The sequence below is a fragment of the Novacetimonas pomaceti genome (genome assembly GCF_003207955.1).
Taxonomy (GTDB): Bacteria; Pseudomonadota; Alphaproteobacteria; order Acetobacterales; family Acetobacteraceae; genus Novacetimonas; species Novacetimonas pomaceti.
Genome location: NZ_NOXG01000004.1, coordinates 57,672 through 171,917 on the forward strand (window position 1 = coordinate 57,672; position 114,246 = coordinate 171,917).

Below are 114,246 nucleotides of genomic sequence, written 5' to 3' on the forward strand. Positions count from 1 at the left end.
ATCGGTCAGGCCCGGCATGACCTGCGCGGACAGATAGGCGTTCTGCAACGCGTTCTGCGCCGCGACCTCCATCTGGTGCTGCACGTCCGGCTGCTTGGACAGGCCGCTCTTTTCCGCGACGATCTGGATCGCCTTCTGGTCAACCAGCTGGTTGAGGAGAATCGGCAGGATGACGTTTTCCGGCAGCTTGCGCAGCTGGTCGGGCATCGTGGCGATGGCCTGGCGGATATCGTTGAGGCGGATATCCTGCCCGTTGACCGACGCAAGACGCGGGTTCGCGTCGGCCGGGGCGGCTGCCGCCGGGGTGGCGGCAGCGGGCGCGGTGCCCGCTGCGAGGGCTGGAGGGACGAGGATTGTGGAAGCAAGCAGGGCCATCGTTGCGATGGCCTTTGCCGGACCGAAAGTCCGCATGTGCGAATAACCCTAATTTATGGACGCGTTGGCCGGGCATCATGGCGAAGGCTGTCCGCTCCCGCAAGGGGCGGGGGCGCGGGAACCTTCGCGGGGATCTTTCGCGACGCGGTGGGGCGGCATCTGTTGACCCATGGCGACGTGGGTCCTATCTGATGGTTCCGCGCAAGAATGTTATCCGTGTGCATGCCCCCCCCCGCGTCATCGCCCCCTCCGGCGCGGGAATCGCCATCTCGGGAAGGTCCATATGTTCGCCAGTATTGCCCGTGCCCTGTTCGGAACCGCCAATGACCGGGCGTTGAAAGCGTACCAGCGGCGCATCCCCGCCATCAACGCGCTTGAACCCCAGATGCAGGCGCTTGACGACCAGGCACTCGCGGCCAAGACGCAGGAATTCCGTGAACGCATCGCAAAGGGCGAAACCCTCGACGCGCTTCTGCCCGAAGCCTTCGCCGTGTGCCGCGAGGCCTCGCGGCGCGTGCTGGGCATGCGCCATTTCGATGTGCAGCTGATCGGTGGCATGGTGCTTCAGGATGGCAAGATCGCGGAAATGCGCACGGGCGAGGGCAAGACCCTTGTCGCGACGCTTGCCGTCTATCTCAGCGCGCTGTCGGGCAAGGGCGTGCATGTCGTGACCGTCAACGACTACCTCGCCAGCCGCGACGCGGAGGAGATGGGCAGGCTCTATTCCTTCCTTGGCCTGACGACCGGGGTGGTCGTGCCCAACATCCCCGAACATGAACGCCGCGCCGCCTATGCCGCTGACATCACCTATGGCACGAACAACGAATTCGGCTTCGACTACCTGCGCGACAACATGAAATACCGCGCCGAGGACATGGTCCAGCGCCCCTTCCACCATGCCATCGTTGACGAGGTCGATTCGATCCTGATCGACGAGGCGCGCACCCCGCTGATCATTTCCGGCCCCGCCGACGACAGTTCCGACCTCTACCGCTCGGTGGACGAGGTGATGGCGGTCCTGGTCAAGGATCCCGACGCCTTTGAAAAGGATGAGAAATACCGCTCCGTCATCCTGACCGACAAGGGCGCGGAAGAGGTCGAGCAGATGCTGCGCGACGCGGGCGTCCTGAAGGAAGGCGGCCTGTACGACATCCAGAACGTCGCCGTCATCCACCATGTGCAGCAGTCGCTGCGCGCGCATACGCTGTTCACGCGCGATGTCGATTACATCGTGCGCGACGACAAGGTGATCATCATTGACGAGTTCACCGGCCGCATGATGGATGGCCGTCGTTATTCCGACGGCCTGCATCAGGCGCTGGAGGCGAAGGAGCATGTGGAGATCCAGCAGGAAAACCAGACGCTGGCCTCCATCACGTTCCAGAACTATTTCCGGCTGTATCCGCGCCTGTCGGGCATGACCGGCACCGCGATGACCGAGGCGGACGAATTCGCGGACATCTACAAGCTCGACGTCATCGAGATCCCGACCAATCGCCCCATCGCCCGCAAGGACGACGATGACGAGGTGTACCTGACCGCGCGCGAGAAATACGAGGCCGTCAGCGCGCTGGTGGAGGAAGTGTCCAAGGGCGGGCAGCCCGTTCTGGTCGGCACCACCTCCATCGAGAAGAGCGAGCTGCTTTCCTCCCTGCTGCGCAAGCGCGGGGTGCGCCACAACGTGCTCAATGCCCGCTTCCATGAAATGGAGGCGACCATCGTGGCGCAGGCTGGCGCGCCGGGGGCGATCACGATCGCGACCAACATGGCCGGGCGCGGCACCGACATCAAGCTGGGCGGCAATGTGGAAATGCGCATCGCCCAGGAACTTGGCGACATCAAGGATCCGGAGGAACGCGCCCGGCGCGAGGCGGAACTGCGCGCGCAGGTGGCGGAATACCACGACATCGTCCAGAAGGCGGGCGGCCTGTACGTGATCGGCACCGAACGCCATGAAAGCCGCCGCATCGACAACCAGCTGCGCGGCCGCGCGGGGCGTCAGGGCGATCCGGGCAATTCGCGCTTCTTCATCTCGCTCGAAGATGACCTGATGCGCATCTTCGGCACCGACCGCATGGGCGGGATGCTCCAGAAACTGGGCCTGAAGGAAGGGGAGGCCATCGTCCATCCCTGGATCAACAAGGCGCTGGAGCGCGCGCAGAAAAAGGTCGAGGCCCGCAACTTCGACATGCGCAAGAACACGCTGAAATATGACGACGTCATGAATGACCAGCGCAAGGAGGTCTATGCCCAGCGCCGGGAATACATGGCGATGGAGGATGTCTCCCCCATCATCGCGGACATGCGCGCCGACGTCATTCACGACATGGTGGAACGCCACATCCCCGAACGTTCCTTTGCCGAGCAGTGGCAGAAGGAGGAACTGGCGGCCGAGATCACCAGCGTGCTGGGGCTGAGCCTGCCGATCGATGAATGGGCGGCCGAGGACGGCATGGATGGCGCGGCCGTGGCCGAACGGATCGAGCAGGCCGCGAACCAGGCGCAGGCGACCAAGGCGGCCAATTTCGGCCCGTCCATCATGCGGTATGTCGAAAAGCAGGTGCTGCTGACCACGTTCGACGCGGTGTGGAAGGAACACCTGCTGGCGCTGGACCAGCTGCGCCAGGGCATCGGCCTGCGTGCCTACGGGCAGAAAGATCCCCTCAACGAGTTCAAGCACGAGGCGTTCGAACTGTTCAACGCGATGCTCGACCACCTGCGGCTGCGCGTGACATCGACCATGGCGCGGGTCGAGGTCGCGCCCCCGCCCATCGACGACCCGTTCCCCGGCGGCATGGCGGAGGTCCATTCCGACCCGCGCGTGCCGGGTCTGGAAAACGAGCCCGGCCCCGGGCTGCTGCCGCGCACGGACGGTAAGCTGCCGGACCTTGCGATGGCCGAGCCCATCGGCGGGGCCGCGGTCATGCCGGACGATCCGTCAAGCTGGGGCGAGGTCCCGCGCAACGCATCGTGCCCGTGCGGGTCTGGCAAGAAGTACAAGCACTGCCACGGGCGCCTCGGCTAGGAAGGGATGGCGCCCCGCGCGGGGCACATCGCGGGCGGCTGGATAATAAACAAGAGACTTACAGGATCAGGGACGAACGATGGCGGGTCATTCCCAATTCAAGAACATCATGCATCGCAAGGGCGCGCAGGACGCCAAGCGCGCGAAGCAGTTTGCAAAGGTCATCCGCGAAATCACCGTCGCCACGCGCGAAGGCATGCCCGACCCGGCGATGAACCCGCGCCTGCGGGCGGCCATTTCCGCCGCGCGCGAAGTAAACATGCCCAAGGACACGGTCGAACGCGCGATCAAGAAGGCCTCCGGCGCGGGGGGCGGCGACGATTACGTGGAGGTCCGGTACGAAGGTTACGGCCCGGCGGGCGTTGCCGTGATCGTGGAGGGCCTGACCGACAACCGCAACCGCACGGCGTCCGACGTGCGCGCGGCCTTTTCCAAGCATGGCGGTTCGCTGGGGGAGACGAACTCCGTCTCCTTCATGTTCCAGCGCCTTGGCGTCATTACCTATCCGCTGGATGTCGCGACCGAGGATGAAATGCTCGAGGCCGGGATCGAGGCCGGGGCCGACAACGTCGAAACCACGGCGGACGGGCATGAAATCACCTGCGCGGTGGAATCCTTTTTCGCCGTGCGCGACGCGCTTGAAACCCGTTTCGGCGAACCCGCGTCGGCCCGGCTCGACTGGCGTCCCGATACGGTCGTGACCCTGGACGAGGAAAAGGCGAGCAGCGTGCTCAAGCTGATCGACGTGCTGGAGGAGAATGACGACGTGCAGTCGGTGTACGCCAATTTCGACCTTCCCGACGACGTGGCTGAAAAGCTGTCGGCCTGATCGCGCCCGCCGTGGTCCGGATACTGGGAATCGATCCCGGCCTGCGGTTTACCGGCTGGGGCGTGATCGAGGCACGGGGCAACCGCCTGTCCCATATCGCCGATGGCGTCATTGCCACCGACTCCGCGATGTCGGTTCCCCTGCGCCTGCGGCACCTGCATGATGCGCTGCTGGAGCTTGGCCGTGGCTTTGCCCCGGACGAGGCCGCGATCGAGGAAACCTATGTCAACCGCAACGGGGCCGCGACGCTGAAGCTGGGATACGCCCGTGGCGTGGGGCTGCTGGTGCCGGTGCTGCTGGATATCGCGGTGGCCGAATACGGCGCGAAGGCGGTCAAGCGCGCGGTGGTGGGCACCGGGGCCGCGACGAAGGAACAGGTGGAAATGATGGTGCGACGCCTGCTGCCCACCGCGATTGCCAGGCGTGCCGACGCGGCGGACGCGCTGGCGGTCGCCATCTGCCACGCCCACCACCGGGCCAGCGCCGCGCATGTCGCCCGCGCCACGAGGATGGCATGATCGCGCAGTTGACAGGGCTGGCGGGACAGGTGGAGGCCGACCGCTGTGTCATCGATGTCGGCGGCGTCGGCTATCTGGTCCATGCCTCCACCCGCACGCTTTCGGCCCTGCCGCAGCCACCCGAAGTGGCGCGCGTGCTGGTGGAAACCGTGGTGCGGGAGGACGCGATCCTGCTGTACGGTTTCATCGACGCGGCCGAACGGTCGTGGTTCCGCCTGCTGACGACGGTGCAGGGCGTGGGCGCGAAGGTCGCGCTGGCGATCCTGTCCACGCTGTCCGCCACCGACCTGATCGCGGCCATCGCGGCGGGGGACAAGGCGGGGCTGACGCGCGCGGCGGGCGTGGGCGCGCGTCTGGCGCAACGGATCGTCACCGAACTGCGTGACAAGTGCGATGGCATGCCCACGGGTGGCGTCGCGGGCGTTACGGTCGCGGCGGCGGCCGGCGCGGGCGGCGGGGTCCTGTCGGACGCGCTGCTGGCGCTGTCGGGCCTGGGCTTCCGCCGGGCGGAGGCGCAGCCGGTGGTCGCGCGCGTGATGGAACGGCTGGAGGGCGGAGGCGACCTTGACGTCATCATCCGCGAAAGCCTGAAGGAACTGGCCCGATGAGCGAACATCCCGAACGCGAGATCGATGCCACCCGGGGGGAGGACGATGCGGCCGAGGCCAGCCTGCGGCCCCAGACGCTGGATGATTTCACCGGGCAGAAGGCCAGCCGCGAAAACCTTGCCGTCTTCATCGCCGCCGCCCGGCAGCGGGGGGAGGCGATGGACCACGTCCTGCTGCACGGGCCGCCGGGGCTGGGCAAGACGACGCTGGCGCAGATCGTGGCGCGTGAGCTTGGCGTCGGCTTCCGCGCCACGTCCGGGCCGGTCATACAGCGCGCCGGCGACCTTGCCGCGATCCTGACCAACCTGCAGCCGCGCGACGTGCTGTTCATTGACGAGATCCACCGCCTCCAGCCCTCCATCGAGGAGGTGCTGTATCCGGCGATGGAGGATTTCCAGCTCGACCTGATCATCGGCGAGGGACCGGCGGCGCGATCGGTGCGCATCGACCTTTCGCCCTTTACGCTGGTGGCGGCCACGACGCGTGCGGGCCTGCTGGCGACGCCGCTGCGCGACCGGTTCGGGATCCCGCTGCGGCTGGTGTTCTACACGCCCGAGGAACTGCGCCAGATCGTCTCACGCGGGGCGCAGAAGCTCAATTTCGAACTGACCCATGACGGGGCGGAAGAAATCGCCCGCCGTTCACGCGGCACGCCGCGCATCGCCGGGCGGCTTTTGCGGCGGGTGCGCGATTTCGCCGCCGTGGCGCGGTCGGGACACGGGCCGGTGGACCGGGCGCTGGCCGATGCGGCGCTGGCGCGGCTGGAGGTGGATTCGATGGGCCTTGACGGCATGGACCGCCGTTACCTGCGCCGGATCGCGGAATACCACCATGGCGGCCCGGTGGGGGTGGAGACGCTGGCCGCGGCGCTGGCCGAGGCGCGCGACACGATCGAGGACGTGATCGAACCCTACCTGATCCAGGAGGGGCTGGTCCTGCGCACCAGTCGCGGGCGCATGCTGGGCGAACGTGGCTGGCGGCATCTGGGGCTGCAGCCCCCGGCGCGCACGGCGGGGCAGGGCGACCTTCTGGGGGAACTGGGCGAGGGGACGGCACCTTGACGCAGCATCAGATAGACTTTCGCGTCTATTACGAGGATACGGATGCCGGCGGCGTGGTCTATCACGCCCGCTACCTCGCCTTTGCCGAACGTGCCCGGACCGAGGCGATCCGCGCGCAGGGCAGCGCGGTGTCCGAACTGCTGGAAGAATACGGCCTGGTGTTCGTCGTGCGGACCGCGTCCCTCGATTACCGGCGCCCGTTCCGCCTTGACGATATCGCGCGCATCACGACTCGGCTGACGGAACTGGGACCGGCAAGCTGCCGCCTGCTCCAGACATTCACCCGCGTGGACGGGGCGGGCGTGGAGTCCGCGGATGGCGTGCACGCGTCGCTGGACGTGCGGCTGGCGTGCATTCGCGTCCAGGACGGGCGTCCTGCCCGATTTCCGCCGCGATGGCGTGATTTGCTGACCACTCTGCTGCCCTGAAGGGGTATCGCCGTGCGCGTTTTTCCAGCCCGGAAACGCGCAGATGGCGATCTTTTCGCGTCTGGGGTTGCGTAGAGCGCATTGCTGCGTGGAAAGCGGCTTGGCGCTGGCTTGTCAAACAGGCAATGTTCGTGTTTGAGCGGATGCTAAGAAGGTGTGCAGGAGGCGTTTTTGGACCAAGCGGTTAACGCGGCGAATCTGGGAGCGGCTGCGGCCGGCGGATTGTCGCTGTGGAGTCTGTTTCTTCAGGCGGCGATCGTCGTCAAGCTGGTGATGATCGGGCTGGTTGTCAGCAGCGTCATCGTATGGGCGATCATTTTCGACAAGATCGTGACCATCCGCCGGGTCAACCGGCAGGCATCCGATTTCGAGGAAAGGTTCTGGGCCGGCGGCAGCCTGGAGGACCTGTATGAATCCGACGGGGCAAAGCCGATTCACCCGATGGCCGCCGTATTTGGCGCGGCGATGGGCGAATGGCGGCGTTCGTCGCGCATTGCCGGGATCGATCTGGTCCATGGCGGGGTGCAGGACCGCGTCAACCGCGCCATGTCCATCACCATCACGCGTGAAATGGACCGGCTGAACCGCTGGCTGATCTTTGTCGCGACCATCGGGCCGGTCGCGCCGTTCATCGGCCTGTTCGGCACGGTGTGGGGCATCATGCACGCGTTCGGGTCGATCGCGGCGATGCACAACACCAACCTCAGCGTCGTGGCGCCGGGCATTTCCGAAGCCCTGTTCGCGACGGCCATCGGCCTTGTGACCGCCATCCCCGCCGTGATCGCCTATAACGTCATCGGCAACAGCCTTGGCGTGTTCGAGGACCGGCTGGATGCGTTCGGGACCGAATTCGCGGCCATCCTGTCACGCCAGTCCGAAGAAAGGGGCTGATCATGGCCGGTGGCCTGCGTGACCTGCGCCGGCGTCGTCGCCGTCGCCCCATGTCCGACATCAACGTCACGCCACTGGTGGACGTCATGCTGGTGCTTCTGATCATCTTCATGGTCACGGCCCCGATGATGACCAGCGGCGTGAACGTCGACCTGCCGAAAACCGATGCCGCGCCCGTCAACACGGACACGAAACCCATCACCGTGTCCATCCGTTCCGACGGGACGCTGTATCTGGGGGACAATCCCGTATCGCAGGACGCGCTGGTGGACCAGCTGCGCGCGGCGGCCCAGAATGACCGTGAACACAGGATTTTCGTGCGTGGCGATTCCCATATCGATTATGGCCGCGTCATGCAGGTGATGGGACAGATCACGGCGGGCGGCTTCACGCATGTCGCGCTGCTGGCGCAACAGCCGCCAGGTGGCGGACACTGAACGGACTTGGGCAATACACTGGACAATTTCGGGAGTCCCCTGATCGTGCCGCGTCCGCGTCGTTCCGAACGTGTTCTGCTGCGTCGTTCGATACTGATATCGGGCGGCCTGCATGTCGCGCTGCTGCTGGCGGTCGTGCTGCGGCTGCCGGTGCCCGTCCCGCCCGAACCGCCCCCGCCGCCCACGGTGGAGATGGAATTCACCTCCGATGCGGGCGAAGGCACCCCGCACAAGGGCGACAAGCCCGCGCCGAAGCCGGCACCCGCGCCCGCGCCGGTGCCGAACCCGGCCCCGCCCGCCCCGACGCCGCCGGAAAAGGCCCCGAATGAGGAGGCGGCCCCCCCGCCGCCACCCCCGCCGCCGATGCCGCCGCCACAGGAAAGTCCCGCGCCCACCCCCGACACGCCCACGCCGCCCAAGGCGGAGGAGCCGTCGCCCGATGCGCTGAAGACCCCGCCGCAGCCGCAGTCCGTGCCCAGCCCCGCAAGCGCGCCGGTGCCCCCTTCGCCACAGCCGGAGGAGAACGCGCCGCCGAAGGTGCAGGAGTTCTCGCACATCACGCAGCCCAACCCGGTCAAGAAGCCGGTGCCCGACACGCATTCGCTGCTGGCGACGCTGGATTCCTTCCGCGCGGACCAGAAACAGACCCACCCGCCCAAGGCACGCGCCAACCCGGCGCAGGGTGGCGCGCCTGACGGCGGCGGGTCGCCTGACGGAGATATTACCCAGTCGATGAGCGCTGCCGAGCAGAAGGGCATCGGCAACGCCGTGCGTCGCTGTTATTCCGAGGATACGGCCGCCCGCAACTATGCGCAGTTTGTCGCCCATCTTGTGGTGACGGTCGACGCCACGGGCACCGCGCGACTGGTGGACTTCGCGCCGCAGACGCAGGCCCGCATGGACAGTGATCCGTCCTATCGCGCCCTGGCGGAACGCGCGCGCGACGCGGTGCTGAGCCCGACCTGCGCCAAGCTGCCGATTCCCAAGAACCTGCTGGGACAGACCCGACAGCTGAAATTCGTATTTCGTCCATGAAACAGGACGAGACCGAGGAGACGATTGAGATGAGTCCAAGTGTAAAGCCACTTATTCCCGATGCGGATGCCGATCGCATGGCCGCGGCCTTCGGGCGACGCGGCGTCATGGGGGCCGGGATTGCCGGGGGGCTGCTTGCGACACCGCTATTCGCGCCTTTCGGCACGGCGCATGCGCAGTCGGCGGCGCCCGACGCGGAAATTACCGTGGATCAGGCCCGCACCGCGCCGATTCCCATTGTCATCCCGTCGCTGGGCAACGGGATCGGGCAGCAGATTACCGACGTGATTTCCGCCGATCTGGGCAATTGCGGCCTGTTCCGCCCCATCGCCGCCAGCCTGCCGGCGGGGCGTCCCGACTTTGCCACCTACAAGGCGATGGGCGCGCGCGCCCTGGTGTCGGGGCGGGCGGAAAACCAGGGATCGTCCATCCGCGTGGAATTCCGCCTGTGGGACGTGACCACCGGCAGCCAGATCCAGGGCACAGCCTATACGGCGTCCAGCCAGGACTGGCGGCGGATCGCGCATGTGATCGCCGACGTGATCTATACCCGCCTGCTGGGGGAAAAGGGATATTTCAATTCCCGCATCGCCTATATCGCCCTGTCGGGACCGCGTTCGCACCAGACGCGGCGGCTGGCGATCATGGATCAGGACGGCGCGGACAGCCGTTACCTGACCAGCGGGCAGTGGGATACCCTGACCCCGCGTTTCAACCCGGCGAACAGCGAACTCGCCTTCATGTCCTACATCAACAACCGCCCGCGCGTGTACCTGTTCAACCTGAACACGGGGCAGCAGCGGATCCTGGGCGAATTTTCGGGCATGTCGTTCGCGCCGCGCTTCAGCCCGAATGGCGCGGCGGTGGTGCTGTCGGTCACGCGCGGCAGCGGGTCGGACCTGTACACCGTGGAACTGTCGAACATGTCGCGGCGTCAGCTGACGTCCTCCGGCGCGATCGACACCAGCCCGTGCTACAGCCCCGACGGGTCGCAGATCGTTTTCAATTCCGACCGTGGCGGTTCCCCGCAGCTTTACGTGATGCCTGCAACCGGTGGCGATGCGAAACGTATTTCATATGGCCACGGGCATTACGGTTCGCCCGTCTGGTCCCCGCGTGGCGACCTGATCGCGTTTTCGCGCATTGCCAACGGGTCGTTCTCGCTGGGTGTGATGGCGCCTGATGGCACGGGGGAGCGTATCCTGACGGAAGGTTTCACAGTGGAAAGTCCCACATTCTGTCCGAATGGCCGCGTCCTGGCCTTCTGCCGGCAGAGTGCCGCGCACGCGGGTGGCGCGGGCTTCACGTCCGGCATCAGCAGCATCGACATCACCGGCTTTCACGAACGCGCCCTGCCGGTCGGCAGCTCGTCCGATCCCACGTGGTCGCCTTTGAACCAGTAACCAGTAAAAGGAGACATTTTTACAACAGCCAAAGGGTGTAATACCGCGCAGCGTCTCGTTTGATGAAGGTCCGCTATGTGTCCGCTTCAACTTGACGTTCGCGGGGTCAATGAAGTATTTATACCGCAGGTCTCCAGCGTTCGCGGGTCTCTGTTTGCGTTTGTTTGCAGAGCAAAACGAGACTCGGGACCATCACAATTTGCACCCGGAAATTTAACAAGTGGTTTCAATATCAAAGAAACCAATCCAGGATCAAACGTAATGAGACTGAAGCTTCTTGGCGCGGCGGGCATGGCCCTTTTCCTTGCCGCCTGCTCCGACCACACGAACAAGGCCGCCAACACCGGTGCCGCTACCCAGCAGACCGGTCCCGCGCCGGGCAGCGAAGCCGACCTGGTCGCCAACGCTGGTGACCGCGTGTTCTTCGAACTGAACCAGAACACGCTGTCCGCCGATGCGAAGGCAACGCTGGACCGTCAGGCTGCATGGCTGGCGAAGTACCCGCAGGTCAACGTCCAGATCGCCGGCAACTGCGATGACCGCGGGACCGAGGAATACAACCTTGCCCTGGGTCAGCGCCGCGCCAACGCCGCGCATGACTATCTGGTGGCCAAGGGTGTCGCCGCGTCGCGCATCACGACCATCTCCTATGGCAAGGACCGTCCGACCGCGCCTGGCGATGATGAAGCTTCGTGGTCGCAGAACCGCAACGCGATTACCGCGGTGCAGTAAGGTTTCCTTTCCCGTCATGGGGAATGGAGGTTTTGACGGAACCGGTCGGGTGTTTAACACCCGGCCGGTTTTGTTTTAGGTATATGCCTGATTCCATGCGGCGCGTCCGGCGCGCCGGCATGAACAGTTTCGAGGGGGATGTCATCCATGCGCTCTGTTGTGTCCAGCTTTGTATGCGCGGGGCGTCGGTCGCTGCGAATGGGCCTGCTGGGTGCGGGCATGGCGGTCGGGGTCGCCGCGTTTCAGGTGCCGGGGGCACTGGCGGCCGATGACAACGGCAACCTCGTGCTGCAACTCCTGGACCGGGTGAACACGCTTGAGGAACAGACGCGCGACATGCGTGGCCAGATTGACCAGCTGACCAATCAGGTCCAGCAGCAGAACGCGACGCTGAGCAAGCAGATCGAGGACATGAATTTCGCGATGCAGAACGGGCATGGCGCGACATCCGCGGCCAAGGGCGCCGCGTCGCCTGCCGCGGCGTCCCCGCTGGCCACGGCGGATGACGCGCCGGCGAAACGCACGGCGGCGGATATCCTCAAGGATGGCAATGCCGCGCTGCTGCAGCGTGATTACGCCACGGCGCAGGCCGATGCGCAGCAGGTCCTGTCCGGTCCCAAAAGCCCGCGCCAGATCGACGCGCAGTACCTGCTGGCGCAGTCGCTGGCGGGACAGAAGCAGTATCGCCAGTCGGCGCTGGCCTATTACGATACCTATAACCGCTCCCCCCACGGCGCGCGCGCGCCCAGCGCCCTGCTGGGGGTGGCCGCGACGCTGGTCGCGCTGGGGGACAAGGCGTCCGCCTGTCAGGCGCTGGACAAGCTGGCAAGCGAATTCCCCGAACCCGAAGCCCGCATCCGCAGCGCGGAAGGCATCTATCGCAAGAAGGCGAAATGCGGCTGATACAGCCATGACGGGTGCGGAACGGCCGACGTCGCGCGCATGACGGTCCGGGCAGGATGACCGGGGATGCCGCCGGGCGGGCGGTGGGGGATGACATGTTCGCCCGTATCATGCGCGGACTGGGGCCGTGGCTGCCTGATGGGCCGGATGCGGTGCCCGTCGCCATCGCCGTGTCGGGCGGCGCGGACAGCCTTGCGCTGGCGCTGCTGGCCCGACGGTGGCGTCAGGCGGTGGTCGGGCTGGTTGTCGATCACGGATTGCGGGCGGAATCGGCGGCCGAGGCGGCGCAGACGATGCGACGCCTTGCCCGCATGGACATTCCCGCCCGGCTTTTGCGGCTGGAGGGACTGTCGCGCGGTTCCCGCATGGCCGAACGCGCCCGCCACATGCGCTACCAGGCGCTGGTGACAGCCTGCCGGGAACTGGGCGCGATCGACCTGCTGGTGGGACATCACGCGGGCGATCAGGCGGAAACCGTCATGATGCGCCGTCGCGCCGCCAGCGGTCCCGACGGGCTGGCGGGCATGGCGCGGGTTGTCACGGGCGATGACGTGCGCCTCGTGCGGCCGCTGCTGGATATCGCAAAATCCGACCTTTACGCCACACTGCGCCATGCGGGCATGGACTGGGTGGAGGACCCCTCCAACGCCGACCTGCGCACTGAACGCGCCCGTGCCCGCGCGGCGCTGGCGCGGGACGTGGGATTGCGCGACCGGATGCTGCGGGTCGCGCGGGCGGCGGGAAGGCGGCGCATGCGCCATGAGGAGGAGGATGCGCTGTGGCTGGTGCGCCACGCCCGTTTCCATGCGGAGGGATGGGTCGAGCTTCCGGCCCGGCTGCCCTGCGCGCATATTATGTCCGCGCTGATACGCACGGTGGGGGGGCGCGAATATGTCCCGTCGCGTCCCGGCGTCGCGGCCTTGTGTGAACATCCCCGCGCGGCAACGCTGGGAGGGACGCGCCTGATGGCGTATAAGGGGGGATGGCTGCTGCTGCGTGAGGAGGCGGCGATGGAAGGTCAGGTTCCGGCCCATGTCGGCGTGCGGTGGGACAACCGTTTCGTGCTGCGCCCGTCCGATGGGGGCTGCCCGCTTCCGGCGTCCCTGCGGGTCGGGGCGGCGGGTGCCGTGGCCGCGTGGTGGCCGCGCGATCGTGCCCGCCCCGTGATGCCGGCGCGGGCGCTGCGCACTCTGCCCGCGCTTCATCATGACGGGCATGTCGTGGCCGTGCCGCATATGGGGGTGTTCGCCCCCGGCCTGCCGCATGGCTGGCGTTTCGCCTTCGTGCCGCCGGTTCCGGTCACCCCGGGCGGGTGTTTTGGCGTCCCGGCACAGATTCCTCGCCCCGTTTGACAGAAAGGTCTGTCATGGGGGGTGTGAATGTGCCCCGATCGTCCTATGTAAGAAAGACGTAAGAGGAACTTGGTGTCTGTAAGTCGACCTGCCCTGGCGGGTCCACGAAGGCGTCAGCACATGGAACAGTGGGCAAGATGAACAATTTCGGCCGGAACCTGGCCCTGTGGGTAATCATCATCGTGCTGCTGCTGCTGCTGTTCAACGTTTTCCAGCCGGGAAGCGCGCAGCACGCATCGCAGCAGCTGGCGTATTCGGATTTCGTCAGTGACGTGAATTCCGGACATGTGCGCTCCGTCGTGGTGCAGGATCATACGATTACCGGCACCCTGACGGACGGGACATCGTTCGATACCTATGCGCCACAGGACGCGACCCTGATCCCGCGCCTGACGGAAAAGGGCGTCGAAGTCGTGGCAAAGCCGATCGACAGCGACACCAATCCCTTCCTGCGCTATCTGATCAATTACGCGCCGCTTCTGCTGATGGTGGGGGCATGGATCTTCATCATGCGCCAGATGCAGTCCGGCAGCGGGCGCGCGATGGGCTTTGGCAAGTCGCGGGCGCGGATGCTGACGGAAAAGCAGGGGCGCGTGACGTTCGATGACGTCGCGGGCATTGATGAAGCCAAGGGCGAACTGCAGGAAATCGTGGACTTCCTGCGTGATCCGCAGAAGTTCACCCGTCTGGGCGGCAAGATCCCCAAGGGCGTGCTGCTGGTCGGCCCGCCCGGCACCGGCAAGACGCTGCTTGCCCGCGCCATCGCGGGGGAGGCGAACGTCCCGTTCTTCACCATCTCCGGCTCCGACTTTGTCGAAATGTTCGTCGGCGTGGGCGCGTCGCGTGTCCGTGACATGTTCGAACAGGGCAAGAAGGCCGCGCCGTGCATCATCTTCATCGACGAAATCGACGCCGTGGGCCGCCATCGTGGCGCGGGCCTCGGCGGCGGCAATGACGAGCGCGAGCAGACGCTGAACCAGATGCTGGTGGAAATGGACGGCTTCGACAGCAATGAGGGCGTGATCCTGATTGCCGCGACCAACCGTCCCGACGTCCTTGACCCCGCGCTGCTGCGTCCGGGCCGCTTCGACCGGCAGGTCGTGGTGCCGAACCCCGATGTCGCGGGGCGCGAGAAGATCCTGCGTGTGCATATGCGCAAGGTTCCGCTGGCGTCCGATGTCGATCCCAAGGTGATCGCGCGCGGCACGCCGGGCTTTTCCGGCGCGGATCTGGCCAACCTCGTGAACGAGGCCGCGCTGATGGCCGCGCGCCTGGGTAAGCGCACGGTGGCGATGCTGGAGTTCGAGAACGCCAAGGACAAGGTCATGATGGGGGCGGAACGCCGCTCGCTGGTCATGACCGACGACGAAAAGAAGATGACGGCCTATCACGAGGGCGGTCATGCGCTGGTGGGCATCCTGACGCCGGGGTCCGACCCGGTGCACAAGGCGACGATCATTCCGCGCGGCCGCGCGCTGGGCATGGTCATGAGCCTGCCGGAAAAGGACCGTTATTCCGAAAGCCGTTCATGGTGCATCGGCAAGCTGACGCTGGCGATGGGTGGCCGCGCGGCGGAGGAAATCATCTTTGGCCCCGACAACGTCTCCACCGGGGCGTCGGGCGATATCAAGATGGCGACCGACGTGGCGCGGCGCATGGTCACCGAATGGGGCATGAGCGACAAGCTTGGCATGGTGGCCTATGGCGGCAACGGGCAGGAAGTTTTCCTTGGCCACAGCGTGACGCAGAACAAGAACGTGTCCGAGGAAACCGCGCGTGAAATCGACAACGAGGTGCGCAAGCTGATTGACGCGGCGTATCTGCGGGCGCGCACGCTGCTGCTGGAACATATCGACCAGCTGCATCGTCTGGGCGAGGCGCTGCTGGAATATGAGACCCTGACGGGCGAGGAAATCCGTCAGGTCCTGCGGGGCGAGAAGATCACCCGTGTGGTGGTGGACGATCCAATGCCGGAAAACCGCCGCCCGTCGGTTCCGCCTTCCGCGCCGACAGGCACGCTTCCCGCGCCGTCGAACGGCCCGGATGTCGGGCCCGCGCCGCAGCCGGGCTAGGGCCGGGTCTGCGAAGTGGAGTGAGGGTTTTCATGATGGCGGAAGGATCGCGGGGTCCTTCCGCCATTGTTCTGTAAAGGACTGTCTGCAAAGAACCTTTTGGACAAAAAACGACAAAGGTTTTTGGGTGTCGCCTTTTTTCAAAAAAGCTTCGCCCAAAAGTTTTATGATTTCAGGGTATTAATCGGCCCGATCTTTTAAAGCAGTCTTTAAGGCATGTTCATTGATGACGATGGTACGGCGCATATGACTGACGACAGGCTTCTGGAGCCCCTGGCCCTTCTGGGGGGGCAGGCGGCCCGTGATGCCGTGCGGCAGGGGCTGGCGCGCTGGCTGTATGGCGGCCCGGCGGCATTTACCCTCGCACGGCTGTGGCGGGGATATCGGGATGCGGGGCTGGTGCGGGCGGCCGACATCCCGGCGGCGTGGGATGACGTGGTAACGCGCGTAAGCCAGCCATGCCCGGCGGCAGGATTGCCGGATCGGGCGCTGGTCATGGGCATCGTCAATGTCACCCCCGACAGTTTCAGCGATGGCGGGCGGCACATGGCCGTCGATCGCGCCCTTGCTACCGCGGCACAGATGGTCGCGCAGGGGGCGGCGGTGATCGATGTCGGCGGCGAAAGCACCCGTCCCGGCGCGGCCCGCGTCACCGTGGAGGAGGAATGGGCCCGCATCGCCCCCGTCATCGCGGCCATCCGGGGGGATGCGCGCACCCGTGACACCATCATTTCCGTTGATACCCGCCACGCGCTGGTGATGGAGCGCGCGCTGGCGGCGGGCGCGAACGTCATCAATGACGTCTCGGCGCTGATGCATGATGCGGCGGCGGCGGAGGTCGTGGCGCGGGCGGGGTGTCCGGTCATGCTGATGCATATGCGCGGCACGCCGGAAACGATGAACGACCATGCGGTTTACACGGACGTTGCGCTTGACGTCGTGCGTGAACTGCGACAGCGGGTCGAACGCGCCGTGGCGGCCGGGATCGCACGTGACCGCATCATGGTCGACCCGGGCATCGGGTTCGCCAAGACCGCGTCACAGAACATGCAGCTTCTGGCGCGGCTGCCCCTGCTGGCCAATCTGGGATGCCGGGTGGTGCTGGGCGTGTCGCGCAAGCGGTTCGTGGGACAGGTGAGTGGCGTTGCGGACGCGGCAGGGCGCGATCCGGCCAGCATGGCGGCCAGCCTGCCGGGATTGGTATTTCCCAATACGATCGTGCGGGTTCACGATGTCGGCGTCATGATGCAGGGCCTGAAGATATGGCAGGGACTGGATCATGCGACCGAGGTAAGGTAGGTCCATGCACACGCAGTTCAAGCAGCCGGGGATGGCGCAGGCATGACAAAGACAAGAAGACTGTTCGGGACCGACGGGATACGCGGCACCGCCAACCAGGACCCCATGACGGTTGAAATCGCACAGAAACTGGGTCAGGCTGCCGGTCTGCGCTTCATTAACGGCACCCATCGCCACAGCGTCCTCCTGGGCAAGGACACGCGCCTGTCGGGCTACATGATCGAATGCGCGCTGGTGTCGGGCTTCCTGTCGGCGGGCATGGATGTCACGCTGGTCGGGCCGATGCCCACGCCCGCGATCGCCATGCTGACGCGTTCCCTTCGCGCGGATCTCGGGGTCATGATTTCGGCGTCACACAACCCCTATGGCGATAATGGTATCAAGCTGTTCGGCCCCGACGGGTTCAAGCTGTCGGATGAGGTCGAGGCGGAAATCGAGGAGACGATGCGCTCCGACCTCAGCGGGCGGCTGGCCGCGCCGGACCAGATCGGGCGGGCCTCGCGCCTTAATGACGCGGCGGGACGCTATATCGAAAGCGCCAAGGCTTCCTTCCCGCGCGGGCTGCGGCTGGACGGGCTGCGCATCGTCATCGACTGCGCGAACGGCGCGGCCTATCGTGTCGCGCCGACGGCATTGTGGGAACTGGGGGCGGAGGTGATCCGCATCGGGTGTGATCCCGATGGCATCAACATCAACGAGGGCTGTGGCTCCACCCGGCCGGATGCCCTGTGCAACGCGGTGACGCGCCATCGCGCCGATATCGGCATCGCGCTGGATGGCGATGCGGACCGCGTGCTGATTTCCGATGAAAAGGGACGCCTGATCGACGGGGACCAGATCCTGGCCCTGATCGCGCGGTCATGGATGAAGCAGGGGCGTCTGGCGGGACGGCATATCGTCGCGACCGTGATGTCGAACATGGGGCTGGAGCGGTTCCTGTCGAAACAGGGGCTGGAACTGATCCGCACTGCCGTGGGCGACCGTTACGTGGTGGAGAAGATGCGCGAACTTGGCGCGAACCTTGGCGGGGAACAGTCGGGACACATGCTGCTGTCCGATTTCGCCACCACGGGCGACGGGCTTGTCGCCGCGCTGCAGGTCCTGGCCGTGCTGGTGGAGGAAAAACGCCCCGCCAGCGAGGTCTGCCGCATGTTCACCCCGTATCCGCAGCTGTTGCGCAACGTGCGCTTTGCCGGACGCAGCCCGCTGCATGATCCCGCGATCGACAAGGCGCGGCGCGCGGCGGAGGGACTGCTGGGGGATCGTGGGCGGCTTGTCCTGCGTGAAAGCGGGACCGAGCCGCTGATCCGCGTCATGGTGGAGGCGGAGGACGAACAGCTTGTCCGTCAGGTGGTCGATGACATGTGCAATGCCATCACCGCCGTGCAGATGATGGCCTGATCCGGTGCGGGGGCGCATTCTCGTCATCGCGGGCAGCGACAGCGGCGGTGGCGCGGGCATACAGGCGGACATCAAGACGATCACCGCGCTGGGCGGTTTCGCCATGACCGCCATTACGGCGCTGACGGCGCAGGATACGCGCGGCGTGCATGACGTGCTTGCCGTTCCCCCCGCCTTTGTCACGGCGCAGATGCGCTGCGTGATGGAGGATATCGGCGTCGATTCCTTCAAGAGCGGCATGCTGGACCGGAGCGAGGTCATCGACGCGGTGGCCGACATGATCGCGACGCGGCCCGGGGTCCCCTATGTCCTGGATCCGGTCATGGTGGCCAAGGGCGGGGCGTCGCTTCTGCAGCAGGAGGCGGTCCGCTCGCTGAAGGCGCGGCTGCTGCCGCTGGCGGACCTGCTGACCCCGAACCTGCCGGAGGCGGAGGTCCTGCTGGACCGTCCGGTGCGCGAATCCGGCGATATGCGTCAGGCCGCGCTGGACCTGCGCGACATGGGCGCGCGGGCCGTGCTGCTGAAGGGGGGGCATCTGCCGGGCGACGAACTGGTGGATGTATTCGTCGATCGGCAGGGGCGGGTGGAAACCTTTGCCTCCACCCGGCTGCATACGGTGCATACGCATGGCACCGGCTGCACCCTGGCCAGCGCGATCGCCACGGGGCTGGGCCAGGGCATGGATCTGCACGCGGCCATCGTGCGGGCCCGCGATTATCTCCGTCGTGCCATTGCGGCGGCGCCCGGATACGGGCACGGGGCCGGGCCGATCAACCATGGGGTGGATATCACGGCATCGTGATATCGCGCATGCGATTTTCGCCGCGTCGCGCGATCCGGGTGGATGCGCCCGGGCCGGGGATGACCGGATAATCACGCCAGGAAAACAGACAACGGCGATGTCATCGCGGGTCGCGATGCCACATATGGTATTGTCCTAACATCCTATTTTTCCTGCTGGCAGGATCATGCGGGCAGGGCGCCCCGCGCAGGCAAAACCATTTCCCATGGGAAAATAGGTTGCAGGATCCGTCCATCCTGCACGCAGAACGTGTCATTTTCGGGGCATCTCTGGCCGGTTCTGGAATGAAATGGCACAGGATTTCGCGCTTAAATTCTTAAAATTCTGGATGTTAAGGAATTATTTTCCATAGGCATTAGGATTATATTCCCCTTATGAATGAGTGTAACGAGGTTTATTCACAACCTTAAGATTGTTTCATGAAAAAAATACACTTATAGGTAGCAACATATATTAACAAAAATTTGGTGGTCGATATGCGTGTGTTGCTTGTTGAACCGAACACGGCCCTGGCCAGCATGGAGACCAGTCAGTTGCACGCTGTCGGTTTCATGGTGGACCATGCGGCATCGGGTCATGACGCGGTCGCGATGCTGAAACTGTATGATTACGACATTGCCGTCATGGAACTGGGCCTGCCGGACATGGAGGGATACGATGTCGTGCGGCGCTGCCGCGCGGCGCGGATCACGACCCCGGTCCTGATCCTGTCATCGCGGGCCAGTCCGCAGGCCAAGGTCAAGGCATTTTCAACCGGCGCGGATGATTACGTCACCCGCCCCTATGACACGATGGAACTGACGGCGCGCATGCAGGCCGTCATCCGCCGGTCCAAGGGATATAGCGAGCCGACGCTGCAGGCGGGCATGCTGCGGCTTTCGCTCGACAGTCGCGATGTCTCCGTCAACGGACGGTCCGTCCACCTGACGGGCAAGGAATACATGATCCTTGAACTTCTGCTGCTGCGTAAGGGCATGGTGCTGACCAAGGATGCGTTCCTCAACCACCTGTATGGTGGCATGGACGAACCGGAAATGAAGATCATCGACGTGTTCGTGTGCAAGCTGCGCAAGAAGCTCCAGAAAGCGGGGGGTGAAAACCTGATCACCACCGTATGGGGGCAGGGCTACATGCTTCGTGATGATGCGGTCGGCACGGACACGACCGCGCCTGCGATGGATCTGCCCGTGCCGGCGGAGGGTGAACTGCCGCCCCATGTCGCCGCCCGGGCAACGTCACGTGACGCACGTGGTTCCCTGACCTGACATCATCCTTATTCCGTATCACCCGGCGGCAATGCCCCCCACGGCGCCTGACGATACGCAATACGATGACCCGCCATGAGTTGCCTCATGGCGGGTTTTTCAATGGCCATCCCATCCGGGCACAGGCGGCCTGAAATGTCGCAAAAGTGAAAAAAAGGCGGAGCCAACAATGTGGCCCCGCCAAAGTTTAAAGTGATGATTCGATATGCGATGCCCCCATCGCCCTTCTGGTATCGCATGGGAATTCGCCCACCGGACATGAGATAAATCAAAGTCCATGAAAAATAATGTATCACTGCGGGCAGGGCATCAGGGGGAATATCGTAACGTGTGGGGAACGTGATATTTTCATCGGATGAATCGTGCGTCATGTCCCGCACGGCATTCCGTTCGCCTTTGCCAGCGTCGGGGATCGGGAATATGAACGGAATGGAACAAGGGGTATCTGGATGAAAACCAAGATCAGGACGAATCGGGCTCTATGGGCGTTTCCGGCATGCGTGACCATGGCCTGCCTCTCGCTTGCCGGGTGTGAAAGCGTGCGTGACCAGATTGCCGACCGCGAGAACAGCCTCGCGGCGGCAGGGTTTGTCGCGCGTCCCGCGAATACGCCGGAGCGTCAGGAGATGTTGCAGAAACTGCCGCCCAACCGTTTCCTTCAGAAGCCGTTCGGCGATCATGTTCTCTATATCTACTCCGATCCCAAGGTCTGTAACTGCATCTATGTTGGCAACCAGGCCGCCTATGGCCGGTACCAGTCCTATGTGCAGGCGCAGAACCTCGCGGATCAGCAGCAGATGACCGCGGACATGTATGAAGATGCCTCGTGGAACTGGGGCATGTGGGGCTGGGGCGGCGGTCCGGGCTGGGGTCCGGGCTGGGGCGGTGGCTGGTGGTAAGCCACGCCTGACCGCCTGACGATGCCCTCCTGCCGCGCGTTCCTCCCCCGGGAACGGTCGCGGCCGGGACCCTATTTCAGGCGATGGTCGGCATAGACGATCATCTGCCACACTTCCTGCGTGCCAAGGCGGTGGGGATGGGCATGGATGGGCGGCAGGAGCTGCCCTTCGCTTGCGGCGATTTCAAACCCGCAGCCGACGCAGCGGTAGATACCCGAATGTGGCGCAGGCGTACGGGGATGGTGGTGCCGGTCGAATTCCGGGTCGTTCCATGCCGTTATGAACTGCGAAGACTGGTACAGCGCCATTCGGATCTCCATGCGTTACGTCCTGGCGAAAACGGGGACACCCTGCCGACAGGGGCGTGACTGGGTGTGAATGTGCCAGAAGAATAACGGTTTGTCGCCATGGCGATTATACGCCCCTGCGGCCATCCGCGTGACCGGCGCGCTTGCGCGGGCAGGGGATTGGATGCGGGGATCGGATATGGGGACCGGACGCGGGGACGACAGCGCAGGCTGGCCGGAAAATCAGTCGTCCGAATGAAGGGTGACGGACTGTTCGATGTCGGATGTCACGATACCGTTCAGTCCCCCATGCGCCGCGATCCACTGGAACAGGTCCGGGTCCGTGGCGAAGGTCGGGTCGAAGCGCGTGCCCTGCACGCTGCCATAGGCCTGGAAATAGACATGGGGATTGGCCGGTATGTGATCGGCGGTCCATGTCCAGTCGGCCGAAAGGACGGCCTGCGCGGTGACGGTGGCGCAGGGATGGGCGGCGGTCAGCACGGCGGGGGCGCTTGTCATGACGGCGGCCTCTGGCCGGTGATACCCCTTGTCGCCCCCGATATCTTCCATCTGCAGCGCGCGTCTGCGCTGTTCTTCCCCCGGTGGCAGGCCACGCCAGCCATTGCCGTAGGGGGCGGCATGCGCCTCGTCCAGCGGATCGTCGGCGGGGCCGAAGGCATGGCCGGCGTAATTGAAGACCGTGCCACTGGGCACCGTGATCGAATCGAAATGCGGGGCATTGGGTGCGGGATCCATCGCCATGACGCGACGGTCGACGCAGATATGGATGTCGCCCCCCCATGCGGATGGCGCGGAAAGGGCAGCCATGCCGGTCATGATCCCGGCCATCCCCGCCATGACGACGAATCGCATAATTCAGGTTCCTGCGGACATGCATGCGACCGGGTCGCCGGATGGTCCGTGATGGCCTGCACGCCCGGGTCCGCATTCCACGCGACCGTGGCCGGAAACCCGGGTGTAAAAGGGCGGTCCCATGCCTTTCGACAGGCGCGGGACCGCCGGTAACGGGGCAGGCTTACTTGCTTTTGGCGGCCTTGCCACCCTTGGCGCCAGCGGGGGCGTCAGGGGTTTCCACCATGTCCTCGGACACGAAACGGACCGCGTTCTGGGCATCGGCCAGCGCCGCGTCCGCGCCCTTGGTGTCCTTGCCGGCCAGCAGGTTGGATGCGCGGTACACGTCATCGGAGCTGGCCTGCAGCGGCGCCACCGCCAGGACGAAATCAACGTCCACCGCCGCGACCTGCAGGTTCTGGCTGGCCTGCGCGGTCTGGCCCTTGTTCAGGCTGGTGTTCGCGGCCGCGACCGCCGTTCCCTTGCTGGAGGTCGGCTCCAGATCCTCGGTCACGATGTATTCGCCATCAACCGGCAGCCACGCGACAGGCTGCGTGCTGGGGGTGGCGGACGGGGCGGGCGCGCCGGCGGGGGCCTTCTTGGGCTGCGACAGCTGCGATTCAGCCTTCATGAACACGCGGTTGTCGGTCTTGGCGCGGGCAAAGGCATGGTTGGCATCGGTCAGCAGCTTTGCCGCGCCGGCGCTGTCATTGTTGGCCAGGGCGGTGCGGGCCATCGCGATGTCGTCGAATGCGCGGCTGCCGTCGATCGACAGCTTGGTGAAATCGCGGTTGACCGCGCGCGTGTTCGACGGCATGGCCGACGCAACGCCGGTCGCGGCACCCAGCATCAGCAGCGAGGCAGACAGAAGTCCAATTTTTTTCATTTCCATGACCCTCTGAAAATATTTGGATGACATGATTACCCGCAAACCTTCGCAACAATAAGGTAGGCACGTGCATCCCCGCTCCTCTCCCATCGCATGTCAATAGGGTGACGGGCGGGTGATTTCATATGTCCACGCATTTATTTCGGGCATGAACGGGAGGCTGGCATCGTGAAATCCGGTATGCCCGACCGGGCGGCCTGCGCTAGAATGGCTGCGTTTCGTTCCACCTGGGAACGAAGATGACAGAACTGAGGAACCCTACCCATGTCCGAATGTACGACGAAGTGCCCGTCCAAGTCCCCCTGCCTTAAGGGCATCCTGGCGCTTGGGGCGATTGCCGGGCTTGTCTTCTTCTTCGTCAAGAAAAAGAAGTGCAACGGCTGATTGAACGGGCCGTGACGTGGCCGTGGTCCCCCGGGGCCGCGGCGCGTCGCGACCGCACGGCCCATGACGGGCCGGCCTGTTGCGGGCATCCATGACGCAGGCGCCGGACACGCGCCGGATCATCCATGTGGACATGGATGCCTTCTATGCCTCGGTGGAACAGCGCGACAATCCCGCCCTGCGGGGACGTCCCGTCGCCGTGGGCGGCGACAGGCAGCGTGGCGTGGTCGCCGCCGCCAGTTACGAGGCCCGGCGTTTCGGGGTCCGTTCGGCCATGCCGTCCGTAACCGCCCGCCGCAAATGTCCCGAACTGATTTTCGTGCCGCCGCGCTTTGACGTGTATCGCGCGGTCTCCGCGCGGATTCACCAGATTTTCGCCCGCTATACCCCGCTGATACAGCCGCTTTCGCTGGATGAGGCCTATCTGGATGTGACACGGCCGCTACTGGTGCGCGGTTCGGCCACCCGGATCGCGCAGGAAATCCGCGCCGCCATCAGGGATGAGACCGGGCTGACCGCCTCTGCCGGGGTGTCATACAACAAATTCCTGGCCAAGCTGGCCTCCGACTATCGCAAGCCCGATGGCCTGCATGTCATCACGCCGGGGCAGGGGGCGGATTTCGTCGCCGATCTGGGGGTGGAGCAGTTCCATGGCATCGGTCCCGCCACGGCGGCGCGCATGCATGCGCTGGGCATCCATACCGGCCGCGACCTGCGGGCGCGGGACCTGACGTACCTGACCCGGCATTTCGGAAAGGTCGCTTCCTTCTATTACGGCGTCGCGCGGGGGATCGACCATCGCCCGGTGGAGCCCGATCGCCCGCGCAAGTCGCTGGGCACGGAAAGGACGTTCGAGCGCGACCTGTATGAATGGGCCGACATGGCCGGGCCGGTGTCCGACATGTGCCAGCGCGTCTGGCATGGCTGCGAACGGCGCGACATCACCGGCCGGACGGTGACGCTCAAGGTCAAGTATAACGATTTCCGGCAGATCGTGCGCGCCTGCACGCTGATGCAGGCCGTGGCCTCGGCAGAGGAACTCCATGCCCATGCGCGCGGGCTGCTGCGCGGATGCATCCCGCCCGAACGCGGCATCCGCCTGCTGGGCGTCACGCTGTCCACCCTTGTCCCGCGCGCGCAGGCCGGGGCGCGGCAGCTTGCCCTTGCGCTGGAATGACGCAAGGGGCCAGCGCGATGCCGCGGAACTCAGTCCGGGGCAAGCGTATCGACGGGAGGCAGTAGCGTCGGCCGCAGGTCGGCAGGCAGGTACAGGGGATGTTCGGGCCGCCGCGCGCGACTGCTCAGCCGCAGGACATATACCGCGATCCCGGCATCCTGCAGCATGCGCACCACCTGCGTCCCGCGTTCGCGCAGGGCGGGATAGCGCGGCGATCCATAGGCGGCGACCACCATGTCGGCCCGGCGCGCCATGTCGAGGAGGTAGTGGTCATTTTCCGGCCCCACCGGGTCCGGCACCTCCATCAGGCGGGTCTGGTCGGTGCAGCGGTAGGCAAAGGTGTTGCCCACGAAAATCGACCCGTATCCCCATGCCCGCGCGTACCGCTGGCACTTGGCGACCGTGCGGTCGTCGCCTTCTTCCGTCGCGACGGAAGGGTTCATCATCAGCCACATCACGGCGGGCCGCGCCGGGTCCCATGTGCGCGTCAGGGTATAGCGGTAGCACTTGCCCGGCCCGCCATAGATGGCGTGGCTGACCACGTCATCGGACAGGCGCAGCGGACGGGAACTGCCGACATGATGGGGGGTGGTGGGGGGGGCGGATGTTTTCTTCATGACCGCCGCTTCATACGCCGCTTTTACGTCCGATGCATCCCGGTCGCGGCATATGATGCGTCGTGCCCGTCAATGGCGGGGACGCCGGCCCCCGCATGGCCTGTCGTGCCATGCAGGGGGCGGGTTGCGAAAGGTTCAGCTCTTGGAGGTGAGGGGACGCGGTTCGACCATCAGTTCGCGGCCCTTGAGCATCCCGTCCCAGTACAGCAGCGGCATGACATATTCCTTCAACAGCCATGCCAGGTGCGTCGGGCGACGGCCGTCGAGCAGCCATGTCGGCAGGGTCGGCTCCAGCTTGCCGCCATAGCCGAATTCCGCCAGCACGATCTTGCCGCGTTCCACCGTCAGCGGGCATGCGCCATAGCCGTCGTAATCCGCCACCATCGGGCGTCCCTCCAGCGCGGCCAGCGCGTTGACGGCCACGATCGGGGCCTGCTTGCGCACGGCGGCGGCCGTCTTGGCGTTCGACGTGCCCGCGATATCGCCCAGCGCGAAGATGTCGTCATACTTGACATGGCGCAGGGTGGCCGGGTCCACCGCGACAAACCCGTCCTTGCCCGCCAGCGGGCTGTTGCGGATGACATCGGGCGCGCGCTGCGGCGGGACGGCATGCAGCATCGCGAATTCCACCTCGCTGCGGGAGGTGGCGCCGTCCGCCCCGACGTTGGAGAAGGTGGCGACCTGACGCGCGCCATCGACGGCGACAAGGTTGGATTTCAGCTGCAGGTCGATGCGGTAACGCTCGATATATTCCATCAGCGCGGGGACATAGTCCTTGACCCCGAACAGGCCGGGTGTCGCGGTATGGAACGATACGGCGATGTTGTCCGAAATCCCGCGACGCCGCCATGCGTCGCATGCCAGGTACATGGCCTTCTGCGGCGCGCCCGCGCACTTGATGGGCATGGGCGGCTGGGTAAAGACCGCGTTGCCGCGCCCCAGCGTCTGGACCAGCTGCCATGTATAGGGCGCAAGGTCATAGCGGTAGTTGGAGGTCACGCCATTGCGCCCCAGCGTTTCCGAAAGGCCCTCGACCGCGTCCCAGTCCAGCATGATGCCGGTGGCGACGATCAGGATGCCGTAACGCACCGACGACCCGTTCGACAGGTGGACCAGGTGGCTGTCGGGCTCGAACCCCGTGGCGGCGGCCTGGATCCAGTCCGCGCCCGGCGGGATCAGCTTCTTTTCCGGACGCCGCGTCTGCGACTGCTTGAAGACGCCGCCCCCCACCAGCGTCCAGCCCGGCTGATAGAAATGCGACCCTGACGGTTCGACAATGGCGACGGTAATCCCCGGCTTGCGCTTGAGGATGCTGGCCGCGGTGGAGATGCCGGCAGCCCCGCCGCCGATGATGGCGATGTCATAGGTCAGGCCCCGCGCGCTGGAGGTCAGGGCCGGGGCGGAGGGAGCGGGGGTGTCGTTCATGTCTGGCTATCTCCTTGATAACGAAAGGGTGGGGTATCTTTGTCTGGCGTTATGGCAGGAATGGGCCGCGTGTCACACACGGTCAATCGGGATCTTGATATAACGTGTGCCGTTTTCCTCGGCCTCCGGCAGGTGGCCGCCACGCATGTTCACCTGGACCGAGGGCATCAGCAGGCCGGGCATCGACAGCGTCGCGTCGCGCCCCGTCCGCATGGCGACGAATTCGTCCTCGCCCACGCCGTCATGGACATGCACGTTATGTTCGCGTTCCGCCCCGACGGTGGTTTCCCACGCGAACGTATCGCGTCCCGGCGCCTTGTAATCGTGGCATAGGAACAGCCGGGTCCGCGCCGGCAGCGACAGCAGCCGGCGTATGGAACGGTACAGCGCACGGGCATCGCCGCCGGGGAAATCGGCCCGCGCCGTGCCGTAATCGGGCATGAACAGCGTATCGCCGATGAACGCGGCATCCCCGATGACATAGGCCATGTCGGCGGGCGTATGGCCCGGCACATGCAGCGCGATGGCGGGGATGGAGCCGAGCATGAACGTCTCCCCGTCATGGAACAGGTGATCGAACTGCGAGCCGTCGCGCGCGAAGCGGGTGCCGGCGTTGAACAGCTTGCCGAAAATGTCCTGCACCCGAACGATGTCCGCCCCGATCGCCAGCTTTCCGCCCAGCTGTTCCTGAATCCACGGGGCCGCCGATAGGTGGTCGGCATGGACATGCGTTTCCAGCAGCCATTCCAGTTTCAGGTCGTGGGCGCGCACGTAATCCACGATTTCCTGTGCAAGGTGATGACCGGTCCGACCCGCCGCCGGGTCGTATTCCATCACGCTGTCGATGATGGCCGCCGCGCGTGTGGCGGGGTCATGGACGACATGGGTCGCCGTGAAGGTCACCCTGTCAAAAAAAGTCTTTACGACCGGCACCTTGTCGGACGTCAGGGCCGTTAGGACCTGATGTGCGGCGGCGGTGATGACTGGATCTGACATGGTCTTGTCTTCACGATAGTTTAAAAATTACATAATAAATGTATGTTGACGGACATCTTGCGTCAAGATGCAGTAGATGCAAAAGGGGCAGACAATGAGCGATGGCACTCCTTCTTCCGTTTCCAACGTCACGGCACGGCATCCGTTGCGTATTGGCGACCCGGCCCCGGATTTTCAGGCCCGTACCAGCCAGGGGGAAATGCGTCTGGCCGATTTCCGCGGGAAATGGCTGCTGTTTTTCTCCCACCCTGCGGATTTCACGCCCGTCTGTACCAGCGAGTTCATGGCGCTGGCGCGTGAATATCCCCGGTTCGAGGCCATGGGATGCGCCCTGATGGGCCTGTCGGTGGACAGCCTGTATTCCCACCTTGCATGGCTGGAGGCGATTCGCACCCGCTTCGGCGTGGAGGTCCCCTTTCCCGTGGTGGAGGACCCGTCCATGGCGGTGGGGCATGCGTACGGCATGCTGTCGGCCGATGCCCATGACAGCGCCACGGTGCGCGCCACCTATTTCATCGACCCGACCGGGATCGTGCGCGCGATCATCTGGTATCCCATGTCGGTGGGGCGTTCGGTGGACGAACTGCTGCGCCTGCTCGCCGCGCTCCAGCGTTCGGCGGATGGCGATGTCATGACGCCGGAGGGATGGCGCCCCGGCGACGACGTGCTGGGTCCCGTCCCCATGACGCAGGCGCAGATGCGCGACAGCGATGCATCCGGCTGCTGGTTCTATCCGACCCGCCCCGACCACCCGCCCCCGCGTGGATAAGGGACGGCATGCGGGCGGCATCCGTTCGTATCCTGACGTCGGGCCGCGTGGACCATCGTCCCGGCATTATGGCAACCAGCCATTTTGCATGGGTGGCGTGGATGTCAGGCCATCGCGTCCGTCATCCCGATGCAGCCGGGACGCGACGGATGATGCCGGCGCGCGCCATGCCGCGCCATTTCGCCGGATGCCGGGTCATTGCCGATGGGCGTGGGGCCAACGAGCACGGGGCCGGTGGGCGCGGGACAGCCGTCTGCGCTCCGTGGTGACATCGGGGGGCCGTCGCGCGCTGGCGGGCAGGGAATTGAGGGGCGGAAAAACTGCTGTATAAGTCATATCGATGATGTCCACGTCCGGCCGCCCGTATCCTCCCCGTTCCGATATCCAGGAGACGCATAGCATGAGGCGCAGAAAACCTGGCTGCATGCCTGATCCCCGGACCCAGTCGGCGGGATTCGAGCAGGCGCGCCAGTCACGCAAGACCGCCCTGGTGGAGGATTACGTCGAACTGATCGCCGACCTGCTGCATGAGGGGCAGGAGGCGCGTCAGGTCGATATCGCGCAGCGCCTGGGCGTATCGCAGCCCACGGTGGCCAAGATGCTGTGCCGGCTGGAGGCGGACGGCCTTGTCACGCGCCGTCCCTATCGCGGCATCTTCCTGACCGAAGCGGGGGAGAAGATGGCCGCCGACAGCCAGGCGCGCCACCATATCGTGGAAACCTTCCTGCGCGCGCTGGGCATCAGCGAAAAGAACGCCAGCATCGATGCCGAAGGGATGGAACATTACGTGGGCGAGGAAACGCTCGCCGCCTTTGAACGCGCGATCCGCGCGGGCGTTGCGGATTTCATGCTGGCGCATGACCCGTGTGACAACCGCGAATGATCCGGCCGCCCGGTTCCGTTCAGAAAACCGCCTGCTGGTGAAGGGTGACAGAAGTTTCCGGTTGCCGCCTTTTCGGAAGGGCGATGTCCTTTCGAAGCTTTTTGCAAAAAGCTTCACCAAAAACTTTCATGATTTCAGGGTGGTATCGGCCCCTGCCTTTTCAGGCAGCCTCTGAAATCAACATTCAGGGCAGGGGCATGTATTCGTCGTCGATATAGTTGGGCGGCCCGCCATCCAGCCCCTGCGCCGCAAAGCCGTCATTATCCGGTCCGTAATACGCCCCCATCCCCATCTGGGTCTGGTTCCAGTCATTGTCCGCGATGGGCGGCCCGTCAGGCCCGGTCAGACCCATGTTGTAAGGACCATCCCCGCCCGTGGCGCAGGCCGACAGAAGCCCGGTCGCAACGGCCAGCGTCGCCAGCCTGATCGGAAACGTCATTTCGCATCACTCCCTTGCCGCCCGATCATAACGCTTCCGCACGGTTCGGGGGAGGGGCGCGCGCACAGACCGCCCCTGCGTGACGGGCGCGGGGGGGGGAGTGGCAGGTAGGGACGTCAGTGACAGGGCTGCGCGGCCGGCGGGCCGAGCATGCGCAGCTTGCGATGCAGGGTGGATCGGCTGATCCCCAGGATCCGCGCCGCGACCGCGACCTTTCCCCGCGCGGTGGCCAGCGCGGAACGGATCGCCATCTTCTGCGCGTGGCGCAGGCCGCCTTCGGCGTCTTCCCCGGCCGTGTCGTCAAGCAGGCAGAAATTGAGGTCCTGCGCCGGGGCAATGCCCATATGCACGCGCGCGGCATGCGTCGCGCCCACCACGACGCGTTCGTCATCGACCGCGATCATGGGCACCGACCCGTCCGTCCCTTCGCCCAGCAGCATGATCGCATGCCCCCGGTACAGGTCCATGAAGGCCATACGTTCGATGCCCCGCGCCGCCTGCGCCACGGTCGCGGCAATCAGCGCGATTTCCCGCCCGTCATCACTGGGGTGAAAGGAACTGGCGTTGATCACCCCCGCCACGCGGCCCAGCGCGTCATGCACCGGGGTCGCAACGCACGCCAGCCCACGCAGGGCCGTGCGCCAGTGCTGCGCGCCATGGACCGCAATACTCCGCCCTTCGGCAAGGCTGGTGCCCACGGCGTTCGTGCCCTCGCGCGCTTCGTTCCAGATCGCGCCGGGCCACAGGCACCATCGGCGACAGCCCCGACGCTGTTCCGCCTCGATCCGGTGGGTCAGGACAACGCCATCGGCATCGGCCAGCAGCGTCGCATACCCCAGCGGCGACAGCATGGCGCGCATCCGGTCCATGGCCGTCTCCGCATGGCGCAGCACATTGCCCGCCCGCTGGCAGCACTGGCGCAGTTCGGCGCCGCACAGCACGGGCGGCATGTGGGGCGCAAAGGGGTCGAGGCCATGGTCATGGCCGCACCGACGCCATGACGCGTCCAGTCCCGACGCATCCAGTCCCGGCGCGTCAGGTCCCGCCATGGCGGGGCGGCGGGGGGAGTGGTGGGACACCGGATGTGGAAACGGGGGCATGCAGCGCCTTTTTTCGGAACGGTTGGTACGCGCGATGCCGCCTTAACCCCCGTCGGAGTGTCGCGTTTCGCGACACTCCGGACACGGCGCGTCACATGGGCGTGAAAGCGCGACGGCCATCCTTGTCCCGGTGGGGCCGGTGGCGCTGTGGTGGCGGCGTGCCCGGTCGCGCCGCTGCGTGCCGCCGGGCCGGATACGAAATCACGGATATGAACATCCGTGGCTGGAACAGGGAAAACATCCATGCAAATAGCGCGGGAAACGCTGCTGCGTTCCTATCGTGCGATGCGCACCATCCGCATGTTCGAGGAACGCCTGCATGTCGAATTCGCAACCGGCGGCATCCCCGGTTTCGTCCACCTGTATTGTGGCGAGGAAGCGTCCGGCGTGGGCGTATGCGCCAACCTGACCGACAGTGACACGATCGCCAGCACCCATCGCGGCCACGGCCACTGCATCGCCAAGGGCGTGGGCGTCGCGGGCATGATGGCCGAAATCTATGGCCGCAGCACCGGCGTATGCCGTGGCAAGGGCGGGTCGATGCATATTGCCGACCTGACGCGCGGGATGCTTGGCGCCAATGGCATCGTCGGTGGCGGGCCGCCGCTGATCTGCGGCGCGGCGCTGTCGCACAAAACCCTGCGCAATGGCGCGGTGGCCGTGGCGTTCTATGGCGACGGGGCCTCGAACGAGGGATCGACGCTCGAAAGCCTCAACCTCGCGTCCGTATGGAAACTGCCCGCCGTCTTCGTGGTGGAGGACAATGGCTATGGCGAGGCGACGGGTGCGTCCTATGCATGCGCCGGCACGCAGAAGGCGCGCGCGGCGGCGTTCGGCATGCCGTATGCCGAATGCGACGGTTCCGACTATTTCGCCGTGCATCAGGCGGCGGCGGAGGTCATCGCCCACGCGCGCGGCGGAAACGGGCCGGCGATGCTGCATGTCCACCTTGAACGCTGGTACGGGCATTTCGAGGGCGACGCCATGACCTACCGCGCCGCGGGCGAGGTGGCGGAGGCCCGGCGCGATCGCGACTGCCTGACGCTGTTTCGCGACCGCGTGACGCAGGCCGCCGTGCTGGAGGCCTCGGCCCTGGATGAAATCGACGCCGCCGTTGCCGATGAAATCGAAAGCGCGGTCCTTCAGGCCCGGGCGGATCCGCTGCCGCAGCCGTCGGACCTGCTGGCCGATGTGTATGTGCGCTACTGATCGCGATCACGCGTGATCAGCACGGAACCATTGTCCGAAAGAACGAAGAATGAGCAAAAAAAGCTTTCGACAGGCCATTAACGAGGCCATGCGTCTGGAAATGCGGCGCGATCCGAACGTCATCATCATGGGCGAGGACGTGGCCGGCGGCCGTGGCGGTTCCGCCGGGATCAAAGATGCCTGGGGCGGCGTGCTGGGCGTGACCAGGGGACTGCTGGAGGAATTCGGGGAGGAGCGGGTCCTCGACACCCCGATTACCGAGGCCTCGTACATCGGTGCGGCGGCGGGGGCGGCGATGACGGGGCTGCGTCCCGTGGCCGAACTGATGTTCGTTGATTTCGTCGGCTGCTGCCTGGACCAGATCATGAACCAGACGGCCAAGTTCCGGTACATGTTCGGCGGAAAGGCGCGCACGCCGCTGGTGATCCGCGCGATGTATGGCGCGGGCTTCAATGCCGCGGCGCAGCACAGCCAGGCGCTGTATCCGCTGTTTACCCACATCCCCGGCCTGAAGGTGGTCATCCCGTCCTCCCCCTATGAGGCGAAGGGCCTGCTGATCGAGGCGATCCGCGATGATGATCCCGTCATCTTCCTTGAAAACAAGGTCATGTATGACGAGGAAGAAGACGTCCCGGACGAGGCCTATACCATTCCGTTCGGGGAGGCGAACCTGACGCGCGAGGGCGCGGATGTCACCATCGTCGCCTTTGGCCGCATGGTCGGCCTTGCCAACCAGGCGGCGGACCGTCTGGAACGCCAGGGTATCGGCTGCACGGTCATCGACCCGCGCACGACCTCGCCGCTGGATCGCGACACGATCCTTGAATGCGTGGCGGATACCGGGCGTCTGGTGATCGTCGATGAATCCAGCCCGCGCTGCAACATGGCGACCGATATCGCGGCCCTGGTGGCGGAGGAGGCGTTCGACGCCCTGCGCGCGCCGATCCGTCGCGTCGTGCCGCCCCATACCCCCGTGCCCTTCGCGACGGCGCTTGAAAGCCTCTATCTTCCCAGCGTGGAGAAAATCGAGGCCGCCGTCACATCGGTCATGAACACGCGCGTTACGGAGAAAGCCTGACATGGCAAGCGAAATCACAGCCATCACCATGCCGAAATTCGGCCTTGCGATGACCGAGGGCAAGATCGCCGGATGGATGGTCGCCCCCGGCGCGAAGGTGCAGGCGGGCGAGGAACTGGTCGATATCGAAACGTCGAAGATCACGAATGCGTTTGAAAGCCCGGTGTCGGGCACCCTGCGCCGGCAGGTCGCGCCCAATGGCGAAACGCTGCCGGTTGGCGCGCTGATCGCGGTGGTGGCGGACGCGTCGGTGCCCGATGCGGAAATCGACGCGTTCATCACCCGGTTCCAGTCCGAGTTTTCCGAGGCCAGCGGCCCGGCCGAGGCCGCTGGCGCTTCGGCGGATCCTGTCCTTGTAACGGTGGGTACACACACGCTGCGGGTGCATGAACTGGGCGGTGGCGACGCAACGCCGCTGGTGCTGGTGCATGGCTTTGGCGGGGATCTGAAGAACTGGATGTTCAACCATGCCGCGCTGTCGCACGCGCGGCGGGTCATCGCCTTTGACCTGCCGGGGCATGGCGGGTCGTCAAAGGACGTGGGGCCAGGCACGCTGCGATTCTTTGCCGACGTGACGGCGCAGCTTCTGGATCACCTGAACCTGTCGCGGGTGCATGTGATGGGCCATTCGCTGGGGGGCGGGGTCGCGCTGACGCTGGCGCGTGATGCGCCACAACGTGTGGCCTCGCTGTCGCTGATCGCGCCCGCCGGGCTGGGGACGCAGATCAACATGGTGTTCATCAACGGCTTTATCGAGGCGGATCGCGCGCGCGCCATGCAGGATGTGCTGAAATGCCTTGTGCATGACAAGTCGCTGATCGGGCGGCGCATGGTTGATGACGTCCTGCGCTACAAGCGCCTTGATGGCGTGCAGGCCGCGTTGCGGACGGTGGCGGCCGCGTGTTTCCCCGACGGCAGGCAGGGGGACGACCTGCGCGACGTGCTGGAGGCGACGCAGATTCCCGCGACCCTGATGTGGGGGGCGGCGGACGAGATCCTGCCCGCGACGCAGGGCGATGGGCTGCTGCCGGACAGCGCACACCACGGCTTTGTCGATATCGGGCACATGCCGCAGCTGGAATGCGCCTCCGACGTCAATGGCATTGTGGGCACGTTCCTGGAACGCCACGACGGCTGAAAGACCGTTCGGACAGGCAGGTCCCATAATGTCTTGAAGTCATGAAACTTTTTGGTGAAGCTTTTTTCAAAAATCTTTGGAAGATGTCGTCTTTTTAAAAAAGGCGACGCCCGAAAACTTTTATTTTTGGTTTTAAACCGTTCCCGGGCAACTGGCCCGGAAGGAACGAGTGAATGAGGGGATGCGGGGATTTCGCCCTGCGTCCCCTTTCTTTCGCGTCGCGCCATCGCGACTGCGGCGCAACGATCTGTCATTCCCCCGATAACCGGCCCCGATAACCGGAAGGTGTGCGGCGCGTGCTTGCCAAGCCGCATTGCGTGTGTTTTCAGTTGTAACAACACACGGAACGACAAGGCAGGACATGCCGCACGGGACGTCGCCATGGGCGTGGTTCCGGCCGGTACGGGATAATAATAACAATGTTTGTCGGAATCGATCTGGGCACGTCGGCCATAAAGGCCGTGCTGGTGGATGACAGCCAGGCGGTGGTTGGCAGCCAGTCCCATCCCCTGACCATCAGTTCCCCGCATGACGGATGGAATGAACAGGACCCCCATGACTGGTGGGTGGCGACGCTGGCGGTGCTGGACGCGCTGGCGGCGGCCCATCCACAACAGATGTCGCAGGTGCGCGGCATCGGCCTGTCGGGACAGCAGCATGGCGCGGTCCTGCTGGATGCGGCGGGGGAGGTGCTGCGTCCGTGCATCCTGTGGAACGACGTGCGCGCCACGGCGGAATGCGCCGAATTCGAACGCCGCTTTCCCCGCAGCCGGCAGGTATGCGGCAATGTCGCCATGCCCGGCTTTACCGCGCCCAAGCTGATCTGGGTCGCGCGCCACGAACCCGAAATCTTTGCCGCCACCCGTCATGTCCTGCTGCCCAAGGCATGGCTGCGTTACCGCCTGACGGGCGAGATGATCGAGGACATGTCCGATGCCTCCGGCACGTTGTGGCTGGATGTGGGGCATCGCCGCTGGTCCGATGACGCGATTGCGGCGTGCGGTCTGACGCGCCACGCCATGCCCGCGCTGGTGGAAGGCACGGCCCCCGCCGGTCGCCTGCATGACATGCTTGCCCGGCGGTGGGACATGAAGACGCTCCCCGTCCTTGCCGGCAGCGCCGGGGACAATGCCGCCGGGGCCGTGGGGCTGGGGGCCGTGCGGGCCGGCTCCGCCTTCCTCTCGCTGGGGACGTCGGGGGTCCTGTGGGTGACGACGGATCGCTTCCGTCCCCATCCGCAGGGCGGGATCCACGCATTCTGCCATGCCGTGCCGCGCATGTGGCACCAGATGGGGGTCACGCTGTCGGCGGCCTCGTCCCTTGCATGGTGGTCGCGCACCACCGGGGTTACGGAAACGGCGCTGCTGGCGGAACTGCCGCCGCAGGTGACGCGTCCGTCGCCCGTCATCTTCCTGCCTTACCTGTCGGGGGAGCGCACGCCCCATAATGACGGGACCATCCGGGGTGTTTTCGCGGGCCTGTCATCGGGCACGACGCGGGCCGAAATGACGCAGGCCGTGCTGGAGGGGGTCGCGTTTTCGTTCCGCGACGTGGTCGACGTGCTGGCGGAGGCGGGATCGCACCTGACGCAGGCCGACGTCATTGGCGGCGGGTCGCGCAGCCGCCTGTGGATTTCCATCCTGGCCTCGGTCACCGGCCTGTCGCTGCACCGTCTGGCGCATGGGGAACAGGGCGGGTCGTTCGGCGCGGCGCGGCTGGCGCGGCTGGCCGCCACGGGGGAGGCGGTGGACAGCGTCTGCCTGCCGCCGCAGCGGGTGGAGACGGTATCCCCAGACGCGGCGCTGGCGGCGGCCTATGCCACCCCGCTGGCGCGTTACCGTGCCCTGTATCCCGCCGTGCGCGACGCCATGCGCGTCTCCGCCCCCTCAATGGTGTCCCCCTGACCGGCATGTCGGCCGTTGCGGCGTGGCAGGGCCGGTCCCCGATGAACGCAAGGAACGACATGGCGTGTCCTGTCTTCATGATCGCGTTTGACGAAAAAGCCGGTTTTCCCGCCGGTCCGATCGGTACAGCGGGGCCGTCCGGGAAAAGCGGTCATGGGGGCATGCGCCGCGCGTCATGGCATGTAAATATCGGCCTCCCGCTCCGGCCGTTGGTCCCGGATGGCAGAAAAAGGAAACAGCCTGCATGAACATTTCCCCGTTTTCCCCCCGTTCGTATCGCGTCATGCGGGTGATGGGGCTGATGCTCCTGCTTGGCGCGCCGCTGCAGGCGCATGCGGGCGACAGCGTGGATCATGGCGCGATCCCCACGCGCAACATCTCCATCGTCGCGCGGTTTTCCGACATGCAGCCCTCCGGCATCGCGGCGCTGCCTGACGGACGCCTCGTGCTGGCCTTTCCACGCAGCGCCGCCGATCACAAGGGGCCGCGCCTTGCCGTGCTGAAGGATGGCAGGCCCGTGCCGTTCCCCGACGCGGCGACGCAGGACCGGCTGGTGTCCCCGCTGGGCATGACGGTGGATGCGACCGGACGCCTGTGGGTGGTGGACGAGGGGACGGTCGCGGGGGACAAGACGCCGCCCCGTCCGGCCCTGATCGGGATGGATGCCCGCACGGGGAAAATCCTTGCCACCATCGCGCTGGACCCTTCCACGGGGGCGACGCGCGATGACGGCCACGTCAATGACGTGCGGGTGGATATGACGCATGGCGCGGGCGGCACGGCGTATATCAGCGACACGTCAACGGCGGACCACCCGGCGATCATCGTGGTGGATATCGCGACGGGCAGGGCGCGGCGCGTTCTGGAAAATGCGCCCTCCACCCGGGCGCAGCCGGATTTCGCGATGGAACTGGACGGCCAGATGCTCCAGTACAGCCCGACCCACCCCGTCATGGGACAGGGCGGCATCGACGGCGTGACGCTGAGCGCCGATTCATCGCGCCTGTACTGGCAGCCCCTGTCGAGCCGCAGGCTGTACAGCGCGCCGACGGCCGTGCTGTCGGATCCCGCCGCGACCCCGGCGCAGGTGGAACGCGCCGTCCGGGACGAGGGCGAGACCGTGGTGGTCGACGGGATGGCCACCGCGCCGGACAATTCACTGTACCTGACCGATATCGAACATCATGCCGTCGTGCGGCGCGCGCCTGACGGACACCTGTCGATGGTCGCGCATGACCCGCGCCTGATCGCGCCCGACAGCCTGGCGCTGGTGGGCAGGACGCGGTGGCTGACGGTGGGGCAGTGGTCGCGCCTGCCCGTCTTCCATGACGGGCACGACATGGAGGAACGTCCGTGGCTTCTGGTCAGGATCTCGCTTCCCTGACCCCGGCCGACATCGCCGGACATCGAACTACGCTGAAGAAAGAAAAGAATAATGGCGCAGGACAAGAACGTGGCTTCCACCCCTCCCATCGTCGGGCTGATCGCGGGCGTCGCGGCGACGGGGGGGCTGCTGTTCGGGTATGACACGGGCATCATTTCCGCGGCACTGCTGCAGATCACGGGCGATTTCGCGCTGGGCACGCTGGGGCAGCAGGTGGTGACGTCGGCGATCGTCGCGGGCGCGCTTGGGGGATGCCTGATGGCCGCCCCGCTGTCGGACCGGCTGGGGCGGCGTTACATGATCATGTTTGCGGCGCTGGTGTTCATTTTCGGCACGCTGATGGCCTCGTTTTCCCCCGGCGTGTCGCTTCTGGTCTTCGCGCGCTTCATCCTTGGCCTTGCGGTGGGGATGTGTTCGCAGATCGTGCCGGTCTATATCGCGGAAATCGCCCCGCCTGAAAAACGCGGGCAGATGGTGGTCCTGTTCCAGATGGCGGTGGTGGCAGGCATCCTGATTTCCTTCATCGCGGGCTATGTGCTGCGTGACCAGTCATGGCGGCTGATGTTCGGGCTGGGCGTGGTGCCGGCGGTGGTGCTGTTCGTGGGCATGTCGCTGCTGCCGCGCAGCCCGCGCTGGCTTGCGATGAAAGGCAACCTCGAAGGCGCGTTCGAGGTGCTGCAGCGCCTGCGGCGCGACCCCGCCCTTGCCCGCACGGAGCTGGAGGCCATCGTCGCCATGCATGACGAGCAGGCGCCCTGGTCCGCCCTGTTGCAGCCGTGGGTGCGGCCCGCGCTTGTCGCCTCGGTCGGGGTGGCGCTGTTCTGCCAGATCACGGGCGTCAATGCGGTGCTGTATTACGCGCCGACCATTTTCGCGGGGGTGGGGTTTGGCAAAAGCTCCGCCCTGCTGACTTCCATCGCCATCGGGGTCGCGATGCTGGCCTCCACCACGTTCGGCAGCTGGGCCGTCGATGCGTGGGGCCGGCGCACGCTGCTGCTGCGGCTTATTCCCGGGGCGGTGGTGTCGCTGCTGGTGCTGGGGACGATGTTCGCCATTGGCGCGACGCAGGGGATCAATACCTGGATCACGGCGGCGGCGGTCGTGTGCTATGCCATCTTCAACGTCGGCAGCCTGTCGGTCGCGGTCTGGCTGGTGGGGGCGGAGGTCTATCCCCTGTCATGCCGCAGCAAGGGGATGAGCCTTGTCGCCGCGACGCACTGGGTGGCGGACCTTGTGGTGTCGCTGACGACGCTTTCGCTGGTGCAGACGCTGGGGGCCGCGGGCACGTTCTGGATGTTCGCGGCGCTGAATTTCGCGGCGTTCGTGTTCGTGCTGCGCTATGTCCCCGAAACGCGCGGCCGCTCCCTGGAGGAAATCGAGGCGTCGCTCAGGAACGGGACCTTCGGCGCGATGGGCTGAAGGCTGGCGCGGGGATGGCTGTGGCATGTCCCGCGCCGGGCCGTCATGGCGTCTTGCGGGCAGTCTTCCTCAGCTCGCGGCCGGGGTGGGGGGCAGGGTCTGCGCCCCGCCATCGCGCAGGTCGTCAAACGCCTCGTCCAGCGTGCCTTCGGAGACGAAGCAGACCAGCACGTCCTCGCTTTCCTCCTTGGCGCGGCGCGCGGGCGTGATCACGCTGTCCCAGTCGCGGCGCAGGGAGTGGACACGACCGATTTCGGGGCTGAGGAATTCCCATGATCCCCCCTTGGTGGTCGATCCCATGACGGTGGTCAGCAGGAAAATCGCCGGCTGGTCCGGCAGGTCCTCCGGCGGGCGCTTGAACTGGTAGATCGTGCCCGATTTTCCGAATTCGGTGAACGAATGCCATGGTTCCATCGTGGGTGTCTCCTTTTCATCTTCCCTGTGCCATAGGCCTGTCCATTCTCCTGCATACAAAAGCGCATGCAACCAATGCGTACGGGCGTGGGGGCGCTTACTTCGCGCCCGTCAGCGGCCCGTCGGTCATCACCCCGCGCTGCCATACCTGCGCGATGTGGTGCATGTCCCCGATGTCACGCTCGGGGTGCCCGTCCACCACCAGCAGGTCGGCCCGCCTGCCCGGCGCGATGGTCCCGCGATCCGGCAGCTGCAGCAGTGCCGCGGCATTGCCGGTCGCCAGCGATATCGCCTGCAACGGTGTAAGTCCCGCCGCGACCGAAAGGTAGAGTTCCCGATGTTCCGCAAATCCGGGGATGCGCGTGGGCATCGCGCCTGAATCGGTGCCGAAGCCGACATGGATGCCCGCGCGGTACAGCGCCAGAAGATTGTGCATGTTCATCGCCAGCGCCTTGCGCGATGCCGCCGTCAGGGGCGCGGACAGGGTTTTTGCCCGCCATGCGGGATCGGCGAACTGCGCGCGCAGGGCGGGATCAAGGCCGGCGGAAAGGAACGGGTCATCCAGCCATTCGGGGTGTTCGGCAAAGATGTAGTTGGCCTCGTCAAGGCCAAGCGTCGCGATGTACCACGTGCCATGCTGTTCCATGTCTTCGATCAGCGCGACATCCACCGCCTGGTCGCGCACGCCATGGGCCAGGATGTCCACCCCCGCCGCGACAAGGGCGCGGGCATCGGACAGGTCATGGATATGCGCGGCCACCCGCTTGCCACGCAGGTGGGCCTGCGCGATGGCGGCGCGATAGACTTCGGGCGACATCTTGGGCAGCGGCTTTGCCCCCGGCACGCCATTGCGGAAATCATCGACCCACAGCTTGATGAGGTCCGTGCCCTCGTCCGCCATGCGGTCCACGGCGGTGCGGGCCTCATCCGCCGTGGTGGGGCGGAAGACCTCGTCCGGGGAAAGGTTGAAGCGGTTCTGTGGCGGGACGCCGTCCGGCGCGCCTATGCCCTGGTCCACGCCGAACAGGTCCGCCCCGGGGTTGCGTCCCGCGTGCTGTTCACGGCGCAGTTCGTCGAACAGGGGGGATTTGTTCAGCCCCAGCGCCGTGACCGTCAGCACCCCATACCGTTCGTACTGGCGCAGGGCGGCCAGGATATTGGCGCGCGTGTAATTCTGTGACCCGTTGGTGGCGCCCGAGACCTGTCCGACATGGCTGTGATCGGAAATCAGGCCCGGCAGGACCGTGCGGCCCGTCAGGTCGACCCGTCGCGCATCGCGGGGCGCGGACAGGTGGGGGCCCACGCCCACGATCTTCCCCCCATCCATCAGGATGGAGGTATCGGCCTGCGCCTGCGCGCCCGTCCCGTCGATGACGGTGGCATGTTCCAGCAGTACCGGACGTGCGAGGGCGCTGCCGCCACAGGTCAACGCGAGTGTGGTCGCCAGGATGAATTTTCCCGCAATCTGCATCTTTACGTCCTTCGTGCCGGTCAGGAGGGCAAGCATGATAGCAGTAAAACTGCATACAGGCGCCGTGTGGCGAAAGCGCCCGAAAACCCGCGAGGTCACGCAATGCTGTACACCCAGGCAACGGACAGGCGGCGGAAGACGCGGATTGTCTTTACGAATGGCGGCTGCGACCTTATTCACCCCATCAGGTAAGGAAACCTTGTCCCCGCCCGCCGATGGGCGTGGCATGGCGCGGCAGGCAGGCCCGGCGCGGCCCATGAGTGGAAAAGGCGCGCACGGCTCATACGGGGCGCGCCGACGGGAACACGAAAGAGGGTGTCGAATTGTCTCAAGACGCATGGCGTCTCTGGCTGTCGCGGGGCGCGCTGCCCCTGTGGTCGGGAATCGGCTTTGATACCGCGCGGCGCCTGTTCCACGAACGCCTGACGTTCGACCGGCGGCCCATTCACCTGCCTGAACTGCGCCTGATGGTGCAGGCGCGCCAGATTTCCACCTATTGCCGCGCGCAGCTTGACGGGTTCTGTCCCACGGCGGGGCAGGCGCTGGACTGCCTGCATGAGGTGGAACGCCGTTACTGGCGCAGCGACGACGCGCCGGGGTGGATCTTCTCCCTCGGGCCGGACGGGCGGCCCGCCGACCGGCGGCGCGACCTGTATGCACATGCCTTCATCCTGTTCGCCTATGGCTGGGCCTACCGGGCGTCGCGCGATGACGCCTACCTTGCGGTCGCGCGCGAGACGGCGCTGGAAATCGACCGGATATTCCTGACAGGCGGGGGCGGCTATCTCGACACCGTGCCGCCTGCCGACACCATCCACCGGCAGAACCCGCACATGCACCTGCTGGAAGCCTATCTGGTGCTGTTCGAGGTCTCGGGCGAGCTTTTTTATCTGGAGCATGCCCGCGATCTGGTCCTGCTGGCGCTGGAACATTTCATCCTGCCGGGGACAGGGATGCTGCTCGAAACCTTCAACAGCGCATGGGCCCCGCTGCAGGCGGCGGGACATAACCGGGTGGAACCGGGGCACCTGCTGGAATGGTCGTGGCTGTTTTCGGAATTCGCGCGGCTTGCACCACGGGCGGCGGAGGTGCCGGCGGTGCTGGCGGCCCGGGACCGGCTGGCGGATACGGCCATCACCTGTGGCGTGGATCCCGACAGGCAGGTGGTGTGTGACGCGATTACCGAAGATGGCGCGCGGCTGGAGGAATCAACGCGGATCTGGCCGCAGACGGAACTGATGCGCATACTGGCCCGCCGGGCGCGCGATGGCGATGCGCGTGCGGCCACGGCGCTGACGCGGCTGAGCGGGAATTTCTTCGAACAGTACGCGCCCGCCCGCCTGCGCGGTGGATGGATCGACCGGCTGGACGTGCATGGCGTCTCCCTGACCGATCATATGCCCGCCAGTTCGCTGTATCACATCTATGGCGGGGCGGTGGATTTCATCCTTGGTCGCTGAAGGGGACAGGCCCGTTCACGGATAAGGGAGGGTCCTGCCCAGATCATGGCCGGGACGTGCCCTGTCGCCTCCATCGGTGGCATCATTGCTGATAGTGGTGGGGGCATGTCCACAATCATGCGGGAAGCCCTTATGCCGATACCTGTTCTTTATTCGCCCGATGATGTCCGCAGGCTCGCCGCAGAGGGAAAGGCCCTTCTGATCGACGTGCGGGACAAAAAGGACTTTGACGCCGGGCATATCGCCGGGGCCGTCAACATGCCCGACATCTTCACCTATCTGGCGGAAACCACGCAGGACGGGCTGGCGACGCTGCAGCGGACCTTTGCCAGCCTTTTCGCGGAATACGGGCTGGATGGCAAAAAGACCGCCATTGTCTATGAAGATGCGCTGCATACCCGCTATGGGGCGTCCTGCCGCGGATACTGGATCCTGCGTTACCTGGGGTATCCCAGTGTCGGCATCCTTGATGGCGGGCTGAGCGCGTGGCGCAGGGCGGGGGGCACGTTCACCACCGAAACCACGACGCCCGTGCGCACCGAATTCCCGCTCGGCATAAATGGCGGCCTCATGGCCACGTATGAGGACGTGATGGCCGCCCTGCGATCGGGGGGTGTCAAGCTGCTGGATAATCGCGACAGGGTCGAATGGCTGGGTGACAGTTCATCGCCCTATGGCGTCGATTTCGCGCCGCGCAAGGGACGGATTCCCGGCGCGGTGTGGATCGAGTGGTATGATTTCATGAAGGTCACGGACAACCACGCCTCTTTCCGCGATGCGGCGGAAATCCGCGCGCTTGCGGCATCACGCAACCTGCATCCGGATGATGACATCATCATCTACTGCTTCAAGGGCGCGCGGGCGGCCAATACCTATGTCGCCCTGACGGCGGCGGGCTTTACCCGCCTGCGCATATATATGGGGTCATGGAATGAATGGTCCCGTAATTCCGCCCTGCCGATCGAGGACGGTCTGCCCAAGGCGGCGGCGCCCTATTCCGGGCGTTAGGAAAACGTCAGAATATAACAGAAGTTTTTGGGTGCCGCCTTTTTTCAAAAAGGCGGCGTTCTTCGAAGCTTTTTGCAAAAAAGCTTCACCAAAAACTTTTCTGATGATTGTGCCGGATGTTCGCAGGGGATTTTTGAGCCATTTCCCTGAGCGCAGCGTCCGGGCATTTTCCATCAGGCGTATGACTGGATAGGGAATGGACGCAAATAGGACGCGCCAGACAAATTCCTGATCTTCAGGTAGTTGCGTGCCCGATGGTTCATGAAGAATGGAATTGCGTCCTGACAGGCATGATATGAAAATCTGTCCTGCGGCAGAAAGGCAGGCATTTCCATAATGATGGAAAGTGCGTGCATGCCGTGGCGTCCCGTACGGGATTCGAACCCGTGTTGCCGCCGTGAAAGGGCGGTGTCCTAGGCCTCTAGACGAACGGGACTAAAGGCGTGAGCGGGTAGATATCCCGCCTCGGGGGGGCGGTCAAGCCCCTGAAATGAAAATATGAAAATTAATTGGCAAACGCTGCGTCACGGATGAAGAAACTCGCGGTCGTGCGGCCGTTCCAGCTTTCGGCGCGCAGCCATCCGGCCAGATGCAGCGGCGCGGCGTTGCGATCCTCCAGCACGGGGGTCATCGGGTTGTCGCCCGCGCGGAACAGCAGCGCCTTCAGGCGTGGGCCACCGCCTTCGCCTTCGATCAGCAGGCGCAGCGTATTGCCCTCCCGCCCGATGCGATCGGCGCGCACCACGCGCACGCGCGGCAGCGCCAGCAGGGGTTCGTCATTGCCCGCGCCGAACGGGGCCAGGCGCCCGATATCGCTCGCCAGTTCGACGGAGGCCGCCGCGACGCCCACGATGCCCTCGATGCTGAGGTCCACGGCATCGGGCAGGGCCGCCGCCGTGGACAGGCGTTCGTTGAGGAATTCATGCAGGGCGGGGATGTCGTCTGCCCTAAGGCCAAAGCCCGCCGCCATCGCATGGCCGCCGCCCGATGTCAGGTGGCCGGCCTGCCGCGCGGCGATGATGGCCGTGCCAAGGTCGATCCCCGGGACGGAGCGGGCCGATCCCTTGACCGTCCCGTCCTCCAGCATCGCGCCGACCAGGACGGGGCGGTTGAATTTTTCCTTGACCCGGCCGGCCACGATCCCCACCACGCCGGGATGCCAGTCGCGACCGCACAGCAGCAGCACCGCATGCCCTTCCTCGCGCTGGCGGGCGGCCATGTCCATGGCGATGTCAAGGATGTCGGTTTCCACCGTCTGGCGGCGGCGGTTGACCGCATCCAGCCGTTCCGCCAGACGCCGTGCCTCCAGCGCGTCCTCGCATAACAGCAGTTCCAGCCCCAGCCCGGATTCCGCGATCCGGCCGCCCGCGTTGATGCGCGGCCCCAGCGCGAACCCGCAGGTAAAGGCCGAAAGCGGGTCTGTCACGCCCGCGACCTCCATCAGCGCGTTCAGCCCGGTACGCTGGCGGCGGGCCATGATTTTCATGCCCTGCGTGACAAAGGCCCGGTTCAGCCCCGTCAGCGGCATGACGTCGCATACGCTCGCCAGCGCCACGAGGTCCAGGTAATCCATCAGCTGCGGCGCGGGGCGGCTTTCGAACCATCCCTGCCGCCGCAATATCCCGGCCGTGGCGACAACGCTCATGAAGGTCACCGCCGCCGCGCATGACCCGTTCAGGCGGGAGGTGCAGTCCGGGCGGTTGGGATTGACCGTCGCGACGATGCGCGGCAGGTCGCCCTGCACCTTGTGATGGTCCAGCACGATGATGTCCGCCCGCGCGGACAGGGGGGACAGGACATCGGACGCCGCCGTGCCGCAGTCGACGCAGACGATCAGGCCCGCCCCATCGGCGATCATCGCCTCCAGCGCCGGGGTGTTCGGCCCGTATCCCTCGCTCATGCGGTCGGGAACGTGGGTGATGACGCGACAGCCCATCTGGCGCAGGAAATGCGTCAGCAGTGCCGCCGAACACGCCCCGTCGACGTCGTAATCGCCAAAGACGCCGACGGTTTCGCCCGCCGTGATGGCCTGCGCCAGCCGCTGTGCCGCCCGGTCCATGTCGGTCAGGCAGGCGGGGTTGGGCATCAGCGCGCGCAGGGTGGGGGTCAGGAAATCCGTTACCCCATCGGGCGCGATGCCGCGCATCGCCAGCATGCGGCCAACGATTTCGGGCACCCCGGCCTGCTGCATGATGGCCATGCCCATGCGCGCCGTCACCCCGGCGTCGCGGGTGATTTCGGGATCGCGCCACAGCCACCGCCGCCCGGTCAGGCTTGAACGCACGCCCAGCACCAGCGGCGTGTCGTCCTGCGGGGGCAGTGGACTTTCCGCCAGCACGTCATCCGCCATGCCTGTCGCCATGTCCGTCATGCCCGCGCCCCCTTTTTCGTTCCTGTCATGCGCGATGGGGGCGTGGGGATGCGGGGCATGGGTGGTCCTTGGCGGCGTGATGGGATGTCGGGCGGCGATCAGGGGGGCTCAGTCCCCTTCGATGCGGATCATGGCCGGTTCGTCGAGCACCGACTTGAGCAGCGCGATGTGCCTGAGCGCATGCAGCATCGCGGCCTCGCTGGTGTGGTGCGTGATCAGCACCAGCGGCACGCTGTAGGTATCGTCAGGCAGCAGGGTGCGGGCCTGCGCGTGCTGCAGCATGGTATGCAGCGACACGCCATCATCGCGCAGCACCGCCGTGATGTCGGCCAGCACGCCAGGACGGTCCACCACGTTCAGGCGCAGGTAATACCGCCCCGTGAACTGCGTGCGCGACAGGGCGACGGCCTGCGTCAGGCCGTCGGTGCTGCGGCCCCATACGGGAATGGCGTTGCCGCGCGCGATGTCGATCAGGTCGGCGGTGACGGCGGTGGCGGTCGGCCCTTCGCCCGCGCCGCGTCCCTCCAGCATCAGGCGGCCGACAAACGCGCCTTCGACCACGACGGCGTTGAACACGCCATCGACCTGCGCGATGGGGGTGGACAGGGGGACAAGGCAGGGATGGACCCGCGCCTCGATCCCGTTGTCATGCTGCCGCGCGATGCCCAGCAGCTTGATGCGATAGCCCAGTTCGCGCGCGAAATGCAGGTCCAGCGCGCCGATGCGCCGGATCCCCTCGATATAGACCGAGGCGAAGACGACCGGCCGCCCGAACGCCAGCCCCGCCAGGATCGCCAGCTTGTGCGCCGCGTCCACGCCGTCCACATCGGTCGAGGGATCGGCCTCGGCATAGCCGAGCTTCTGCGCCTCGGCCAGGATATCCGCGAAATCGCGCCCCGTCTCGCGCATGGCGGTCAGGATATAGTTGCAGGTGCCGTTGAGGATGCCGCCGACCTTGAGGATACGGTCCCCCGCCAGCGCCTCGCGCACGGTCTTGATGGCGGGAATGCCGCCCGCCACCGCCGCCTCGAACATCAGGGGGACATCGGCCTTCTGCGCCAGTGTCGCCAGTTCCGCGCCATGGATGGCCATCAGGGCCTTGTTCGCGGTGACCACCGGCCGGCCATTTTCCAGCGCGCCCGTCACGATCCTGCGGGCGATGCCTTCCGCGCCGCCCACCAGTTCGACCACGACATCCACGTCGGGATGCGCGCACAGCCCGGCGGCGTCATCGCACCACGCGACATCCGACAGGTCCACGCCGCGATCGCGCGTGCGATCGCGCGCGCTGACGGCGGTCACGACCAGGCGGCGCCCGGCCCGCGCGGCGATCAGCGCGGCATTTTCACGCAGCATCCTGACGACGCCGACGCCAACCGTCCCCAGTCCCGCGATGCCGACACGCAGGGGAGGGGGCTCAACAGGGGAAGCAGCAGCAGTCATCTCTTTTCCGTAGGGGTGGGGGGCATTCATGAAACGGAATCCGTTATGGCGGGATCGCGCCGGGCGGGGGTGGCGGCATGGCCCGCGTTGTGGGCGGTCATGAAATGACGGATCGCGCGGGTTGCCTGACGCAGGCGCTGGGTGTTTTCCACCAGCCCGATCCGCACGAAGCCTTCGCCATGTTCGCCAAAGCCGAGGCCCGGGGCGACAGCCACGCCCGCCTCCCGCAGCAGCATCTTGGAAAAGTCCACGCTGCCCATCTCGCGGAACTGCGGGGGGATGGGGGCCCATGCGAACATCGACCCTTCGGGGGAGGGAACGTCCCACCCGGCCGCGTGCAGCCCGCGGATCAGCACGTCGCGGCGTTCGCGATAGATGTCGCGGATTTCGGCAACGCAGTCCTGCGGCCCGCTGAGGGCTGCGACGGCGGCGACCTGGATGGGGGTGAACGCCCCGTAATCGAGGTACGACTTGATGCGCGTCAGTGCCGCGATCAGGCGCGGATTGCCCGCCGCGAATCCCATGCGCCATCCCGCCATGGAATAGGTCTTCGAAAGGGAGGTGAACTCCACCGCGATGTCCTTCGCCCCCGGCACCTCAAGGATCGAGGGGGGGACGCGGTCGCCGAAATAGATCTCGGCATAGGCGAGGTCGGACATGATCCAGATGTCATGCTTGCGCGCGAAGGCCACCAGTTCGCGATAGAAGTCGAGGTCCGCGACATAGGCGGTCGGGTTTGACGGAAAATTGACAATCAGCGCCGTGGGTTTTGGCACCGAATGATGCACCGCGCGGTCCAGCGCGCGCAGCATTTCCTCGTCCGGGGTGGCGGGAATGGACCGCACGGAGGCGCCGGCGATGATGAATCCGAACTGGTGGATCGGATAGGACGGGTTGGGCACAAGGATGGTGTCGCCGGGACTGGTGATGGCGGCGGCAAGGTTCGCCAGCCCTTCCTTGGACCCCAGCGTTGCGATCACCTCGGTTTCGGGGTCGAGGCCGACATTGAAGCGGCGTTCGTAATACCCCGCCAGCGCCCGGCGCAGGCCGGGGATGCCACGGCTGACGGAATAGCGGTGCGCGCGGGGATCCGCCACGGTTTCCACCAGTTTCTGCACGATGTGCGGCGGGGTGGGGGTGTCGGGATTGCCCATCCCCAGATCGATGATGTCCTCGCCCCGGGCGCGTGCCGTGGCCTTGGCCTTGTTCACCTCGGCGAAAACATAGGGCGGCAGACGGCGGATGCGATGGAATTCTTCGGTCATGGGACTGCTCTGCGGCTGGCGGGACGGGATCGCGCCGGGTTGGAAATCTGAAGTCCCGTCCGACAGGATGACGGACGGGCGCGCATATTAGCGCACGATGCCGATTCTTGCACCAGTCCCGAAGGCGCTGGCGTGCAGGTGGATCGCCGATACCGGCACACCCTGCGCCACAAGGGCGCGCGCGATCGTCCGGCCGCGCAGGATCGCAAGCGACATCGCCTGCGCCTGTCCCCCCGCGCTGGCGGAGGTGGCGTCGCCGTACCCGTTGACCGCGATGTCGCTGTCGCCGCGCGTGCTCACCAGATTGGAAATCGTGCGGTCCTGCCCCGGCTGCATCTGGTCGGATCCCGCCTCGAAACGCACGGCCTTGCCCTGATCTTCGGCAAGCCGGTAGTCGGGCAGGGGACGGCTGATGACATCGTTGCCGCCCATGGCCCCGACCCCGTCAAGGACCACCGGCGCGGGCGGGGCCGCGGCAAGGGCGGGCAGGTTCTTGGGCAGGACCTGTTCATCGGTGGGCAGGGCGGACGTGACCTCCGGCATCGCGATCGGGGCGTCCGTCGCGCCGGTGCCCGTTGCGCCGGCGGCGGGCGCCGTGGCCTTCTGCGGCGCGGGCGTGGCCGCAGCGAACGAGGCGGACTGCGCGCCGCCGGCACGGGTGTCGGTCACGGGCGGGGGCGGCACGTCCGCGACGGAGGGAATCGGCCCCATCGTCGCGTCCTGCCGGTGGATCAGGTTGCGCTGCGCCTCCAGGTTCGTGGTGATGTCGTCGCGCAGGTCCTGCGATGGCAGGACGGGCGGGTCCTTGGGGCCGAGGCCGATATGGGGATAGGGATCGTGCGCGCCCGGCGGCGGGGGGCGCTGCTGCCCGATGACGCCGCCCTGGTGGGTGTGGTACCAGTCCGTCAGGGTATCGACCGCGTCGCGGTGGCCCGAACATCCGCCCAGTACGGCCATGCCCGCCACGACCCATGCCATGCGCGCCCCGCCGCCCGATGCGTGGCCGATAATCCGCCGGATAACGCGCCGGTGCGTAAAAAAGGAGGCACCGGAACTTGGCGCGGGCGCAGGATTGCCCATATCCACTCCGTCAAAAGAAAACTGTCACACGATAGCTTCCTACTACCCTGTCGCGCCCGTCTTAGCGAGGGGCGGTTCCACCCGATGATGCGGACGGGGCTTGGCACCGCGTCCAAGGCAGCGCAGGATAGGAGGATGACTATGCCAGCCCCGGAGAAGAGGGAGAGCCCCATGAACGGCATGCAGCCGAAAGATCGCGTCCGCATGGATGACGAGGATCCCCGCGATCCCGACATCCCCGAACCCCAAGGCCCGGAGACCGAGGAACCCGATCGCAACCGCACGCTCTCCTCGCCCATCAGCGAACTGGAAAGCCGCCTGTTCGATCAGCGCAAGGTGCTGGTGTTCGGCCCCATCAATGACAAGATCGCCCGTGACGTCACGGGGCGCCTGCTGGCGCTGGCCGGGGCGTCGGACCGGCCGATCGACGTGTATGTCAATTCGCCCGGTGGCCATGTCGAAAGCGGTGACACCATCCACGACATGATCCGCTTTGTCGATTCGGTGGCGCCGGTCAACATGATCGGCACCGGCTGGGTCGCGTCGGCCGGGGCGCTGATTTTCGCCGCGGGCAACAGGGAGCGGCGCTTCTGCCTGCCCAACACGCGTTTCCTGCTGCACCAGCCGATGGGCGGCGTGCGCGGTCCGGCGACGGACATCGACATCGAGGCGCGCGAGATCGTCAAGATGCGCGAACGGCTGAACCGCCTGTTCGCGCGTGAAACCGGGCAGTCCTATGAAAAGGTCTGCAAGGATACGGATCGCAATTACTGGATGTCCGCGCAGGAGGCCATCGACTATGGCCTGGTCACCCGCGTGATCGACAAGATCTCCGACATTCATTGATCCATGACAAGGGCGGCGGTCCCAGCAGGTTCCATACTGCCGGGGCCGTCACGGCGCACACAACAGGGTCCGTCAGGAATCCAGCGTCCCTGCGCAATGAAGAGCAGTTCCTTGCCCCGTCCGCGCGGACGTGATCATGCGCGGACCGGGCGACGGGCTGTTTTTTTGATGCCAGCCGAGCGGTGAGTTCCAGCGATACCGTTTCGATCAGCGAGCTGACACATGAATTCACTTTCAGACATCTATACCAATCTGCCAGAAGCGCGCGATCCCGGCATGGCCACGCCCGAAGCCGTGGCAAAGGCCGATTACACCGCCCGCCACTGGTCCAGTCCGGTGGCCGGCCCGCTGCGGCCCGGTTCGGCCGAACACAAGCGCGCCGTGGCCGAGATGTTCCGCGATACGTTCAATCCGTACAGGCCCTCGGTCATCGACTGGCCCAAGCTGGACCCCGAGACGCTGCACCGCGTGACCTCCCTGCCGATCTGGGACATCGCCGTCCAGACCGAGGGCAAGGCCCGCCTGCGCATGGCCGCGTACGCCCGCCTGATTGACGACCCGGACATGAAGGACGCCCTGTCGCGCAACGCGTGGGAGGAAAACCGCCACAAGGAAGTCCTGTCCAAGATGGTGGAGGCATACGGCATCCCGCTGGCGTCGGAGCCCACCTATCACGAGCCGCGCGATGTTGAATGGGCCTATCTTGTCACCGGCTTTTCCGAATGCGTGGACAGCTTCTTCGCCTTCGGCCTGTTCGAGGTGGCGAAGCGTTCCGGCTTTTTCCCGCAGCCGCTGATCGATACGTTCGAGCCGGTGATGCAGGAGGAATGCCGCCATATCCTGCTGTTCGCCAACTGGCTGGCATGGCACCGCGCGACGATGCCGCTGTGGCAGCGCCCGTGGTTCGAGATCCGCGTCCTCGCGGTGTGGGTGTTCCTGGTGTACGAACGGCTGGGCATGGCCAAGACCATGGACGCCGAGGGCAATGTCCATGAACAGGACAACAACTTCACCGTCAACGGCACCAAGGAGGTGGCGGCCATGGACATGCCGCTGCGTGATTTCCTTGACCTGTGCCTCAATGAGAACGAGCGGCGCTTTGCCGGCTATGACCCGCGGCTGCTGCGGCCGAAGCTGGCGCCGAACCTTGCTCGGTTCCTGCGCTTTTTCCTGCCGCGCACCCCGCGCTCGCGCGCGCTGGAAAGCGGGCAGGCCGCGGCCTGAGCACGTTTCCCGCCCATGCCGCGCGGCAGTGGGCGGGACGGCTGGTTCCCGCTGCGTTGCATGATCGTGGCGCAACGGGCGTGCCTTCCTACAGCGTCGCCTTTGCCGGGGCGGGGGCGAAGTCAAGCTGCCCGAGATAGGCATGGCGCTTGGCGGGCACGATGTCGCCGATCTGGCTGCCGCTGATGCGGGCATAGCCGAATACCTTGCTTTCCTCTTCGTCCGACCCGATGGCGAGACCTGCGAAATTCTGGCCTTTCTCATCGCTCAGGTGCCAGACGTCGCCGCGCACCACCGCATCGAACTTGTAACGGAAACCCGGCAGGACCTTTGTCAGGACCGGGCTCAGCACATCCGTCACATCCAGCGCGCTGCGCACGAATTCGGTGCAGAATTCGTCCGGGGCGAAATATCCCTTCATCTCCGGCGTCATCAGGATCAGGCCCGGCCGGATGCCTTCGTTCGACACCAGGCGGCTGCGGATCACGAGCTTGGGTTCGTCACGTGAGATTTCGGAGGTCAGCATGACCGTTCCCACCGGAACGGCAAGCAGGTCGGGCACGACCTTCATCTGTGTCAGGGGAAGGGTGGACAGGGTGGTCATCGGTTGTCTCCGCTTGCGTGCGATATCCTGCCAAGAAGACGGCCGGGCGACTGTGCGCTTACTGTCCGGCCGACGCAACCGGCCGGTGGCCCAGCCGTCCGGCTGGGGTATGGCTCGGTCGCGTCTGTCGCGGGGCGCGCGGCAGGGGGCGTGGGGCCTCCATTCTGATGAGGTGATGGAGAAGCGGCGGAATATGATGAAAAACCACGGATTAGACCACGCGGTCACCTGACGGCCGGCCCGGCGGCGGCGGCTGTCGCCGCCATGACGGGTGGCCTGCCCGCGACGCAGGGCCTTCAGCTATGGGTGAGGATATTGGATCTTCCCCAAAGACGGCGTTATCCTGCCCTTCCGACCCGGGGGCCTGTCGCGCATGGACAGCCTGAGGCACAGGCGAAGGGGCTGGGTAACAGGGCAAGTGCGATGAGCGGAGGACGGATGATGGTCGGATATGGAAGAAATACCCCAAGGCGGCTTCTGGTGGCGGGATTGCTGATGGTGGGCATGGTTGGCGCGACGGGCGTGGCGCAGGCACGTCCCAACCCCGCCAGTGGCGGCGGCAACGCCAATGGCGGAACTTATGGCGGGGCCTACGGCGCGGGCTATAACGGCGACAGTCGCCTGGACAATTATGGACCCAGCGGTACGATGCCGCAGTACAGCGCCCCCGAAATGGGCACCGGCAGCGGGGATGGAATTCCCGGCAATGGCAACGGTTACGGTGGCGGCTATGGCGACGGGGGCGGCATCCAGCCACAGAGCACCATCCCCGGTGGCTCCAGCGAGGCCGTGCCCGGCATGGGATCGCCCGATGGCGGGACGTTCAGCAACATGAACATGGGTGGCGTGGACAGTTCCGCCCCTCCGGGCATGAACTGAGTGGGGATCGCGTGGCGCGCCCTTCCATGTCCCTGACGCCGGGGCCGTCGCCTGTACGGTACAGTGTGGAGACACGCTGGCTGCACTGGCTGACGGCGGTGATGGTGCTGGTGCAGTTCGGCCTTGGCGAAGGCTGGGGCTTCCTGCCGCGCGGCACGCCCCCGCGACTGTGGATGATCGCGGCCCATACCTCGATCGGGGTGCTGCTGGCGGCGACGTTCCTGACCCGGATCGTATGGGCCGTGACCGGCGGGCGGGCCATACGGTTCCCGGTGATCACCCCGCTCGACCATCTTGCCCGTCTGGTCCACTGGCTGCTGTATGTCATGCTGGGGACGGAAATCGGGCTGGGCTACATGCTGCGCTGGTCGCGCGGGCGGCCCGTCATGGCGTTTGGCGTGCCGATCAATTCCCCGTTCGCCGATATGGGCGTGGCGGTACAGCGGGTCGTGGGACAGTGCCATCACTGGCTGGCCTGGGGCCTGATCGTGGTCGCGGGCCTTCATGCGCTGGCGGCCATCTATCATGCCGTCATCTGCCGCGATGGCGTGCTGCAGCGGATGCTGCCACAGCGCGGGTAATCCCCGCGCCAAAGCATTACATAATTGTAATCATGCTGAATGGCCATGCGCCTGCCGTGGCAGGCATCGTGAATGATTCCGCGATACGATAGGACTATATTCCTGAGAAAATAGCAAATCAGTGGGACTGTATTGGCCCAAGTATAGGATAGTATTCTTATTATTATCTGGAGAATCCGCAAATATTCCCTGGCAAAGCCGAACATATACGGAATATGTTGAAATCTTGCCGGAAATGTCGCAATTCAGGCGAAAAATAAAAATATTTCTGGGAAAACAGGCCGGGAAAATGGCGGCCAAAGTTGGGAAAATTCGAATTAATACATTGATAAATAACAATAATACAGGATGGTCGCCCATATCCCCTTAGCCGGGCGCCGCGTGCATTCAATTTCATTGCATCAGATATGTATCTTTGCCCTTGCCATCCGGTGCCAGTTTCTTTAATAAATCTCTATCCTTGAAACAGGTATCATTCAGAATTTTATTTGTACATCTGCTCATGCCTCAGGGGCATGCGAGATCTGCCATCACGAGACCCGAAGTATAGATGTGCATGCTATAATATAAAAAACAGAAAAAGTGATATTCGTTTGATGGTTTCGAAGTGATATTCGATACCAGGCAGGATGTTTACATTTCTTGCCATGATGCCTCCGGGCATGTGGCGGCGGCAGGCCGCGATATCCGTCCGGTACCGTATTCCTGACCAGCTTTCGACCGTGGACCCATGACCCGATGAACAAGATCGATACAAAAAACGAGCCTACTCCGCCGCCAATGGATGCCATGGTCGGTCTTGACCTGCTGGAACAGGCATCGGACGGCGTCGTCATCATTGATGACAAGAACAGGATCGTCTTTTTCAACAGCGCGGCCGAAGCGCTGTGGGGTTATGCCAAGCACGAGGTGCTGGGCCGGAACGTAAGCTGCCTTGTCCCCAGCATCTATCGCCAGCAGCATGACGGCTATATCGATGCCAACCGCAAGACGGGCATTAACAAGATCGTCGGCACCTCGCGCGAGGTCACGTTCGAAAGCAAGAGCGGCGATTATATTTCCGGCGAGATGTCGATATCGACCGCGCTGATCGGGCCGGAGAAAAAGCGCTACTACATGGCGTTCATGAAGGGCGTGACGGAAGAGGGACACCGCAAGCGGCTGCTGGACCTCCAGAAGAGCGTCTTCGACGCCCTGTCGGGCGAAACCGTGATCCAGGACGTGGCGGACATGATCTGCCAGGAGGTCGAGGGCTTTGTGCCCAATACGGTCGCCGTCCTGATGCTTCTGGGCGAGGACGGGCACCTGCAGATCCTCTCCGGTCCCGGTCTGCCGCGCCGTTTCGCGCTGGCGCTGGAACGGATGGACCTGACGCCCGCCGACCTGCAGGCGCTGGATCAGGACCCGACCGAGGCCATGTCCATCGTGTGGGAAAGCTATCACGCGCTGGGCGTGTCGCTGGGCCTGTATTCGTGCTGGGCGCTGGGAATCAGGAACCGCAAGGGGCGCACGCTTGGCATCTTCGCCCTGTATTCGCGCAACCAGCACAAGCTGAGCAACTGGCCGCAGAAGATCGTCGAAGGGTGCGTGCCGTTCTGCGGCCTTGTCATCGAACAGCACGAGGCGCGGCAGCACATTTCCCAGCTGTCGAATTATGACCCGCTGACAGGATTCCTGAACCGTTCGGTCGCCCACCGGATGATCAAGACGATGATCTCGCTGCCCAACGATGCGCAGTTCGCGATCTACATGATTGATATCGACCGTTTCCGCGACATCAATGACGCGCTGGGCCACGTCAATGGCGACGCGTTCCTGAAGACGGTGGCGGAACGGCTCAAGAGCCTGTCGCGCAGCAATTACATCCTCAGCCGTTCCGGCGCGAACGAGTTCATTGTCATCGTGCCCAATATCAGCGGCCCGGCGGTGATGGAACTTGCGCGCAAAATCATGAACACCATGCGCGAGCCGATCAATATCTCGGGCAACCAGATCGTGGGGACGGTCTGCATCGGGATCAGCCAGTTTCCGGAACATGGGCCGGATGGTGAATCGCTGCTCAGCTACGCCGAACAGGCGATGCGCAATGCCAAGAAGCAGGGACCGGGCACGTTCCGGGTTGCCTCCAACGAGGATAACAAGGCGGCGCAGGATCGTCTGGTACTCGGGCTTGCGCTGCGGGAATCCATCGCTGATGGCCTGCTGACGCTTTATTACCAGCCGCAGGTGAAAACCAGCACGGGGGAACTGTACGGGGTGGAGGCCCTGTCGCGGTGGAACCATCCGACGCTGGGCAACATCTATCCCTCGCGCTTTATCGCGGTGGCGGAGGAAACCGGCCAGATCGAGGCCATCGGCAAATGGTCGCTGGAACAGGCGATGCGTCAGATCACGCAGTGGGACCGGGCGGGCGTCCATGTGCCAACCGTTTCGGTCAACCTGTCGGCGGGTCACTTCAGGGATCGTTCGCTACCGGGATACCTGTCCAACCTGCTGAGTGAATATTCCGTGCCGGCCCATCGCCTGACGGTGGAAATCACCGAAAGCATCATGATGGAAAAAAATGGCGATACGCTTGGCGTGCTGGACAAGATCCGCAATCTGGGCATCGGCCTGTCGATGGATGATTTCGGGACGGGGTATTCCTCCCTGTCGCGTCTGATGCGCCTGCCGCTGACTGAAATCAAGATCGACCGCAGCTTCATCATGAACCTCGATCACGACGCCAACGCGCAGGCGGTGACCACGGCGGTTGTCGGCATCGGTTCGCGCCTTGGCATGGCCGTGGTGACCGAGGGCGTGGAAACCGAACAGCAGTACGAGATGCTCAAGGCCCTGAACTGCGACGTGATGCAGGGATACCTGTTCGCGCGTCCGATGCCCCCGGAAGAAGTGGAAAAATGGGTCCACGCGCGAGAGGCCAAATAAAAGGCCATTTGAAACCAGCTGGCTGATAAAAATCACAAAAGTTTCTGGGCGCCGCCTTTTTCCCAAAAGGCGGCGTCTTGCTGACTGAAGCGTTTTCCAGAATTTTCTTGGGGCGTGTTGTCAGCTGATAAAATAATAAAAGTTTTTGGGTGTCGCCTTTTTTCAAAAAGGTGACGTCTTTCGAAGCTTTTTGAAAAAATATTCACCAAAAACCTTTCATAATTTCAGTTTATTACTGAGCTTATTCTTTAAATATTCTCTTTTGGTTGCAGTCTTTTGTTCCACACGGAAACGGCAGCGTCCTGCATGGACGGGGCAATGCATGATCGCCGGCTCTGCCGTTCGTCCTGCCGTGGCACATATTGTCATCTGCGGGATGCCTGTTTGCGGTTGTAGGGAACGCTGCTGTTCTCCCATGATGACTGCCGGTCGTACGGTGGCGAAGGGAAACGGGATGACGTGTTCTTACAGGCAGATGGCGTTGGCGGCTGTTCTTGTGGCGTCGCTGGCGGCGCCTGCGGCCCATGCGCAGGGTCATGTCGTCACCATGCAGAAGCTGGACTGGTCCACGGCGGAACGGCTGGCGTCCGAAGCCGTGCGGTACTGCCAGGCACAGGGCTATTCCGTGACGGCGGCGGTTGTCGATACGACAGGCCACCAGCAGGTTGTCATCAAGGGGGACAGCGTGCCGTTGCAGTCGCTGTCGGTTTCCTATCGCAAGGCCTATACCGCCTATTCCTATGGCCTGGCCTTCAACATGAACACGACCAGCGAACTGATCGCGGCAAAGGTGACGGGGCCGGCCAACGGGGCGCTCAACACCATCCCCGAGGTCCTGTTCGTCCCCGGTGGCGTTACCCTGCGCAAGGTGACGGATAACAGCGTGCTGGGCGGTATCGGCGTGTCCGGCGCGCCGGGCGGTGACAAGGACGAAGCCTGCGCCCAGGCCGCCGTGGCGAAATACCGCGCTGATTTTCATTAGGAACTGTTTGAAAACAGCCTGTTGATAAAAAATACCAAAAGTTTTCGGGTGCTGCCTTTTTTCAAAAAGGCGGCGTCTTTTCGAAGCTTTTATGATTTCAGGCTATTACTGGACCTGTCTTTTCAACCAGTCATTCCAGGATCCGGACAGGACGCCTGATATCCGGAAATTGGATGTTGACGCATCAGGCCAGATTTTCGGGAAAGAATGGTGCCCAAGGGCGGGATCGAACCACCGACACTGCGATTTTCAGTCGCATGCTCTACCAACTGAGCTACTTGGGCACCGGAGCCGTTGTCCGGCGGGCCGGGGCGGGGTGAACCGCCCTGACGATGTGCAGGCTTTACCCTACCTCTTCATCGGGATCAACCCGTCTTGTATGATTTTCGTCCATATCGTTGAAATCACTTCCTGCCGGGACCCGGTACTGCCCCGTGAACCAGCGGCCAAGGTCGATATCCGCGCACCGGCGCGAACAGAACGGGCGATAATCGCGGACCATCGGCCTGCCGCATACGGGGCAGGGGGCTGGCGCGTTTTTGGGGGTGTCAGTCATGGTCGTACCTCCATCCTGTCGGGGGCAGGTCGGGCGCGATGACGATGCGCAGGGGACGCGCGGCAAGGCGCGTGAAATCCTCGCCCCATCCGGGGAATGTCCGCATCAGGCGCACGATATCGCATCCGCCATGCAACGTGACCGGTCGCGGTGCCTGCATCCCGCGACAGGCCCGCACCTCCTGCCGCAGGGAACGCAGCAGGCGTCCCGTGACGCTGTCAAGAAGTTCGTGCAGGGGGGGGTGAATGCGCGGGCGCACGATTTCCGCCAGCCCCAGCGCGCTGATGCCCAGAAAGCGCGGGCGCAGCGGGTCGGCGGCCAGGGCCTGTTCGATCGGTTCGGCCAGCGCGCGGCGCTTACGGACCGCAAGCCCGGCGGCATCGAGGACAATCGCCCCCGACAGGTTGCGCAGCCGCAGCTGATGCAGAAGGTCGGGCAATGCCGCGCGGTTCGCCGCGAACTGGGCCGTCTGCTTGGGGCGGCGGTCCATGCTGGCATGCCCGCCATCCATGTCGATCGCGACCAGCGCGGGCGTGGGGGTGATCGTGGCCGACATGCCCCCCGGCAGCGCGACATTGGGATCGGAAAGGGATTCGGCCGCGACCTCGGTTTCCGCGTCGAATGCCAGGGGGTGGCGTTCAAGCCGGGCATGCAGCCCCTCTGGCAGGCGGGCGCCCACGGCGGGGTCGTCAATGACGATGGGGGCCTCGGGCCAGCGCGCGGCCAGGCGTTCCACCGGGCCCGCGCCGCGCGACAGCAGGGCGGGCGGTCCGTCGGCGGCGCGGGGGTCGGGAATGCCACGCAGGCTCAGCCGCACGCCCTTGCCGCCCTGCGCGCTGCGGCTGACGCGCACCAGCAGGGCGGTGCCCTGCGTCACGGGGCCGGCCCCTTCCGAATCCGGCAGGAAGCCTGTCTGCCCGTCCGTCAGGTCAATGAACGTGCCGCCCAGCGCGGGGACATGCGCGTTGACGCGGCCACGATACAGGTCGCCCACCCCATCGGGCAGGTCGGGCCGCCACAACGCGTAATCAAGCAGGCGGTCGCCATCGGTCAGGGCAACCCGCATTTCGCCCGGGCCACTTGCCACGCGGATCAGCATGCTCACGCAATCCAGTCCCCATCCTGCCCGCGCAGCATCTGCGCGACCTCGAACAGCGGCAGGCCGACCACGCCGGAATAGCTGCCCGACAGGAACCGCACGAAGGCCGCGGCATGCCCCTGGATGGCATAGCCGCCGGCCTTTCCCTGCCAGTCGCCGGCGGCGATCAGGGCCTCGGTCTGGCGGGGGGTCAGACGGGAAAACGCGACGGTGCTGCTGACGATGCGGGTGCTGGCGCGCCCCTGCGTCCACGCGGCGGTGGGGCGCAGCGTTACGGCCGTCAGGACGCTGTGGCGGCGCCCCGACAGCAGCGAAAGGCAGCGCCGCGCGGTCGGCGCGTCCTCGGCCTTGGGCAGGATGCGCCGTCCGGCGGCGACCACCGTGTCGGCCCCGATCACAAGGGCGGGGACATCAAGGGAGGAGGCGACGGCATCGGCCTTTTCTTCAGCCATGCGCAGCGCATAGGCACGGGGAAGTTCCCCCTGCATCGGGCTTTCATCGATGTCGGCGGCAATGACCCGGTCGGGGGTCAGGCCGATCTGCCGCAGGAGATCAAGACGCCGGGGCGAGGCAGAGGCAAGAACAAGCTGCGCGCCCGTTCCCGTGGCGAAGGAACCGGGGGTCCGGGTCATGATCGGACGGTCCGTCTTATTTGAAACGGAACGTGATGCGACCCTTGCTCAGGTCATAGGGGGTCATTTCGACGTTCACGCGATCCCCGGCCAGGACGCGGATGCGGTTCTTGCGCATCTTGCCGCTGGTATGGGCCAGGATCATGTGTTCATTATCCAGCTTGACGCGGAACATGGCGTTGGGGAGCAGCTCGGTAACCGTGCCGCTGAATTCGATCATGTCTTCCTTGGACATCGTATCCTTCAATCGTGTTGGTTGGGTATGGTGAAAAAAGGCCGCGCGCGACGCGGAAAAAACTTCCGCGCCGCGCCGACAGGAATACAAGGGTGGATATGTGGGGATTGTTCCCCCATGGTCAAGCTTTACCCGACCCGCGCGCCAGATCCTCCAGCCGGACCGACACGCTCAGCGCATGCGCGTCCAGCCCTTCGGCCTGCGCCAGCGCCACGGCGGCAGGCCCGATTTCACGCAGCGAGTCCGCCTTGGCGTCGATAAAGGTCGTGCGCTTGAGGAAATCGAACACCGACAGGCCGGAGGCAAAGCGCGCGGTGCTGCTGGTGGGCAGCACATGGTTCGGGCCGCCGACATAATCGCCGATCGCCTCGGGGCAGTAACGGCCAAGGAAGATGGCGCCCGCGTGCCGCACCCTGTCGAAGACCGGCCTGGGATCATCCATCACCAGTTCCAGATGCTCCGGCGCGATTTCATTGACCAGCGTGACCGCCTCGTCCAGGTCGCGCACCGTGATGATCGCGCCGTGGGCGTCCCAGCTTGCCCTGGCGATTTCCGCCCGCGGCAGCGTGCGCAGCTCGGCCTCCACCGCGTCCTGCACCGCCTGCGCCAGCGCGGCGTCGGGCGTGATCAGGACGGCCTGCGCCATGGGGTCATGTTCCGCCTGCGCCAGCAGGTCGAGCGCAAGGGCGCGCGGGTCGTTGGCGTCCGCCGCCACGATCACGATTTCAGACGGCCCGGCGATGCTGTCGATTCCCACCCGGCCAAAGACCTGGCGCTTGGCCTCCGCCACATAGGCGTTGCCCGGTCCCACCACGCGATCGACCGCCGGGATGGTCGCGGTGCCATAGGCCAGTGCGCCCACCGCCTGCGCCCCGCCGACGCGGTAAATCTCGCGCACCCCGGCGCGGCGGGCGGCGGCCAGCACCAGCGGGTTGAGCACGCCGTCAGGCGTCGGCACGCACATGGCCAGCCGCGCGACCCCCGCGACGCGCGCGGGCAGCGCATTCATCAGCACGGACGAGGGATAGGCCGCCGTGCCGCCCGGGACATACAGCCCCACCGCGTCCAGCGGCGTCCAGCGCATGCCCAGCGTTACCCCCTGCGCATCGACATAGCGCAGGTCGGCGGGAAGCTGCGCGCGGTGGAAGGATTCGATCCGGGTCGCCGCCACGTCGAGCGCCGCATGCAGCTTCAGCGGCACCTCCGCGCAGGCGGCGTCGATTTCCGCGTCGGAAATGCGCAGGCGCGCGGGCGTGACGTCCATGCGGTCGAACCGCCGGGTAAACTCGCACAGGGCAGCGTCGCCATCGCGACGCACCGCCGCAAGGATTTCGGTCACGGGGCCATCGACCCGCGCGGTGTCGCTGTCGCGGTCCGCCAGCAGTCGTGCGAAATCGGCGCGGAAATCAGGGCTGCTGGTATCAAGGCGGTTCATGGCCGGGCGTTATCCCTCGGACTGTGTCGTGCCGGACGCAAGGGCCTGGCGGAAACGGTTGATGATGCCCCCGATGCGTTCGGGCTGCGTCTTGAAGGCCGTGCGGTTGACGATCAGGCGGCTGGTGACATGCGCGATGGTGCGCACCTCCTCCAGCCCGTTGGCCCGCAGGGTGGATCCCGTGTCCACCAGATCGACGATCAGGTGCGACAGGCCCAGCACGGGGGCCAGTTCCATCGCGCCATGCAGGTGCACGATGTCGGCATTGATCCCCTGCGCCGCGAAATGCCGCCGCGTGACGGAGGGATACTTGGTCGCGACGCGCACCTGCGACCACTGCTGCTGGTCATCGAACTGGTGGCTGCCACGCGGCTGCGCGATGGAAATGCGGCATCCGCCGATGCGCAGGTCCAGCGGCGCATAGATTTCGGGATAATCGAATTCCATCAGCACGTCGGCCCCGCACAGCCCCACCTGCGCGCCGCCAAAGGCCACGAACGTCGCCACGTCAAAGGAACGCACCCGCACCACGTCAAGCAGCGGATCATTGGTGGAAAAGCGCAGCAGCCGGCTGCTTTCATCCGTGAAATCCGGGGCCGGTACGATGCCTGTCGCCTTCAGCAGGGGGGCGGCAGCCCTGAGGATACGCCCCTTCGGCAGGGCGATGATGATCGGGCTGTCCGTTTCCGGAACAAAGCTGGAGGCCGGGGTCAGGACGGTCACTGCATTCTCCGCACAAGTGCAAACGCGCCCGGACCGCATCACAAATGGCGTGACAGGCGCAATAATGTCGCATGGGCGCATACCACACTCCGCCCCCATGCAGAAAGGGCGCTTTTCACCGGAATTGCCCATTCCGGCGACCTGCCGTGCGGATTACGCGGGGGCGCGGGCCACCGGATGGGTGCCCGCGCGCGCCGGATCAGCCCGCGACGCGTTCGATCTGCGCCCCGCACTGCGCCAGCTTGCGTTCGACCGCCTCGTACCCGCGGTCGAGGTGATAGACGCGGCTGAGGATCGTCTCCCCATGGGCGGCAAGCCCCGCGAGGATCAGCGAGAACGAGGCCCGCAGGTCGGTCGCCATGACCGGCGCGCCCGACAGGGAATGCACGCCACGGATGATGGCGGACGACCCGTGCACGTTGATGCGCGCGCCCATGCGGTTGAGTTCGGGGACATGCATGAAACGGTTTTCGAAAATCGTCTCCGTGACCATGGACGCCCCTTCCGCGACCGACAGCAGCGCCATGAACTGCGCCTGCATGTCGGTGGGAAAGCCGGGATAGGGTTCGGTCATGATGTCCACGCCCCGCAACGCGCCGGTGCGCCGCACGCGCAGCGCGCCTTCCTCCTGAAAGACTTCCGCGCCCGCTTCCTCCAGCGCGCGCACGACGGCGCCAAGATGCTCGCCCCGCCCGTCGATCAGGCGCAGGTCACCCCCGGTAATCGCGGCGGCACAGGCATAGGTGCCGCATTCGATGCGGTCGGGCATCACCCGGTATTCGGTGCCATGCAGCGCATCGACGCCCTCGATCACCAGCGTTCCGCTGCCCGCGCCGGTGATGCGCGCGCCCATGGCGTTGAGGCAGCCGACAAGGTCGCCGATTTCGGGTTCGCGCGCGGCATTGACGATTTCGGTGCGTCCCTTTGCCAGGCATGACGCCATCAGCAGGTTTTCCGTCGCCCCCACCGATGCGAACGGCAGGATGATGCGCGCGCCCGTCAGGCCACCGGGCGCATGGGCGTTGATATAGCCATTTTCCAGCGTGATCTTCGCGCCCAGCGCCTCCAGCCCCTTGAGGTGCATGTCCACCGGGCGCGTGCCGATCGCGCATCCGCCGGGCAGGGAGACCCGTGCCTCCCCACACCGTGCGAGCAGCGGGCCAAGGACAAGGATCGACGCCCGCATCTTGGAGACGATGTTGTAGGGGGCTTCCGTATTGGTGATCGGCCCGCCGACGGACAGCACTGATCCCGTCCCGTCGAGGTCCTCCACCACAAGGCCATGCTGCTGCAAAAGGGTGCGCATCGTGCGGATGTCCGCGATGCGCGGGACATTCGACAGGATCAGCGGTTCTGAGGTCAGAAGCCCCGCGACCAGCAGCTTGAGCGCCGAATTCTTGGCCCCGCCGATGACGATGTCGCCATGAAGGCGGTGTCCGCCACGGATGATGAAACGGTCCATTGCCCTGCTCTCCTACATCCGTGGCGGGGCGACGCCGCGCTGTCCCATGTATTTTCCCGCCCGGTCCGCATAGCTGACCTCGCACGGCGACGCGCCCTGAAAGAACAGGAACTGGCAGATGCCTTCATTGGCGTAGATGCGCGCGGGCAGGGGGGTGGTGTTGCTGATTTCGATCGTGACCTGGCCTTCCCATTCCGGTTCCAGCGGCGTCACGTTCACGATGATGCCGCACCGGGCATAGGTCGACTTGCCCAGGCACACGACAAGCGTGTCGCGCGGGATGCGGAAATATTCCACCGTGTGCGCCAGGACGAAGCTGTGGGGCGGGATGGTGCAGCAGTCGCCATGGCGGGTGACGAAGCTGTTTTCCGCGAAATTCTTGGGGTCCACCACCGCGTTGTCGACATCGGTGAAAATCTTGAATTCCGACGCCACGCGCGCGTCGTAGCCGTAGGAGGACAGGCCGTAGGAAATCACGCCCTCGCGGTTCTGTTTTTCGACAAAGGGTTCGATCATGCCGGATTCGACGGCCATGCGGCGAATCCAGGAGTCGGGCATTATTGGCATGAGGTCCCTTTCTTCATGCATCGGGGAGGGCATGTCCCACGCGGGCAGGCTGCGACCACTAGCGAAGGTGGTCGAGTCGCGCAATCGTGTTATGCGCCGGGGGCGTGCTTTATGTCCGGGGCGTGCCGTATGTCCGGGGCGTGCCGTCAGATGGCGGCGCCGTGTCTGGCGTGGCGCGGGCGCGCATCTGCTGCTTGCGGCGGCGCAGGTTGTCGCGCAGGGCCTGCGCCTCGCGCTGCTGGCGGGCGATGCGGCTGGCCTCGGCGCGCGCGCTCTGTGCCTTGGTGGGGCCGTGGGCGCTGTCGGGCGGGGGGGGCGCGTCTGTCATGCGGGCGGGAACCGTCTGGCCCCGCCGCGCGATGGCGGCGGGGCGGGGGATGTCAGGGGCTGTGGTGGGATCAGGCCGCGCCGGCGGGGGCGGGGTTCGCCGTTTCGGGCATGCCCTTGCCGGCCGGAACGCCGCAGCGCACCAGCAGTTCACGCAGCGCCTTGACCACGGGGAAGATTTCCACGTTGCGGTCGCCGCCCTGTTCGTTCCATGCCTGCTGTTCCAGTTCCACGATATCCTTGTCCTCAAGGAAGATGCGGTTGGTGAACCAGCCCAGCGCGGGCCAGATCAGGTCGATCAGCAGCGGCGTCTGCGGGCGCAGCACCGACAGCAGGCCAAAGGACTGCGTGACGCGCTGGTCCTTGTCCACGGGGACATAGGCGACCCACAGGTCCATGATCAGGTCGCCATCCTTGTCGTGGATCTGCAGCGTCTGGTACGGATAGGTCGTACGGATGGTGACGACCTCCTCCACCGGCTGTTCCGCGCCCTTGAGGTCCTTGTGCTTGCCAAAGATCAGGCGTTCGGCCAGCGGCTGCTGGCCCGCGCTGCGCATGAAGCTGTAGCGGGCCTCGATGAAGTTCTCGCCCTTGTCCTGCCCCAGGAAGCGCGCCTTGATCTGGCCCATCTGGCGGCGGTGCAGGAACTGGTGGTTCATGTCCATCAGGTTTTCGTGCATGAACGTGTAATGGCAGTCCACGCGCGGGCTGAAATGCTTGGTCTTGTAGGCGGGGTTGTCCACGCTTCCCAGCTTGGGGAAGGGAACGGTGTCCGCCTTTTCCGGGTCGCCGGGGAAGATGAAGACAAGGCCGCCCGCTTCGCGGCAGGGATAGGTGCGCACGCCGTTGGGCAGCTTGCCCTTGCCAAGATACGGGACGTCGATGCAGCGTCCCGACCGCCCGAACGCCCACCCGTGATAGCAGCAGCGCACGGTCTGTCCGTTGACGGTACCCTTGCTCAGCGGCACCTGACGGTGGGGGCAGCGGTCATACAGCGCGAAGACGCTGCCTTCCTCCGGGCGGACCAGCGCGATGGGCACGCCGGCATAGCGCACGCCAAACGCCTTTCCCTTGCGCACCTGTGACGACCATGCGACCGGGAACCAGAAATTGGGGTCCGTATCGACGGTGCGCAGGTCGGGATGTGACGTGGCGGGCGTGGCTGGCGCCGTTGTGGCCTGGTCCCGCTGCGGGGCCTCCGTCTGGACAGAAAGTGTATCGCTCATGTTGAGGCCCCGAAATTCCTGTTTGTTATGATCTGCGGATCGTACGTCATCCGGTTGCATGGCGTATCCATGAAATTCTTGCACGAGAATTTCAATCGCCTTGCGGCTTGTAAATCCCCTGTGTGCATATGGCATATGCCGTGACGGGGTGGCTGCGGTGCTTTCGCCATGACCCGTGCGGCAGATCAATGCCGCATGGCACGCGACATGCCATGCTGGCGATACGGCGTCGCATGCCCCGCCCGGCCCCCTGCTTACGAGGCCTGCTGGGCCAGGTCGTAATCGTGCATCAGGGTGCTGGTGTTATGGAGGAATGCCTCCGCCAGCCCGGCATGAAGAAGCTCGTCATAGACCGCCAGCGTCGCATACTGCATGCCGTGGCTGGTGTAATGCGCCATCACGTTTTCCCGCGCCGTGGCGGCCATGGCCGTGCGCTGTTCGGGCGTCATGCCCAGGGCCGTGCGGATCGCCTCCGCCAGGGCGATGGCGTCGCCGGGCGGAAAGGTAAAGCCCGTCACCCCGTCTTCCACCGTTTCCAGCGCCGCGCCGTGGGCGGCGACCACGACGGGCCGGCCCATGGCCTGTGCCTCCACCACGACGCGGCCAAAGGGTTCGGGCCGCAGGGACGGGACGACCACAAGGTCCGCCAGCATCATGGCGGCGGGCATGTCCGCGCAGTGGCCGGCAAAGCGCACCCGTTCACGCAGTCCCGTCTCCTTCGTGCGTTCCACCAGCGCCTGCGTGTGCCTGTCGCGTTCCTTCGCATCGCCGACGAAGACGCAGACCCATTCCCGCCCGCACCCGCCCGTCCGTTCCATCCGCGCCAGCGCGTCAAGCAGCAGCATCTGCCCCTTCCACGCCGTGATCCGTCCGGGCAGCAGGATGATGGCGGCCTGATCGGGCAGGTCCCATTTGTCCAGCAGGCCCTGCACCCTGTTGCCGCGCACGCCCTGCGGGTCGAAGCGCGTCACGTCCGCCCCGCGCGGGATCAGGCGCAGCCGGTCGTCGCCCACCCTGTATTCCGTGCGCAGCCTGTGTGCGATGTATTCGCTGACGGCGATGACCCGCTGCCCCGATGCCATGACGGCATTGTACCGCCGCTTTCCGGGGATGTTGTTGCCATAGACGCCATGCCACGTCGTCACCAGCGGCACGCCCGTGCGGCGGCAGGCGGACGCCGCCGCCCATGCCGGCGCGCGTGAGCGCGCGTGAACCAGCCTTACGGAATACTGGCGTATGATCTGCGCCAGGCGCAGCGAATTGCGCAGGATGGAGAACGGGTTCTTGGCCCGCAGGTCCAGATGGACCGGCGTTGCGCCGACATAGCGCAGTTTCGGGATCAGCCGCCCGCCCGCGCTGGCGACCAGGGCCGTGCCGCCGGCCTGCGTGATGGCGGCGGCCATTTCGATGGTGCCCTGTTCGATGCCGCCTGATTCAAGGGCTGGCAGGACCTGAAGGATGACAGGGCGCGTGGTCACGAATTCCATTTCGGAATATGTATCACGTAAGCGACAGTTCTGCACCGCCTGTTGCAACATGTTGGGGTATCATCGCGTGTAGGTACTTGACGTTGGCCGGACAGGGGAGGACGAAGGAATCATTATGATAACTTTTCCATGCATGTTTCCGTCGGCCTGCATCCGGTTTTCCGCCCGGCGTTCCGCGTTTCACGGCGCGTCCGCCATGCGCTGGCCCGGGCTGTGCATGCGTGCCATGCAACTGGGGATGATTGTCGTGGCGCTGGAGTCGGCGGGCACCGCCGCGATCGCCGCGCGCGCGACCACGGTGGCGCGCGATACCCCTGACGAAACCGGCGCCACGCACGCGCGACAGGACGGCGCGGCCCTGCATCCCGCCGCCCCGGTTTCTGCGGGGCAGGGCGGCGCGACGGACGGGGCAGGGCGTGGCTTTTCATTTTCCACCTGCCAGTCGCACCTGTCGGACGATCCCGATGGCACCCGCGATTATGCCGAGGACTGGGAGGAGCATGGCGGCGGCGCGGAGGCGCAGTACTGCGGCGCGCTGGCGGAAATGGCGCTGGGCGACGTGGGCGACGCGGCGGGGACGCTGGACCGCCTGTCGCATGTCGCGCACTGGCCCCTTGGGGAGCCCGCGAACCAGGGAAAGGCGGCCTCCCCGGCGACAAGGGAGAAAACGGCCACGACCGCCGTCCCCCCGGTGGATGACATCGCCCATGATACCCCCGATTCCCTGCGCCGCCGCGCCCATGTGGCCGAAGAGGCCGCGCGGGCATGGCAGGCGAACGACAGCCCGCGACAGGCCCTCGACAGCGCGGCCTACGGCCTGCGGCTTGATCCGGGCGACATGACGCTGCATGTGATCCATGCGCGCATTTCGGTGGACATGGGCATGGCGCAGCAGGCGATATCCGACCTGACGCCGCTGCCGGACGACGCCACGCTGCGGGTCGATGCGCTGGTGACGCGCGCGGCGGCCAACCGTGAACTCGGCCATATCGACCTTGCCGCTACCGACATCGCCAGCGCCCTGCGGCAGTCGCCCCACAATGTCGCCGCCGCGCTGGAATGCGGCATCCTCAACGAACGTCAGGGCAAGCTGGAGGAAGCGCGCGCCAACTGGCAGGAGGTGATCGCGCTGGCCCCCGATTCGCATGAGGCGGACCTCGCCCGGCAGGACCTTTCCCTGCTGGAGGCCGACCCGGCCGCGCCCTGACGGGGGCTGCGCTGGATGGTGGATGCGCGGCCTCCGGGTTGTGCGGGCCGGAGAATGGGGCGATAGGTACCACCATGCAGCGTATCCTTGTCATCCGCCTGAGCGCGCTGGGTGATTTCGTCCAGTCCTTCGCGCCATTCGCGGCCATTCGCGAACATCACCGCCATGACAGCGTCACCCTGCTGACGACAGCGCCGTTCGTCGAACTCGCCCGGGCGTCGCCATGGTTCGATCATGTGGAGGTCGACCCCCGCGCGCCATGGTACAACCTGCGCGCGGTCATGGCGATGCGCGGGCTGCTGCGCCGGTACGACTTCATCTACGACCTGCAGACATCGCGGCGGACGACGCGGTATTTCCACCTTTCGGGGCATGATGCGTGGTCGGGCATCGCCCCTGGCGCCCGCGCCCGCCACGACAACCCGCAGCGTCAGGCCATGCACAACCGCGCGCGCCAGCGCGACCAGCTGCGCCGCGCCGGCATCGCGGAGGTGCCGGAGCCGGACCTGTCATGGCTTGCGGCATATGGCCCGCGCCTGCCCGGCCCCTATGCGCTGCTGGTGCCGGGCACATCGCCCCGCCATCCTGTCAAGCGCTGGCCGGTCGAACGTTTCGCGGGGCTTGCGTCGCGGCTGTGGGCGCGCGGACTGCGCCCGGTCGTCGTCGGCGGCAGGGCGGACGCGCCGCTGGCGGCCGCGATTTCCGCCGCGTGCGACGCGACGCTGGACCTGACGGGGCGCACCAGCCTGCTGGAACTGGGCGGGATCGCCGCGCGGGCCGCGGTTGCGGTGGGAAACGATACCGGACCCATGCACCTTGCCGCCGCGATGGGCGCGCCCTGCGTCGTGCTGTTTTCACGCGCGGGCGACCCCGCGCTCAGCGCGCCGATGGGGTGCCGGCCGGGGCAGGTACGGGTGCTGTGGGCGCGTGATCTGGCCACTTTGCACATCGACAGGGTTGCAGCCGCGCTCGGCTGACGCCATTACAGCGTGACATATTTTTTTCGGAGCACCAGAACATGCCTGCCATCACCCTGCCTGACGGATCCGTACGCCGCTTTGACGGGGCGGTGACGGGCACTACGGTGGCGCAGTCCATTGGCGCGGGCCTTGCGCGCGCGGCCCTTGCGATGGAGGTGGATGGCCGCCTGATGGATATCGGCCGCAGCATCGACCACGACGCGCGCGTCCGTTTCATCACCCGCAAGGATACCGAGTCGCTGGAGATGATCCGCCACGACGCCGCCCATGTGCTGGCCGAGGCGGTGCAGTCGCTGTGGCCGGGGACGCAGGTGACGATCGGCCCGTCGATCGAAAACGGCTTCTATTACGATTTCTATCGCAACGAGCCCTTCACGCCAGAGGATTTCCCCCGCATCGAGGCACGGATGCGCGAGATCATCGACGCGAACACCCCCTTCACGCGTGAGACGTGGCCGCGCGAGGAAGCGATCCGCTTTTTCGAGGACCGGGGCGAGCGTTTCAAGGCGGAACTGATCCGCGACCTGCCTGCGGACGAGGAAATCTCCATCTACCGGCAGGGGGAATGGCTGGACCTGTGCCGTGGCCCGCACCTGCGCAGCACGGGCGACATCGGCAAGGCGTTCCGCCTGATGAAGGTGGCCGGGGCGTACTGGCGTGGCGACCATCGCAACCCCATGCTGACGCGCATCTATGGCACGGCGTGGCGCGACCAGAAGGAACTCGACGCGCATCTCCACCAGCTTGAGGAGGCCGAGCGCCGCGACCATCGCCGCATCGGGCGCGAGATGGACCTGTTCCATATCCAGGAAGAGGCGGTGGGCCAGATCTTCTGGCACCCCAAGGGCTGGCGGCTGTATTCGGTGCTGCAGGACTACATGCGCCGCGCGCAGAACCGCAATGGGTATCAGGAGGTCCGCACCCCCCAGCTGGTCGATCGCGGCCTGTGGGAGGCATCGGGCCACTGGGACAAGTATCGCGAGCACATGTTCATCGCCACGGTAGAGGACGAGGACAAGACCCTCGCGCTCAAGCCGATGAACTGCCCGTGCCATGTGCAGATTTTTCGCCACGGGCTGCGTTCGTATCGCGAACTGCCGCTGCGCATGGCGGAATTCGGGGCCTGCCACCGTTACGAGCCGTCGGGCGCGCTGCATGGGATCATGCGGGTGCGCGGCTTTACGCAGGATGACGCGCACATCTTCTGCACCGAGGACCAGATCGCGGACGAGACGGCGCGTTTCGTGCGGATGCTTTCATCGGTTTACAAGGACCTTGGCTTCGAGCATTTCCGCGTGAAATTCGCCGACCGCCCCGAACAGCGCTCCGGTGACGACGCGACATGGGACCGTGCGGAAAATGCGCTGAAGGTCGCATGCGACATGGCGGGCGTGACCTATGAACACAATCCGGGCGAGGGCGCGTTCTATGGCCCGAAGCTGGAATTCGTGCTGCGTGACGCCATCGGCCGTGACTGGCAGTGCGGGACGCTGCAGGTCGATTACGTGCTGCCCGAACGGCTTGATGCGTCCTATGTGGGCGAGGACAGCGCGCGGCACCGTCCCGTCATGCTGCATCGCGCGATCCTCGGCTCGTTCGAGCGCTTCCTTGGCATCCTGATCGAACAGCATGCCGGACGTTTCCCGATGTGGCTGGCCCCGGTGCAGGTTGTCGTCGCCTCCATCGTCACCGATGCGGAGCCCTATGCCCGCGAGGTGGTGGAAAAGCTGCAGGCCGCGGGCCTTGTGGTGGAGGCCGACGTGCGCAACGAGAAGATCAACGCCAAGATTCGCGAACACAGCCTGGCGCGCGTGCCCGTCATCCTGGTGGTCGGCCGCAAGGAGGCGGAGGAGCGGACCGTCGCCCTGCGTCGCCTTGGCGGCAAGGCGCAGGAGATACTGCCCCTTGACGCGGCGGTGACGGCGCTGGCGCATGAAGCGACCCCGCCCGACCTGCGATAGGGCATCGCCAGCGCAACGTGGTTTTCAGTCAGTCGGGTGATACCCCACGGATTAAGGGTTCCCGGACGCCGCCTTTCCCCCGGATGGCGGCGTTTGCACGGGTCATTTCATGATGTTTCACGAACCGGCGGCCTGAAACATTCCGCCGGTTGCGTCTGGCAGGGGGCTGCGTGCAAGCCATGCATGGCTGGCCCCGTGCGGGTTATTGCACACGGGACTTGATCTGGCCCTTGTGTTTGCGCCACATATTGCCACATCAGCAGAGTCCGCAGGGCCGCATGCCATCGTTTCCGTCCGGGTTCGGGCGCATTTTGGCGTGGGACGCCGGCGGTTGTCGCGCCGATATCTGAATGCACAGTCACAGGAGATGACCATAGCCAGACCCCCGATGCCCACTCCGCCGAACCGAGAGGGGCCCCGTGTCAATGAGGAGATACGCGTTCCGCAGGTCCGCCTGATCGATGCAGACGGCGAAATGCTGGGAATCATGCCGATGCGTGACGCCCTTGCACGCGCGTATGCAGCGGGTCTCGACCTGCTGGAAATCAGCCCGAACGCCGAGCCGCCCGTCGCGAAGATTCTCGATTACGGGAAGTTCAAGTACGAGCAGCAGAAGAAGCGCAACGAAGCCCGCAAGAAGCAGAAAGTCATCGAAATCAAGGAAGTCAAGGTTCGTCCGAATATCGACGAAAATGACTACCAGGTGAAGATGCGGGCCATGAAGAACTTCATTGGCGAAGGTGACAAGGTCAAGGTCACGCTGCGTTTCCGTGGTCGCGAAATGGCGCATCAGGATCTGGGCATCAAGGTTCTGGAGCGCGTTCGCAATGAAATGGACGAAATCGCGAAGGTCGAGCATATGCCCAAGCTCGAAAATCGCCAGATGATCATGGTCCTCGCCCCGCGCTGATACGCGTCTGGCGGCAGGTCCGATCATGCGAAAGCCCGGGTCGTCCGATCCGGGCTTTTTTCATGCCCGCCGGTTACGGATGCAGCACGAAGGTCGCATCCGCCTGCGCCGTGACGTCCTGATCGGCGGCGGGGGCCTGCGGGGCGGCGACTTCCGATCGCGCGGCCATCATCATCATGGGCATCGGGCGCGGCATTTCCTGGTCATTCAGCGTCACCGACTCGATCCGCGCGATCTTCAGCCCCAGCGCCCCCGCCGCCGCCTGGGCGCGCTGCTGCAGCTCATGCAGCGCCAGCCCTTCCGCCTGCTGCAGCAGGGCCGTGCGGCGGTCGCGCGACAGCGACCAGTCCAGCTGCGACAGGGCAAGGTTTTCCGACTGGATGCGGCCCAGCAGCGGCAGCAGGATGCTGCCGTCCGTCGCGCTGACGCGGATGGTCTGGCGCGCGACCCACTGCGCCGGGCGGCCGGCATGGGGATCGGCGTCCTGATGACGGACGGAATAGGATTCCGCACTGATGGTCAGGCCCGTGATGGGCCGCATCGTCGCCATGGCCTTGTCCACCTGCGCATTGACCTGTCCCTGCGCGCCGGCGGCGGTGGGGGCGGTGGATTCGGCAAAGAAGACGGCCGTCAGCCTGTCGGGGGGCGCATGCACGGTGCCTGTGGCCGACAGCATCAGTTTCGTGCTGGCATCATCGGGCGTCGTCATGGCGGACCCTGTCGTGGTGGTGGCCGCATGGGCGGACATGACGGGACCCATCATGCCTGCAGCCAGAAGAAGGGAAAAAAGGCCGCGCGGGCCATGCCGCCGTGCCCGATGATGCCGGGACGCGCGCATGGGGGACAGGGCATCGGTCATGAATGGGTGGTTTCCTTGAGTTCGACCAGCGCGCGGCGCAGCCTGATGATACCCGAACGTACATGTCCCTCCCGGCACAGGTCGGCGCCCTGCGCCCGCAGGTCGTCGATGTCGTGGGGCAGTCCGGGGCCATAGGCATCGATGATGCCGATCAGGCGGTTGCAGAAGGCAGGCGTATCGCTGGTGATGATGACGGGCTTGTCCCCGCTGGCGCGGGCGACGCCGGTGGTGGCGACATTGTCGCCCGCCATGGCGGCCCCGGAATGGCCACACAGGCAGAGGCTCATCACAAAAAAGGCGGGGACCGTGACCGGTTGCATGCTCATCCGTCTATAATACGTCACTGTTGGTGTCGTGCTGATGGGAGAAATGTGAAGTTCGTGTCATGTCTGGCATGTCGTCGTCGAACGGGTCATATCCGTATTCCGCCAGTGCGGAGGACGCGACCGGCAGCAGCAGACGCACCACAAGCCCCGGCTGCTGGCGGGAGAGCTGTATTTCCCCCCCATGCAGGTGCACGATGGCGCGCACCATCGCCAGCCCCAGCCCGGACCCCGGCGTGTTGCGGGCCTTTTCGGCGCGGAAGAACCGTTCGGTGGCGCGTTCCATGTCCTCGTCGCTCATGCCGATTCCCTCGTCACGGATTTCAACCCTCAGGATCGCGCCGCCCGCGGGCGTGACCAGGCGTCCCGTGGCGACGGGGGCGATATGGGCCGAAAGGCGGACGGTCGAATGTTCGGGGGAAAACTTGATGGCGTTGTCCAGCAGGTTGGCCACCGCCTGCTGGATCAGGGAACGGTCGCCGTAAAAGGGCAGGACGTCGTCCATGTCCAGTTCCAGCCCGATGCCGTGCGTTTCGGCCACGGCCTCGTACAGGTCCGCGATATCGAACAGGACGGGCCGCAGGTCGAACGTGGCAAAGGCGGAACGGCGGGCCCCCGTCTCGATCTGCGCGATGCGTAGCAGGGCCTCGAACACGGCGGTGATGTTGTCGAGGTTGCCGACCGCGCGTTCGATGGCCGCGCGCAGTTCGTCGGCGTCGCGGGCATGCAGTGCCGCGTCCTCCAGCTGCGTGCGCGCGCGTGTGATGGGGGTGCGCAGGTCATGGGCGATGGAATTGGAAACCTCCCGCACGCCATCCATCAGGCGCACGATCCGGTCGAGCATCTCGTTGATCGCCTCGGCCACCTGGTCCATCTCGTCGCCGTTGCCCACCAGCGGCATGCGGCGGTTCAGGTCGCCATGGGCGATGGCCGAGGTGGTGCGTGCCACCGTCTTGACCATGCGGCGGAAGATGCGGTGGACCAGCATCGCCCCGCTGACGGCAAGCAGCGTGACCATCACCCACGCCCATAACAGCGAATCCGTCAGCAGACGCCGCAGGATGCTGCGCGCGCGCATGTCGCGCCCCACCAGCAGCTTGTACCCGCTGTCCAGCTGTCCCGCCGTGTGGGTCTGTGCCGTGCCCGGCAGGCGATAGGCATGCAGTTCCGCAAGTCCGCGCAGCCCCGCGCGCGTATCGGGCAGGGAATACCAGCGATCGGTATATTCCACCTTTGCCGGCCATGATGACACGTTCCCCGCAAGGTAATTCCCCTCCGGGTCGATCACCATGTAGATCGCGTCATCGTCGAGGTTCTGCTCCAGCCGGTCCTCGATCGTCAGGGCCAGCGTGGGTACGCCCCCCATGACCCAGCGTTCGGCCAGCGCGCGGGCGTCGGCATTGATCGCGGTTTCGACCTGGCGTTCCAGAAAGCCGATCGTCCCCCACCATATGAAGGACATGAACAGGATGGACGACAGCGCGAACAGCACCCCGTAAGCCAGCGAGAAGCGCAGGCTGGCGGAGCGGAACGCCCGCAGCCGCGGCCTGCGCGGCGCGGTGTCATGCAGGGGGGCGGGGTCCTTCACGGGTGGCGATGTCCCGCCCGCCGGGCCACGTCATTCCGCACGCAGCATGTATCCCGCGTTGCGGATGGTATGGATCAGCGGCGTGCCAAACGGCTTGTCCACCTTCTGGCGCAGGCGCGAGACATGGACGTCGATCACGTTGGTCTGCGGGTCGAAATGGTAATCCCACACCCCTTCAAGCAGCATGGTGCGCGTCACGACCTGCCCCGTATGGCGCGTCAGGTATTCCAGCAGGCGGAATTCACGCGGCTGCAGGTCGATTTTCTGTCCCGCCCGGCGTACGGTGCGCGACAGCAGGTCGATTTCAAGGTCGGCGACCACCAGCTTGGTCTGCGGCACCTGTTCGGTGCGCCCGCGCCGGCCCAGCGCCTCCACCCGGGCGAGGAGTTCGCTGAAGGCAAAGGGCTTGGTCACGTAATCGTCGCCACCGGCCTTCAGCCCCTGCACGCGGTCATCGACATCCGCCAGCGCCGACAGCAGCAGCACGGGCGTCGTGTTGTTCTGCGCGCGGATCGTTTCCAGCAGGCGCAGTCCGTCAATCCCGCCCGGCAGCATCCGGTCGAGGATGATGAGGTCGAATTTCTCGCTGACCGCCAGGAACAGCCCGTCCTTGCCATTGTCTGTCAGTTCGGTCAGGTGGCCTGCCTCGCGCAGGCCCTTGGCCACGAAGTTGCGAACCGTCGGGTCGTCTTCCACCACAAGAATATGCACGTTACCTCACTGATCGGCAGTCCGGTTGTCATTCTACGCCCGTCGCGCGACATGGCCAGAGCGGATGCGGCGCGCGGACATTACCGATGTTACATATGGATTGGTGGCCCGGCCGTTAAGGGGCGGACGGACCATGCCCGCGCCGTTCAGTCGTCCGTGTCGTCGGGGCGGTATCCGACAACCGCCGGAATGGCCAGGGTGTCATGGCGGCGGCGGACATGCAGCACGACGGTGGAGGCCGGGCGCTTTGCGGCGATGGAGCGGATCAGCATGCGTGAACTGTCGATGGGTTCGTCGTTTACTGCGGTGATGTAATCGCCGATATGCAGCCCCGCCTTCATCGCCGGGCCGCCCCGGTCGATTCCCACGATTTCCACCCCTGGCACATGGGTATCGCCCCCATCCGTCAGCGTGACGCCAAGCCAGCCACGGTCGATATGCCCGTTGCGGCGCAGTTCCTCGACGATCGGGGCCACGATTTCGGACGGGATGCCGAAACCGATTCCCACCGATCCCCCGGTGGGCGAGACGATGGCGGTATTGAGGGCCACCACCTGCCCGCTGAGGTTGAAGGACGGGCCGCCCGAATTGCCCGGATTGATCGGCGCGTCGAGTTGGAGGAAGTCATCGAACGGGCTGGTCCCGATATCGCGTCCCCGGGCGGACACGATGCCCGCCGTCACGGATGACCCCAGCCCGAACGGGTTGCCCGCCGCCATGATCCAGTCGCCGATATTCACCAGCCTGCTGTCGCCCCACCTGACGAAGGGCAGGGGATGGGGGGGCTGGACCTTGATGACCGCGATATCCGTCAGGTCATCGCTGCCGATCAGGTGCGCGGGCAGTTCCGTCCCATCCGTCAGCGAGACGGTGATGTGGTCGGCATCGCCCACGACATGGGTGTTCGTGACGACAATGCCGTCGGGGTCGATGATGAATCCCGATCCCGCGCCCAGCATTTCCTCCCCGTGGGAGCGCATGCGTTCGCGGAATTTATGCTCGAACGGGGTGCCCCGCACGCTTGGCAGCACGCGCTGCCCGTTGCGCTGGCCGGTTGCGTCCTGCGTCACCGCGATGTTGACCACCGCCGGTCCCACCATCCGCACCAGCGGCGCGAATGTCAGCGGCCCCGACGCGACCACTGGCGGCGCGGGGGGGGCGAACAGGGACGCGGCGTCCGGCGACACGGGCCTGGGCGACACGGGCTGGGGCGATACGGGCGCGGGCGCGGTCACTGGTGCCACCGCCTGCGCCCGCGCGGCGTGGGCAGGGCAGCAGGCCATGGCCACGATCAGTGGCGCGATCACAGGCGGGCGGGAAAGGCGGCGGGCCATATAAATCCGTAACGGGTCAGGGCGCGGGGTTACCCACTGAACCGTGATGATAGGCGAAAAAAAAGGCAATGCCATGGCGTGTGGCAAAGGTGTGGCAAATCATTGGCGCACTGCGGCGTCCATGTCACGTTCCACGGCGTGGCGGCCGCCGCGACGGGGTGGCCTGCGCCGGGTCCTCGGGCCAGTCGTGGCGGGGATAGCGGCCGCGCATGTCACGGCGCATGTCGGCCCATGAACCGGCCCAGAACCCCGCAAGGTCGGCGGTGATCGCCTGCGGCCGCCCGGCGGGCGAAAGCAGCGCGATCCGCAGCCCGACCCGTCCCTGCGCAAGCCGGGGCGTTTCATGCAGGCCATAGAAGGTCTGCGCCCGCGCGGAGGCCAGCGGCACCGGCTGGAGATAGTCGATCCCCACGCGCCCCCCCGGCAGGTCGAGCGCGGGGGGCAGCGTCGCATCCAGCCAGCGCAGCGCGTCATGCGCGATCATGGCGCGCAGCACCGCCAGCAGGTCGAGCGCGCGGATTTCGCTCATGCGCGCCATGCCCCCGATCCACGCGCCCAGCCATTCCCCCACGCTGGCGGCCAGCGCCGCGTCGGACAGGTCGGGCAGGTCGGCGCGATCCAGCACGTCGCGCGCAAGGGCGACGCGGGCCTGAAGCTGCCGGCACTGCGGCGTCCAGTCAAAGGCGGCGGCAAGGTTCTGTCCGACCTGCCGGACCAGCAGGTCGGCCACCTCCGTCGCATCGGCGGTCACGGTACGGTCCCGCAGGACCAGCGCGCCAAGCCGCAGCCGGCGCCGCGCCATCACCGCGCCGGTGGCGGGGTCGATGGTGGTTTCCACCTGCTCATGCGTGCGGGCCATGACGCTGTCCGGCAGGTTTTCGGGGTCGAGTGGCGCGGCCAGGCGGATTTCGCACGCGGTGCGGACATGCATTCCCGCCACCGCCAGAAGCGGCAGGCTGGCGAGGGGATCGGTCTTTCCCATGCGGGCGCTGCCGCCGCCCGACAGGCGGAACGACCCGATATCGCCACGCCGCTGCGCGATGCGGTCGGGAAAGGCCGCCGCCAGCAGCGCCGCGCAGTCGCCGTGGGCCTCCTGCTCCCGGCCCAGCCCCATGCGGCGGCGGTACTGCCGCGCGGCCTGGCGGATGCGCGACAGCGCCCCCCGGTCCGCCGCCGGGTGATCGCCGCCCGCGATCAGGTCAAGGCGCAGGCGGATGTCGGCGGGGGGGATGGCGTTGCCGCCCGGCCCGCGCCCCGACGGACGTGGGCGCAGCGGATCGCGTTCCTCCAGCAGGGCGGCAAGGTCGGCGGCCAGCGCGGCCTCGCCCGGGGTGCGCGCGGCCAGCATCATCGCGGCAAGTCGCGGATGCGCGCCAAGCTGCGCCATCCGGGTGCCGGTTTCGGTAATCCGCCCGTCTTCGGATACTGCCCCAAGGGCAAGCAGCAGGCTGCGCGCGGCCTCGAACGCGCCGTTGGGGGGCGTGTCGGCAAAGGGCAGGTCCGCGGGCGGCGTGCCCATCGCCGCCTGCCATGCCGCCGTGTCCAGGCGCAGGCCGGTCAGTTCGGCCTCCATGATCTCGGGCCGGTCGTGCGGCGGCATGGCGCGCGATGTCGTCTCGCTCCACAGGCGTATCGCAATGCCCGGCGCCACGCGGCCCGCGCGGCCCGCGCGCTGGGCGGCGGCGGCGCGCGATATGCGCGCGGTCTCCAGCTTCGTCAGGCCGGTGCCCGCATCAAGGCGCGGCGTGCGGCGGAAACCGCCATCGATCACGATCCGCACCCCCGGCACCGTCAGCGACGTTTCCGCGATGGAAGTGGACAGGATCACCCGTCGCCCCCGCGCATGCGGCCGCAGGACGTAATCCTGCTCCCCGGGTGGAAGCTCGCCATACAGTGGCAGGACCTCTGCCGTCACGTCGGCCAGGGCGGCCTGCGTGCGGCGGATTTCCCCAACGCCGGGCAGGAAGGCGAGGATGTCGCCTTCCTCCTCCGCCAGGGCGGCGCGGATCGCGCGCGCCATGGCGTCGGGCAGGTCGCGCTGGTGGGGGATGTCGCGACGCGCGTGGCGGATTTCGACGGGGAACATGCGCCCCGCGCTTTCGATGACCGGCGCGTCCATCCGCTGTGACAGGGTGGCGGCGTCGGTCGTTGCCGACATCGCCACCAGCCGCAGGTCGGGCCGCAGTTCGCGCTGCAGGTCAAGGCAGAAGGCCAGCGCCGCGTCCACATCGACGGAGCGTTCGTGGATTTCGTCAAAGATGACGCAGGCGACGCCATCCAGCGTCGGGTCCGCCAGCAGCCGGCGCACCAGCAGCCCCTCGGTCACCACCTCGATTCGCGTCGCGGCGGAGGACGCGCCGTCAAGCCGCGTGCGATACCCGATCAGGCCGCCCGGTTCCTGTCCGATCAGTTCCGCCATCCGCCGCGCGGCCGCGCGGGCGGCCAGACGGCGGGGTTCGAGCATCACGATGCGCCCGTCCCCCCGCCATGGCGCGGCCAGCAGCGCAAGCGGCACCAGCGTCGTCTTGCCCGCGCCGGGGGGCGCCACCAGCACCGCGCCGCCGCCCTGCTCCAGCGCGGCGCGCAGCCGTGGCAGTGCGTCGGCCACGGGCAGGTCGGTGCCGGGGCCTGCGCCGGGCGCGAACAGGTCGGGTGGGAAAAGCGGATTTTGCAGGGATGGATCGGACGCCATATCGTGCTTTATGACGTGTGCGACATGCGCGCGGCAATGCCTGAACGGCCGCATACGGTTATATAATACAGGCATTTCGCCCCCATCGACCCTGACGGAGTGTTCCTGCGTGGCAATCTTGCGCTTACTCTTCACGCTGTGCGTCGTGACATGCCTTGCCCCCGTCCTGTCGCGCGCGGGGCTTGCCGCGCAGAGCACGCCGGTTTCCAGTCCGCATGGCACGGCAACGCTGCTCAGCGACAGCGACACCTTCATGCCGGGACAGGAGATGCATTTCGGCCTGCGCCTGCAGCTGGCGCCGGGATGGCATACGTACTGGCAAAACCCCGGCGACGCGGGGGAGGCGGTGACGCTGGCGCTGCATGCGTCCGGCGGGGCCGTGGGCGAAGGCGGCCCCATCGAATGGCCTGTGCCACAGCGGCTGAGTGACGGGCCGCTGATGTCCTATGCCTATACCGGCGACGTGCTGCTGCCGGTGCGCCTGGAACCGCGCGAGGCGGAGGAGGGGGCCGACATGGTGGTGGACGCCACCGCCGACTGGCTGGTCTGCGCCACCGTCTGCGTGCCCGAACATGGCGAATTCAGCCTGACGCTGCCACGCGGGCCGCTTTCGCCGTCCGCGCAGGCGCCGCTTTTCGCCCGGGCGGCGGCGCAGCGTCCGGTGGCCTCTCCCTTCGCCGCGCGGATCGCCGCCGACGGCACGCTGTCGCTGATGGGGGCGGGACTGTCGCCCGCCATGGTCCGGGAGGCATGGTTCATGCCTGAACAGCCGGGGCTGATCGATCATGACGCGCCGCAGCCGCTGCATGTGCGCGACGGGCTGCTGCAGCTGGGGCTGAAGGTGGCGGACGGGTTCCACAAGGATGCGCCCCTGCCGGGAATCGTGGTCATCCGCGATGTATCCGGCCGCGAACAGGCGCTGGCGATCACCGCGCAGCCGGGGGGCGCGCCCGCGATGGCGTCAGCCCCCCCCACGGGCAGTAGCGCGGGGCTGCTGCGGCTGGTGGCGCTGGCGTTCGCGGGGGGGATGATCCTGAACCTGATGCCGTGCGTGTTTCCGGTCCTGGCGATGAAGATCCTCTCGCTCGAACGCATGGCGCGGGGGGAACGCCGCGCCGCGCTGACGGGGGCGGCGCTGTATGCCGGGGGCATCGTCGCGACCTTCGTGCTGCTGGGCGTGGTGATCGTGGGACTGCGCATGGCGGGCAATGTCGTGGGGTGGGGATTCCAGTTCCAGTCGGTGACGTTCGTCACGCTGATGTGCTGGCTGCTGTTCGCCATTTCGCTCAACCTGCTGGGGGTCTTTTCCTTCGGGATGCGCATCGCGGCGCTGGGGGGCGGGGGGACGCTGTCGGGGCATATGGGGGATTTCCTGACCGGCGTGCTGGCGGTCGTGGTCGCCACGCCCTGCACCGCGCCGTTCATGGGGGCGGCGGTCGCCGGCGCGCTTTCGGCGTCGCCGGTGGTCGGGATCGTGATCTTCGTCGCCATGGGGCTGGGCCTTGCGGCACCTTACCTGCTGCTGGCGATGGTGCCGGGGCTGGTCCGGCTGCTGCCGCGTCCGGGGGCGTGGATGGAAATCGTGCGCCAGGCGCTGGCCTTTCCCATGCTGGCGACGTGCGTGTGGCTGGCGTGGGTCGCCACATTGCAGGGCGGGCAGGTCGCGGTGCCGGTGCTGGCGGGGGGAATGGTGCTGATCGCGCTGGCGGCGTGGCTGTTGCGCATGGCGCAGGACGCGGCGATGACCGGCACGGGGAAGGAGGGCTTCATCCTTGGCTGCCGGGGCGGGGCGCTGTTTGCCATCGGCCTTGCGCTGGGTGGCGTGCTGATGGTCATGCCCGCCCTTGCCCCGCCGGGCGCGGACGCCACGCAGGCTCAGTCCACCGACGACGGGACGGAGGCATTTTCGCAGGCGCGGCTTGACGCCCTGCGGGCACAGGGCAGGCCGGTCTTCATCGACATGACGGCGGCATGGTGCATTTCATGTCTGGTGAATGAACGTGTCGCCCTGTCGCCGCAGCATGTGCGCGACGCCTTTGCCCGGCAGGGCGTCGTCTACATGAAGGGCGACTGGACCGGGCGCGATGCTGCGATCACCACCTTCCTGCGCGATCACGGGCGCGACGGGGTGCCTTTATATGTCTATTACCCCGCGCATCAGGAGGGGATCGTCCTGCCCCAGATACTGACGCCGGGGCTGGTGCTGCGGACGATCGGCGCGCAATAGGCGCGCCGGGACCCACAGCACCACGGGAAGGCCGTGCCTTCCCGCGCCGGATCAGTTGGTGCCGCTGGTGCTGCCTGTGCCGGAGGGCGGCAGGGTCAGGTATCCCGGCTGGGGCGAACGCAGGCGGGGCGCCTTGGTCGTCGTCGTGGTCGTGGCGGAGGGTCCGCCATCGGGAAAGATGGGGTCAGGCCCGTCATTCGCCGCCGCCGGGGCTGCCGGCGCGGTGGACGTTGTGGCGGGCGTTGACGAAACGGCGGCCGGCATGTCCGACGACGTCGTGTTGGGCATGGGCATCGTCACGGTCTGCGCCGCGCCCGTGCCGGATGACGCGCCGTCAAGCGACTGTTCTGACACCGCGCCTGCGACCGGCGCGGTCGTCAGCCAGTTGCCAAGGTTGTTGCGGATCTGCGATTCCAGTTCCCGGTTCATGTCCTGCATCATCAGGTTGACGAGTTCATACAGGTTCGCGGTCGTATCGGTATTGCCCTTCGTCGCCTTGGGATCGTAGGAGCGCGTGACCTGCGCCACCGCGTATCCCTTGCGCAGCCCGTCGGCGGACACGACGTCGAGATGGACATTCATCTGCCCGTCAAGGATGCCGCCCGGTTCATGCAGGATGGAGGCGCGGTCGATGGTGAACACGCCATGTCCCCCGCTGCCCGATGCGATCAGCCGGTCATGCGCCATCTGCTTCAGTGCCTGGTCCGGTGGCGTGGGCGCGCGGTTGGACAGGTCGCCGGGCACCATTCCGGGCTGTCCCCGGTCGACGATGGAAATGCTGGCGACATTCAGGTTCAGCGGCGCGAGGTTGCTGTAGCTGAGCGGCGCGAACGTCATGGTCGGCTGCTGCTGGTCATTGTGGCATGCCCCCAGCATGACAAGCGGCAGGCCAAGCGCCATCAGCCGCGCCATGCGCATGGCCCGCATGGCGCGGGAGGGACGGGGAACGGTCGGACAGGGCGGATGCATGAACGGATTTCCCGAAAAAGCTCTGGCGTCCGGTCCTGGCCCGGACGCGCCACAGGTCATGTTGAAACGTCGGCCATCATGGCACATTCCGGCCCCCGGAAAACAGGTGGGGCGCAGGCCGGAGGGAAGACAGGCCGGTGGCTATTCGGCGGCGCGTCCCACCTCGTCACGGCGGAAATGGAAGGCATGGTTGCAGAATGAGCAGTTCATGGTGATCGTCCCGTCCTCGGCCATGTGGTCAAGGTCGTCGGTCGGGAAGGTCTCGAGGATGCCCGCCAGCCGCGCGCGGCTGCAGCGGCAGCCGAACGCCAGCGCGCGGGGATGGCCGATGCACGCGTCCTCGCCATGGAACAGGCGGTAGATCAGCGCCTCGGAAGAAAGGCTGTCATCAAGGATTTCCGCCTCCGTCAGGGTGGAGGCAAGGGTGACGGCGGTTTCCCACGCATCGTCGCCATCCTCTGGCGCGGTGTCGGAGGTATGCCCCCCCTCGGTCGCGATGCGTTCGAGGATCAGCGCGCCGGCGCGCCATCCGCGTTCGGTTTTGCTGCAGAACAGACGCACCCAGCAGGCATGCTGCTCGCTGGTGGTGAAGTAGTGCGCGGCCATGTCCGACAGGCTTTCGCCCGTGATTTCCACGATGCCCTGATGGATGTCGGTATCGGGGCCCTGATCCACGCTGAACGCCAGATAGCCCGATCCCAGAAGCTGCGCCGCCGTGGGTTCGGGATGCTCCTTCAGCAGGGCCGCGACCTTTTCATCGTCGGAACGGACGTGAAAGCGCAGGGCGCCCGCGTCGGTGCAGTCCGCCACCAGCAGGCTGACCGCGCCATCGCCCTTGGCCTGCAGGGAAAACGACCCCCTGAACTTCAGCGCGGCGGCCAGCCCGGCGACAAGGGCCAGCGCCTCGCCCGCCAGGCGCAGCACGACGTCGGGATTGTCATGGCGCGTCAGCAGCGTGTCGGTCAGGACGCCCGGACGCACCAGACGCCCCCGCACCGGGCGGCTGGCAAGGTAGAAGGGCATGACGCCCTGTTCCACCACAAGGTCGGGGGTATCGGGACGGTTGGTGTCGAGGAAGGCTGGCGTGTCAATCATGTGTCATCGGATCTCATGCGGGCGGAGGGGACGCAGGCTGCGCGCGGCCGGGATTTTCACAGGTTGGCGGTAATGTCCGCCTCCAGCGCCTCCAGACGCTGGGCCAGCGCCTGCGTCGTCGCGGCATCCAGCAGTTTCCGCTCCGTCACCTGGTCCAGCAGGGCCTGGCGGCAGGCATCGTGCTCGGTGTCGATGTCCTCCCCCCGGCCCGCGCCGGCAAGGCAGTCGAGATAGGCATCGCGCAGCGCGGCAAGCGGCGCGGCAGATCCTGATCCCGCCCCCGGCAGCGCGGCAAAGATGTCATTGACGCTTTTTTCCACCCATCCGGGGACGCTTGCGGTGTCCTCCGTCGTGCTGGGCAGGGCGGGCTGTTCTGCGGGGCCGGTCATGTCAGGGATTTTCCTTTCCAAAGCTCTGCCAGTCATCGCCGCACAGGGCCCAGACCAGCAGTCCCTTCTGGGCGTGCAGGCGGTTTTCGGCCTCGTCAAAGACCACGGAATGCGGGCCTTCGAACACGTCGGCGGTCACTTCCTCGCCTATATGGGCGGGCAGGCAGTGCAGGAAAAGGGCATCGGGGGCCGCCCGCGCCATCAGGGCCGCATCCACGCGATAGGGTTCGAACGCGCTGGCGCGCTGTTCCGACGCGCTGTCGGACATGCTGACCCATGTGTCGGTGATGACGGCGTCCGCCCCGGCCACGGCCTGCGCCGCATCCGTGCCCACCGTGATGTCCGCCCCGTTGGCGCGCGCCCATTCCACCGCGCGCGCGTCCGGCGCATGCGTCGGCGGCGTGGCGAGGCGCAGGCGGAAGCCGAACCGGGCCGCCGCCTCGATGAACGAGGTGGCGACGTTGTTGCCGTCGCCCACCCATGCCAGCAGCCGCCCGGTGATGGGGCCGCGATGTTCCTCGAACGTCATGATGTCGGCCAGGATCTGCACCGGATGGGAATCCGGCGTCAGGCCGTTGATGACGGGCACGCTGCTCCATTTCGCAAGCTCGCGCAGGTTCGCCGTGCGGCCCGTGCGCAGGACCAGCGCATCGACGAAGCGCGACAGCACGCGCGCGGTGTCGGCGATGGTTTCCCCGCGCCCCAGCTGCATGTCGCCCGGCGACAGCAGGACCACGTCGCCGCCCAGCTGGCGCATCCCGACCTCGAACGACACGCGCGTGCGGGTCGATGGCTTGGACAGCATCAGCCCCAGCGCGCGGCCGCGCAGCGGCAGGCGCGGGTGCAGCGGACGGGCGCGCCCGTGCTGCATGCGCTTGATCCCGGCCGCGACGTCAAGGATGGCGCGCAGGGTGGCGGCGTCCAGATCCTTCAGGTCGAGGAAGTGGCGCGGCTGCGCCCGGCTGGGCATGTCGGGTCTGATCGCGTTCATGCCACGCTCTCCGCCCGTGCGGCCGACGCGGCGATGTCGGCACGCACGCGCTGCGCCGCGCGGTCCAGCATTTCGCCCGCCATGCGGCAGTCCTCTTCCGTGACGGTCAGGGGCGGGACAAGGCGCAGGACGTTGCCGCCGGCCGTGACGCTGAGCATCCCTTCGCCCATTGCCGCGTCCTGCACCACGGACGCGGGTGCCACGCACTGCAGGCCGATCATCAGGCCGATGCCGCGATGGGCGGAAAAGACATCGGGATAACGCGTGACGAGCGTGTCGAATTCGCGCCCCAGCATCGCCCCGCGCGCCTGGACCTGTTCAAGGAAGCCGGGGGCGAGGATGACGTCGAGGACCGCGTTCGCCGCGGCGCACGCCAGCGGGTTGCCGCCGAACGTCGTGCCGTGGCTGCCGGGCGTCATGTAGCGTGCGACCTGTTCGGTCGCCAGGATCGCCCCCATGGGGAAGCCGCCGGCGATGCCCTTGGCCGCGGTCATGACATCGGGGGTGACGCCCGACCATTCATGGGCGAACAGCCTGCCCGTCCGTCCCATGCCGCACTGGACCTCGTCCATGCCAAGGAACAGGTCATATTCGTCGCATGCGGCGCGCAGTTCGCGCAGGAAGCGCGGATCGGCAAGGTTGATGCCGCTTTCGCCCTGCACGGGTTCGATCATGATGCCCGCCGTCTCGTCCGTGATGGCGGCGCGCACGGCGTTCATGTTGTTCAGCGGCACATGGTCGAAACCCTCCACCACCGGGCCGAACCCGTCGAGGTATTTCGCATTTCCCGTCGCCGCCAGCGTCGCCAGCGTGCGCCCGTGGAACGCGCCGTTGAAACAGATGATGCGCACGCGCTCCGGATGGCCGCCCTTGGCCTGCGCGCGGCGGATCATCTTGATCATGCCCTCGTTCGCCTCGGCGCCCGAATTGCAGAAGAAGACGCTGTCGGCAAAGCTCGCGGCGACGAGTCGCTCGGCCAGCTTTTCCGCCTGCGGGATGCGGTAAAGGTTGGAGACATGCATCACCCGCGCCGCCTGCTGCGCGATGGCGTTGACGAGGTGGGGATTGTTATGCCCCAGCGAGGAGGTCGCGATACCCGCCCCGAAATCGAGGAATCGTCGCCCGTCCGCCGTGTACAGCCAGGCGCCTTCCCCACGCTCGAAAGCGAGGTCGGTGCGATTGAATGTCGGCATCAGGGCGGGAATCATGGAATTGCCTTGTGATTTCGTTGCTCGGTTGGAAAGCGTTTCGTGGAAAACAACGTGAAAAGCCCACGCCGTGAGGGTGGGCCTGCGCTGCGTTTCCGGCTTCCGTGGCTGGCGTGTCATGCCTCATGCAAACACACCCTTATTTCACGGAATTGGAAAGAATATTGCCGCAGTGGCGCAAATGCAACCACCTATCGGTATCCATCCCGTCGTGGGTTCCATGCGGCGCGCGTGTTTTTTACGGCATTGCCCGATGCGATGCCCGCCGGCCTGTCGCCCTGGCGGGGCGGGATATGGCACAATGGGGCGATGACGGATGATCCTGACATGACCCCGCGCAGTGCCGCGTCCCGCCGGGCGGGGCGCGCCGCGCGGCGCGGGGATGCCCCGCGTCCGGCCGGCCCCGCGCCGGATCGCGCGGCGCTGCGGGCGGCGGCGCTGTCGCATGTCGCGCGTTTTTCCACCACCGTCGCGGGGATGGAGCGGGTCCTGACGCGCGTGATGCAGCGCTGGGGCCGCAGGGCGCAGGCCGAGGGCATGGAGCCTGCGGACATCGCGGCCCGCATTGGCGAATCCGCCCCGGACATCGCCGCCGTCATTGCCGACATGCAGGCGCTTGGCGCAATCGATGACGCGCGGTTCAGCGAATCACGCGCGCGCTCCCTGACGCGGGCGGGTCGTTCGCGCCGGGCGATCGGCGCGCACCTGGCCGCGCGGGGCGTCGATGGCGCCGTGGTCACGCAGGCGATGGAGGAGACGCTGGGCGCGCGGGGGGAAGAGGGCCGCGAAACCGAGCTTGCCGCCGCCCTTGTGTTCGTGCGCAAGCGGCGGGCCGGTCCCTTCCGTCGCCCCGAAGAGGAAGGGGAGGCCGCCGCCACGCGGGACCGCCGTGCGATGGAGGCGATGGCGCGATCGGGTTTTTCGCGCGATATTGCCCTTCGCGCGCTGGAGATGGACGCGCAGGAGGCAGAGGAACGCATATGGCGCATGAAATCCGCGTGATGCCGCAAGAAAGGGGCGGGTGGCGTTTCGGACAGGGCGGACGACGGCGCGACAGGGTGCGTGTGACGATATGCCGGGCGGCGCGGATCGTGGCGGTGGCGGCGCTGCCGGTCGTGGCGGGCTGTGCCGGTGGTGGCAGCGGAAGCTGGCATGGCCCGGTGCAGTGCGCCCCCTATGCCCGGCAGGTCACGGGGGTCAACCTGCACGGGGCGGCGGCCCAGTGGTGGGCGGAGGCGTCGGGCCATTACCCGCGTTCGCATGCCCCCAGGCCCGGCGCGGTGCTGGTGCTGCGCGCGACCGGCCGCCTGCCGGACGGGCACGTGGCGGTGGTGCGTTCCGTCCGGGGGCCGCGCGAACTGGTGGTGGAACAGGCGAACTGGGTGCCCGGACGCATCGGGCGCGCCGATCCCGTCATCGATGTGTCGAGTCGAAATGACTGGTCGCGGGTACAGGTCTGGTGGAGCCCCATTCACGGCATCGGCAAAAGTGTCTATCCTGCGTACGGTTTTATCCTGCCGCTTAAATAGGCCGCGCTTAAAACCAGGCCGGGGGACAGGACCCGATACGGGATCGGGGCCGCATGCTATGGTGTGGTGGAAAAGCGGCGGGGCGATGCTTGCATCAACGGCTGCGTGGCCTCATGTGAGGGAAGACGCGTCTGGCACATGTCATGGCGGCATGGGTCGTAGGAAAACAGCTTTTGCGTCGGCGACGCGGAAATCGAGGGTGTTATGGGTAGCTTGAGCTGGGGACATTGGCTGATCGTTCTTGCGGTCGTGCTTGTGCTGTTTGGGGGCGGGGGCAAGATCAGCTCGCTGATGGGCGACATGGCGCGTGGCATCAAGACGTTCAAGAAGAACATCGCCGATGACGAACCCGTCGCCCCGTCGCAGCAGAACGCGGGCGGCCACATATCCGGTCCCGCCACGCAGCAGCGCGATGCGAACTTCACCGAAAGCAGCCAGCCGTCGGGCCACAACGTAAAATAGGCAGGATGACAGGCGGGCGGGACGGCATGGGGCCACCCGTGGCCTGACAGGCCATGCGGCGGGTCGCCCGGCCCGGCCCGCCAGATCAGTCGTGAAGGTTCGATGGACAAGGTTATTTCTTCCGACCCGCGCGCGGTCGCGGTGGATGACATCATCGCGGCGGGACGCCGGATGGACCGTTTTGGCTGGGTGCCCGCGACGGCGGGCAACATCAGCCGCCGCCTGCCCGACGGGCTGATCGCGATTACGCGTTCGGGCGGGCACAAGGGCATGCTGACCCCCCATGGCGTGATCGAGGTCACGATGGACGGCGCGCCGGTGCATGCCGGCGACCGCCCCAGCGCCGAAACCCTGCTGCATTGCCAGATCTATGCCGCGTTCCCGCGCACGGGGGCGGTGCTGCATGGTCATTCCGTTGCCTCCACCGTGCTGTCGATGCTGGCGGATGACGCGCTCGTCCTGTCGGGATACGAGGTGCTCAAGGTGTTCGAGGGGCAGAAGACCCACGATGCCAGCCTGCGCCTGCCGGTGTTCGACAATGACCAGGACATCGCACGCCTTGCGCGGGCTGTCGCGCCGCACCTTGCCGACATGCCCATGGGATACGTGATCCGGGGGCATGGCGTCTATGTCTGGGGCGACGACATGGACATGGCCCTCGCCCGGCTGGAGGGGCTGGAATTCCTTCTGGCGTGCGAACTGGAAAAACGGAAGATCCGGGCATGAGCAGCCTTGCCCTCTATCGCGACGACAATCCCGCGGCCCCGCTCCTGCGGACCGGGGATGGGGACGAGATGGCCGCGATCCTTGGGGAAATCGGCGTGCGTTTCGAACGCTGGGACAGCCCCGTGATCCCGCCCCGCGACGCCCCGGCGGACGAGGTGCTGGAGATCTACCGTCCCTATCTCGATCAGTTGATGGGCGAAACGGGGGCCGGCTCCGCCGATGTCGTCGGCATGCATGGCGCGGGCGAGGGCTGGGACGCCGCGCGGCGGAAGTTCCTGAGCGAGCATGTCCATGCCGAGGACGAAATCAGGTTTTTCGTGCATGGGCATGGCGACTTTGTCCTGCATGTGGACGGGCGGGTGTTCAATGTCCGCTGCACCGCCGGCGACCTGATTTCGGTTCCCGCTGGCGTGCCCCACTGGTTCGATGGCGGCGCGGATCCCGATTTCGTGGCGTTGCGGGTCTTTACCAACCCCGATGGGTGGGTCGCGCGCTATACCGGCGATGACATCGCCCTGCGTTTTGCCGCCCCCGACGATAAAGACGATAAAAGGGTGTAAAATTGCCACCTGATCCCACGCCATCCCGCTCCACGCCGCCGCGTGCCGTCCTGCTCGATATCGAGGGGACGACCATCCCGGTCTCCTTCGTCCATGACGTGCTGTTTCCCTATGCGCGCGCGGCGCTGCCCGCCCTGCTGCGCGAACATGCCGACGACCCGCAGGTCCGCGCTGCGATCGCGGAGGTCGCGCGCCTTGCCCCGGGCGTGGATCCCCTGGCGCAGCTCGAGGCGTGGATGGACCGTGATGAGAAGATAGCCCCGCTCAAGACATTGCAGGGAATCGCCTGGGCGCAGGGGTATCGCACGGGACGGCTGAGCGCGCGGATGTATCCCGACGTCCTGCCCGCGCTGCGGGCATGGTCGGCGGCCGGGATCCGGCTTGCGGTCTATTCCTCCGGCTCCGTCGCGGCGCAGAAGCTGATTTACGGCCATACGGACGAAGGCGACGTGACGGCCCTGTTCGACGGGTTTTACGACCTTGCGATGGGGGGCAAGCGCGAGGCCGCGAGTTACACCCACATCATGGCGCGGGCCGGATGGGTGGCGGCGGACGTGCTATTCCTGTCCGATGTCGTGGCCGAACTTGACGCGGCGGCGCAGGCGGGGCTGCGGACATGCCAGATCGCGCGGCCCGAGGATGGCACCGTCGCCGGGACGACCCATCGCGTCGCCGCCACGTTCGCGGAGGTCAGCCGCATGTCCGGCCTGCCGGTGGCGGCATGAGGGCGCATCTTTACACCGACTGGCGCGACATTCCCGACAGCGCGCGCGGCGCGGTCGCGGCGCTGGGCAATTTCGACGGGGTGCATCTGGGCCATGCCCACCTGCTGCGCACGCTGCATGCCGCGCGCCCGGACCGCGAACTGGCGGTCGTGACGTTCGAGCCGCATCCCCGCGAACTGTTCCGCCCGCAGGACCCGCCCTTTCGCCTGACGCTGCCCGATGAACGGTTTTCCGCCCTCGTGGCACTTGGGGTGAAGCACGTCTTCCAGATCCCCTTCACCCCGCAGTTCAGCGCCATGAGCGCCGAGGAATTCGTGACCGATGTCCTGCATGCCGGCCTGGGGGTGCAGCATGTCGGCTGTGGCGCTGACTTTGCGTTCGGCCATCGCAGGCGCGGCAATGTCGCCTTCCTCGCGCAGGAGGCGCAGGGCCTGGATATCGGCCTTACGGTGGTGCCCGCCCTGTGCGATGCGGCGGGGCCCTATTCCTCCACCCGCATCCGCCGCCTTCTGCAGGAGGGATATCCCGAACGCGCGGCGGAGGAGCTGGGCCGTCCGTGGTCGATCCGTGGCCAGGTGGAACATGGCGACAAGCGGGGGCGCCTGCTGGGCTTTCCCACTGCCAACATCGCCCTTGGCCGCCATCTGGAACCCGCGCGCGGGGTCTATGCCGTCAGCGTGCGCATGACCGATGGCCGCACCTGTCCCGGCGTTGCCAACATCGGCCGCCGTCCGACCATCAATGACGGGCAGGAAAGCCGGCTGGAGGTCCACCTGCTGGATTTCGAGGGCGACCTGTATGGCCATACCCTGTCGGTGGCGCTGCATACCCTGCTGCGCGAGGAACGGAAATTCGACGGGCTGGATGCCCTGCGCACGCAGATCGCGCGTGATACGCAGGCCGCGCGCGACTACCTCCTCGCGATGAACGGGACGTGAGTGTCCGGGACGCGCAGGCGGTCGTGGCGTGGTGGAACAGGCAGGAAAAGCGGCAGGCAGGGCGCCCGGCAGGACGGTCGGGGGAAAGCGAACGCCGGGCGGGCGCGTCGCGAAAGCTTGACCGCGGGGCCGCCCCCTCCCCATAAGGTTGCGTTGCGGTTGTACGGGGCATGTCCCGTCCCTCCATGTTTCTTTGGATCAAGCAGTCAGAAAACAGGGTCATGACCGAGTCAAAACCACAGGATCTCTATCGGGAGACGGTGTTCCTTCCCACCACCTCCTTTCCCATGCGCGGCAGCCTGCCGAAACGGGAGCCCGAGATGCTGGAGCGCTGGGCCGCGGAAGGGCTCGACGACAGCCTGTTCCAGCAGTCGAAGGGGCGGCAGGTCTTCATGCTGCATGACGGCCCGCCCTATGCCAACGGCCACCTGCATATCGGTCACGCCCTGAACAAGATCCTGAAGGACGTCATCAACCGCGCGCACCGCATGTCGGGTTATGGCGTGCATTACATTCCCGGCTGGGACTGCCACGGCCTGCCGATCGAATGGAAGATCGAAGAGGAATACCGCAAGCGCGGACAGGACAAGGATGGCGTCCCCGTCCTGCAGTTCCGCGCCGAATGCCGCGCCTATGCCCAGAAGTGGCTGGATATCCAGGCCGCCGAATTCCGCCGTCTGGGCGTGCAGGCGGAATGGGCGCGGCGTTACGCCACGATGGATTTTTCGTCCGAGGCGGCGATCGTGGGCGAAATCGGCAAATTCCTGCTCAACGGGCTGCTGTATCGCGGCCTGCGCCCCGTCATGTGGAGCCCGGTGGAAAAGACCGCCCTGGCCGAGGCGGAGATCGAATACCGCGATCACGAATCCACCGCCATCCACGTGGCCTTTCCCATCATCCATGACCCCACCCCGGCCCATGCGCTGGAGGACGTGGCGGCGGTCATCTGGACCACGACGCCGTGGACGATCCCCGCCAACCGCGCCATCGCCTATGGCCCGGACATCACCTATGCCGTGGTGCGGGTGGATGACGTGACCGACGGCGCCCTGCTGGAGCCGGAATCGAAGGTCCTGGTGGCGGAAGACCTGATCGAGCCGTTCTGCGCCGCGGCGGGCATCAGCGCGCATCATGTGCTGTACACCCTGCCGGGCCGCGCGCTGAAGGGCGCGGTCTGCGCCCATCCGCTGCGGGGGCAGGGATATGATTTCGACGTGCCGATGCTGCCGGGCGAACATGTCACGACCGAAGCGGGCACCGGGCTGGTCCATACCGCCCCGGCCCATGGCGAGGACGATTTCAGCCTTGGCCGCCAGTACGGGCTGGAAATCACCGAACTGGTGATGGATGACGGCCGCTATGCCGAATGGGTGCCGCTGTTCGCGGGCGTGCATGTCTTCAAGGCGGCGGAGCCGGTCTGCGCCGCGCTGGCCGATGTGATGCGCCATGCCGCCGCCGCGGGCCAGGCCCCGGCGGGGCTGGTGGCGCGGACGATCATGGTCCATTCCTATCCCCATTCATGGCGGTCGCGCGCGCCGATCATCTATCGCGCGACGCCGCAGTGGTTCATCCGCATGGATGGCGAGGGCTCCCTGCGCCGCCGCGCGCTCGAGGCGCTGGAGAAGGTGACGTTCGTCCCCGCGCAGTCGCGCAACCGCCTGACCTCCATGGTGGAGGGGCGTCCCGACTGGTGCATCAGCCGCCAGCGCGCATGGGGCGTGCCGATCGCGGTGTTCGTTGAAAAGCGCACGGGCGAGGTCCTGCGCGACCCGGCGGTGATGAAGCGCATCGTCGATGCCTTCGCGGCCGAGGGGGCGGACGCGTGGTATTCCTCCCCGGCGGGGCGTTTCCTGGGCGAAGGGCGCGACCCGGAGGATTACGAACAGGTCTTCGACATCGTGGACGTGTGGTTCGAAAGCGGCTCGACCCATGCCTTCGTGCTGGGCCATGACGGGCTGCCGTTCCCCGCCGATGTCTATCTCGAAGGTTCGGACCAGCATCGCGGCTGGTTCCAGTCCTCGCTGCTCGAAAGCGTGGGGACGAAGGGTGTCGCGCCGTTCCGCACGCTGGTGACCAACGGCTTCGTCCTTGATGAGCAGGGACGCAAGATGTCCAAGTCGCTGGGCAATGTCATCGCCCCGCAGGATGTCAACGACTCGCTCGGCGCCGATATCCTGCGCCTGTGGGTGATGAATTCCGACACCAACGAGGACCTGCGCATCGGCAAGGACATCCTCAAGCAGCAGGGCGAGCTTTACCGCCGCCTGCGCAATACGCTGCGCTGGCTGCTGGGCGCGCTGGATGGTTTTTCCGAGGAGGAGCGGGTCGCTTATGACGACCTGCCGGAACTGGAACGCTGGGTGCTGCACCGTCTGGGCGAACTGGGCGGGCTGGTGGCGCGCGCGGTGGAAACGCATGAATGGGTGGGGGTCTATCCCGCGCTGCACGGCTTCTGCGCCGCCGACCTTTCGGCGTTCTATTTCGACGTGCGCAAGGACGCGATCTACTGCGACGGTCCCGCCAGCCCCAAGCGCCGGGCGGCGCGCACGGTTCTGGACCACCTGCACCGCTGCCTGTGCGCGTGGCTGGCCCCCGTGCTGGTCTTTACGGCGGAAGAGGCATGGCTGGCGCGGCCGGGCAATACGCAGAGCATCCACCTCCAGCCTTTCCCCGACATCCCGGCGCAGTGGCACCAGCCCGCGCTGGAGGATCGCTGGGCCATGCTGCGTGGCGTGCGGCGCGTCATCACCACCGAAATCGAGACCGCGCGTCGCAACGGCATCGTGGGATCGTCGCTGCAGGCGGCGGTCACGCTGCCGCTGGCGGAGCAGGAGGCCACCGTTTTCGGCGAGGTGGACTGGTGCGAGCTGGCGATCGTCTCGCAGGTGGATGTTTCGATCGAGGCGGGCAGCGCCCCGATCTATCTGGACCAGCCGGATGGGGCGCAGGGCACGCCGCATGGCGGTCCCGTCGTCCGCGCGGCGTCGGGCCACAAGTGCGCGCGCTGCTGGAAGGTGCTTGAGGAAGTGGGAACCATCGCCGCGCATCCGCAGCTGTGCCTGCGATGCAATGATGTGGTGCAGGGCGGGGCGTGAGTTTATCCGTCATGTCAGGATCTGGCATGCTTGACCCCACGCCGCGACGGCGGCGCAGGGTCAGCCGGGCGGGATGGACGGTCCTGTTCTTCGCCCTTGTCCTTGGCCTGGACCAGGCCACCAAGCACTGGATCCTGCATGGGTATGACCTGCCGGGACGCCAGAGCGTCGCCCTGATGCCGGGGCTGAATTTCACCATGGTCTGGAACCACGCCATCACCTTCGGGATGCTGGGTGGCGTGGGGACGGCGGGCCGCATCATCTTTTCGGTCGTGGCGCTGGGCATCGTCGCGCTGCTGGGTGTATGGGCGGCACGCACGCCGCGCCCGTGGGTCGCGGGCGCGCTGGGCGCGATCATGGGGGGGGCGGTCGGCAATGTCATCGACCGGCTGCAGTTCGGCGCGGTGGTGGATTTCGTGCACCTGCATGCCTATGGATGGTCATGGCCGGTATTCAACCTTGCCGATGCGGCGATTGACTGCGGTGTGGCAGTGCTGATTATTGATAATCTTTTCGATCGCGACAGGGGATAGGACAGAATGTCACAGCGGCGCTTGCCGAACCGTTACGGGGGCGGTAATAGGCGAATCATGGCATCCATGGCTTTCAGAACCCTCACCCTTGCTCTGGTCGCGACGGGCGGTCTTTCCCTGACCGGCTGCTCGGGGGGGGACGTTTCGCGTGCGTTCGGGCTGGAACGCAGCATGCCCGACGAATACACCGTCACGACGCGCACGCCGCTTTCGATGCCGCCTTCGGACGAACTGGGCGCGCCCAACAGCGCGGCCATCCAGCGTGCGCAGGATACCAATCCGCGCATGCAGGCGCTGGAAACCCTGTCGCCCAACGTCGCCCTTCAGGGTGCCTACGGGCAGGACAGCCCGGGCCAGACCGCCCTGGTGGGCGAGGCGAACGAGGCATCCAGTTCGCCGGATCGCGGCGAACTGGGCAAGGCGGGCACCAGCTTTGTCGATCACCTGATGTTCTGGCACGGTGGCGGCGCGGGCAACGTGGTCAATGCCAAGGCGGAGAATGCCCGCCTGCGTGAGGATTCGGCCCTTGGCCGCAACCTGACGCAGGGTGCGACGCCGACGCTGAGCGCGCCGACCAAGAAGAAATAATCCCGCGCGCCAACGCCGCGGGTGTCTTTTGCTTACGGCGGGGCGGGCAGCCGGGTGGCTGATTCCCCACAGGTCTTGCGATCCCGCCCGGTGCCGTGCGTCCCCGCGCTGGAGATGGGCGGGCCATTCCGCCATGATGCCGTCATGACCGAACATTCCCCTTCCCCGGAACGCCCCGTGATCCGTCGCCTGTCCGAACAGGTGGTCAACCGCATCGCGGCGGGCGAGGTGATAGAGCGTCCTGCCGCCGCGCTGAAGGAACTGGTGGAAAACGCGCTGGATTCGGGCGCGCGGCGGGTTTCCATCCTTCTGGAAAATGGCGGCATCGACCGGATCGAGGTGACCGACGATGGCTGCGGCATGACGCCGGAGGACCTGCGTCTTGCGGTGGAGCGTCACTGCACCTCGAAACTGTCGGACGAAACGCTGGTGCGCATCTCCACGCTGGGCTTCCGGGGGGAGGCCCTGCCGTCGATCGGGGCGGCCGCGCGGCTGTGTGTCACGTCGCGCACGCATGGCGCGCCATCCGCCTGGTCCATACGGGTGGAGGGCGGACGGATCGAGGAGCCACGTCCCTGCGCCGGGGTCGCGGGCACCCGCGTGGTGGTGGAGGACCTGTTTTTCGCCACCCCCGCGCGGCGCAAATTCCTCAAGAGCGCGCGGGTCGAATCGGGCCATGCCGAAAATACCGTCCGTCGCCTGGCCCTGTCCGCGCCCCATGTCGCCTTTCGCCTGCAGTTCGATCAGCGCGTGGTCCTTGACCTGCCAGTGCAGGACACGGCCGCGCGGGCGGCGGCGATTCTGGACGCGGGGCAGGCGGACGGCCTGATCCCGGTGGAAGGGGAGCGCGGGGACCTGCGCCTGTCGGGCTATATCTGCGCCCCGTCCGTGCATCGCGCCACCGCCAACGGACAGCTTCTGCTGGTGAACGGACGCCCCGTGGTCGATCCGGTGCTGCGCACGGCGGTGCGGGTGGCCTATCGCAATGTCATGGAACACGGGCGTCACGCGGTGGTGGCACTGTCGCTGCATATCCCGCCGGAACAGGTGGACGTGAATGTCCATCCGGCCAAGACCGAACTGCGTTACGCCGACGCGGCGGCGGTGCGGGCGCTGGTGATCGGATCACTGGGCCGGGCGCTGGGAATCGGGGCTGGCATCGCGGGGGTCAGGCCGGGACTGCTGCAGTCGCGGCCTGCGGGCGGGGCGCGGATCTGGTATCCGCCCGAACCGTCATCGCGCCCTTCGCCCGTGGCAGGCGGTTCGGCCTTTTCCGCCGGACTGCCGGGGGATGCCGGTGCCGGGGACCCGGGTGCCAGTGTTGCGGGTGCGGGGGTTGCGGAACGTCGCCTGCCGTTGGCGGACCTGCCGCCTGCCGCGCGCCGGATCATGGACCCGGCGGTCCAATCCAGTGCCCAGTCCAGCGCCCTGTCCGATGCGGATGCGCCGGGGGGGCGCGAATCCGCCGCCCATGTCCATGTCCATGTTCATGCCGGGGCGGAGGCGGATTTTCCCCTTGGCGCGGCGGTGGCGCAGGTTCTGGGCACCTATATCCTTGCGCAGACATCGGCGGGCGAGCTTGTGCTGGTCGATCAGCACGCCGCCCATGAACGCCTGACGCACGAGCGGCTGCGCGCGCAGTATCTGGGGGGCGAGGTCAGGGCCCAGCGACTCCTGCTGCCCGAAGTCGTGGACGTGCCGCAGGGGCGGGCGGAACTGCTGCTGTCCTATGCCGATACGCTGTCGGCGCTGGGAATCGAGATTGACGCCTTTGGCGGCAATGCCGTGCTGGTGCGCACGGTGCCCGCACTGCTGGGGGGAGGCGACGCTGCGGCGATGCTGCGTGACCTGGCGGAGGAACTGGCGGAGGACGATCTGCTTGCCCCCGCGCAGGCGCAGGCGATTGACGGGCGGCTTGACGCGATCATCGCGCGCATGGCGTGCCATGGCAGCGTGCGCGCGGGCCGTCGCCTTACACACGAGGAAATGAACGCCCTGCTGCGTGACATGGAACGAACCCCGCGCGCCGGGACCTGTTCACATGGTCGCCCCACCTGGCTGAAGCTGGAAAAAGCTGACCTGGAGCGGATGTTCGGCCGTCGCTGACGCCGACGCATGCCCTGTTCAGCGGGGGCGCGAGGGGACTGAAAATACGCGAATGTGAGCCCCTGCTCGGCAGAACGTGAGCGGTGGGCGGGTGGATTTCATTTCCGGAACGCCCCTAAGGTCGGTCCATCCTTTCATGGCGATGAGACTGACGTGCACCCGATCCTGCTTTCCCTCGTCACATATCTGCCCCTGGCGGGCGTTCTGGCCATCATGCTGACGCGAGGTACGACCCAGGCGGTCGAGACCGCCGCGCGGTGGGTGGCGCTGTGGACCAGTGCGATCGTGTTCGTCCTGTCCCTCGTGATGTGGGTGCAGTTCGATCCCACCCATGTCGGGCCACAGTTCGAACAGGTCGCGCCATGGGCCTCCGCCTTTGGCGTGTTGTACCATGCCGGCGTCGATGGCATCAGCCTGATGTTCGTGCTGCTGTCCACCTTCCTGACCCCGCTTGCGATCATCGGGGGGTGGAAGCTGGTGAACACCCGCGTGCGTGATTACATGGTGGCGATGCTGCTGCTGGAAACCACGCTGATCGGCCTGTTTTCCGCGCTCGACCTCGTGCTGTTCTATCTCTTTTACGAGGCGACGCTCCTGCCGGGCAGCCTGATGATCGGCGTATGGGGCGGGCCGAAGCGGGTCTGGGCCTCGCTGCAGTTCTTCCTGTTCACCTTTGGCGGCTCGCTGTTCATGCTGGTGGCGCTGCTGGTGATGTGGAACGTCGCGGGCACGACCGACATCCCGACGCTGCAGCACACGACCTTCTCCCACGCGATGCAGGGATGGCTGCTGGCGGGCTTCATCGTGGCCTTCGGGGTCAAGCTGCCGCTGTTCCCGCTGCATGCGTGGCTGCCCGATGCCTATACCGAGGCCCCGACCCCGGCCTCCGTCATGCTGTCGGGCGTCCTGTCAAAGGCCGGGGCGTATGGCCTGCTGCGCTTTGGCGTGCTGATGTTCCCCGACGCGGCGCGGGTCTTTGCCCCCTATATCCTGACCGTGGGCGTCGTGGCCGTCATCTATGCCGCGATCATCGCGCTGGCGCAGACCGACATGAAGCGCGTGATCGCCTATTCCTCCTTTTCCCACATGGGGGTCATCGCCATCGGGCTGTTCACCCTGACGCCCGAGGGAATCGACGGCGCGATCTTCCAGATGCTGTCGCATGGCATCGTGATCGCCGCGCTGTTCTTCTGTGTCTCGGCCGTGTCATGGCGGGCGGAGACGCGCAATATCTCGGCCTTTGCCGGGGTGGCGCACAAGATGCCGGTCCTGGCGACGCTGACGATGCTGTTCGTCATGGCCAATATCGGCCTGCCGGGTACCGGGGCGTTCGTTGGGGAACTGCTGGTGATGGTGGGCGCGATTCACGTCTCGTTCTGGCTGGCCTTCCTTGGCGGGTCCAGCATGATCCTCGGCGCGGTCTATATGCTGGTGCTGTATCGCCGCGTGATGTTCGGGCAGGCGGCGGGCGGTATGGTGGCCCTGCTGCGTGACCTGACCGGCCCGGAACTGGCGGTGCTGGTCCCGCTGGCGGTCGTGACGCTGTGGATGGGCGTCCATCCTGGCACGTTCCTGCGTGTCTTCAACCCCACCGTGGTCAGCCTGGTGCAGCCCGCGCCCGTGGTGGCGTCCGATACCATCACGCATGATGTCCAGGTGAAGGCGGGCTGAAGACGCGCTTCGCACTCAATCTGGATGCACGAAAAAGGGGGAACCTGCCAGATGGCGGTTCCCCCTTTTTCATTGCCCCGAAACGTGGCGCCAAGAACGTGGCCCCGGAAATATGGCTCCGGAAAAAACGTGAGCCTCCCGAAAAAGCCGGTCGGGTCAGATGTCGAGGTTTTCGACCTGTCGCGCATGTTCCTGAATGAACTGGAAGCGCAGTTCGGGCTTGCGTCCCATCAGGTGTTCGACCCGTTCACGCGTCAGGTTGCTGTCCTCCATCGGGGTGATGACCTTCAGCAGCGTGCGGTGCCTGGGATCCATGGTCGTCTGCTTGAGGTCGGCGGGCGGCATTTCGCCCAGCCCCTTGAAGCGCGAGACCTCGACCTTCGCATTGGGCTTGAAATCCCGCTTCAGCCTGCGTTCACGGTCCGCGTCGTTCATGGCGTAGACCGTCCTGCCGCCCTGCGTCAGGCGATATAGCGGCGGCTGCGCCAGATAGACATGGCCGCCACGGATCAGCGCAGGCAGTTCGCGATAGAAGAACGTCATCAGCAGGGAGGCGATATGCGCCCCGTCCACATCGGCATCCGTCATGATGATGATGCGGCCATAGCGCAGGCGGCTGGCGTCGAAGCGTTCGCCGATGCCACAGCCCAGTGCCTCCACCAGGTCGCGGAGTTCCTGATTGGCGCGCAGTTTTTCGGCGGAGGCGCTGGCGACGTTCAGGATCTTGCCGCGCAGGGGCAGGACGGCCTGCGTTTCGCGGTTGCGGGCCTGCTTGGCCGATCCCCCGGCCGAGTCGCCCTCGACAAGGAAAATCTCCGTCTCGGCGGCGTTTTCGCGGGTGCAGTCCGTCAGCTTCCCCGGCAGGCGCAGGCGGCGCGTGGCGCTCTTGCGCGGGGTGTCCTTCATTTCCTTGCGGCGCAGGCGTTCTTCCGCGCGTTCGATCACCACCGCCAGCAGGTTGTCCGCCTGTGGCGGGTTGCCCGCCAGCCAGTGGTCGAAACGGTCCCGTAGCGCCGTTTCCACCAGGCGGCTGGCCTCGCTGCTGGTCAGCTTTTCCTTCGTCTGGCCCTGGAACTGCGGGTCGCGGATGAAAACCGACAGTTTGGCCGAAATCAGGCCCATGATGTCATCGGCATTGATCGCGGCCGCACGCTTGTTCGACCGCTGCTCCCCCCAGTTGCGCAGCCCCTTGGTCAGGGCAGTGCGGAAACCGGTTTCATGCGTGCCGCCATTGGGCGTGGGAATGGTATTGCAATAGGACGACAGCCCGGCCGATCCCCGTTCGACGAACGCGATGGCCCATTCCATGCGTCCGGTGCTTTCCCCGTCCGCCGCCGTCGGCAGGTCCGCGTCCCCGGCCCAGATATCGCTCAGCAGCGCGGTATTGCCCAGTTCGTCGCGCAGGCTGTCGGCAAGGCCGCCGGGGAAGTGCAGGACCGCCTCCGCCGGGACGTCCGCGCCCTTGATAAGCGAGGGATCGCACGACCAGCGTATGGTCACGCCACGGAACAAAAACGCCTTGGACCGGCACAGGCGATACAGCCGCAGGGGGGAGAAATGCAGTTTCCCGAAAATCTGCGGGTCGGGGACAAATCGGATCTGCGTGCCGCGCCGGTTCTGTGTCGGGCCGACCTCCTCCACCGGGGCAAGCGGGACACCACGTTCATAGACCTGCTGCCACAGCGTGCGGTCGCGCGCGATTTCCACCTCCATCCGGGCGGACAGGGCGTTGACGACCGATGACCCGACGCCATGCAGCCCGCCGGACGTGGCATAGGCCTTGCCCGAGAACTTGCCGCCCGCGTGCAGCGTCGTCAGGATGACCTCCAGCGCCGAGCGCTTCGGGAACTTGGGATGGGGATCGACCGGGATGCCGCGCCCGTTGTCGCGGATCGTCAGCCAGTTCCCGGCCTCCAGCGACACGTCAATGACCGAGGCATGGCCGGCCACGGCCTCGTCCATCGCATTGTCGAGGATTTCGGAGGCAAGGTGGTGGTACGCGGTTTCATCCGTGCCGCCGATATACATACCCGGACGGCGGCGGACGGGCTCCAGCCCCTCCAGCACCTCGATCGCGCTGGCGTCGTAATCTTCACTCTGGGTCCGTGGGGCCTCCGCCGGCGCGCGGGATTTGCGGCGGGGAGCCTTGCCCGGTGCCTTGTCCGGGGCTGTGGCCTTGGAGAAAAGATCGTCGTTCATGAACTGTTCTTTGTGCCTTCGGACCGGGTGGTGTCAAGATAAAGCCGCCTGCATGCCGGGTCATGCCGCATGCGGCGCACATAATGCCCCATGCGGGACGCGGCGCACGCAAAAAAGGCCGGACATGACTGACCGGCCTTGTGTTTGCGCGACGCTGCGGGCGGGGCTGGCGGCGTCAGCTGCGGACCGTGCGGCGCGCGGTGCGCGTGGTGGAACGGGCCGCGGCCGGCGCCGGGCGGTTCGGCGCGGTGCAGGTCAGGTAGGACGCGGGCTGCAGGATGTCCTTGGCCTGGGCATAATGCGACAGGTCGGCCGATGTTTCGAGGACCTGCACCTCGTCAAACATGGAGACGCGCTGCTGGCAGAACGCGGTGCCGGATTTCAGCCCGCGTTCGGACTGCACGTTCGCAAGCTGCGTGATGTAGTCATCATGCTGGCGCTGCGCGCTGCGGCCATAGGTGGTGTGGAAATAGGAGGTCAGGACCTTTTCCTCACTCGCCAGGCTGGGGCGGAACTTGGTCACGAAACTGTTGTACTTGTCCTGCGCGCCGCAGGACAGGGCCGTGACCATCAGTTCGCTCTTCAGGCCCTGCACATCGAAGGCTTCATGCGCGGGGGAGGGGGAGCAGGGACCGGCAGCCAGCGCATGACCGCTGTTGATAAGGCCGGCCAGAGCCAGACCGGCTGCTGCGGCGCGCCAAAACGACAAGGACATCAGGGCGGTTCTCCAGATCTTGCGGCGTGATTGTCGCCGGATCCGTGGATCCCCACATGAGCCGGCATAATAAATCCTGTCAGGCTCTATAGCCTAATCGGATAGTCGCCAAAAGGGAGGGGGAGGACCACCGGCCAAAAAAAGTGTGTTCCCCACAGCAGTGTCATCGACTCGTGCCGGATTGAGGATAGGCCTTTCGCGCGGGGCCATGTTGCTCTAGAGCGGGGCGGTAGCATTCTGTCCACGATCTTCCCCGTGCCCGAAATGGCCGGGGTCGGACGGGCGTGCCCAATGGATACGACTATTAGAGAGCGGAGCTGATCGAGTGCGACTGCGACTGTCTGCAATGATGATGACGACGGGCGTTCTGCTCGCCGGATGTATGAACAAGCCGGCTGTGAATCTCGGCGGCCCCCCGAATCCCTACAATTACATGAAGGTATCGGGCCTGTGCCATGTCGATCCGCTGACATCGGCAGGCACCAATACGCAGGCCACGGCGATGCAGGTGCGTAGCGACGACGGCTATTGCGCGGTCGAGGTGCGCAAGCCCGACGGCCATGCCTATGCCTCGTTCGGGGTGTCGCCCGCGCCGGAACACGGCAAGGCCTTCATCTATAATTATAACGATCACACATACGTGACCTATACGCCCAATACGGCGTATGCCGGGAACGACACGTTCCGCGTGCAGCTGATCCGTGGGGAAAAGGAACCGCGCGATACGCTGAACATCACCGCCCATGTCGAGGCGCCGAGCGTCAGCACGGCGGCGAAGTGACGTCAATCACTCACATGTGATGACTGGCATCCGTCGCCGGCTGCGGCGGATGCGTCCCACCGGCGGCTGTGCTGTCGGATGGCCTTTATGTTTCAGGGATGCCCGTCAACCCTGTGCACGTGACACGAGAAGACCCGAAAGTACCTGTCACCATGACGGGGAAGAATATCCTCAGATCGAGAACGTGATCGGTTCAGGCAGGGGACGGCGCATGCCGCTATGCTCGGCCCGCTTCACCAGGTCATCGAGTGTCAGCTTGCGGCAGCGTTTTTCAACCATGTCGTCAAGCTCCTTCCAGCAGGGCTCGATCACCTTGTCGAACAGCTGCCCTGTCGGGCCGCCATCGCCGGATTCATCCGCCGTCACGACCTCCAGCACGTCCGACAGCAGGATGTCGCGCCGTGGCCGGCCCAGGCGATATCCCCCTCGTGGCCCGCGGATGCTTTCCAGCAGCCCCGAACGCGACAGGGTCTGGAGCAGGGGTTCGATCCCCCGCCGGGCCAGGTTGGCGCGTTCGGCAATGTCCGCCGCGCTGACGGTTCCATTGCGACCCGCATGAAATGCCACATCAAGCATGATCAGTATCGCGATCATGGTCCTGTCACACCGGAGAAGCATATCGTACGGTCCCATTTGTGAAACAAATTCATCCGTGGCGGATTTATCAGCATTTGTCCGGATGATCCACGCTTCTGTTCAGGATGGCAGTGGATTATGTCAGGGGCACGATTGCATATTGATCCATCAGCAGGAGTTCGACGTATGAACGATTCGACCGACCAGGACATGACATTCGGCTTCGCCCAGCCACGGGGCAGGGTGTACGGATCCATTACCGAGACGGTCGGCGGAACGCCGCTGGTGGAGCTGCCACACCTGATGCGTGAGGATGAGCTGAAAAGCCGCCTGCTGATGAAGCTGGAATTCTTCAATCCCCTCGGGTCGGTCAAGGACAGGATTGGCGCGGCGATGGTGATGGATGCCGAACGGCGGGGCGAAATCACGCCGGGCAAGACGACGCTGGTGGAACCGACATCGGGCAATACCGGCATTTCCCTGGCGTTTGTCGCGGCGGCGCGCGGGTATCGCCTGATTGTCACCATGCCCGAAGGGGCCTCCACCGAACGGCGCAAGATGCTGCGCCTGCTGGATGCGCAGCTGGAACTGACGCCCGCTCGCCTGGGCATGGCCGGGGCGATCGCGCGGGCCGAGGCCATCCTGAAGAACACGCCCGGCGCGTGGATGCCACGCCAGTTCGATAATCCCGCCAACCCCGCGATCCACGCCGCCACCACGGCGGAGGAAATCTGGGTCGATACGCGCGGGGAGGTGGATATCATCGTCGCAGGCGTGGGGACCGGCGGCACGGCAAGCGGCATCGCCCACGGGCTGAAGCCGCGCAAGAAGGGGCTGCAGGTCTTTGGCGTGGAGCCCGTGGAAAGCGCCGTCCTGAATGGCGATGAACCGGGGCCGCATGGCATTCAGGGGATCGGGCCGGGCTTCTGCCCGCATACGCTGGACCTGCACAGCCTTGATGGCATCCTGACCGTTTCTGAGCGGGAGTCGATCGCAGCCGCGCGGCGATGCGCGCGCCTTGATGGCGTGCCGGTCGGCATTTCATCGGGGGCTGCGCTTCATGCCGCCATGCAGCTGGCGCAGCAGCCGGAGAACGAGGGCAAGACGATCGTGACGATCGCCCCCTCCTTTGCGGAGCGTTACCTGTCCACCTCGCTGTTCAACGGCCTCGTCTGAGGCTTCGGACAGGCAGGCACGAAAAAAGGCGGTCCCTGGAACGGGGCCGCCTTTTTCATGTCCGTATTTCCCACGCGCTGGCGCGTGGCGGGATTACGAAGGTCAGTGCAGGATGATTTCCACGCGCCGGTTCTGTGCCTCGCGCGTGTTGGCGGCCGTGGGAACCAGCGGGTTGGCGTCGCCAAAGCCATGGATGTCGATCGAGGGGCCGGGAACCCCGTCACGCACCAGTTCCGCCTTGATGACCTGCGCGCGGCGCAGGGACAGTTCCTGATTGTAACGCTCGCCCTGCGGGCCGGGATGACCGGTCGAATTGTCGGTATACCCGTTCACCTCGATCCGGGTGGTCTGCGTATTGGTGGACGCCTGCGCCGCGACGGCCACGATGGCGCGCGCCCGGTCGGTCAGCGTGCTCTTGTCCCAGTCGAAGAAGACAAGATACGTGCGGTTTTCCACCGGGGCGGGTGCCGCGGGCGCGGTTACGGGCGGCGGCGGCGGCGGGGCGGGATTGAACTCATACCGCAGGCCCAGCATCACCGAATGGTTGAAGTCGGTGCGCGTGTCGCGGTTGCCGTTGCGGAACCCGTAATCGGAACTCAGCGCCGCCGTGGCGGGGCCGGAAATGACGGAATGATGCGACTGCGGCCCCAGCATGGTCCAGAACCGGTATTCCGCCGTGGCGGACAGGCCCACCGCCCACGGAATGGGGAAGGACAGGCCGAAAATCCCCTGATAGGCAAAGTTGCCATAGGTCCCGCCGACATGCTGGCTGTAGGCCTGCCCGGCATAATTGCCGGTGATCAGGGCGTTCATGTTCTGCCAGCCATAGCCGATGCCGGCCCCGAAATAGGGGAAAAGCCAGCTCTTGCCGATGTCGAGGTCGAACAGGGCGTTGGCCATCAGGCCGGATTCTTCCTGCCGCCCGTTGGTATGGGCATTGTACTTGCCGGCGGTCGAGCCAAGGGATTCGAGGTTGTTGTGGCGGTAATGGCCTTCAAGCTCGACACGGAAACCGTTGCCGAGGCCATAGCCGATACTGCCGATTCCCACCGCGCCGGGGCTGTACTTGTCGCGCGCGGAGGAATTGCGCACCACCTGTCCCTGCGGCAGGCTGGCGCCGCCTTCGCCCGACATGTACAGCCCCTGCACGGGCTGGGCGAGTGCCGGAACCGATACAAGCACGGAGCCCAGGGTAACCGAGCCAGCCAATAAAGACCCTGCAAGCAGTCCGTACCGCAGATTCATACTCTTCTTCTCCCTTCGACGGGCCATTTCCAACATGTTGCCCGGTCGGGTGAACGTGCAATGTTCCTCTGGGCGGTCAGTCTGTGCATTCTTTTGCGGAAAGATGTCCATCCTGACAATCCATAAGCGGTGACCATACTGCCGCTTGTGGCGACATGGCCCACTGTCATTTTCAACTGTGTGCGAGATGTCACACATGACAGCGTACCAGATAAGCTTTCTACCTTCGCAAGATCACGCGCTTCATATCAGCCTTGCCTCAAATGGTGGCGCCAGATCAGGCGTCTCGAATTCCACGACCCACAGATCGGGATCCCGTCCCATCTGCCGTGTGACGTACGTGTCCACGGCGGCCTGATCCACAGCCGCCTCCCCTGTAGCCCGGAACCATGCCCGCCGTCCATCGGGTGTGCGTGTCTGCGCCAGAACCGTCATCATGTCGTGACGGTCGCGCAACACCACCAGCACCCCGCCCGCGTCGGCATCGCCACGATGCAGGACAACCGCAGGATTCCCCGTCAGACTGGCCTGGCGCAGGACCGCGCTGACCCAGATCCCGGTTTTCAGGCGCCCTTCATCTTCCATCATCGCGGGTCCAGTTTTGCATAAATACAGAGGGAGGCATGCAGGAATAACACAATATATTGCTATTCCGGCCCGGCATGGGCGGGCGGGGTCGCGGGATCATCGGGAATGGTCGCCAGCGCGGCGCGGTATTCCTCCGGATTGTCCAGCAGGGAATGGGCGGCATCAAGGTCGTTGTCCGTGCCGATCGCGGCGGGACAGGACTTGCGGATCGCCAGCGTGCGCGACACTTCCACCGGAAAGCGCGCCAGGCGGGAGGCATGGATCCATGCGGTGCTGTCGGCATTGCCGCCGGCAAGGTCCTGCAGCTGCTGTTCGAGGTTCGCCTCCCCCAGGCTGGAGCAGACCTGCGGCATGACCCCCAGCCCCTGCAACGGCCAGCCCAGCGGCGCGAGAACCCGACTCCATGTCACGAACAGCTCCGCGCCGTTGGGCATCTGTCCGATGGTCTGGACCAGCCCCTTGCCCAGCGTGGCGCTGCCGACCACGACGGCGCGTTTCTGGTCCGCAAGTGCTGCGGCCAGGATTTCCGCAGCACTTGCGGTACGTCCATCGACCAGTATGACGATCGGCAGCCCGTTCGTCATGTCGCCGCCCTGCACCGCCCAGACATGGTTGGCCTGCGGGTCGCGTCCCTGCGTGATCGCCGCGACCCCGTGGTCGAGCATCAGCGCCGACGTCGTGACCGCCTGCTGCAGCACGCCGCCGCGATTGCCCCTCAGGTCGAGGATCAGCCCGCTCAGGTGCGCGATGTTCATGGCCTCGTCGAGGTACTGGCTCATCTCCTCGGCGGTGTTGGCGGAAAATGCGGTGATGTGCAGGACGACGTGATGCCCGCTGGTATAGGCGAAGACCGTTTCCGGCGGGACGGATTCCCGACGGAGCGAGACGGTCGTGCGACGCCGCCCCGGCGCGCCGACCAGCAGCCGCACCATGCTTCCCGGCGTCCCCTGAAGCCACGCGGTGACCGTCTCGACCGAACGGTCCTGCGTGGAACGCCCGTTGACGGCATAGATGACCTGCCCCGCCGAAAGGGAGGTCGGCCATGCCGGGCCGTTCGCGTTGACGGCCGTGATGATGATGGCGTGATGGTCCAGCCCCAGCGTCAGGCCCGCGCTGGCGGCGCCCCCGCTGCGGATGTCGCGGTCCGATGTCGCCGCCTGTGGCGCGACATAGCGCGAATAGGGGTCGAGGTGATTGAACAGTTCATCAAAGAATCCCTGCAGCATCCCGTCCTGGCCGGTCGCGCGCATGTCTGACGAACGTTCCCACGCGGTTTCCATCATGCGGGTGATGACATCCGTCCATCCCTGCAGGTCGTCGGCGGCGGGGCTGGCGAGCGCAAGCACGGTATGCTGCGCCACCGACAGGTGCAGCATGCCGTGCTGTTCCTCCACCGTCAGGGACGGGTCGATCGCGCTCAGCCCGTTCAGGCCCCACAGGCTGAAATCGCGGACCGTGTGGCTTTCCAGCGTGCGCGGCAGCAGGAAGGACAGGCTGGCCCGCACGACAGACGATGTCAGGGTGGGGTCGAAATGCCCGCCCGGCGCATCGGCCTCCTGCGTTGGCAGGGGCTGCGGGGTGGCCGGGGTGGCCGGAACCAGCGGGTCATCGGCATAGGCGGCGGTCGTAAGGCGCGCGACGACAAGGATCATGATGAAGGTGTCGCGCGGCACCTGCAGGATCATGCGCAGCCCGCGCGGCTTTTCCGCCACGGGCGCGCGGGTGATGGTGATGGAAACCATCGCGCACAGGGGCGGCAGCAGGGAACGGGCGCGGCGCTTCATCCGCGCCGCCTGCGCGCGCGGCCGGGCTGCGCGTCCACCCGCGCGGCATCATCGGGCAGGTCGAACAGCAGCGCGCCCGTCAGGGGCGATGCCTCCGCCAGGCGCGGCGCGATTTCCTGGCCCAGCCGGAATGAAAGCCCGCTGTGCCGTCCCGTCAGGGACTGCGCGCCCTCGTCATGATGCCACTGGTCCGTCGGCAGTGCGGCCTGCGGCAGCAGCCCCGTCGTGCCGGTCGCGTCCAGCGTCACGAAGATGCCGAAACGCGATACACCCGTGACCCGGCCCGTCATCACGCTGCCGATTCGCCCCGACAGCCACGATGCGGCATAGCGTTCGATCGCGTCGCGTTCCGCCGCCGCCGCGCGGCGTTCGGTGGCGGTGACGGCGCGGCCGATTTCCTCCAGCTGGCCCAGCGCCGCGCGGCCATGGTCCGGACCGCCGCGTTCCAGCCCCGTCGCGTCAATCAGCGCGCGGTGCGTGACAAGGTCGGCATAGCGGCGGATCGGGCTGGTGAAATGGGCGTACGATGTCAGCGTCAGGCCGAAATGTCCGATGGGATCGGGGCTGTATTCTGCCTGGTTCTGCGCCCTGAGGATCAGTTCATTGACCAGTGGCGCGCACGCGCTCCCGCGCGTCTGGCGCAGCACGGCATCAAGGTCGGACGCCGTGATCATGCCGGCAGGCGGCAGCCGCACGCCAAGCGTGTCGAGCGCCGTGCGCAGGGAATCGAGCTTTTCGGGCGAAGGAGGGGCATGAATCCGATAAAGGCACGGATAATGACGGTTTTCCAGTTCCCGCGCGGCGGCGACATTGGCCGCGATCATGAATTCCTCCACCACGCGGTGGCTGTCGAGGCGCACGCGCGGCCCGATCGTGCCGACATGCCCGTCGGGCGTCAGCGTGACCCTGCGTTCCGTCAGGTCGAGGTCAAGCGTCCCGCGCCGCGCCCGTGCCGCCGCCAGCGCGCGCCATGCCGCGAACAGGCAGCCGATCATCCCTTCGGGCAGGGCGGCGGTCGTGCTGTCGCCATGGCCGTCGGCCGCGGCCTGCGCCTGTTCATAGGTCAGGCGCGCCGCGCTGCGCATCAGGCCGCGCCCGAAGCGGTGCGAGGTAAGGACGCCGCCCGCGTCGACATGCAGTTCCACGAACAGGCAGCCGCGATCCTCGCCAGGGCGGAGCGAACACCACCCGTTCGACAGGGCCTCGGGCAGCATGGGGATTACCCGATCCGGGAAATAGACCGAATTGCCGCGCCGCAGCGCCTCGCGATCCAGCGCGCTGCCGGGGCGGACATACCAGCCGACATCGGCGATGGCGACCAGCAGGCGAAAGCCCGTGCCGTCCGGCTCGGCATAGATGGCGTCATCAAAATCCCGCGCGTCGGCCCCGTCGATGGTGACCAATGGCACATCGCGCAGGTCGGTGCGCCCCGCCGGCGGCACGGCGCGCGCGGCTTCGGCGTCCTCCACGGCGCGGGTGGGGAAGGCAAGGGGGATGTCGTGGGCGCAGGCGCACATCAGGCTGATGGTGCGCGCGCTGTCCGCCGGGCCGATCCGTTCGACAATCCGCGCGGGATGCAGGCCCGGCCCCGACTGGGGCAGGGGCATCGCCATGACGATTTCATTGTCGGGGGCATCCATGGCTTCGCCTGCGGGAATGCTCCATTGCGCGCGGGCGCGGCGGTCCGCCGGGATCAGGCGCCCGGCCTCGCGATAGCGCGCGGGCGTGCGGGCGGCATCGGGATCGTCGGGCGGGGTGGCGCGGTACAGGCCGACGATCCGGGGCGGTGCGTCGTCGATGCGACGCAGGGTGCGGCCCTCGTACCTGCCCGGCCCGATCTTCTTCAGGCGCGCGACCACGCGTTCCCCCGGCGCCAGGGCGGGGCGGCCCCGGACCTCGGCATGCATGAAGATGACGGGGGGCGCGCCCGGCTCTTCCCATCTGACGGGGCGCGCGATCGGGTCGCCGTCGGGATCGGTGCCGGTGACCTGCACCACGGCGGATTCAGGCAGGCGGTCCGAGGCACGGAAACGCCGCGCGCCGGCCGGGGCCACGCTTCCTTCCAGCGCCAGCTCGCGCAGCATGTCGCGCACCGCCGCCCTGTGCTCCGGCCCGAGGCCGAAGGCACGTGAAATCTCGCGCTTGCCCACGCGTCCTGTCGCATTCGCGATGAACTGCCGCACGGCGTCGCGTCCGGGCATCTGTCCCGTCCCGTCGCGCGGGGTTTCGGTTCGCATGTCCGGCACCGCGTCGGACGGGCGCGGCTGTCGCATCGTCAGTCGGCCTTGTCCGTCGGGGCATCGGCCGCAGCGTCGGTCGTGGTATCGGCCGGGGCCTTGCGGCTTCTGGTGGCGGTCGCCTTTTTCGGGGCCGCCTTGCTGGTGGTGGCCTTTTTCGCGGCGGTCTTCCTGCGCGCGGGCTTCTTCGCCGGGGCCTCGCCTTCGGCCGCGTCAGCGCCATCGGCCGTTTTCGACGCCTTCGCCTTGCGCGTCGTGGTCTTTGCCTTCGCCTTGGTGGTCTTGCCTTTCGCCTTGGCCTTCAGCGGCTTGCCCTTTTCCGCCAGCAGGGCCAGCGCCTCGTCCATCGTGACATCGTTCATGTCCTGCCCGCGCGGGAGGGTGGCGACGATCTGCCCATGCTGGACATAGGGGCCAAAGCGGCCCTTGCGCACCATTACCGGCTCTCCGTCCTTGGGGTGCGGGCCGATGGTGCGGATGGAGGCAAGCTTTTTCGCCAGCGCGTCGACCGCGCGGTTCAGCCCCACCGTCAGGACATCGTCATCCTTGTCCAGCGACCCGTACACCGCCCCCATCTTCACATAGGGGCCAAAGCGGCCAAGCCCCGCCTCGATCGGCTCTCCCGTTTCGGGATGGATGCCCACGATGCGCGGAAGCGACAGCAGGCCAAGCGCCTGTTCCAGCGTGATCTTGTCCCCTTCGATCCCGCGCGGGATGGTCGCGCGCTTGGGCTTGGCCTTCTTGTCCTCGGGGTCGGGTTCGCCAAGCTGCACATACAGCCCCCACGGCCCGCGCCGCACGGTGACCTCCGGCCCGCCATCGGGCGCGTTGCCAAGGACGCGCATCCCTTCCTTGAGGGAATCCGCGTCCTCCGCCTCCTTGGGGTCAACCACGAGGCGACGGGTGTACTGGCACGTGGGATAGTTGGAACAGCCGATGAACGCCCCGTAACGCCCCAGCTTCAGCCCCAGCCGCCCGGTATGGCACGCGGTGCAGACGCGCGGGTCGCCGCCATCCTCCCTCGGCGGGAAGAAATAGGGGGCAAGGTCCGCGTCCAGCGCGCTGATGACGTCGGAGATCTTGAGGTCTTTTGTCTGGTCCACCGCGTGGGAGAAGTCGCTCCAGAAGGCCGACATCACGTCGCGCCAGTTGGCCCGCCCGCCCGAAATGTCATCAAGCTGCTCCTCCAGTCCCGCCGTGAACTGCGTATCGACATAGCGTTCGAAGAAGGAGGTCAGGAAGGCGGTGACAAGCCGCCCGCGATCCTCGGGGATGAAGCGGCGGTTTTCGAGGCGGACATAATTGCGGTCGCGCAGCACCGTCAGGATGGAGGCATAGGTGGAGGGACGGCCGATGCCGATTTCCTCCATCTTCTTCACCAGCGACGCCTCGGAATAACGCGGCGGCGGCTGGGTGAAATGCTGGTCCGCCGCGACGTCCCCGCGTCTGAGGCCGTCGCCCTCGCCCATGGCGGGCAGCATGCGGTCCTGATCCGAATCCTCGTCCGTCTTCGTCGCGCTGTCGTCGCGCCCTTCGCTATAGAGGCGCAGGAACCCGTCGAACGCGATCATCGACCCCGTCGCGCGCAGGGTGCAGCGTCCCTGCGCATCGCGGATGTCAACCGCCACCTGGTCGAGTTCGGCCGACTGCATCTGGCTGGCGACGGAGCGTTTCCAGATCAGTTCATACAGCCGCTTCTGGTCCGCGTTGAGGTAACGCGCCATGTCGGCGGGCGTGCGGCGCACGTCGGTCGGGCGGATGGCCTCGTGCGCTTCCTGCGCGTTCTTGGCCTTGGTGGAATAGACGCGGGCCTTGGCCGGGACGTAATCGTCGCCGAACGCCCGGCCGATATGCGAACGGATCGCGCCGATGGCCTCGCCCGCCATCTGCACGCCGTCGGTTCGCATATAGGTGATCAGGCCGACCGTCTCGCCGCCGATATCGATGCCTTCATACAGCTGCTGGGCCGTGCGCATCGCCACCTGCGCGCCCATGCCGAGCTTGCGCGACGCCTCCTGCTGCATGGTCGAGGTGGTGAAGGGCGGCGGCGGGTTGCGCTTGACCTTGCGCCGTTCGACCGCGCCGACGCTGAAGCTGCCGCCTTCGACCGTGGCCTTGGCGGCCATGGCGCGGGCTTCGTCATTGAGGTCGAACTGATCGAGCTTGCGCCCGTCAAGGTGCGTCAGCCGCGCGGTGAAGGACGCGCCCTTCGGCGTGGCGAAGGCGGCGGTGATCGACCAGTATTCGCGCGGGCGGAAGACCTCGATCTCCGCCTCGCGCTCGCAGATCAGGCGCAGGGCGACGGACTGCACGCGGCCCGCGCTGCGCGATCCCGGCAGCTTGCGCCACAGCACGGGGGAAAGCGTGAAACCGACAAGGTAGTCCAGGGCACGCCGCGCCAGATACGCCTCGATCAGCGGGAAATCGAGGTCGCGTGGATGCGCCATGGCGGTCTGGATGGCGCTTTTCGTGATCTCGTTGAAGGTCACGCGCTGCACGTCCACACCCTTGAGGAGGTTCTTCTCCTCAAGCATGGAGCGGACATGCCACGAGATCGCCTCCCCCTCCCGATCCGGGTCAGTCGCCAGATACAGGTGCCGCGCCCCGCGCAGGGCACGCGCGATCGCCGCCATCTGCTTGGCGCCGCGCTCGTCGGCTTCCCATACCATGGCGAAGCCCTCGTCCGGGCGCACGCTGCCATCCTTGGGCGGCAGGTCGCGCACATGCCCGAACGAGGCGAGAACCGTGTAGTTGTCACCCAGATACTTATTGATCGTTTTCGCCTTGGCTGGCGATTCGACCACCACGACGTCAGTCATTGTGTCTCCGGATCACGCTTTATCAATCCATCGGTTGTCCGTGGCCATGCCGGGGGGCGGAAGACAGGACGACCATGTCCCCCGCAAGGACGTCGATCAGGCCCGACATTTCCATTTCCGACAGCACCGCAAGGACGGTTGCCGTCGAGAACTGGCAGC

The 114,246-nt window shown here is 66.1% G+C and carries 107 protein-coding genes and 2 tRNA genes (2 of these 109 running past the window's edge); 57 read left to right on the forward strand and 52 right to left on the reverse strand.

What is annotated here, in order from left to right:
* Positions 1-411: the 5' end (the start) of a peptidylprolyl isomerase gene (locus CFR71_RS06265; RefSeq protein ID WP_408889638.1), read on the reverse strand. The gene continues 510 nt to the left of window position 1, outside the view; the window shows 411 of its 921 coding nt (coding positions 1-411); it begins with the start codon at positions 409-411; the stop codon falls past the left edge of the window.
* Between the two features lie 247 nt (positions 412-658).
* Between CFR71_RS06265 and secA the strand changes: the two genes are divergently transcribed.
* The 18 genes from secA to CFR71_RS06355 all read left to right on the forward strand — a co-directional run bounded on the left by secA (position 659) and on the right by CFR71_RS06355 (position 20,436).
* Positions 659-3,400 carry a preprotein translocase subunit SecA gene (gene secA / locus CFR71_RS06270; protein ID WP_110528758.1) on the forward strand — a complete coding sequence of 914 codons (2,742 nt, stop codon included), beginning with the start codon at positions 659-661 and terminating at the stop codon, positions 3,398-3,400.
* A gap of 79 nt (positions 3,401-3,479) precedes the next feature.
* Positions 3,480-4,229 (forward strand): YebC/PmpR family DNA-binding transcriptional regulator, encoded by a 750-nt coding sequence (locus tag CFR71_RS06275; RefSeq protein ID WP_110528761.1) that lies wholly within the window; start codon positions 3,480-3,482, stop codon positions 4,227-4,229.
* 11 nt (positions 4,230-4,240) lie between these two features.
* The gene (gene ruvC / locus CFR71_RS06280; RefSeq protein WP_110528764.1) at positions 4,241-4,747 is read left to right on the forward strand and encodes a crossover junction endodeoxyribonuclease RuvC; all 507 of its coding nucleotides are present in this window, start codon (positions 4,241-4,243) and stop codon (positions 4,745-4,747) included.
* On the forward strand, positions 4,744-5,355 hold the full coding sequence (ruvA, locus tag CFR71_RS06285) for a Holliday junction branch migration protein RuvA (protein ID WP_110528767.1): 612 nt from the start codon (positions 4,744-4,746) through the stop codon (positions 5,353-5,355). The genes ruvC and ruvA overlap by 4 nt, the downstream gene beginning before the upstream one ends.
* Positions 5,352-6,416 (forward strand): Holliday junction branch migration DNA helicase RuvB, encoded by a 1,065-nt coding sequence (gene ruvB, locus CFR71_RS06290; protein WP_110528770.1) that lies wholly within the window; start codon positions 5,352-5,354, stop codon positions 6,414-6,416. The genes ruvA and ruvB overlap by 4 nt, the downstream gene beginning before the upstream one ends.
* Entirely contained in the window at positions 6,413-6,844 is a 432-nt protein-coding gene (locus CFR71_RS06295) for a YbgC/FadM family acyl-CoA thioesterase (protein WP_110528773.1), read from the forward strand. The genes ruvB and CFR71_RS06295 overlap by 4 nt, the downstream gene beginning before the upstream one ends.
* Before the next feature lie 228 nt (positions 6,845-7,072).
* Positions 7,073-7,735 carry a protein TolQ gene (gene tolQ / locus CFR71_RS06300; protein ID WP_408889640.1) on the forward strand — a complete coding sequence of 221 codons (663 nt, stop codon included), beginning with the start codon at positions 7,073-7,075 and terminating at the stop codon, positions 7,733-7,735.
* A 2-nt stretch (positions 7,736-7,737) separates the two neighbouring features.
* Positions 7,738-8,172 (forward strand): protein TolR, encoded by a 435-nt coding sequence (tolR, locus tag CFR71_RS06305; protein WP_110528776.1) that lies wholly within the window; start codon positions 7,738-7,740, stop codon positions 8,170-8,172.
* Positions 8,173-8,214: 42 nt separating this feature from the next.
* On the forward strand, positions 8,215-9,207 hold the full coding sequence (locus tag CFR71_RS06310; RefSeq protein WP_110529068.1) for an energy transducer TonB: 993 nt from the start codon (positions 8,215-8,217) through the stop codon (positions 9,205-9,207).
* Positions 9,208-9,236: 29 nt separating this feature from the next.
* A complete protein-coding gene (tolB, locus tag CFR71_RS06315) occupies positions 9,237-10,610 on the forward strand; it encodes a Tol-Pal system beta propeller repeat protein TolB (protein WP_110529071.1) in 1,374 nt (457 codons plus the stop codon).
* 261 nt (positions 10,611-10,871) lie between these two features.
* Positions 10,872-11,342, forward strand: a complete 471-nt coding sequence (pal, locus tag CFR71_RS06320) for a peptidoglycan-associated lipoprotein Pal (RefSeq protein ID WP_110528779.1) — start codon at positions 10,872-10,874, stop codon at positions 11,340-11,342.
* 198 nt (positions 11,343-11,540) lie between these two features.
* Positions 11,541-12,245 (forward strand): tol-pal system YbgF family protein, encoded by a 705-nt coding sequence (locus CFR71_RS06325; protein WP_408889635.1) that lies wholly within the window; start codon positions 11,541-11,543, stop codon positions 12,243-12,245.
* A gap of 56 nt (positions 12,246-12,301) precedes the next feature.
* A complete protein-coding gene (gene tilS, locus CFR71_RS06330) occupies positions 12,302-13,597 on the forward strand; it encodes a tRNA lysidine(34) synthetase TilS (RefSeq protein ID WP_207781333.1) in 1,296 nt (431 codons plus the stop codon).
* A 137-nt stretch (positions 13,598-13,734) separates the two neighbouring features.
* On the forward strand, positions 13,735-15,669 hold the full coding sequence (ftsH, locus tag CFR71_RS06335) for an ATP-dependent zinc metalloprotease FtsH (protein WP_110528782.1): 1,935 nt from the start codon (positions 13,735-13,737) through the stop codon (positions 15,667-15,669).
* A 246-nt stretch (positions 15,670-15,915) separates the two neighbouring features.
* Complete coding sequence (gene folP / locus CFR71_RS06340) at positions 15,916-16,968, forward strand: dihydropteroate synthase (protein ID WP_110529080.1); 1,053 nt, start codon at positions 15,916-15,918, stop codon at positions 16,966-16,968.
* Positions 16,969-17,010: 42 nt separating this feature from the next.
* The gene (glmM, locus tag CFR71_RS06345) at positions 17,011-18,369 is read left to right on the forward strand and encodes a phosphoglucosamine mutase (RefSeq protein ID WP_110528785.1); all 1,359 of its coding nucleotides are present in this window, start codon (positions 17,011-17,013) and stop codon (positions 18,367-18,369) included.
* A 4-nt stretch (positions 18,370-18,373) separates the two neighbouring features.
* Positions 18,374-19,171 carry a bifunctional hydroxymethylpyrimidine kinase/phosphomethylpyrimidine kinase gene (thiD, locus tag CFR71_RS06350; RefSeq protein WP_110528788.1) on the forward strand — a complete coding sequence of 266 codons (798 nt, stop codon included), beginning with the start codon at positions 18,374-18,376 and terminating at the stop codon, positions 19,169-19,171.
* A 476-nt stretch (positions 19,172-19,647) separates the two neighbouring features.
* Complete coding sequence (locus CFR71_RS06355; protein ID WP_110528791.1) at positions 19,648-20,436, forward strand: response regulator transcription factor; 789 nt, start codon at positions 19,648-19,650, stop codon at positions 20,434-20,436.
* An 8-nt stretch (positions 20,437-20,444) separates the two neighbouring features.
* On the opposite strand, the gene CFR71_RS16120 is transcribed toward CFR71_RS06355, so the two are convergent.
* Positions 20,445-20,807 carry a hypothetical protein gene (locus CFR71_RS16120; protein ID WP_133251095.1) on the reverse strand — a complete coding sequence of 121 codons (363 nt, stop codon included), beginning with the start codon at positions 20,805-20,807 and terminating at the stop codon, positions 20,445-20,447.
* A gap of 135 nt (positions 20,808-20,942) precedes the next feature.
* Between CFR71_RS16120 and CFR71_RS06360 the strand changes: the two genes are divergently transcribed.
* Entirely contained in the window at positions 20,943-21,335 is a 393-nt protein-coding gene (locus CFR71_RS06360; protein ID WP_110529083.1) for a hypothetical protein, read from the forward strand.
* 71 nt (positions 21,336-21,406) lie between these two features.
* On the opposite strand, the gene CFR71_RS06365 is transcribed toward CFR71_RS06360, so the two are convergent.
* The 3 genes from CFR71_RS06365 to CFR71_RS06375 all read right to left on the reverse strand — a co-directional run bounded on the left by CFR71_RS06365 (position 21,407) and on the right by CFR71_RS06375 (position 23,360).
* Entirely contained in the window at positions 21,407-21,655 is a 249-nt protein-coding gene (locus CFR71_RS06365) for a hypothetical protein (protein WP_110528795.1), read from the reverse strand.
* Between the two features lie 210 nt (positions 21,656-21,865).
* A complete protein-coding gene (locus tag CFR71_RS06370; RefSeq protein WP_239019426.1) occupies positions 21,866-22,495 on the reverse strand; it encodes a hypothetical protein in 630 nt (209 codons plus the stop codon).
* Positions 22,496-22,658: 163 nt separating this feature from the next.
* A complete protein-coding gene (locus CFR71_RS06375) occupies positions 22,659-23,360 on the reverse strand; it encodes a YfdX family protein (RefSeq protein WP_110529088.1) in 702 nt (233 codons plus the stop codon).
* A 478-nt stretch (positions 23,361-23,838) separates the two neighbouring features.
* Between CFR71_RS06375 and dinB the strand changes: the two genes are divergently transcribed.
* Positions 23,839-24,924, forward strand: coding sequence for a DNA polymerase IV (gene dinB, locus CFR71_RS06380; protein ID WP_110528798.1), 1,086 nt, complete (start codon positions 23,839-23,841; stop codon positions 24,922-24,924).
* A 29-nt stretch (positions 24,925-24,953) separates the two neighbouring features.
* Here the strand turns inward: dinB and CFR71_RS06385 are convergent, their stop codons facing one another.
* The 3 genes from CFR71_RS06385 to CFR71_RS06395 form a co-directional block, all read right to left on the reverse strand.
* The gene (locus CFR71_RS06385; protein ID WP_110528801.1) at positions 24,954-25,541 is read right to left on the reverse strand and encodes a DUF1643 domain-containing protein; all 588 of its coding nucleotides are present in this window, start codon (positions 25,539-25,541) and stop codon (positions 24,954-24,956) included.
* 135 nt (positions 25,542-25,676) lie between these two features.
* Entirely contained in the window at positions 25,677-26,966 is a 1,290-nt protein-coding gene (locus CFR71_RS06390; protein WP_110528804.1) for an NAD(P)/FAD-dependent oxidoreductase, read from the reverse strand.
* 72 nt (positions 26,967-27,038) lie between these two features.
* On the reverse strand, positions 27,039-27,962 hold the full coding sequence (locus CFR71_RS06395; protein WP_110528807.1) for an MBL fold metallo-hydrolase: 924 nt from the start codon (positions 27,960-27,962) through the stop codon (positions 27,039-27,041).
* A gap of 94 nt (positions 27,963-28,056) precedes the next feature.
* Here CFR71_RS06395 and CFR71_RS06400 point away from each other — a divergent pair, with 94 nt between their 5' ends.
* A complete protein-coding gene (locus tag CFR71_RS06400) occupies positions 28,057-28,731 on the forward strand; it encodes a peroxiredoxin (protein WP_110528810.1) in 675 nt (224 codons plus the stop codon).
* A 104-nt stretch (positions 28,732-28,835) separates the two neighbouring features.
* On the opposite strand, the gene CFR71_RS16435 is transcribed toward CFR71_RS06400, so the two are convergent.
* Positions 28,836-29,003: a hypothetical protein gene (locus tag CFR71_RS16435; protein WP_165832045.1), complete on the reverse strand. Its 168-nt coding sequence runs from the start codon at positions 29,001-29,003 to the stop codon at positions 28,836-28,838.
* 128 nt (positions 29,004-29,131) lie between these two features.
* On the opposite strand from CFR71_RS16435, the gene mntR reads away from it, so the two are divergent.
* Together mntR and CFR71_RS06415 are read left to right on the forward strand one after the other, a co-directional pair.
* A complete protein-coding gene (gene mntR / locus CFR71_RS06410) occupies positions 29,132-29,614 on the forward strand; it encodes a manganese-binding transcriptional regulator MntR (RefSeq protein WP_110528815.1) in 483 nt (160 codons plus the stop codon).
* Positions 29,589-29,789 (forward strand): hypothetical protein, encoded by a 201-nt coding sequence (locus tag CFR71_RS06415; protein ID WP_133251096.1) that lies wholly within the window; start codon positions 29,589-29,591, stop codon positions 29,787-29,789. The genes mntR and CFR71_RS06415 overlap by 26 nt, the downstream gene beginning before the upstream one ends.
* A 9-nt stretch (positions 29,790-29,798) precedes the next feature.
* Here CFR71_RS06415 and CFR71_RS06420 read toward each other — a convergent pair whose 3' ends face one another.
* Together CFR71_RS06420 and CFR71_RS06425 are read right to left on the reverse strand one after the other, a co-directional pair.
* Complete coding sequence (locus tag CFR71_RS06420) at positions 29,799-30,053, reverse strand: hypothetical protein (protein WP_110528821.1); 255 nt, start codon at positions 30,051-30,053, stop codon at positions 29,799-29,801.
* Between the two features lie 116 nt (positions 30,054-30,169).
* Entirely contained in the window at positions 30,170-31,153 is a 984-nt protein-coding gene (locus tag CFR71_RS06425; protein ID WP_110528824.1) for a helix-turn-helix domain-containing protein, read from the reverse strand.
* 243 nt (positions 31,154-31,396) lie between these two features.
* On the opposite strand from CFR71_RS06425, the gene CFR71_RS06430 reads away from it, so the two are divergent.
* The 6 genes from CFR71_RS06430 (at position 31,397) to CFR71_RS06455 (ending at position 39,285) form a co-directional block, all read left to right on the forward strand.
* A complete protein-coding gene (locus tag CFR71_RS06430) occupies positions 31,397-32,362 on the forward strand; it encodes a thiamine pyrophosphate-dependent dehydrogenase E1 component subunit alpha (RefSeq protein ID WP_110528828.1) in 966 nt (321 codons plus the stop codon).
* A 49-nt stretch (positions 32,363-32,411) separates the two neighbouring features.
* Positions 32,412-33,440, forward strand: coding sequence for an alpha-ketoacid dehydrogenase subunit beta (locus CFR71_RS06435; protein ID WP_110528831.1), 1,029 nt, complete (start codon positions 32,412-32,414; stop codon positions 33,438-33,440).
* Between the two features lies 1 nt (position 33,441).
* Entirely contained in the window at positions 33,442-34,578 is a 1,137-nt protein-coding gene (locus CFR71_RS06440) for an acetoin dehydrogenase dihydrolipoyllysine-residue acetyltransferase subunit (protein ID WP_110528834.1), read from the forward strand.
* Positions 34,579-34,997: 419 nt separating this feature from the next.
* Complete coding sequence (gene xylB, locus CFR71_RS06445; RefSeq protein ID WP_110528837.1) at positions 34,998-36,482, forward strand: xylulokinase; 1,485 nt, start codon at positions 34,998-35,000, stop codon at positions 36,480-36,482.
* A 283-nt stretch (positions 36,483-36,765) separates the two neighbouring features.
* On the forward strand, positions 36,766-37,866 hold the full coding sequence (locus CFR71_RS06450) for an L-dopachrome tautomerase-related protein (RefSeq protein WP_239020293.1): 1,101 nt from the start codon (positions 36,766-36,768) through the stop codon (positions 37,864-37,866).
* A gap of 51 nt (positions 37,867-37,917) precedes the next feature.
* On the forward strand, positions 37,918-39,285 hold the full coding sequence (locus CFR71_RS06455) for a sugar porter family MFS transporter (protein ID WP_110528843.1): 1,368 nt from the start codon (positions 37,918-37,920) through the stop codon (positions 39,283-39,285).
* Between the two features lie 69 nt (positions 39,286-39,354).
* On the opposite strand, the gene CFR71_RS06460 is transcribed toward CFR71_RS06455, so the two are convergent.
* On the reverse strand, positions 39,355-39,699 hold the full coding sequence (locus CFR71_RS06460; protein WP_110528846.1) for a hypothetical protein: 345 nt from the start codon (positions 39,697-39,699) through the stop codon (positions 39,355-39,357).
* 97 nt (positions 39,700-39,796) lie between these two features.
* Positions 39,797-41,170 (reverse strand): amidohydrolase family protein, encoded by a 1,374-nt coding sequence (locus tag CFR71_RS06465; protein WP_110529091.1) that lies wholly within the window; start codon positions 41,168-41,170, stop codon positions 39,797-39,799.
* 323 nt (positions 41,171-41,493) lie between these two features.
* Between CFR71_RS06465 and CFR71_RS06470 the strand changes: the two genes are divergently transcribed.
* A complete protein-coding gene (locus tag CFR71_RS06470; RefSeq protein WP_110529094.1) occupies positions 41,494-42,630 on the forward strand; it encodes an AGE family epimerase/isomerase in 1,137 nt (378 codons plus the stop codon).
* 105 nt (positions 42,631-42,735) lie between these two features.
* Complete coding sequence (locus CFR71_RS06475; protein ID WP_110528849.1) at positions 42,736-43,638, forward strand: sulfurtransferase; 903 nt, start codon at positions 42,736-42,738, stop codon at positions 43,636-43,638.
* 360 nt (positions 43,639-43,998) lie between these two features.
* On the opposite strand, the gene CFR71_RS06485 is transcribed toward CFR71_RS06475, so the two are convergent.
* The 5 genes from CFR71_RS06485 to CFR71_RS06505 form a co-directional block, all read right to left on the reverse strand.
* Positions 43,999-44,074, reverse strand: a tRNA-Glu gene (locus CFR71_RS06485).
* Positions 44,075-44,143: 69 nt separating this feature from the next.
* Complete coding sequence (gene recJ, locus CFR71_RS06490; RefSeq protein ID WP_408891717.1) at positions 44,144-46,000, reverse strand: single-stranded-DNA-specific exonuclease RecJ; 1,857 nt, start codon at positions 45,998-46,000, stop codon at positions 44,144-44,146.
* Between the two features lie 117 nt (positions 46,001-46,117).
* The gene (locus tag CFR71_RS06495; protein ID WP_110528856.1) at positions 46,118-47,452 is read right to left on the reverse strand and encodes a homoserine dehydrogenase; all 1,335 of its coding nucleotides are present in this window, start codon (positions 47,450-47,452) and stop codon (positions 46,118-46,120) included.
* Between the two features lie 26 nt (positions 47,453-47,478).
* Entirely contained in the window at positions 47,479-48,717 is a 1,239-nt protein-coding gene (locus tag CFR71_RS06500; RefSeq protein WP_110528859.1) for an LL-diaminopimelate aminotransferase, read from the reverse strand.
* An 87-nt stretch (positions 48,718-48,804) separates the two neighbouring features.
* Entirely contained in the window at positions 48,805-49,797 is a 993-nt protein-coding gene (locus CFR71_RS06505; RefSeq protein WP_110528862.1) for an OmpA family protein, read from the reverse strand.
* 171 nt (positions 49,798-49,968) lie between these two features.
* Here CFR71_RS06505 and CFR71_RS06510 point away from each other — a divergent pair, with 171 nt between their 5' ends.
* Both CFR71_RS06510 and CFR71_RS06515 read left to right on the forward strand, forming a co-directional pair.
* Positions 49,969-50,643: an ATP-dependent Clp protease proteolytic subunit gene (locus CFR71_RS06510; RefSeq protein WP_110528865.1), complete on the forward strand. Its 675-nt coding sequence runs from the start codon at positions 49,969-49,971 to the stop codon at positions 50,641-50,643.
* 222 nt (positions 50,644-50,865) lie between these two features.
* A complete protein-coding gene (locus CFR71_RS06515; protein WP_110528868.1) occupies positions 50,866-51,867 on the forward strand; it encodes a ferritin-like domain-containing protein in 1,002 nt (333 codons plus the stop codon).
* Positions 51,868-51,955: 88 nt separating this feature from the next.
* Here the strand turns inward: CFR71_RS06515 and CFR71_RS06520 are convergent, their stop codons facing one another.
* The gene (locus CFR71_RS06520; RefSeq protein ID WP_110528871.1) at positions 51,956-52,471 is read right to left on the reverse strand and encodes a hypothetical protein; all 516 of its coding nucleotides are present in this window, start codon (positions 52,469-52,471) and stop codon (positions 51,956-51,958) included.
* 438 nt (positions 52,472-52,909) lie between these two features.
* Here CFR71_RS06520 and CFR71_RS06525 point away from each other — a divergent pair, with 438 nt between their 5' ends.
* The 3 genes from CFR71_RS06525 (at position 52,910) to CFR71_RS06535 (ending at position 56,859) form a co-directional block, all read left to right on the forward strand.
* Positions 52,910-53,350, forward strand: a complete 441-nt coding sequence (locus tag CFR71_RS06525) for a hypothetical protein (protein ID WP_110528874.1) — start codon at positions 52,910-52,912, stop codon at positions 53,348-53,350.
* 11 nt (positions 53,351-53,361) lie between these two features.
* A complete protein-coding gene (locus CFR71_RS06530) occupies positions 53,362-53,931 on the forward strand; it encodes a cytochrome b (RefSeq protein ID WP_338042956.1) in 570 nt (189 codons plus the stop codon).
* A 738-nt stretch (positions 53,932-54,669) separates the two neighbouring features.
* Positions 54,670-56,859: an EAL domain-containing protein gene (locus CFR71_RS06535; protein WP_110528880.1), complete on the forward strand. Its 2,190-nt coding sequence runs from the start codon at positions 54,670-54,672 to the stop codon at positions 56,857-56,859.
* Between the two features lie 32 nt (positions 56,860-56,891).
* Here the strand turns inward: CFR71_RS06535 and CFR71_RS16440 are convergent, their stop codons facing one another.
* Complete coding sequence (locus CFR71_RS16440; RefSeq protein ID WP_165832043.1) at positions 56,892-57,065, reverse strand: hypothetical protein; 174 nt, start codon at positions 57,063-57,065, stop codon at positions 56,892-56,894.
* Between the two features lie 269 nt (positions 57,066-57,334).
* On the opposite strand from CFR71_RS16440, the gene CFR71_RS06540 reads away from it, so the two are divergent.
* Positions 57,335-57,841, forward strand: a complete 507-nt coding sequence (locus CFR71_RS06540; protein WP_239020294.1) for a GlcG/HbpS family heme-binding protein — start codon at positions 57,335-57,337, stop codon at positions 57,839-57,841.
* Between the two features lie 208 nt (positions 57,842-58,049).
* On the opposite strand, the gene CFR71_RS06545 is transcribed toward CFR71_RS06540, so the two are convergent.
* The 12 genes from CFR71_RS06545 to CFR71_RS06600 all read right to left on the reverse strand — a co-directional run bounded on the left by CFR71_RS06545 (position 58,050) and on the right by CFR71_RS06600 (position 67,590).
* A tRNA-Phe gene (locus tag CFR71_RS06545) sits at positions 58,050-58,125 on the reverse strand.
* A gap of 59 nt (positions 58,126-58,184) precedes the next feature.
* On the reverse strand, positions 58,185-58,397 hold the full coding sequence (locus CFR71_RS06550; protein ID WP_110528885.1) for a DNA gyrase inhibitor YacG: 213 nt from the start codon (positions 58,395-58,397) through the stop codon (positions 58,185-58,187).
* Positions 58,390-59,496, reverse strand: coding sequence for a ribonuclease E/G (locus CFR71_RS06555; RefSeq protein ID WP_110528888.1), 1,107 nt, complete (start codon positions 59,494-59,496; stop codon positions 58,390-58,392). Before CFR71_RS06555 ends, CFR71_RS06550 begins: the two co-directional genes overlap by 8 nt.
* Positions 59,497-59,498: 2 nt before the next feature.
* Positions 59,499-60,128, reverse strand: a complete 630-nt coding sequence (locus tag CFR71_RS06560; protein ID WP_110528891.1) for a Maf family protein — start codon at positions 60,126-60,128, stop codon at positions 59,499-59,501.
* A 16-nt stretch (positions 60,129-60,144) separates the two neighbouring features.
* A complete protein-coding gene (infA, locus tag CFR71_RS06565; RefSeq protein WP_003622234.1) occupies positions 60,145-60,363 on the reverse strand; it encodes a translation initiation factor IF-1 in 219 nt (72 codons plus the stop codon).
* A gap of 121 nt (positions 60,364-60,484) precedes the next feature.
* Positions 60,485-61,798 carry a histidinol dehydrogenase gene (gene hisD, locus CFR71_RS06570; RefSeq protein ID WP_110528894.1) on the reverse strand — a complete coding sequence of 438 codons (1,314 nt, stop codon included), beginning with the start codon at positions 61,796-61,798 and terminating at the stop codon, positions 60,485-60,487.
* A 9-nt stretch (positions 61,799-61,807) separates the two neighbouring features.
* Positions 61,808-62,560 carry an ATP phosphoribosyltransferase gene (gene hisG / locus CFR71_RS06575; protein ID WP_110529099.1) on the reverse strand — a complete coding sequence of 251 codons (753 nt, stop codon included), beginning with the start codon at positions 62,558-62,560 and terminating at the stop codon, positions 61,808-61,810.
* 160 nt (positions 62,561-62,720) lie between these two features.
* On the reverse strand, positions 62,721-63,983 hold the full coding sequence (murA, locus tag CFR71_RS06580; protein WP_110528897.1) for a UDP-N-acetylglucosamine 1-carboxyvinyltransferase: 1,263 nt from the start codon (positions 63,981-63,983) through the stop codon (positions 62,721-62,723).
* Between the two features lie 12 nt (positions 63,984-63,995).
* On the reverse strand, positions 63,996-64,550 hold the full coding sequence (gene dcd, locus CFR71_RS06585; RefSeq protein ID WP_110529103.1) for a dCTP deaminase: 555 nt from the start codon (positions 64,548-64,550) through the stop codon (positions 63,996-63,998).
* 109 nt (positions 64,551-64,659) lie between these two features.
* Complete coding sequence (locus CFR71_RS06590; RefSeq protein WP_110528900.1) at positions 64,660-64,878, reverse strand: hypothetical protein; 219 nt, start codon at positions 64,876-64,878, stop codon at positions 64,660-64,662.
* 70 nt (positions 64,879-64,948) lie between these two features.
* Positions 64,949-66,103: an aromatic ring-hydroxylating oxygenase subunit alpha gene (locus CFR71_RS06595; RefSeq protein ID WP_110528903.1), complete on the reverse strand. Its 1,155-nt coding sequence runs from the start codon at positions 66,101-66,103 to the stop codon at positions 64,949-64,951.
* 254 nt (positions 66,104-66,357) lie between these two features.
* Positions 66,358-67,590 (reverse strand): glycosyltransferase family 4 protein, encoded by a 1,233-nt coding sequence (locus tag CFR71_RS06600; protein WP_110528906.1) that lies wholly within the window; start codon positions 67,588-67,590, stop codon positions 66,358-66,360.
* A 115-nt stretch (positions 67,591-67,705) separates the two neighbouring features.
* Here CFR71_RS06600 and CFR71_RS06605 point away from each other — a divergent pair, with 115 nt between their 5' ends.
* The 4 genes from CFR71_RS06605 (at position 67,706) to infC (ending at position 72,648) form a co-directional block, all read left to right on the forward strand.
* The gene (locus CFR71_RS06605; RefSeq protein WP_207781334.1) at positions 67,706-68,797 is read left to right on the forward strand and encodes a tetratricopeptide repeat protein; all 1,092 of its coding nucleotides are present in this window, start codon (positions 67,706-67,708) and stop codon (positions 68,795-68,797) included.
* 74 nt (positions 68,798-68,871) lie between these two features.
* Positions 68,872-69,774 (forward strand): glycosyltransferase family 9 protein, encoded by a 903-nt coding sequence (locus tag CFR71_RS06610; RefSeq protein ID WP_110528909.1) that lies wholly within the window; start codon positions 68,872-68,874, stop codon positions 69,772-69,774.
* A gap of 41 nt (positions 69,775-69,815) precedes the next feature.
* Positions 69,816-71,738, forward strand: a complete 1,923-nt coding sequence (thrS, locus tag CFR71_RS06615) for a threonine--tRNA ligase (protein WP_110528912.1) — start codon at positions 69,816-69,818, stop codon at positions 71,736-71,738.
* A 388-nt stretch (positions 71,739-72,126) separates the two neighbouring features.
* The gene (gene infC, locus CFR71_RS06620) at positions 72,127-72,648 is read left to right on the forward strand and encodes a translation initiation factor IF-3 (RefSeq protein ID WP_110528915.1); all 522 of its coding nucleotides are present in this window, start codon (positions 72,127-72,129) and stop codon (positions 72,646-72,648) included.
* Between the two features lie 73 nt (positions 72,649-72,721).
* On the opposite strand, the gene CFR71_RS06625 is transcribed toward infC, so the two are convergent.
* From CFR71_RS06625 to hrpB, 6 genes are all read right to left on the reverse strand, one after another.
* Positions 72,722-73,507, reverse strand: coding sequence for an SIMPL domain-containing protein (locus CFR71_RS06625; RefSeq protein ID WP_239020288.1), 786 nt, complete (start codon positions 73,505-73,507; stop codon positions 72,722-72,724).
* On the reverse strand, positions 73,504-73,827 hold the full coding sequence (locus CFR71_RS06630) for a hypothetical protein (RefSeq protein ID WP_239019419.1): 324 nt from the start codon (positions 73,825-73,827) through the stop codon (positions 73,504-73,506). The genes CFR71_RS06625 and CFR71_RS06630 overlap by 4 nt, the downstream gene beginning before the upstream one ends.
* Positions 73,828-73,837: 10 nt before the next feature.
* Complete coding sequence (locus CFR71_RS06635) at positions 73,838-75,292, reverse strand: sensor histidine kinase (protein ID WP_338042955.1); 1,455 nt, start codon at positions 75,290-75,292, stop codon at positions 73,838-73,840.
* A gap of 156 nt (positions 75,293-75,448) precedes the next feature.
* Positions 75,449-76,129 carry a response regulator transcription factor gene (locus CFR71_RS06640; protein ID WP_110528922.1) on the reverse strand — a complete coding sequence of 227 codons (681 nt, stop codon included), beginning with the start codon at positions 76,127-76,129 and terminating at the stop codon, positions 75,449-75,451.
* A gap of 146 nt (positions 76,130-76,275) precedes the next feature.
* Positions 76,276-77,412 carry a S1C family serine protease gene (locus CFR71_RS06645; protein ID WP_408889621.1) on the reverse strand — a complete coding sequence of 379 codons (1,137 nt, stop codon included), beginning with the start codon at positions 77,410-77,412 and terminating at the stop codon, positions 76,276-76,278.
* Positions 77,413-77,587: 175 nt separating this feature from the next.
* A complete protein-coding gene (hrpB, locus tag CFR71_RS06650) occupies positions 77,588-80,155 on the reverse strand; it encodes an ATP-dependent helicase HrpB (protein WP_110528928.1) in 2,568 nt (855 codons plus the stop codon).
* A gap of 118 nt (positions 80,156-80,273) precedes the next feature.
* Between hrpB and CFR71_RS06655 the strand changes: the two genes are divergently transcribed.
* A complete protein-coding gene (locus tag CFR71_RS06655) occupies positions 80,274-82,382 on the forward strand; it encodes a protein-disulfide reductase DsbD family protein (RefSeq protein ID WP_408891720.1) in 2,109 nt (702 codons plus the stop codon).
* A 51-nt stretch (positions 82,383-82,433) separates the two neighbouring features.
* On the opposite strand, the gene CFR71_RS06660 is transcribed toward CFR71_RS06655, so the two are convergent.
* The 5 genes from CFR71_RS06660 to CFR71_RS06680 form a co-directional block, all read right to left on the reverse strand.
* Positions 82,434-83,351, reverse strand: a complete 918-nt coding sequence (locus CFR71_RS06660) for a hypothetical protein (protein WP_110528934.1) — start codon at positions 83,349-83,351, stop codon at positions 82,434-82,436.
* A gap of 141 nt (positions 83,352-83,492) precedes the next feature.
* Positions 83,493-84,446 carry an Hsp33 family molecular chaperone HslO gene (gene hslO, locus CFR71_RS06665; protein ID WP_110528938.1) on the reverse strand — a complete coding sequence of 318 codons (954 nt, stop codon included), beginning with the start codon at positions 84,444-84,446 and terminating at the stop codon, positions 83,493-83,495.
* Positions 84,447-84,502: 56 nt separating this feature from the next.
* Positions 84,503-84,835: a hypothetical protein gene (locus CFR71_RS06670; protein ID WP_110528941.1), complete on the reverse strand. Its 333-nt coding sequence runs from the start codon at positions 84,833-84,835 to the stop codon at positions 84,503-84,505.
* A gap of 1 nt (position 84,836) precedes the next feature.
* On the reverse strand, positions 84,837-85,826 hold the full coding sequence (argF, locus tag CFR71_RS06675; protein WP_110528944.1) for an ornithine carbamoyltransferase: 990 nt from the start codon (positions 85,824-85,826) through the stop codon (positions 84,837-84,839).
* Entirely contained in the window at positions 85,823-87,034 is a 1,212-nt protein-coding gene (locus CFR71_RS06680) for an aspartate aminotransferase family protein (protein ID WP_110528948.1), read from the reverse strand. Before CFR71_RS06680 ends, argF begins: the two co-directional genes overlap by 4 nt.
* A 327-nt stretch (positions 87,035-87,361) precedes the next feature.
* On the opposite strand from CFR71_RS06680, the gene CFR71_RS06685 reads away from it, so the two are divergent.
* From CFR71_RS06685 to CFR71_RS06740, 13 genes are all read left to right on the forward strand, one after another.
* Positions 87,362-88,036, forward strand: a complete 675-nt coding sequence (locus CFR71_RS06685; protein WP_110529111.1) for a regulatory protein RecX — start codon at positions 87,362-87,364, stop codon at positions 88,034-88,036.
* Positions 88,015-88,563, forward strand: coding sequence for a CHAP domain-containing protein (locus CFR71_RS06690; RefSeq protein ID WP_408891710.1), 549 nt, complete (start codon positions 88,015-88,017; stop codon positions 88,561-88,563). The genes CFR71_RS06685 and CFR71_RS06690 overlap by 22 nt, the downstream gene beginning before the upstream one ends.
* Before the next feature lie 204 nt (positions 88,564-88,767).
* Positions 88,768-89,025: a twin-arginine translocase TatA/TatE family subunit gene (tatA, locus tag CFR71_RS06695; RefSeq protein ID WP_110528952.1), complete on the forward strand. Its 258-nt coding sequence runs from the start codon at positions 88,768-88,770 to the stop codon at positions 89,023-89,025.
* 102 nt (positions 89,026-89,127) lie between these two features.
* Positions 89,128-89,751, forward strand: coding sequence for a methylthioribulose 1-phosphate dehydratase (locus tag CFR71_RS06700; RefSeq protein WP_110528955.1), 624 nt, complete (start codon positions 89,128-89,130; stop codon positions 89,749-89,751).
* Positions 89,748-90,311: a 1,2-dihydroxy-3-keto-5-methylthiopentene dioxygenase gene (locus CFR71_RS06705; RefSeq protein WP_110528956.1), complete on the forward strand. Its 564-nt coding sequence runs from the start codon at positions 89,748-89,750 to the stop codon at positions 90,309-90,311. The genes CFR71_RS06700 and CFR71_RS06705 overlap by 4 nt, the downstream gene beginning before the upstream one ends.
* Positions 90,312-90,313: 2 nt before the next feature.
* Positions 90,314-91,036, forward strand: coding sequence for an acireductone synthase (gene mtnC, locus CFR71_RS06710; protein WP_110528958.1), 723 nt, complete (start codon positions 90,314-90,316; stop codon positions 91,034-91,036).
* Positions 91,033-91,974, forward strand: a complete 942-nt coding sequence (locus CFR71_RS06715) for a bifunctional riboflavin kinase/FAD synthetase (protein ID WP_110528960.1) — start codon at positions 91,033-91,035, stop codon at positions 91,972-91,974. The genes mtnC and CFR71_RS06715 overlap by 4 nt, the downstream gene beginning before the upstream one ends.
* A complete protein-coding gene (locus CFR71_RS16445; protein WP_165832046.1) occupies positions 91,971-92,120 on the forward strand; it encodes a hypothetical protein in 150 nt (49 codons plus the stop codon). Before CFR71_RS06715 ends, CFR71_RS16445 begins: the two co-directional genes overlap by 4 nt.
* Before the next feature lie 75 nt (positions 92,121-92,195).
* Complete coding sequence (ileS, locus tag CFR71_RS06720) at positions 92,196-95,069, forward strand: isoleucine--tRNA ligase (RefSeq protein WP_110529116.1); 2,874 nt, start codon at positions 92,196-92,198, stop codon at positions 95,067-95,069.
* A gap of 26 nt (positions 95,070-95,095) precedes the next feature.
* Positions 95,096-95,602: a signal peptidase II gene (lspA, locus tag CFR71_RS06725; protein WP_110528963.1), complete on the forward strand. Its 507-nt coding sequence runs from the start codon at positions 95,096-95,098 to the stop codon at positions 95,600-95,602.
* Positions 95,603-95,659: 57 nt separating this feature from the next.
* Positions 95,660-96,190, forward strand: a complete 531-nt coding sequence (locus CFR71_RS06730) for a DUF3035 domain-containing protein (protein ID WP_239020289.1) — start codon at positions 95,660-95,662, stop codon at positions 96,188-96,190.
* A gap of 144 nt (positions 96,191-96,334) precedes the next feature.
* Positions 96,335-98,296 (forward strand): DNA mismatch repair endonuclease MutL, encoded by a 1,962-nt coding sequence (gene mutL, locus CFR71_RS06735; RefSeq protein WP_110529121.1) that lies wholly within the window; start codon positions 96,335-96,337, stop codon positions 98,294-98,296.
* A gap of 153 nt (positions 98,297-98,449) precedes the next feature.
* The gene (locus CFR71_RS06740; RefSeq protein ID WP_110528966.1) at positions 98,450-99,967 is read left to right on the forward strand and encodes a complex I subunit 4 family protein; all 1,518 of its coding nucleotides are present in this window, start codon (positions 98,450-98,452) and stop codon (positions 99,965-99,967) included.
* A 156-nt stretch (positions 99,968-100,123) separates the two neighbouring features.
* Here CFR71_RS06740 and parE read toward each other — a convergent pair whose 3' ends face one another.
* Positions 100,124-102,166 (reverse strand): DNA topoisomerase IV subunit B, encoded by a 2,043-nt coding sequence (gene parE / locus CFR71_RS06745; protein ID WP_110528969.1) that lies wholly within the window; start codon positions 102,164-102,166, stop codon positions 100,124-100,126.
* A 175-nt stretch (positions 102,167-102,341) separates the two neighbouring features.
* Complete coding sequence (locus tag CFR71_RS06750; protein WP_110528972.1) at positions 102,342-102,881, reverse strand: hypothetical protein; 540 nt, start codon at positions 102,879-102,881, stop codon at positions 102,342-102,344.
* A gap of 382 nt (positions 102,882-103,263) precedes the next feature.
* Here CFR71_RS06750 and CFR71_RS06755 point away from each other — a divergent pair, with 382 nt between their 5' ends.
* Positions 103,264-103,662 (forward strand): hypothetical protein, encoded by a 399-nt coding sequence (locus CFR71_RS06755; protein ID WP_239020290.1) that lies wholly within the window; start codon positions 103,264-103,266, stop codon positions 103,660-103,662.
* Between the two features lie 171 nt (positions 103,663-103,833).
* Here the strand turns inward: CFR71_RS06755 and CFR71_RS06760 are convergent, their stop codons facing one another.
* Complete coding sequence (locus tag CFR71_RS06760; protein ID WP_110528975.1) at positions 103,834-104,280, reverse strand: RrF2 family transcriptional regulator; 447 nt, start codon at positions 104,278-104,280, stop codon at positions 103,834-103,836.
* A 144-nt stretch (positions 104,281-104,424) separates the two neighbouring features.
* On the opposite strand from CFR71_RS06760, the gene cysK reads away from it, so the two are divergent.
* Positions 104,425-105,414, forward strand: coding sequence for a cysteine synthase A (gene cysK, locus CFR71_RS06765; RefSeq protein WP_110528978.1), 990 nt, complete (start codon positions 104,425-104,427; stop codon positions 105,412-105,414).
* Between the two features lie 102 nt (positions 105,415-105,516).
* Here the strand turns inward: cysK and CFR71_RS06770 are convergent, their stop codons facing one another.
* The 6 genes from CFR71_RS06770 to dprA all read right to left on the reverse strand — a co-directional run.
* The gene (locus CFR71_RS06770; protein ID WP_165829326.1) at positions 105,517-106,659 is read right to left on the reverse strand and encodes an OmpA family protein; all 1,143 of its coding nucleotides are present in this window, start codon (positions 106,657-106,659) and stop codon (positions 105,517-105,519) included.
* 243 nt (positions 106,660-106,902) lie between these two features.
* A complete protein-coding gene (locus CFR71_RS06775; protein ID WP_408889607.1) occupies positions 106,903-107,247 on the reverse strand; it encodes a DUF1491 family protein in 345 nt (114 codons plus the stop codon).
* A gap of 59 nt (positions 107,248-107,306) precedes the next feature.
* On the reverse strand, positions 107,307-109,031 hold the full coding sequence (locus CFR71_RS06780) for a S41 family peptidase (RefSeq protein ID WP_110528983.1): 1,725 nt from the start codon (positions 109,029-109,031) through the stop codon (positions 107,307-107,309).
* Positions 109,028-111,304: a ribonuclease R family protein gene (locus tag CFR71_RS06785; protein ID WP_110528986.1), complete on the reverse strand. Its 2,277-nt coding sequence runs from the start codon at positions 111,302-111,304 to the stop codon at positions 109,028-109,030. Before CFR71_RS06785 ends, CFR71_RS06780 begins: the two co-directional genes overlap by 4 nt.
* Before the next feature lie 2 nt (positions 111,305-111,306).
* Positions 111,307-114,087: a type I DNA topoisomerase gene (gene topA, locus CFR71_RS06790; RefSeq protein WP_110528989.1), complete on the reverse strand. Its 2,781-nt coding sequence runs from the start codon at positions 114,085-114,087 to the stop codon at positions 111,307-111,309.
* Positions 114,088-114,109: 22 nt separating this feature from the next.
* Positions 114,110-114,246, reverse strand: the 3' portion of a protein-coding gene (gene dprA, locus CFR71_RS06795; RefSeq protein ID WP_110528992.1) for a DNA-processing protein DprA. It continues 1,021 nt past the right edge of the window; 137 of the gene's 1,158 nt are visible here — the last part of the coding sequence; its start codon lies off the right edge, out of view; the stop codon is at positions 114,110-114,112.

Bases quoted from the DNA above. Each gene is read 5' to 3' on its own strand.
- tilS (WP_207781333.1), top strand. From the start codon at position 12,302: ATGACCGGGGATGCCGCCGGGCGGGCGGTGGGGGATGACATGTTCGCC.
- dcd (WP_110529103.1), bottom strand. From the start codon at position 64,550: ATGCCAATAATGCCCGACTCCTGGATTCGCCGCATGGCCGTCGAATCC.
- CFR71_RS06645 (WP_408889621.1), bottom strand. From the start codon at position 77,412: ATGGCCTGCTGCCCTGCCCACGCCGCGCGGGCGCAGGCGGTGGCACCA.
- CFR71_RS06395 (WP_110528807.1), bottom strand. From the start codon at position 27,962: ATGTCAGATCCAGTCATCACCGCCGCCGCACATCAGGTCCTAACGGCC.
- CFR71_RS06730 (WP_239020289.1), top strand. From the start codon at position 95,660: ATGGCATCCATGGCTTTCAGAACCCTCACCCTTGCTCTGGTCGCGACG.
- hslO (WP_110528938.1), bottom strand. From the start codon at position 84,446: ATGATTGACACGCCAGCCTTCCTCGACACCAACCGTCCCGATACCCCC.
- infA (WP_003622234.1), bottom strand. From the start codon at position 60,363: ATGTCCAAGGAAGACATGATCGAATTCAGCGGCACGGTTACCGAGCTG.
- CFR71_RS06770 (WP_165829326.1), bottom strand. From the start codon at position 106,659: ATGAATCTGCGGTACGGACTGCTTGCAGGGTCTTTATTGGCTGGCTCG.
- CFR71_RS06780 (WP_110528983.1), bottom strand. From the start codon at position 109,031: ATGAAGCGCCGCGCCCGTTCCCTGCTGCCGCCCCTGTGCGCGATGGTT.
- glmM (WP_110528785.1), top strand. From the start codon at position 17,011: ATGACAAAGACAAGAAGACTGTTCGGGACCGACGGGATACGCGGCACC.
- CFR71_RS16435 (WP_165832045.1), bottom strand. From the start codon at position 29,003: ATGTCACCACGGAGCGCAGACGGCTGTCCCGCGCCCACCGGCCCCGTG.
- ruvA (WP_110528767.1), top strand. From the start codon at position 4,744: ATGATCGCGCAGTTGACAGGGCTGGCGGGACAGGTGGAGGCCGACCGC.
- CFR71_RS06525 (WP_110528874.1), top strand. From the start codon at position 52,910: ATGATGGTCGGATATGGAAGAAATACCCCAAGGCGGCTTCTGGTGGCG.
- ruvB (WP_110528770.1), top strand. From the start codon at position 5,352: ATGAGCGAACATCCCGAACGCGAGATCGATGCCACCCGGGGGGAGGAC.
- folP (WP_110529080.1), top strand. From the start codon at position 15,916: ATGACTGACGACAGGCTTCTGGAGCCCCTGGCCCTTCTGGGGGGGCAG.
- CFR71_RS06435 (WP_110528831.1), top strand. From the start codon at position 32,412: ATGAGCAAAAAAAGCTTTCGACAGGCCATTAACGAGGCCATGCGTCTG.
- CFR71_RS06715 (WP_110528960.1), top strand. From the start codon at position 91,033: ATGAGGGCGCATCTTTACACCGACTGGCGCGACATTCCCGACAGCGCG.
- CFR71_RS06505 (WP_110528862.1), bottom strand. From the start codon at position 49,797: ATGGGCAATCCTGCGCCCGCGCCAAGTTCCGGTGCCTCCTTTTTTACG.
- CFR71_RS06355 (WP_110528791.1), top strand. From the start codon at position 19,648: ATGCGTGTGTTGCTTGTTGAACCGAACACGGCCCTGGCCAGCATGGAG.
- CFR71_RS06600 (WP_110528906.1), bottom strand. From the start codon at position 67,590: ATGGAATTCGTGACCACGCGCCCTGTCATCCTTCAGGTCCTGCCAGCC.
- CFR71_RS06465 (WP_110529091.1), bottom strand. From the start codon at position 41,170: ATGCAGATTGCGGGAAAATTCATCCTGGCGACCACACTCGCGTTGACC.
- CFR71_RS06540 (WP_239020294.1), top strand. From the start codon at position 57,335: ATGGCGTTGGCGGCTGTTCTTGTGGCGTCGCTGGCGGCGCCTGCGGCC.
- ftsH (WP_110528782.1), top strand. From the start codon at position 13,735: ATGAACAATTTCGGCCGGAACCTGGCCCTGTGGGTAATCATCATCGTG.
- CFR71_RS06700 (WP_110528955.1), top strand. From the start codon at position 89,128: ATGGACAAGGTTATTTCTTCCGACCCGCGCGCGGTCGCGGTGGATGAC.
- recJ (WP_408891717.1), bottom strand. From the start codon at position 46,000: ATGGCGACAGGCATGGCGGATGACGTGCTGGCGGAAAGTCCACTGCCC.
- CFR71_RS06430 (WP_110528828.1), top strand. From the start codon at position 31,397: ATGCAAATAGCGCGGGAAACGCTGCTGCGTTCCTATCGTGCGATGCGC.
- CFR71_RS06535 (WP_110528880.1), top strand. From the start codon at position 54,670: ATGAACAAGATCGATACAAAAAACGAGCCTACTCCGCCGCCAATGGAT.
- CFR71_RS06635 (WP_338042955.1), bottom strand. From the start codon at position 75,292: ATGTCCTTCATATGGTGGGGGACGATCGGCTTTCTGGAACGCCAGGTC.
- CFR71_RS06515 (WP_110528868.1), top strand. From the start codon at position 50,866: ATGAATTCACTTTCAGACATCTATACCAATCTGCCAGAAGCGCGCGAT.
- tolR (WP_110528776.1), top strand. From the start codon at position 7,738: ATGGCCGGTGGCCTGCGTGACCTGCGCCGGCGTCGTCGCCGTCGCCCC.
- hisG (WP_110529099.1), bottom strand. From the start codon at position 62,560: ATGCGGTCCGGGCGCGTTTGCACTTGTGCGGAGAATGCAGTGACCGTC.
- CFR71_RS06455 (WP_110528843.1), top strand. From the start codon at position 37,918: ATGGCGCAGGACAAGAACGTGGCTTCCACCCCTCCCATCGTCGGGCTG.
- CFR71_RS06590 (WP_110528900.1), bottom strand. From the start codon at position 64,878: ATGACAGACGCGCCCCCCCCGCCCGACAGCGCCCACGGCCCCACCAAG.
- CFR71_RS06440 (WP_110528834.1), top strand. From the start codon at position 33,442: ATGGCAAGCGAAATCACAGCCATCACCATGCCGAAATTCGGCCTTGCG.
- CFR71_RS06625 (WP_239020288.1), bottom strand. From the start codon at position 73,507: ATGACCGATGCCCTGTCCCCCATGCGCGCGTCCCGGCATCATCGGGCA.
- CFR71_RS06475 (WP_110528849.1), top strand. From the start codon at position 42,736: ATGTCCACAATCATGCGGGAAGCCCTTATGCCGATACCTGTTCTTTAT.
- CFR71_RS06460 (WP_110528846.1), bottom strand. From the start codon at position 39,699: ATGGAACCATGGCATTCGTTCACCGAATTCGGAAAATCGGGCACGATC.
- CFR71_RS06605 (WP_207781334.1), top strand. From the start codon at position 67,706: ATGATAACTTTTCCATGCATGTTTCCGTCGGCCTGCATCCGGTTTTCC.
- hrpB (WP_110528928.1), bottom strand. From the start codon at position 80,155: ATGGCGTCCGATCCATCCCTGCAAAATCCGCTTTTCCCACCCGACCTG.
- CFR71_RS06275 (WP_110528761.1), top strand. From the start codon at position 3,480: ATGGCGGGTCATTCCCAATTCAAGAACATCATGCATCGCAAGGGCGCG.
- cysK (WP_110528978.1), top strand. From the start codon at position 104,425: ATGAACGATTCGACCGACCAGGACATGACATTCGGCTTCGCCCAGCCA.
- CFR71_RS06510 (WP_110528865.1), top strand. From the start codon at position 49,969: ATGAACGGCATGCAGCCGAAAGATCGCGTCCGCATGGATGACGAGGAT.
- CFR71_RS06425 (WP_110528824.1), bottom strand. From the start codon at position 31,153: ATGCCCCCGTTTCCACATCCGGTGTCCCACCACTCCCCCCGCCGCCCC.
- CFR71_RS06660 (WP_110528934.1), bottom strand. From the start codon at position 83,351: ATGCATCCGCCCTGTCCGACCGTTCCCCGTCCCTCCCGCGCCATGCGG.
- argF (WP_110528944.1), bottom strand. From the start codon at position 85,826: ATGAACGCGATCAGACCCGACATGCCCAGCCGGGCGCAGCCGCGCCAC.
- CFR71_RS06495 (WP_110528856.1), bottom strand. From the start codon at position 47,452: ATGACTGCTGCTGCTTCCCCTGTTGAGCCCCCTCCCCTGCGTGTCGGC.
- CFR71_RS06750 (WP_110528972.1), bottom strand. From the start codon at position 102,881: ATGTCCTTGTCGTTTTGGCGCGCCGCAGCAGCCGGTCTGGCTCTGGCC.
- infC (WP_110528915.1), top strand. From the start codon at position 72,127: ATGCCCACTCCGCCGAACCGAGAGGGGCCCCGTGTCAATGAGGAGATA.
- CFR71_RS16120 (WP_133251095.1), bottom strand. From the start codon at position 20,807: ATGACGCACGATTCATCCGATGAAAATATCACGTTCCCCACACGTTAC.
- CFR71_RS06555 (WP_110528888.1), bottom strand. From the start codon at position 59,496: ATGCTGATCCGCGTGGCAAGTGGCCCGGGCGAAATGCGGGTTGCCCTG.
- ileS (WP_110529116.1), top strand. From the start codon at position 92,196: ATGACCGAGTCAAAACCACAGGATCTCTATCGGGAGACGGTGTTCCTT.
- dinB (WP_110528798.1), top strand. From the start codon at position 23,839: ATGACGCAGGCGCCGGACACGCGCCGGATCATCCATGTGGACATGGAT.
- secA (WP_110528758.1), top strand. From the start codon at position 659: ATGTTCGCCAGTATTGCCCGTGCCCTGTTCGGAACCGCCAATGACCGG.
- CFR71_RS06630 (WP_239019419.1), bottom strand. From the start codon at position 73,827: ATGCAACCGGTCACGGTCCCCGCCTTTTTTGTGATGAGCCTCTGCCTG.
- CFR71_RS06680 (WP_110528948.1), bottom strand. From the start codon at position 87,034: ATGATTCCCGCCCTGATGCCGACATTCAATCGCACCGACCTCGCTTTC.
- CFR71_RS06420 (WP_110528821.1), bottom strand. From the start codon at position 30,053: ATGACGTTTCCGATCAGGCTGGCGACGCTGGCCGTTGCGACCGGGCTT.
- CFR71_RS06325 (WP_408889635.1), top strand. From the start codon at position 11,541: ATGGGCCTGCTGGGTGCGGGCATGGCGGTCGGGGTCGCCGCGTTTCAG.
- CFR71_RS06500 (WP_110528859.1), bottom strand. From the start codon at position 48,717: ATGACCGAAGAATTCCATCGCATCCGCCGTCTGCCGCCCTATGTTTTC.
- CFR71_RS06375 (WP_110529088.1), bottom strand. From the start codon at position 23,360: ATGAAAAAAATTGGACTTCTGTCTGCCTCGCTGCTGATGCTGGGTGCC.
- CFR71_RS06400 (WP_110528810.1), top strand. From the start codon at position 28,057: ATGAGCGATGGCACTCCTTCTTCCGTTTCCAACGTCACGGCACGGCAT.
- lspA (WP_110528963.1), top strand. From the start codon at position 95,096: ATGCTTGACCCCACGCCGCGACGGCGGCGCAGGGTCAGCCGGGCGGGA.
- xylB (WP_110528837.1), top strand. From the start codon at position 34,998: ATGTTTGTCGGAATCGATCTGGGCACGTCGGCCATAAAGGCCGTGCTG.
- mntR (WP_110528815.1), top strand. From the start codon at position 29,132: ATGAGGCGCAGAAAACCTGGCTGCATGCCTGATCCCCGGACCCAGTCG.
- CFR71_RS06415 (WP_133251096.1), top strand. From the start codon at position 29,589: ATGACCCGTGTGACAACCGCGAATGATCCGGCCGCCCGGTTCCGTTCA.
- tolB (WP_110529071.1), top strand. From the start codon at position 9,237: ATGAGTCCAAGTGTAAAGCCACTTATTCCCGATGCGGATGCCGATCGC.
- pal (WP_110528779.1), top strand. From the start codon at position 10,872: ATGAGACTGAAGCTTCTTGGCGCGGCGGGCATGGCCCTTTTCCTTGCC.
- CFR71_RS06785 (WP_110528986.1), bottom strand. From the start codon at position 111,304: ATGCGACAGCCGCGCCCGTCCGACGCGGTGCCGGACATGCGAACCGAA.
- CFR71_RS06450 (WP_239020293.1), top strand. From the start codon at position 36,766: ATGCGGGTGATGGGGCTGATGCTCCTGCTTGGCGCGCCGCTGCAGGCG.
- CFR71_RS06610 (WP_110528909.1), top strand. From the start codon at position 68,872: ATGCAGCGTATCCTTGTCATCCGCCTGAGCGCGCTGGGTGATTTCGTC.
- parE (WP_110528969.1), bottom strand. From the start codon at position 102,166: ATGAACGACGATCTTTTCTCCAAGGCCACAGCCCCGGACAAGGCACCG.
- CFR71_RS06595 (WP_110528903.1), bottom strand. From the start codon at position 66,103: ATGAGCGATACACTTTCTGTCCAGACGGAGGCCCCGCAGCGGGACCAG.
- murA (WP_110528897.1), bottom strand. From the start codon at position 63,983: ATGGACCGTTTCATCATCCGTGGCGGACACCGCCTTCATGGCGACATC.
- CFR71_RS06370 (WP_239019426.1), bottom strand. From the start codon at position 22,495: ATGCGATTCGTCGTCATGGCGGGGATGGCCGGGATCATGACCGGCATG.
- CFR71_RS06560 (WP_110528891.1), bottom strand. From the start codon at position 60,128: ATGACCCGGACCCCCGGTTCCTTCGCCACGGGAACGGGCGCGCAGCTT.
- tatA (WP_110528952.1), top strand. From the start codon at position 88,768: ATGGGTAGCTTGAGCTGGGGACATTGGCTGATCGTTCTTGCGGTCGTG.
- topA (WP_110528989.1), bottom strand. From the start codon at position 114,087: ATGACTGACGTCGTGGTGGTCGAATCGCCAGCCAAGGCGAAAACGATC.
- CFR71_RS06705 (WP_110528956.1), top strand. From the start codon at position 89,748: ATGAGCAGCCTTGCCCTCTATCGCGACGACAATCCCGCGGCCCCGCTC.
- hisD (WP_110528894.1), bottom strand. From the start codon at position 61,798: ATGAACCGCCTTGATACCAGCAGCCCTGATTTCCGCGCCGATTTCGCA.
- CFR71_RS06360 (WP_110529083.1), top strand. From the start codon at position 20,943: ATGGCCTGCCTCTCGCTTGCCGGGTGTGAAAGCGTGCGTGACCAGATT.
- CFR71_RS06520 (WP_110528871.1), bottom strand. From the start codon at position 52,471: ATGACCACCCTGTCCACCCTTCCCCTGACACAGATGAAGGTCGTGCCC.
- CFR71_RS06760 (WP_110528975.1), bottom strand. From the start codon at position 104,280: ATGCTTCTCCGGTGTGACAGGACCATGATCGCGATACTGATCATGCTT.
- CFR71_RS06385 (WP_110528801.1), bottom strand. From the start codon at position 25,541: ATGAAGAAAACATCCGCCCCCCCCACCACCCCCCATCATGTCGGCAGT.
- CFR71_RS06685 (WP_110529111.1), top strand. From the start codon at position 87,362: ATGACCCCGCGCAGTGCCGCGTCCCGCCGGGCGGGGCGCGCCGCGCGG.
- CFR71_RS06690 (WP_408891710.1), top strand. From the start codon at position 88,015: ATGGCGCATGAAATCCGCGTGATGCCGCAAGAAAGGGGCGGGTGGCGT.
- CFR71_RS06755 (WP_239020290.1), top strand. From the start codon at position 103,264: ATGAACAAGCCGGCTGTGAATCTCGGCGGCCCCCCGAATCCCTACAAT.
- CFR71_RS06390 (WP_110528804.1), bottom strand. From the start codon at position 26,966: ATGAACGACACCCCCGCTCCCTCCGCCCCGGCCCTGACCTCCAGCGCG.
- CFR71_RS06775 (WP_408889607.1), bottom strand. From the start codon at position 107,247: ATGATGGAAGATGAAGGGCGCCTGAAAACCGGGATCTGGGTCAGCGCG.
- CFR71_RS06365 (WP_110528795.1), bottom strand. From the start codon at position 21,655: ATGGAGATCCGAATGGCGCTGTACCAGTCTTCGCAGTTCATAACGGCA.
- thrS (WP_110528912.1), top strand. From the start codon at position 69,816: ATGCCTGCCATCACCCTGCCTGACGGATCCGTACGCCGCTTTGACGGG.
- CFR71_RS06550 (WP_110528885.1), bottom strand. From the start codon at position 58,397: ATGACTGACACCCCCAAAAACGCGCCAGCCCCCTGCCCCGTATGCGGC.
- CFR71_RS06670 (WP_110528941.1), bottom strand. From the start codon at position 84,835: ATGACCGGCCCCGCAGAACAGCCCGCCCTGCCCAGCACGACGGAGGAC.
- mutL (WP_110529121.1), top strand. From the start codon at position 96,335: ATGACCGAACATTCCCCTTCCCCGGAACGCCCCGTGATCCGTCGCCTG.